The organism is Streptomyces sp. NPDC005017 (assembly GCF_042873115.1).
Classification (GTDB): domain Bacteria; phylum Actinomycetota; class Actinomycetes; order Streptomycetales; family Streptomycetaceae; genus Streptomyces.
This window is the reverse complement of the sequence record NZ_JBIALD010000007.1, coordinates 112,778-226,750: the sequence shown is the minus strand read 5'-3', so window position 1 is coordinate 226,750 and position 113,973 is coordinate 112,778. Positions and strand designations below refer to the sequence as shown.

General features: G+C 72.0%; 100 protein-coding genes, 1 tRNA gene and 1 pseudogene (2 of these 102 only partly in view). 70 read left to right on the top strand and 32 right to left on the bottom strand.

Annotated features, from left to right (window positions below):
* Both ACFYR0_RS13475 and ACFYR0_RS13470 read right to left on the bottom strand, forming a co-directional pair.
* Positions 1-502 carry the beginning of a Pls/PosA family non-ribosomal peptide synthetase gene (locus ACFYR0_RS13475; protein WP_389325974.1) on the bottom strand. It extends 3,356 nt beyond the left edge of the window, so the window shows 502 of its 3,858 coding nt (coding positions 1-502); it begins with the start codon at positions 500-502; its stop codon lies off the left edge, out of view.
* Positions 503-771: 269 nt separating this feature from the next.
* Positions 772-856: transfer RNA gene (locus ACFYR0_RS13470), tRNA-Leu, on the bottom strand.
* 253 nt (positions 857-1,109) lie between these two features.
* On the opposite strand from ACFYR0_RS13470, the gene ACFYR0_RS13465 reads away from it, so the two are divergent.
* The 3 genes from ACFYR0_RS13465 to ACFYR0_RS13455 all read left to right on the top strand — a co-directional run bounded on the left by ACFYR0_RS13465 (position 1,110) and on the right by ACFYR0_RS13455 (position 3,714).
* Positions 1,110-2,435, top strand: coding sequence for a M20/M25/M40 family metallo-hydrolase (locus tag ACFYR0_RS13465; protein WP_389325971.1), 1,326 nt, complete (start codon positions 1,110-1,112; stop codon positions 2,433-2,435).
* A 157-nt stretch (positions 2,436-2,592) separates the two neighbouring features.
* Positions 2,593-2,826, top strand: coding sequence for a chaplin ChpH (gene chpH / locus ACFYR0_RS13460; protein WP_386377253.1), 234 nt, complete (start codon positions 2,593-2,595; stop codon positions 2,824-2,826).
* A 111-nt stretch (positions 2,827-2,937) separates the two neighbouring features.
* Entirely contained in the window at positions 2,938-3,714 is a 777-nt protein-coding gene (locus tag ACFYR0_RS13455; protein WP_389325968.1) for a chaplin, read from the top strand.
* Between the two features lie 62 nt (positions 3,715-3,776).
* On the opposite strand, the gene ACFYR0_RS13450 is transcribed toward ACFYR0_RS13455, so the two are convergent.
* Complete coding sequence (locus ACFYR0_RS13450; protein WP_386377056.1) at positions 3,777-3,965, bottom strand: DUF5703 family protein; 189 nt, start codon at positions 3,963-3,965, stop codon at positions 3,777-3,779.
* A 47-nt stretch (positions 3,966-4,012) separates the two neighbouring features.
* Here ACFYR0_RS13450 and ACFYR0_RS13445 point away from each other — a divergent pair, with 47 nt between their 5' ends.
* A complete protein-coding gene (locus tag ACFYR0_RS13445) occupies positions 4,013-4,780 on the top strand; it encodes a hypothetical protein (RefSeq protein ID WP_389325965.1) in 768 nt (255 codons plus the stop codon).
* Positions 4,781-4,941: 161 nt separating this feature from the next.
* Here ACFYR0_RS13445 and ACFYR0_RS13440 read toward each other — a convergent pair whose 3' ends face one another.
* On the bottom strand, positions 4,942-7,272 hold the full coding sequence (locus ACFYR0_RS13440) for a helix-hairpin-helix domain-containing protein (protein ID WP_389325962.1): 2,331 nt from the start codon (positions 7,270-7,272) through the stop codon (positions 4,942-4,944).
* Positions 7,269-8,255: an aldo/keto reductase gene (locus ACFYR0_RS13435; RefSeq protein WP_389325959.1), complete on the bottom strand. Its 987-nt coding sequence runs from the start codon at positions 8,253-8,255 to the stop codon at positions 7,269-7,271. Before ACFYR0_RS13435 ends, ACFYR0_RS13440 begins: the two co-directional genes overlap by 4 nt.
* 185 nt (positions 8,256-8,440) lie before the next feature.
* Between ACFYR0_RS13435 and ACFYR0_RS13430 the strand changes: the two genes are divergently transcribed.
* Together ACFYR0_RS13430 and ACFYR0_RS13425 are read left to right on the top strand one after the other, a co-directional pair.
* On the top strand, positions 8,441-9,496 hold the full coding sequence (locus ACFYR0_RS13430; protein ID WP_389325957.1) for an LLM class F420-dependent oxidoreductase: 1,056 nt from the start codon (positions 8,441-8,443) through the stop codon (positions 9,494-9,496).
* A gap of 215 nt (positions 9,497-9,711) precedes the next feature.
* A complete protein-coding gene (locus ACFYR0_RS13425; protein WP_386377063.1) occupies positions 9,712-10,500 on the top strand; it encodes a ferritin-like domain-containing protein in 789 nt (262 codons plus the stop codon).
* A gap of 7 nt (positions 10,501-10,507) precedes the next feature.
* Here the strand turns inward: ACFYR0_RS13425 and corA are convergent, their stop codons facing one another.
* Positions 10,508-11,503 (bottom strand): magnesium/cobalt transporter CorA, encoded by a 996-nt coding sequence (gene corA, locus ACFYR0_RS13420; protein WP_389325953.1) that lies wholly within the window; start codon positions 11,501-11,503, stop codon positions 10,508-10,510.
* A 62-nt stretch (positions 11,504-11,565) separates the two neighbouring features.
* Here corA and ACFYR0_RS13415 point away from each other — a divergent pair, with 62 nt between their 5' ends.
* From ACFYR0_RS13415 to ACFYR0_RS13395, 5 genes are all read left to right on the top strand, one after another.
* Positions 11,566-12,252, top strand: coding sequence for a histidine phosphatase family protein (locus tag ACFYR0_RS13415; protein ID WP_389325950.1), 687 nt, complete (start codon positions 11,566-11,568; stop codon positions 12,250-12,252).
* Between the two features lie 71 nt (positions 12,253-12,323).
* Positions 12,324-12,914 (top strand): DUF3090 domain-containing protein, encoded by a 591-nt coding sequence (locus ACFYR0_RS13410; protein ID WP_389325947.1) that lies wholly within the window; start codon positions 12,324-12,326, stop codon positions 12,912-12,914.
* Positions 12,878-13,705 carry an SCO1664 family protein gene (locus ACFYR0_RS13405; protein WP_389325944.1) on the top strand — a complete coding sequence of 276 codons (828 nt, stop codon included), beginning with the start codon at positions 12,878-12,880 and terminating at the stop codon, positions 13,703-13,705. The genes ACFYR0_RS13410 and ACFYR0_RS13405 overlap by 37 nt, the downstream gene beginning before the upstream one ends.
* A gap of 93 nt (positions 13,706-13,798) precedes the next feature.
* Entirely contained in the window at positions 13,799-15,028 is a 1,230-nt protein-coding gene (gene mshC, locus ACFYR0_RS13400; protein ID WP_389325941.1) for a cysteine--1-D-myo-inosityl 2-amino-2-deoxy-alpha-D-glucopyranoside ligase, read from the top strand.
* A 189-nt stretch (positions 15,029-15,217) separates the two neighbouring features.
* Positions 15,218-16,177: an SMP-30/gluconolactonase/LRE family protein gene (locus ACFYR0_RS13395; RefSeq protein WP_389325938.1), complete on the top strand. Its 960-nt coding sequence runs from the start codon at positions 15,218-15,220 to the stop codon at positions 16,175-16,177.
* Positions 16,178-16,222: 45 nt separating this feature from the next.
* Here ACFYR0_RS13395 and ACFYR0_RS13390 read toward each other — a convergent pair whose 3' ends face one another.
* The 5 genes from ACFYR0_RS13390 to ACFYR0_RS13370 all read right to left on the bottom strand — a co-directional run bounded on the left by ACFYR0_RS13390 (position 16,223) and on the right by ACFYR0_RS13370 (position 22,914).
* Positions 16,223-17,194 (bottom strand): PAC2 family protein, encoded by a 972-nt coding sequence (locus ACFYR0_RS13390; RefSeq protein ID WP_389325935.1) that lies wholly within the window; start codon positions 17,192-17,194, stop codon positions 16,223-16,225.
* Positions 17,195-17,457: 263 nt separating this feature from the next.
* Positions 17,458-19,074: an FAD-dependent oxidoreductase gene (locus tag ACFYR0_RS13385; protein ID WP_389325932.1), complete on the bottom strand. Its 1,617-nt coding sequence runs from the start codon at positions 19,072-19,074 to the stop codon at positions 17,458-17,460.
* Between the two features lie 8 nt (positions 19,075-19,082).
* Complete coding sequence (glpK, locus tag ACFYR0_RS13380) at positions 19,083-20,618, bottom strand: glycerol kinase GlpK (protein WP_389326278.1); 1,536 nt, start codon at positions 20,616-20,618, stop codon at positions 19,083-19,085.
* 138 nt (positions 20,619-20,756) lie between these two features.
* Positions 20,757-21,551, bottom strand: coding sequence for an MIP/aquaporin family protein (locus tag ACFYR0_RS13375; RefSeq protein WP_389325929.1), 795 nt, complete (start codon positions 21,549-21,551; stop codon positions 20,757-20,759).
* A 598-nt stretch (positions 21,552-22,149) separates the two neighbouring features.
* Positions 22,150-22,914: an IclR family transcriptional regulator gene (locus ACFYR0_RS13370; protein ID WP_389326275.1), complete on the bottom strand. Its 765-nt coding sequence runs from the start codon at positions 22,912-22,914 to the stop codon at positions 22,150-22,152.
* Between the two features lie 460 nt (positions 22,915-23,374).
* Here ACFYR0_RS13370 and metH point away from each other — a divergent pair, with 460 nt between their 5' ends.
* From metH to ACFYR0_RS13350, 4 genes are all read left to right on the top strand, one after another.
* Positions 23,375-26,890, top strand: a complete 3,516-nt coding sequence (gene metH, locus ACFYR0_RS13365) for a methionine synthase (protein ID WP_389325926.1) — start codon at positions 23,375-23,377, stop codon at positions 26,888-26,890.
* 497 nt (positions 26,891-27,387) lie between these two features.
* Positions 27,388-28,089, top strand: a complete 702-nt coding sequence (locus ACFYR0_RS13360) for an HAD family hydrolase (protein WP_389325923.1) — start codon at positions 27,388-27,390, stop codon at positions 28,087-28,089.
* 469 nt (positions 28,090-28,558) lie between these two features.
* On the top strand, positions 28,559-30,163 hold the full coding sequence (locus tag ACFYR0_RS13355) for an ABC transporter substrate-binding protein (RefSeq protein WP_389325921.1): 1,605 nt from the start codon (positions 28,559-28,561) through the stop codon (positions 30,161-30,163).
* 97 nt (positions 30,164-30,260) lie between these two features.
* The gene (locus ACFYR0_RS13350; RefSeq protein ID WP_389325918.1) at positions 30,261-31,847 is read left to right on the top strand and encodes an ABC transporter substrate-binding protein; all 1,587 of its coding nucleotides are present in this window, start codon (positions 30,261-30,263) and stop codon (positions 31,845-31,847) included.
* Positions 31,848-32,114: 267 nt separating this feature from the next.
* Here ACFYR0_RS13350 and ACFYR0_RS13345 read toward each other — a convergent pair whose 3' ends face one another.
* Both ACFYR0_RS13345 and ACFYR0_RS13340 read right to left on the bottom strand, forming a co-directional pair.
* A complete protein-coding gene (locus ACFYR0_RS13345; protein WP_356689794.1) occupies positions 32,115-32,789 on the bottom strand; it encodes a response regulator transcription factor in 675 nt (224 codons plus the stop codon).
* A gap of 14 nt (positions 32,790-32,803) precedes the next feature.
* On the bottom strand, positions 32,804-33,772 hold the full coding sequence (locus ACFYR0_RS13340) for a RecB family exonuclease (protein WP_389325915.1): 969 nt from the start codon (positions 33,770-33,772) through the stop codon (positions 32,804-32,806).
* A 207-nt stretch (positions 33,773-33,979) separates the two neighbouring features.
* Between ACFYR0_RS13340 and ACFYR0_RS13335 the strand changes: the two genes are divergently transcribed.
* From ACFYR0_RS13335 to ACFYR0_RS13325, 3 genes are all read left to right on the top strand, one after another.
* Positions 33,980-35,692, top strand: a complete 1,713-nt coding sequence (locus tag ACFYR0_RS13335; protein ID WP_389325912.1) for a site-2 protease family protein — start codon at positions 33,980-33,982, stop codon at positions 35,690-35,692.
* Positions 35,693-35,753: 61 nt separating this feature from the next.
* On the top strand, positions 35,754-36,659 hold the full coding sequence (locus ACFYR0_RS13330; RefSeq protein WP_389325910.1) for a tRNA (adenine-N1)-methyltransferase: 906 nt from the start codon (positions 35,754-35,756) through the stop codon (positions 36,657-36,659).
* Positions 36,660-36,870: 211 nt separating this feature from the next.
* Entirely contained in the window at positions 36,871-37,449 is a 579-nt protein-coding gene (locus ACFYR0_RS13325; protein WP_389325907.1) for a hypothetical protein, read from the top strand.
* Between the two features lie 58 nt (positions 37,450-37,507).
* Here ACFYR0_RS13325 and ACFYR0_RS13320 read toward each other — a convergent pair whose 3' ends face one another.
* Positions 37,508-37,813, bottom strand: a complete 306-nt coding sequence (locus ACFYR0_RS13320) for a ferredoxin (protein WP_389325904.1) — start codon at positions 37,811-37,813, stop codon at positions 37,508-37,510.
* A gap of 246 nt (positions 37,814-38,059) precedes the next feature.
* Between ACFYR0_RS13320 and arc the strand changes: the two genes are divergently transcribed.
* The 6 genes from arc (at position 38,060) to prcA (ending at position 44,240) form a co-directional block, all read left to right on the top strand.
* Entirely contained in the window at positions 38,060-39,826 is a 1,767-nt protein-coding gene (gene arc / locus ACFYR0_RS13315; protein ID WP_389325901.1) for a proteasome ATPase, read from the top strand.
* A gap of 232 nt (positions 39,827-40,058) precedes the next feature.
* A complete protein-coding gene (gene dop, locus ACFYR0_RS13310; RefSeq protein ID WP_389325898.1) occupies positions 40,059-41,570 on the top strand; it encodes a depupylase/deamidase Dop in 1,512 nt (503 codons plus the stop codon).
* Between the two features lie 197 nt (positions 41,571-41,767).
* Positions 41,768-41,986 (top strand): ubiquitin-like protein Pup, encoded by a 219-nt coding sequence (locus ACFYR0_RS13305; protein ID WP_285511523.1) that lies wholly within the window; start codon positions 41,768-41,770, stop codon positions 41,984-41,986.
* Positions 41,987-42,029: 43 nt separating this feature from the next.
* On the top strand, positions 42,030-42,635 hold the full coding sequence (locus ACFYR0_RS13300; protein ID WP_389325895.1) for an endonuclease VII domain-containing protein: 606 nt from the start codon (positions 42,030-42,032) through the stop codon (positions 42,633-42,635).
* Positions 42,587-43,432: a proteasome subunit beta gene (gene prcB / locus ACFYR0_RS13295; protein WP_389325892.1), complete on the top strand. Its 846-nt coding sequence runs from the start codon at positions 42,587-42,589 to the stop codon at positions 43,430-43,432. The genes ACFYR0_RS13300 and prcB overlap by 49 nt, the downstream gene beginning before the upstream one ends.
* Before the next feature lie 58 nt (positions 43,433-43,490).
* Positions 43,491-44,240: a proteasome subunit alpha gene (gene prcA, locus ACFYR0_RS13290; protein WP_389325889.1), complete on the top strand. Its 750-nt coding sequence runs from the start codon at positions 43,491-43,493 to the stop codon at positions 44,238-44,240.
* A gap of 114 nt (positions 44,241-44,354) precedes the next feature.
* Here the strand turns inward: prcA and ACFYR0_RS13285 are convergent, their stop codons facing one another.
* Positions 44,355-45,371 (bottom strand): LacI family DNA-binding transcriptional regulator, encoded by a 1,017-nt coding sequence (locus ACFYR0_RS13285; protein ID WP_389325886.1) that lies wholly within the window; start codon positions 45,369-45,371, stop codon positions 44,355-44,357.
* Between the two features lie 140 nt (positions 45,372-45,511).
* Here ACFYR0_RS13285 and ACFYR0_RS13280 point away from each other — a divergent pair, with 140 nt between their 5' ends.
* The 11 genes from ACFYR0_RS13280 (at position 45,512) to ACFYR0_RS13230 (ending at position 57,364) form a co-directional block, all read left to right on the top strand.
* Positions 45,512-46,771, top strand: a complete 1,260-nt coding sequence (locus ACFYR0_RS13280; RefSeq protein ID WP_386377092.1) for an MFS transporter — start codon at positions 45,512-45,514, stop codon at positions 46,769-46,771.
* A gap of 9 nt (positions 46,772-46,780) precedes the next feature.
* On the top strand, positions 46,781-48,142 hold the full coding sequence (gene pafA / locus ACFYR0_RS13275) for a Pup--protein ligase (RefSeq protein ID WP_386377093.1): 1,362 nt from the start codon (positions 46,781-46,783) through the stop codon (positions 48,140-48,142).
* 128 nt (positions 48,143-48,270) lie between these two features.
* Entirely contained in the window at positions 48,271-49,275 is a 1,005-nt protein-coding gene (locus ACFYR0_RS13270) for an FKBP-type peptidyl-prolyl cis-trans isomerase (protein WP_389325882.1), read from the top strand.
* Positions 49,276-49,363: 88 nt separating this feature from the next.
* The gene (locus ACFYR0_RS13265) at positions 49,364-49,735 is read left to right on the top strand and encodes an FKBP-type peptidyl-prolyl cis-trans isomerase (protein ID WP_386377095.1); all 372 of its coding nucleotides are present in this window, start codon (positions 49,364-49,366) and stop codon (positions 49,733-49,735) included.
* A gap of 188 nt (positions 49,736-49,923) precedes the next feature.
* Positions 49,924-50,901, top strand: a complete 978-nt coding sequence (locus tag ACFYR0_RS13260; RefSeq protein WP_389325879.1) for a helix-turn-helix transcriptional regulator — start codon at positions 49,924-49,926, stop codon at positions 50,899-50,901.
* Between the two features lie 18 nt (positions 50,902-50,919).
* Entirely contained in the window at positions 50,920-52,017 is a 1,098-nt protein-coding gene (locus ACFYR0_RS13255) for a helix-turn-helix transcriptional regulator (RefSeq protein WP_389325876.1), read from the top strand.
* Positions 52,014-52,304: a hypothetical protein gene (locus ACFYR0_RS13250; RefSeq protein ID WP_386377098.1), complete on the top strand. Its 291-nt coding sequence runs from the start codon at positions 52,014-52,016 to the stop codon at positions 52,302-52,304. Before ACFYR0_RS13255 ends, ACFYR0_RS13250 begins: the two co-directional genes overlap by 4 nt.
* A 185-nt stretch (positions 52,305-52,489) precedes the next feature.
* Positions 52,490-52,684, top strand: a complete 195-nt coding sequence (locus ACFYR0_RS13245) for a hypothetical protein (protein ID WP_386377099.1) — start codon at positions 52,490-52,492, stop codon at positions 52,682-52,684.
* Positions 52,685-52,942: 258 nt separating this feature from the next.
* Positions 52,943-53,230, top strand: coding sequence for a Sec-independent protein translocase subunit TatA (tatA, locus tag ACFYR0_RS13240; protein WP_389325872.1), 288 nt, complete (start codon positions 52,943-52,945; stop codon positions 53,228-53,230).
* A gap of 47 nt (positions 53,231-53,277) precedes the next feature.
* Positions 53,278-54,225 carry a twin-arginine translocase subunit TatC gene (tatC, locus tag ACFYR0_RS13235; protein WP_389325869.1) on the top strand — a complete coding sequence of 316 codons (948 nt, stop codon included), beginning with the start codon at positions 53,278-53,280 and terminating at the stop codon, positions 54,223-54,225.
* 289 nt (positions 54,226-54,514) lie between these two features.
* Positions 54,515-57,364, top strand: coding sequence for a DEAD/DEAH box helicase (locus tag ACFYR0_RS13230; protein WP_389325866.1), 2,850 nt, complete (start codon positions 54,515-54,517; stop codon positions 57,362-57,364).
* Positions 57,365-57,422: 58 nt separating this feature from the next.
* Here ACFYR0_RS13230 and atzF read toward each other — a convergent pair.
* From atzF to ACFYR0_RS13210, 4 genes and pseudogenes are all read right to left on the bottom strand, one after another.
* Positions 57,423-58,676, bottom strand: a pseudogene (atzF, locus tag ACFYR0_RS13225) (allophanate hydrolase); the annotation flags it as partial.
* 13 nt (positions 58,677-58,689) lie between these two features.
* Positions 58,690-62,205 carry a 5-oxoprolinase/urea amidolyase family protein gene (locus ACFYR0_RS13220; protein WP_389325863.1) on the bottom strand — a complete coding sequence of 1,172 codons (3,516 nt, stop codon included), beginning with the start codon at positions 62,203-62,205 and terminating at the stop codon, positions 58,690-58,692.
* Complete coding sequence (locus ACFYR0_RS13215; protein ID WP_389325860.1) at positions 62,202-62,864, bottom strand: urea amidolyase associated protein UAAP2; 663 nt, start codon at positions 62,862-62,864, stop codon at positions 62,202-62,204. Before ACFYR0_RS13215 ends, ACFYR0_RS13220 begins: the two co-directional genes overlap by 4 nt.
* Positions 62,861-63,685: an urea amidolyase associated protein UAAP1 gene (locus ACFYR0_RS13210; RefSeq protein WP_389325857.1), complete on the bottom strand. Its 825-nt coding sequence runs from the start codon at positions 63,683-63,685 to the stop codon at positions 62,861-62,863. Before ACFYR0_RS13210 ends, ACFYR0_RS13215 begins: the two co-directional genes overlap by 4 nt.
* 273 nt (positions 63,686-63,958) lie before the next feature.
* Here ACFYR0_RS13210 and ACFYR0_RS13205 point away from each other — a divergent pair, with 273 nt between their 5' ends.
* The 6 genes from ACFYR0_RS13205 (at position 63,959) to ACFYR0_RS13180 (ending at position 69,874) form a co-directional block, all read left to right on the top strand.
* Positions 63,959-64,585 (top strand): TetR/AcrR family transcriptional regulator, encoded by a 627-nt coding sequence (locus ACFYR0_RS13205; protein ID WP_389325854.1) that lies wholly within the window; start codon positions 63,959-63,961, stop codon positions 64,583-64,585.
* A gap of 537 nt (positions 64,586-65,122) precedes the next feature.
* Positions 65,123-66,751: an ATP-binding protein gene (locus tag ACFYR0_RS13200; protein ID WP_389325852.1), complete on the top strand. Its 1,629-nt coding sequence runs from the start codon at positions 65,123-65,125 to the stop codon at positions 66,749-66,751.
* Positions 66,748-67,155, top strand: coding sequence for a roadblock/LC7 domain-containing protein (locus tag ACFYR0_RS13195; RefSeq protein WP_356689766.1), 408 nt, complete (start codon positions 66,748-66,750; stop codon positions 67,153-67,155). The genes ACFYR0_RS13200 and ACFYR0_RS13195 overlap by 4 nt, the downstream gene beginning before the upstream one ends.
* Complete coding sequence (locus ACFYR0_RS13190; protein ID WP_389325849.1) at positions 67,152-67,559, top strand: DUF742 domain-containing protein; 408 nt, start codon at positions 67,152-67,154, stop codon at positions 67,557-67,559. The genes ACFYR0_RS13195 and ACFYR0_RS13190 overlap by 4 nt, the downstream gene beginning before the upstream one ends.
* Positions 67,540-68,160 carry an ATP/GTP-binding protein gene (locus ACFYR0_RS13185; protein ID WP_389325846.1) on the top strand — a complete coding sequence of 207 codons (621 nt, stop codon included), beginning with the start codon at positions 67,540-67,542 and terminating at the stop codon, positions 68,158-68,160. The genes ACFYR0_RS13190 and ACFYR0_RS13185 overlap by 20 nt, the downstream gene beginning before the upstream one ends.
* Before the next feature lie 187 nt (positions 68,161-68,347).
* Positions 68,348-69,874: a cytochrome P450 gene (locus tag ACFYR0_RS13180; RefSeq protein ID WP_389325843.1), complete on the top strand. Its 1,527-nt coding sequence runs from the start codon at positions 68,348-68,350 to the stop codon at positions 69,872-69,874.
* 67 nt (positions 69,875-69,941) lie between these two features.
* On the opposite strand, the gene ACFYR0_RS13175 is transcribed toward ACFYR0_RS13180, so the two are convergent.
* Positions 69,942-70,892, bottom strand: coding sequence for a pseudouridine synthase (locus tag ACFYR0_RS13175; protein ID WP_389325840.1), 951 nt, complete (start codon positions 70,890-70,892; stop codon positions 69,942-69,944).
* A gap of 139 nt (positions 70,893-71,031) precedes the next feature.
* Here ACFYR0_RS13175 and ACFYR0_RS13170 point away from each other — a divergent pair, with 139 nt between their 5' ends.
* Positions 71,032-71,613 carry a GNAT family N-acetyltransferase gene (locus ACFYR0_RS13170; RefSeq protein WP_389325837.1) on the top strand — a complete coding sequence of 194 codons (582 nt, stop codon included), beginning with the start codon at positions 71,032-71,034 and terminating at the stop codon, positions 71,611-71,613.
* 175 nt (positions 71,614-71,788) lie between these two features.
* Here the strand turns inward: ACFYR0_RS13170 and ACFYR0_RS13165 are convergent, their stop codons facing one another.
* The 3 genes from ACFYR0_RS13165 to ACFYR0_RS13155 form a co-directional block, all read right to left on the bottom strand.
* Positions 71,789-73,375: an amino acid permease gene (locus tag ACFYR0_RS13165; protein WP_389325834.1), complete on the bottom strand. Its 1,587-nt coding sequence runs from the start codon at positions 73,373-73,375 to the stop codon at positions 71,789-71,791.
* A 624-nt stretch (positions 73,376-73,999) separates the two neighbouring features.
* Positions 74,000-74,845 carry a siderophore-interacting protein gene (locus ACFYR0_RS13160; RefSeq protein ID WP_389325831.1) on the bottom strand — a complete coding sequence of 282 codons (846 nt, stop codon included), beginning with the start codon at positions 74,843-74,845 and terminating at the stop codon, positions 74,000-74,002.
* A 98-nt stretch (positions 74,846-74,943) separates the two neighbouring features.
* The gene (locus ACFYR0_RS13155) at positions 74,944-75,873 is read right to left on the bottom strand and encodes a 5'-3' exonuclease H3TH domain-containing protein (RefSeq protein WP_389326272.1); all 930 of its coding nucleotides are present in this window, start codon (positions 75,871-75,873) and stop codon (positions 74,944-74,946) included.
* Between the two features lie 436 nt (positions 75,874-76,309).
* Between ACFYR0_RS13155 and ACFYR0_RS13150 the strand changes: the two genes are divergently transcribed.
* Together ACFYR0_RS13150 and ACFYR0_RS13145 are read left to right on the top strand one after the other, a co-directional pair.
* Positions 76,310-76,876: a helix-turn-helix domain-containing protein gene (locus ACFYR0_RS13150; RefSeq protein ID WP_389325828.1), complete on the top strand. Its 567-nt coding sequence runs from the start codon at positions 76,310-76,312 to the stop codon at positions 76,874-76,876.
* Entirely contained in the window at positions 76,876-77,595 is a 720-nt protein-coding gene (locus ACFYR0_RS13145; RefSeq protein ID WP_389325825.1) for a helical backbone metal receptor, read from the top strand. Before ACFYR0_RS13150 ends, ACFYR0_RS13145 begins: the two co-directional genes overlap by 1 nt.
* Here ACFYR0_RS13145 and ACFYR0_RS13140 read toward each other — a convergent pair.
* Entirely contained in the window at positions 77,522-78,697 is a 1,176-nt protein-coding gene (locus ACFYR0_RS13140) for a TDT family transporter (RefSeq protein WP_389325822.1), read from the bottom strand. The genes ACFYR0_RS13145 and ACFYR0_RS13140 overlap by 74 nt on opposite strands.
* Before the next feature lie 71 nt (positions 78,698-78,768).
* Between ACFYR0_RS13140 and ACFYR0_RS13135 the strand changes: the two genes are divergently transcribed.
* Positions 78,769-79,704, top strand: coding sequence for a LysR family transcriptional regulator (locus ACFYR0_RS13135; protein ID WP_386377120.1), 936 nt, complete (start codon positions 78,769-78,771; stop codon positions 79,702-79,704).
* 486 nt (positions 79,705-80,190) lie between these two features.
* Here ACFYR0_RS13135 and ACFYR0_RS13130 read toward each other — a convergent pair whose 3' ends face one another.
* On the bottom strand, positions 80,191-80,874 hold the full coding sequence (locus ACFYR0_RS13130; RefSeq protein ID WP_389325819.1) for a gamma-glutamyl-gamma-aminobutyrate hydrolase family protein: 684 nt from the start codon (positions 80,872-80,874) through the stop codon (positions 80,191-80,193).
* Positions 80,875-80,928: 54 nt separating this feature from the next.
* Positions 80,929-81,660 carry a FadR/GntR family transcriptional regulator gene (locus ACFYR0_RS13125; RefSeq protein ID WP_389325816.1) on the bottom strand — a complete coding sequence of 244 codons (732 nt, stop codon included), beginning with the start codon at positions 81,658-81,660 and terminating at the stop codon, positions 80,929-80,931.
* An 84-nt stretch (positions 81,661-81,744) separates the two neighbouring features.
* On the opposite strand from ACFYR0_RS13125, the gene ACFYR0_RS13120 reads away from it, so the two are divergent.
* The 4 genes from ACFYR0_RS13120 to ACFYR0_RS13105 are packed head-to-tail and all read left to right on the top strand — an operon-like array spanning position 81,745 to position 86,200.
* A complete protein-coding gene (locus ACFYR0_RS13120) occupies positions 81,745-83,103 on the top strand; it encodes a glutamine synthetase family protein (RefSeq protein ID WP_389325813.1) in 1,359 nt (452 codons plus the stop codon).
* Between the two features lie 17 nt (positions 83,104-83,120).
* On the top strand, positions 83,121-84,488 hold the full coding sequence (locus ACFYR0_RS13115; protein ID WP_389325810.1) for an aldehyde dehydrogenase family protein: 1,368 nt from the start codon (positions 83,121-83,123) through the stop codon (positions 84,486-84,488).
* The gene (locus tag ACFYR0_RS13110) at positions 84,485-85,276 is read left to right on the top strand and encodes a 3-oxoacyl-ACP reductase (protein ID WP_389325807.1); all 792 of its coding nucleotides are present in this window, start codon (positions 84,485-84,487) and stop codon (positions 85,274-85,276) included. Before ACFYR0_RS13115 ends, ACFYR0_RS13110 begins: the two co-directional genes overlap by 4 nt.
* Before the next feature lie 27 nt (positions 85,277-85,303).
* The gene (locus ACFYR0_RS13105) at positions 85,304-86,200 is read left to right on the top strand and encodes a DUF2510 domain-containing protein (RefSeq protein ID WP_389326269.1); all 897 of its coding nucleotides are present in this window, start codon (positions 85,304-85,306) and stop codon (positions 86,198-86,200) included.
* Positions 86,201-86,415: 215 nt separating this feature from the next.
* Here the strand turns inward: ACFYR0_RS13105 and ACFYR0_RS13100 are convergent, their stop codons facing one another.
* Entirely contained in the window at positions 86,416-87,618 is a 1,203-nt protein-coding gene (locus tag ACFYR0_RS13100; RefSeq protein WP_389325804.1) for an amino acid deaminase/aldolase, read from the bottom strand.
* Between the two features lie 269 nt (positions 87,619-87,887).
* Between ACFYR0_RS13100 and ACFYR0_RS13095 the strand changes: the two genes are divergently transcribed.
* The 3 genes from ACFYR0_RS13095 (at position 87,888) to ACFYR0_RS13085 (ending at position 91,468) form a co-directional block, all read left to right on the top strand.
* Entirely contained in the window at positions 87,888-89,147 is a 1,260-nt protein-coding gene (locus ACFYR0_RS13095) for a hypothetical protein (RefSeq protein WP_389325801.1), read from the top strand.
* Complete coding sequence (gene mycP / locus ACFYR0_RS13090; protein WP_389325798.1) at positions 89,144-90,313, top strand: type VII secretion-associated serine protease mycosin; 1,170 nt, start codon at positions 89,144-89,146, stop codon at positions 90,311-90,313. Before ACFYR0_RS13095 ends, mycP begins: the two co-directional genes overlap by 4 nt.
* A gap of 423 nt (positions 90,314-90,736) precedes the next feature.
* On the top strand, positions 90,737-91,468 hold the full coding sequence (locus ACFYR0_RS13085) for an SseB family protein (RefSeq protein ID WP_389325796.1): 732 nt from the start codon (positions 90,737-90,739) through the stop codon (positions 91,466-91,468).
* Between the two features lie 61 nt (positions 91,469-91,529).
* On the opposite strand, the gene ACFYR0_RS13080 is transcribed toward ACFYR0_RS13085, so the two are convergent.
* Positions 91,530-91,886 (bottom strand): DUF1844 domain-containing protein, encoded by a 357-nt coding sequence (locus ACFYR0_RS13080; protein ID WP_389325793.1) that lies wholly within the window; start codon positions 91,884-91,886, stop codon positions 91,530-91,532.
* A gap of 364 nt (positions 91,887-92,250) precedes the next feature.
* On the opposite strand from ACFYR0_RS13080, the gene infC reads away from it, so the two are divergent.
* From infC to ACFYR0_RS13035, 9 genes are all read left to right on the top strand, one after another.
* On the top strand, positions 92,251-92,916 hold the full coding sequence (gene infC / locus ACFYR0_RS13075; RefSeq protein WP_389326266.1) for a translation initiation factor IF-3: 666 nt from the start codon (positions 92,251-92,253) through the stop codon (positions 92,914-92,916).
* A 111-nt stretch (positions 92,917-93,027) separates the two neighbouring features.
* Entirely contained in the window at positions 93,028-93,222 is a 195-nt protein-coding gene (gene rpmI / locus ACFYR0_RS13070) for a 50S ribosomal protein L35 (protein WP_004933563.1), read from the top strand.
* 101 nt (positions 93,223-93,323) lie between these two features.
* On the top strand, positions 93,324-93,707 hold the full coding sequence (gene rplT / locus ACFYR0_RS13065) for a 50S ribosomal protein L20 (protein WP_389325790.1): 384 nt from the start codon (positions 93,324-93,326) through the stop codon (positions 93,705-93,707).
* 175 nt (positions 93,708-93,882) lie between these two features.
* Positions 93,883-94,731, top strand: a complete 849-nt coding sequence (locus ACFYR0_RS13060; protein WP_389325787.1) for a TrmH family RNA methyltransferase — start codon at positions 93,883-93,885, stop codon at positions 94,729-94,731.
* Positions 94,732-94,825: 94 nt separating this feature from the next.
* Positions 94,826-95,977 carry an ATP-binding protein gene (locus ACFYR0_RS13055; RefSeq protein ID WP_389325784.1) on the top strand — a complete coding sequence of 384 codons (1,152 nt, stop codon included), beginning with the start codon at positions 94,826-94,828 and terminating at the stop codon, positions 95,975-95,977.
* 137 nt (positions 95,978-96,114) lie between these two features.
* Positions 96,115-97,236 carry a phenylalanine--tRNA ligase subunit alpha gene (gene pheS / locus ACFYR0_RS13050; protein WP_389325781.1) on the top strand — a complete coding sequence of 374 codons (1,122 nt, stop codon included), beginning with the start codon at positions 96,115-96,117 and terminating at the stop codon, positions 97,234-97,236.
* Positions 97,236-99,749: a phenylalanine--tRNA ligase subunit beta gene (gene pheT / locus ACFYR0_RS13045; protein WP_389325778.1), complete on the top strand. Its 2,514-nt coding sequence runs from the start codon at positions 97,236-97,238 to the stop codon at positions 99,747-99,749. The genes pheS and pheT overlap by 1 nt, the downstream gene beginning before the upstream one ends.
* A 593-nt stretch (positions 99,750-100,342) precedes the next feature.
* Positions 100,343-101,683, top strand: coding sequence for a transcriptional regulator (locus tag ACFYR0_RS13040; RefSeq protein ID WP_389325775.1), 1,341 nt, complete (start codon positions 100,343-100,345; stop codon positions 101,681-101,683).
* 129 nt (positions 101,684-101,812) lie between these two features.
* Positions 101,813-102,358, top strand: a complete 546-nt coding sequence (locus ACFYR0_RS13035; protein WP_389325772.1) for an NUDIX hydrolase — start codon at positions 101,813-101,815, stop codon at positions 102,356-102,358.
* A gap of 79 nt (positions 102,359-102,437) precedes the next feature.
* On the opposite strand, the gene ACFYR0_RS13030 is transcribed toward ACFYR0_RS13035, so the two are convergent.
* Positions 102,438-103,298 carry a 3-hydroxybutyryl-CoA dehydrogenase gene (locus tag ACFYR0_RS13030; protein WP_389325769.1) on the bottom strand — a complete coding sequence of 287 codons (861 nt, stop codon included), beginning with the start codon at positions 103,296-103,298 and terminating at the stop codon, positions 102,438-102,440.
* Between the two features lie 168 nt (positions 103,299-103,466).
* On the opposite strand from ACFYR0_RS13030, the gene ACFYR0_RS13025 reads away from it, so the two are divergent.
* Positions 103,467-104,705 carry a glycoside hydrolase family 10 protein gene (locus ACFYR0_RS13025; RefSeq protein WP_389325766.1) on the top strand — a complete coding sequence of 413 codons (1,239 nt, stop codon included), beginning with the start codon at positions 103,467-103,469 and terminating at the stop codon, positions 104,703-104,705.
* A gap of 10 nt (positions 104,706-104,715) precedes the next feature.
* Here ACFYR0_RS13025 and ACFYR0_RS13020 read toward each other — a convergent pair whose 3' ends face one another.
* Complete coding sequence (locus ACFYR0_RS13020) at positions 104,716-104,916, bottom strand: DUF1918 domain-containing protein (protein ID WP_389325763.1); 201 nt, start codon at positions 104,914-104,916, stop codon at positions 104,716-104,718.
* A gap of 87 nt (positions 104,917-105,003) precedes the next feature.
* Complete coding sequence (locus ACFYR0_RS13015) at positions 105,004-105,918, bottom strand: DMT family transporter (protein WP_389325760.1); 915 nt, start codon at positions 105,916-105,918, stop codon at positions 105,004-105,006.
* Between ACFYR0_RS13015 and ACFYR0_RS13010 the strand changes: the two genes are divergently transcribed.
* The 3 genes from ACFYR0_RS13010 to ACFYR0_RS13000 all read left to right on the top strand — a co-directional run bounded on the left by ACFYR0_RS13010 (position 105,917) and on the right by ACFYR0_RS13000 (position 108,545).
* Positions 105,917-107,377: a PLP-dependent aminotransferase family protein gene (locus tag ACFYR0_RS13010; protein WP_389325758.1), complete on the top strand. Its 1,461-nt coding sequence runs from the start codon at positions 105,917-105,919 to the stop codon at positions 107,375-107,377. The genes ACFYR0_RS13015 and ACFYR0_RS13010 overlap by 2 nt on opposite strands.
* A gap of 66 nt (positions 107,378-107,443) precedes the next feature.
* Entirely contained in the window at positions 107,444-107,884 is a 441-nt protein-coding gene (locus tag ACFYR0_RS13005; protein ID WP_389325755.1) for a GNAT family N-acetyltransferase, read from the top strand.
* Positions 107,885-107,957: 73 nt separating this feature from the next.
* Entirely contained in the window at positions 107,958-108,545 is a 588-nt protein-coding gene (locus tag ACFYR0_RS13000; protein ID WP_386377146.1) for a histidine phosphatase family protein, read from the top strand.
* On the opposite strand, the gene ACFYR0_RS12995 is transcribed toward ACFYR0_RS13000, so the two are convergent.
* Complete coding sequence (locus ACFYR0_RS12995) at positions 108,527-108,970, bottom strand: DUF6314 family protein (RefSeq protein ID WP_389325751.1); 444 nt, start codon at positions 108,968-108,970, stop codon at positions 108,527-108,529. The two genes, ACFYR0_RS13000 and ACFYR0_RS12995, sit on opposite strands and share 19 nt — an antisense overlap.
* Positions 108,971-109,248: 278 nt before the next feature.
* On the opposite strand from ACFYR0_RS12995, the gene argC reads away from it, so the two are divergent.
* The 5 genes from argC to ACFYR0_RS12970 all read left to right on the top strand — a co-directional run.
* Positions 109,249-110,277 (top strand): N-acetyl-gamma-glutamyl-phosphate reductase, encoded by a 1,029-nt coding sequence (argC, locus tag ACFYR0_RS12990; protein ID WP_389325748.1) that lies wholly within the window; start codon positions 109,249-109,251, stop codon positions 110,275-110,277.
* Between the two features lie 88 nt (positions 110,278-110,365).
* Entirely contained in the window at positions 110,366-111,517 is a 1,152-nt protein-coding gene (gene argJ / locus ACFYR0_RS12985; protein WP_389325745.1) for a bifunctional glutamate N-acetyltransferase/amino-acid acetyltransferase ArgJ, read from the top strand.
* Positions 111,514-112,419: an acetylglutamate kinase gene (gene argB / locus ACFYR0_RS12980; protein WP_386377150.1), complete on the top strand. Its 906-nt coding sequence runs from the start codon at positions 111,514-111,516 to the stop codon at positions 112,417-112,419. Before argJ ends, argB begins: the two co-directional genes overlap by 4 nt.
* Positions 112,416-113,609, top strand: a complete 1,194-nt coding sequence (locus ACFYR0_RS12975; protein WP_389325742.1) for an acetylornithine transaminase — start codon at positions 112,416-112,418, stop codon at positions 113,607-113,609. Before argB ends, ACFYR0_RS12975 begins: the two co-directional genes overlap by 4 nt.
* A 7-nt stretch (positions 113,610-113,616) precedes the next feature.
* Positions 113,617-113,973: the 5' portion of an arginine repressor gene (locus ACFYR0_RS12970; RefSeq protein ID WP_389325739.1), read on the top strand. 183 nt of this gene lie beyond the right edge of the window; the window shows 357 of its 540 coding nt (coding positions 1-357); the start codon lies at positions 113,617-113,619; the stop codon falls past the right edge of the window.

Sequence of the window (113,973 nt, the reverse complement as noted above, 5' to 3'; positions counted from 1 at the left end):
AGATGATCCACGCGTCGTGCGCGACGGTGGGCCGCGCGGCGGGCACCCCGGAGCGGCCGTGCACGGTCAGCTCGTGCCCGGCCCCGATCACGGCCCGGACCTCCGCCTCCCCGAACACCAGCTCGGCCCGCTCGTCAGGGTCCTCGGCGTCCACCGGGACATAGGCGGCACCCGCGGCCAGCACGGCCAGGATCGCCACGTACAGATCGTTCGTCCCGGACGGCACCCGCACGCCCACCCGGTCGCCGAGACCGACACCCGCCGCGCCGAGGGAACGCCGCAGCCGCTCGACCTCCGCGGCCAGCGCCCGGTACGTCAGCCGTGTCCGGCCGTCGTCCAGCGCGAGCTCGTCCGGAAAGGAGCGCACGGAGGCGTCGAGGATGTCGACGAGGGTGCGGGGAGAGGCCGCCGGGCCTCCGGAGAAGCGTGCCTTGTCACCGAAGCGTTCGCGGATCTCTACGTCGAGCAGATCGAGAGCGCTGCTCTCGTGAGTGGCTGCCATCGGTCCTCGCGTCTCGTTCCCGGAAGCCTCCGGGGCGCTGGCGGGCCCGCAGGTCTGCCTGGGGTTGTCCGGCTCCAGCAACGTAACAAGCCGGAAATTTTAGTACGAAGCTAAGTTGAACGAGGGGTGAAGACCACCGGGCGGGACCGTCCGGGCGACGAGGGCGTGCGGTTGTCAGGGCCCTGACCTGCTGGCCCGTCACGCAACGAGAGATGCCCCACACAACGCGTGAGGGCCGTGACCAAAGGTCACGGCCCTCATCGCCGAAGTGTCCGAGGGGGGACTTGAACCCCCACGCCCGATAAAGGGCACTAGCACCTCAAGCTAGCGCGTCTGCCATTCCGCCACCCGGACAAGGTGTGTGCCGTGCGGGGTTTCCCCCGCGGCGACGTCGTAAACATTACCAGGCTTTCCGGGGTGGCCGATCACAGGTGCGGGAGCGCGCACCCACGGCCCGTCCGCCGCCCTCCCGCCCGCCGGACGCCGTCTCCCACGACGGCCCCCACGGCGTGAACGGAGCGTGTCGGGCCGGCACCGGTCTTGGGGCACGGGCGGCGGAGAGAGAGGATGAGGGGGACCACCAGCAGCGACAGCGAGAGGATCCAGCGTGAGCCAGACGGGCAAGGCCGGCGGCGTCACAGGCGAGGACGAGGTCGTCGACCTCTGCCGCGAGCTGATCCGGATCGACACCAGCAACTACGGCGACCACTCCGGCCCCGGCGAGCGCAAGGCGGCCGAGTACGTCGCGGAGAAACTCGCGGAGGTGGGCCTCGAACCGCGCATCGTCGAGTCGCACCCGGGCCGCGCCTCCACGGTCGCCCGCATCGAGGGCGAGGACCCCTCCCGGCCGGCCCTGCTCATCCACGGCCACACCGACGTCGTCCCCGCCAACGCCGCCGACTGGACCCACCACCCCTTCTCCGGCGAGATCGCCGAAGGCTGCGTCTGGGGCCGCGGCGCCGTCGACATGAAGGACATGGACGCGATGACCCTCGCGGTCGTCCGCGACCGGCTGCGCAGCGGCCGCAAGCCCCCGCGCGACATCGTCCTCGCCTTCCTCGCCGACGAGGAGGCCGGCGGCACCTACGGCGCCCGCCACCTCGTCGACAAGCACCCCGACCTGTTCGAGGGCGTCACCGAGGCGATCGGAGAGGTCGGCGGCTTCTCCTTCACCGTCAACGAGAAGCTGCGCCTCTACCTCGTCGAGACCGCCCAGAAGGGCATGCACTGGATGCGGCTCACCGTGGACGGCACCGCCGGACACGGCTCGATGACCAACGACGACAACGCCATCACCGAACTCTGCGAGGCCGTCGGCCGGCTCGGCCGGCACAAGTGGCCCGTCCGCGTCACCAAGACCGTGCGGTCCTTCCTCGACGAGCTCTCCGACGCCCTCGGCACCGAACTCGACCCCGAGAACATGGACGAGACCCTCGCCAAGCTCGGCGGGATCGCCAAGATGGTCGGCGCCACCCTGCGCAACTCGGCCGCCCCCACCATGCTCGGCGCCGGCTACAAGGTCAACGTCATCCCCGGCCAGGCCACCGCCCATGTCGACGGCCGCTTCCTGCCCGGCTACGAGGAGGAGTTCCTCGCCGACCTCGACCGCATCCTCGGCCCGCGTGTCAGGCGCGAGGACGTGCACGGCGACAAGGCCCTGGAGACCGACTTCGACGGCCGGCTCGTCGACGCCATGCAGACCGCCCTCAGCGCCGAGGACCCCATCGCCCGCGCCGTGCCCTACATGCTGTCCGGCGGCACCGACGCCAAGTCCTTCGACGACCTCGGCATCCGCTGCTTCGGCTTCGCGCCGCTCCAGCTGCCGCCGGAGCTGGACTTCGCCGGAATGTTCCACGGAGTGGACGAGCGGGTGCCCGTGGAGGGCCTGAAGTTCGGCGTACGCGTGCTCGACCGGTTCCTCGACGCGTCCTGATCAACCGCCCGGGAAACGGCACTCGGGTATTCGGCCGCATGTGCAGAGATGACCGGGAAGGGTGAATGCGCTCATAGGGTCGTAGCCCTAATCACGCCCCCTCGTTACTGGTGATGCGATCCGCGGCTTGGGATCGCTTTGCCAACAAGGAGGAATGATGATCAAGAAGGTCGTCGCTGCTGCGGCTGCCACTGGTGGGCTGGTTCTCGCGGGTGCGGGCCTCGCCGTCGCCGACTCGGGTGCCCAGGGTGCCGCCGCGCACTCCCCGGGTGTCGCGTCCGGCAACGTCGTTCAGGTCCCGGTCCACATCCCCGTGAACGTCTGCGGCAACACGATCTCGGTGATCGGGCTGCTGAACCCCGCCTTCGGCAACACCTGCGTCAACCAGTGACGTCCACCCGCTGAGGGGCGTCCACCCCGTCGGCCCCGGAGCGCCCTTCCCGCGCTCCGGGGCCGTCCGGTCTTTTCCGCGGCTTTTGCATGAAAGGCAGGGAATCAGTACATGCGACAGGTCACCCGCAAGGGCCTCATGACCATGGCGGCGGCGACCGGTGTGATCGCCGCCGCCGGCGCATCCGCCGCGCACGCCGGCTCCGGCGCGAGCGGCACCGCGTCCAACTCGCCGGGCGTGCTGTCCGGCAACTCCGTCCAGGCGCCGGTGCACGCCCCGGTGAACGTCTGCGGCAACACCGTCGACGTCGTCGGAGCGCTCAACCCGGCGATGGGCAACTCGTGCGCGAACCACAGCGGTTCGCAGGGCGGCCAGGGCGGCGGCAGCCACGCGGACGGCGGTCACCAGGGCGGCCACGGCCACTCCGGCGGCTCCGGCGCGCACGGCGGCACCAGCCACTCGCCCGGCGTCGGCTCCGGCAACAACGTCCAGGCACCCGTCGACGCCCCCGTGAACCTCTGCGGCAACAGCGTCGACATCATCGGCATCGCCAACCCCGCCATGGGCAACGAGTGCTCCTCCGACGACGGCTACGGCACGCCCCCCGACGACGGCTACGGCACGCCGCCCTCCCCGCCCGAGGACCGCAACATCCCGCCGTCCCCGCCGACCGGCCACCCTCCGACGACCCCGGGTGAGCACCCGCCCACCCCCGGTCACCGCACCCCCGAGGCCGCACCGCCCCCGGGCCACTCGGTACCGCAGCCGCACGGCGGTCAGCTCGCCGCCACCGGCGCCGAGCTGCCCATGGGCGCCGCCGCGGCCATCGGGTTCTCGGCCGTGCTCGGCGGCGCCGTCCTCTACCGCAGGAAGCGCGTAGCGGCGTAACACACCTCACAGACGGATCGGGCCCCGCAGCTGCGGGGCCCGATCCGTTTCCGCCGATTTTCTCACCAGGTGGCGCGCACCTGGCGGATGATCCGCCGCCGCAACCGCACCCTGCGGCTGCCGTCACGCATCAGGCTCAGGCGGTCCAACTCCCAGTGTCCGTACTCCGCATGGTCGGTCAGCAGACGTGCCGCGTCCTTGCGGGAGACCCCGCGCGGCACGTACACGTCGACGAATTCGTATTCCGGCATCGCATCTATTGTGCGGGCTGGGGTCCGGTACGGATAGCGTCTGCACTATGTCTGATGCTGCGCAGCCCACCGCTGCCGAGGTACGCGCCGCCGCCGAGGCGGTCAAGACCGCGCTCGACCGCCACCTGGCCGCGGTCGAACGCCGGTCGGGGGACGAGGACCCGGCCGTCTACGAGGCGTTCAACCAGCTGGCCGCGGCCGCCGAGGTCTACGACGAGCTGCTCTACGACCGCTACGACGAGGTCACGCCCTTCGAGATCCCCGGTGCCGACTCCGCGCAGTCCTACACGGGGCCCGAGGAGCCGAACGCGATCAGCGTGCTGATCCGCCGCGACTACGCGGTGGTGGAGCCGCAGCGGCTGCTGGCCCAGGCCGAGCGGGTCGAGGCCGCGGACTACGACGACGGCGCGGACGCCGCCGCCACCGTCCCCGGCGCGCTCACCGTCCTCTTCGGCGAGTACGAGCCGGACGAGATCGCCAGCCGCCACAAGGAGTTCGGCCTGGAGGAGGGCGACTCCACGCTGTGGCTGATCGCCTCCGACGAGCCGGCCGAGCCGGGCGAGTGGCTGGAGGCACCGTTCGACCACGTCGACCCCGAGCAGGTGATCTGCCGCTTCGACGTCAGCGCGGTCTTCGACGAGGAGGACGAGGAAGGCGGCGAGGACGGCGAGCTCGACGACGAGGAGGACATCACGGACGGTGAGGACGCCGAGGACGTCGATGACCCGGAGGAGGACGAGATCGACGAGGCCGGGGACTACGAGTTCGAGGCCCGCGGCGCGGACGAGCTGGAGCGGCTGGAAGCGGACCGCTGAGGCGGGGCCGGGGTGACGGTGACGTCTGACGGCGTGGTGATGTGACGGCGGCGGCCGCGGGGCGTGGACCCCCCGCGGCCGCCGCCGTCGTCGTCCTCAAGAGGCCGGGTGAATCTCCGGAGCCCCGTTGACGGCCCTCCCGGACGCCTCTCCCGGACGCCTCAGCCCTGGTCCGCCGCCCGGGGCGTGAGCAGAGCCGCCAGACGGGTCGTGCGGGGCTTCGCGGGGAGCTCCGCGACCGCGCGCGGCAGGGCCTGCTCCACGCCCTGGACCACGGACAGATGGCGGTCGGCCCGGCCGAACGCCGTGTACACCCAGGGCCGGCTGAGCGCCTGGACCGCGTCGCCCGGCAGCACCACGACGGCCGCGGGCCAGCGGCCGCCGACGGCCTGGTGCGCGGTGAGCGCCCACCCGTGCCGCACGGCCCCCTCGACCCGGTCCCTGGGGACGACGACCGCCTCGCCCGCGCAGGACAGGTGCAGCCCGTCCGCGTCGGCGTTCACCACATGCCCGGGCAGGGTGCGGCCGGGGGCGGGGGAGTAGGCGATCCGGTCGCCGGGGTCGAAGCCGCCGAACCGGCCGGGGCCGGGGTTGAGCCGCTCCTTGAGGGCCGCGTTGAGCGCACGGGTGCCCGCCGCGCCGCCGTGACCCGGGGTGATCACGACCGTCTGCTCGGCGGACACGCCGAATGCCCGGGGCACGGAGTCGGCGACCAGCTGCACGGTGCGGTGCACGGCCTCGCCCGCGTCCCGCACGGGCACGATGACGATCTCCTTGCCGGGAGCCTCGACCTGGTTCAGCTCGCCGATGCCGATGCCGGACACCAGCTCGCCGAGCGGCCCCGGGTCGGGCCGGCGTGAGGCGACCTGGGGGCGGACGCGCGCGCCGAGCAGATCGGCGAAGACCCGCCCCGGGCCCGCGGACCACAGCACACCGGGGTCACCGCTCAGCACCAGCCGCGCCCCGTCCGGCAGCGACTCGGCGATCAGGGCCGCGGTCTCGACGTCCAGCTGAGGCGCGTCGAGCACGACGAGGAGGTCGAGGTCCAGCGCCCCGTCGGTGTCGCGGCCCGGGCCCTCGGCGCCGGACAGCAGCCCGGCCAGGGTGGCGACACCGGCTCCGGCCGCGTCGAGGGCGCCCGGCAGCTCGCCGAAACGACCGCGCCCGAGCGGGCTGTGGGCCGCGGCCCAGGCGCGCAGGCCGAGGCCCCGGGCCGCGCCGAGCAGAGCCGCCGGTTCGGCGAGGGAGGCGTCGCCGCCGGTGTGCAGGACCAGTCCGTGGCCGGCGACCGCGCGGATCAGCTCGGCGACGGAACCCTGGACGGAGGCCGCGGCCCGCTCCCAGTCCTCGGCCGAACCGTCCTGCTGGGGCGCGGAGTTGATCAGCCGGGACAGTCCGTCGGCGAGGCTCTCCTCCGCGAGCGCGTACCGCTCGAGGCCGACCAGCACCCGGACCGGGCGGCTGTCCTCGCCGTCCTGGTCGCCGTCCTCGCGGCGGTCCTCGTCGGCGGCCTCTGCCCGGCGGCCGGCGGCCGGGGCGGCCCCGGGTTCGTCGAGGGCGTCCTGGAAGGCCAGGGCGTCGCCCTCCGCGAGGGCGTTCTGCACGGCCGTGTCCGGGTCGGGGACACCCCGCTGGGCCAGGGCCGCGGTGAGCGCGGGCAGCTCCAGGGCGGTGTGCCCGGCCAGGGCGGCCTGTTCGAGCAGCCAGCCGGTGACGGCCCGGCCGCGCCGCTCGTCGTCCGGCCCGCACTCCGCGCCGAGCAGGGCGCGCGCGAACCCGTCGGCCTGCTCGGGACGCACCCCGGCCACCCGCAGCAACTGCCAGGGGTCCTCGCCCAGCTCCTTCGCGGCGGCCTCCCCGAGCGCGGCCGCGACCTGGGCGGCGAGGGCCTCGGGTGCCCCGCCCCGGCTCAGCACGGCCCGTACGGCCTCGACCGTCTCCGGCGCCGGGGCGCCCGACGCGGGGCCGGGGGAGACCGGGAGCGGCTGCGGTCGTCGTACCGGCCCGGGTGTCGCCGGACGGCGGGGCGGTTCGGGTGCGGCGAACACGGTGGCCGTCGGCGTGGCCCCGCCCTCGACCGCACGCACGGCGGCGAGCAGATCGGCCGCCTTGCCGCTCAGCTTGGCCCCACTGTCGATGGGACCCCGCCGCTCGGCCCTGCGCCGCTCGATCCGCTCCCGCTCCACCCGCTGCGCGGCGAGCTCGGCCTGCGCCTCGGACACATCGGAGGCCGCGCCTTCGCCGGACGCGCCGTCACCGCCCTCGGCGACCGCACCGCCCTCATCCGCCCCGGCCCCCTCGCCGACGCCCTCCGAGTGCCCAGGGTCCTCCGTGCCCTCGGCATCCTGCGTACCCCCGGCGCCCACCGAATCCTCCGTGCCCTCCGCCGGCACTCCGGAGCCCTCCGCCGCCCCGTCCGTCTCCGCCGCCGCGGCGGACGGTGTGTCCGGCGCGGTGGTGTCCCCGGTGGTGGTCTCCGGCTCCGTGCTCACAGCGTGCTCCAGTCGTGATCGGGATAGCGGTGCACGGGCGCCGACACGTCGTCGAGCGCCCGGCAGATCTCGTCAGGAAGACTAAGGGCCTCCACTGACAATGCCGCCGTGAGCTGCTGCGCGTTGCGCGCGCCGACGATCGGGGCCGCCACCCCGGGCCGGTCGCGCACCCAGGCGAGGGCCACCTGCAGAGGCGTCACGGCGAGCCCGTCCGCGGCGGTCGTCACGGCGTCCACGATCCGGCTCGCGGTGTCGTCGAGGTACGGCTCGACGAACGGGGCCAGATGCTCCGAGGCGCCCCGCGAGTCCGGCGGCAGCGCGTCTCCCCGGTACTTCCCGGTCAGCACCCCGCGCCCGAGCGGCGAGGAGGGCAGCAGCCCGATGCCCAGGTCCAGCGCGGCCGGCAGCACCTCGCGCTCGATGCCGCGCTGGAGGAGGGAGTACTCCATCTGCGTACTGGCGAGCCGGGTCCGGGTGCCGGACGCGGCCAGCTGCCAGGTCGCGGCCTTGGCGAGCTGCCACCCGCAGAAGTTGGACACCCCGGCGTACCGCGCGCGGCCGCTGCTGACCGCGAGGTCGAGCGCCTGGAGGGTCTCCTCCAGGGGGGTGGAGGCGTCGAAGGCGTGGACGTGCCAGACGTCGACGAAGTCGGTGCCCAGCCGGATCAGGGAGGCGTCGAGCGCGGCGAGCAGATGACCGCGCGAGCCGTCGAACCGGCGGTACGGGTCCGGCACGCTGCCGGCCTTGGTGGAGATCACCAGGTCCCGGCGCGGCACCAGCCCTTCCATCAGGCGCCCGAGCAGGTATTCGGCCTCGCCGTCGCCGTAGACGTCCGCCGTGTCGACCAGGGTCCCGCCGGCCTCCCAGAAGGTCTTCAAGAGGTCAGCCGCGTCGTGCTCGTCGGTGTCCCTGCCCCAGGTCAGGGTGCCGAGACCGATACGGGACACACGCAGGCCGGTGCGGCCGAGATGCCTCTGCTCCATGGACGCCGAGAGTACTGGCCAGAGCCTTCCACGTGGGGGCCTGTGGACAACGGGTTTCGATGATCGTCCCGGCACCCGCCCGCGGGGCCCCGGCATGCCGCCGCGCGTGCCCCTGCCCCCGCCCGCGCGGGTGGGCTACTGTCTCCGGAACAGGGACGTTACTGATCAGTAAAAGGGGATCTGGCATGCAGCTCGGGATCAACCTCGGCTACTGGGGTGCCGGAATGGACTCCGACAATCTCGCCGTCGCCAAGGAGGCCGACAAGCTCGGCTACGCCGTCTGCTGGGCCGCCGAGGCCTACGGCTCCGACGCCGCCACCGTGCTCACCTGGGTCGCCGCCCACACCGAGCGGATCGACGTCGGCTCGGCCATCTTCCAGATCCCCGCCCGGCAGCCCGCGATGACCGCGATGACCGCCGCCACCCTCGACTCCCTCTCCGGCGGCCGCTTCCGCCTCGGCCTCGGCGTCTCCGGCCCCCAGGTCTCCGAGGGCTGGTACGGCGTCAAGTTCGACAAGCCGCTCTCCCGCACCCGCGAGTACGTCGAGATCGTCCGCAAGGCCATGACCCGCGAGCGCCTGACCTTCGAGGGCGAGCACTGGACGCTGCCGCTGCCCGGCGGCCCCGGCAAGCCGATCAAGCTGACCGTGCACCCGGAGCGCGAGCACATCCCGCTGTACATCGCCGCGATCGGCCCGAAGAACCTGGAGCAGACCGGCGAGATCGCCGACGGCGCCCTGCTGATCTTCCCCTCCGCCGACCACATCGAGGACACCGCGATCCGCCACCTGCGCGCCGGACGCGAGAAGGCCGGCAAGACCCTCGAAGGCTTCGACGTCTGCCCCACCCTGCCCCTCGCCGTCGGCGAGGACAAGGACGTCCCGCTGCTCGCCGACTTCTTCCGCCCCTACACCGCCCTGTACGTCGGCGGCATGGGCAGCCGCAAGCAGAACTTCTACAACCACCTCGCCCAGCGCATGGGCTACGAGCAGGCGGCCGCCGAGATCCAGGACAAGTACCTGTCCGGCGACAAGCAGGGCGCCGCGGCCGCCGTACCGCACGACCTGATCGACCGCACCACGCTGCTCGGCTCCGTCGACCGCATCGCCGACCGCATGAAGGCCTACGCCGCCGCCGGGGTCACCACCCTCACCGTCACACCCGCCGGCTTCACCCTCGACGACCGGCTCACCGCCCTGCGGGCCGGCGTCGAGGCCATGGAGCGCGCGGGACTCGCGTAGGGAGAGATTTCAGCGGCCGTGGTGGGGGCTCGGGGGTCTTCCCCGCCACGGCCGTCACGCAGCACAACGCGCCGGACCACGCCCGGGTTACGCCCTCGGCGGGTCCTCCTTTTGGCGGAGTTGTCCTACACACCTGTTGCGACCACCCTGACCGCGCATTTGACTCGTTCTCCGCGGGCTTCGCGGAACCCGCGGAGAGCAGAGAGGTGCCTCAGATGCTTTCGGCCAAGAGTCTTTTCCAGGAGATCCTCGACAACGACGAATCGTTCCGGCTGTTCTGCTCCATCGCCGCCAGCGGCGAGTCGCAGGGCGGCTGGGAGAACGCCCGCATCGCCGCCCTCGTCCCGGCGAGCGAACGCGGCCTAGCCCCCAAGATCACCCGGCACGGCGCCGACGAGGACAAGCACGGCCGGATCTTCAACGCCCTGCTGAAGAAGCGCGGCCTCCAGCCCGTCGCCGTACCCCCCGAGACCGACTACACGATGCTGCTGGAACGCAACGGCATCGGTCTCGCCCACGACAAGCTCAAGCGCGACGAACCGCTCACCGTCCAGGACATCGTCACCTACCTCTCGCACAGCCGCGTCACCGAACAGCGCGCCGCCGAGCAGATGGACCTGCTGCGCAAGCACTTCGCCGACCACCCCGACATCGGCCGCGCCGTCAAGATGATCTCCGGCGACGAGGACAACCACCTCGCCTACTGCCACGAGGAACTCCTGCGCTACGCCCACGCAGGCCACGGCCGCGCCATCCAGCGCACCCTGCGCGAGTGCGCCCTCGCCGAGATCCGCGTCTACCGCGACGTCAGCCTCGCCGTCATGGACCACATGGGCCGCATCCTCGGCTGGCCGAGGGCCAAGTCGGCCGTCCTCGCCGCCGGCATCCACGCCGTCTACGCCTGGGAACGGTTCGCCGGCTGGCGCCGCATGGTCTCCCTGACGATGCCCGAACGCCGCGACGCCCTCGGCGGGCCCGCCACCACCGCCCCCGAGTTCGCCTGACCGGCCCCTACAGCCAGCCCCGCCGCTTGAACAGCCCGTACAGACCCACCTCCAGGGCGGCCATGAGCGCGATCAGCGCCGGATACGACCACACCCAGTGCAGCTCCGGCATGTGGTCGAAGTTCATGCCGTAGATCCCCGCGATCATCGTCGGGACCGCGGCCATGGCCGCCCACGCGGAGATCTTCCGCATGTCGTCGTTCTGCCGCACGCTCGTCTGCGCCAGATGCGCCGACAGGATGTCCGACACCAGCCGGTCCAGGCTCTCCACCGACTCGTTCACCCGCGTCAGATGGTCCCCCACGTCCCGGAAGTACGGCTGCGCCTTCTGATTGACGAACGGCACCGCCAGCCCGAACGGACCCGTCCCCGCCAGCTTGACCAGCGGCAGCGCCAGCGGACCCGTCGCCCGGCGGAACTCCAGCACCTGCCGCTTGAAGGTGTAGATCCGCGACGCCGTGTGCCGCGTCCCGCCCCGCTCCGGCGAGAACACCTCCGCCTCCAGCCCGCCCAGATCCGTCTGCAACTCGTCCGCGACCTCCAGATAGTGGTCGACGGTCGCGTCGGTGATCGCGTACAGCACCGCCGTAGGCCCCTTCGCCAGCATCTCCGGCTCCTCCTCCAGCCGGTGCCGGACCGCCGCCAGCGGAGAACCCTCGCCGTGCCGCACGGTGACCACGAAGCAGTCGCCGAGGAAGACCATGACCTCGCCGGAAGTGACCGTGTCGCTGTCCGGCTCGTACACGACCGGCTTCAGCACCAGGAACAGCGAGTCGTCGTACACCTCCAGCTTCGGCCGCTGATGCGCCGACAGGGCGTCCTCGACCGCCAGCGGATGCAGTGCGAACTCCTCCGTGACCAGGTCGAACTCCCGCTCCGTCGGCTCGTGCAGCCCGATCCAGATGAACCCGCCCGCCGCCCGCGCCTCGGCCAGCGCGTCGGACAGGTCCTCGGGGGCCTTCGTCCGCCTCCCGTGCCGGTAAATCGCGCAGTCCACGATCACGGAGCGAATTCTCCTCCCCGGCGCCCGCCGCCGCACCCCCCGCTACGCCTACGCTGGGCCGCATGCCCACGCTGCTCCTGGTCCGGCACGGACGCTCCACCGCCAACACCGCGGGACTCCTCGCCGGCTGGACGCCCGGCGTCGCCCTCGACGAACGCGGACTCGCCCAGGCCGCCGCCCTGCCGGCCCGCCTCGCCGAACTCCCCCTCCACGAGATCGTCACCAGCCCCCTGCAACGCTGCCAGGAGACGATCCAGCCCCTCCTCACCGCACGCGGCGGCCGCACCGCCCACACCGACGACCGCATCGGCGAATGCCACTACGGCGACTGGTCCGGCCGCAAGCTCGCCGAACTCAAGGACGAACCCCTCATGGACGTCGTCCAGTCCCACCCCACCGCCGCCGCCTTCCCCGGCGGGGAGTCGATGCGCGCCATGCAGCACCGCGCCGCCGAAGCCGTACGCGAGTGGAACGCGCGCGTGGAGCGCGACCACGGCCCCGACGCCGTCTACCTCATGTGCTCGCACGGCGACATCATCAAGTCGCTCGTCGCCGACGCACTCGGACTTCATCTCGACCTCTTCCAACGGATCTCTGTCGAACCGTGTTCCATCACCGCGATCCGTTACACCCGGCTCAGGCCGTTTCTCGTGCGCCTCGGGGACACCGGCGACCTCGCCTCCCTCGCGCCGCGCGAGGAACCCCCGAGCGACCAGGCCACCGTCGGGGGCGGCGCGGGCGCACCGTGATCGTCGGCCGCAGTAGGGTGAAGCGGTCGCAGTAGCACCCCGCCCGCCCACCACGATCCTTGGAGCTGGACGTGTCCCGTCAGGTGTTCCTCTACGACCCCCCGGACCGCTTCGTGGCCGGCACGGTCGGACTGCCAGGGCGCCGTACGTTCTTCCTCCAGGCCACCGCCGGCTCCCGGGTGACCAGCGTGGCCCTGGAGAAGACCCAGGTCGCCGCGCTCGCCGAACGCATGGACGAACTGCTCGACGAGGTCGTACGCCGCAGCGGGGGCAGCGCCTCCGTCCCCGCCATGGCCCCCACCGAGATCTCCGACACCGACCCGCTGGACACCCCCATCGAGGAGGAGTTCCGCGTCGGCACCATGGCCCTCGCCTGGGACGGCGAGGAACAGCGCATGATCGTCGAGGCGCAGGCCCTGGTCGAGCTCGAGGCCGACACCGACGAGGACCTCGCCGAGGCCGAGGAGAGACTCCTCCAGGACGAGGAGAACGGCCCCCCGATGCTCCGGGTACGCCTCACCGGAACACAGGCCCGCGCCTTCGCCAAGCGCGCCCTCGACGTAGTCAACGCCGGCCGGCCGCCCTGCCCGTTGTGCAGCCTGCCGCTCGACCCGGAAGGACACGTATGTCCGCGCCAGAACGGATACCGCCGCGGAGCATGACACCGGCGGACCTGCTCGCCGAGGGCGAGCTGACCGTGCGCGGACGCCTGCGCGAGGCCTCCAACGCGGCCCTGTACTGCACGCTCACCCACGACGGCGGGGAAGCCGCCTGCGTCTACAAACCCGTCGCCGGGGAACGCCCCCTGTGGGATTTCCCCGACGGCACCCTCGCCCAGCGCGAGCTCGCCGCCTACGAGGTCTCCGAGGCCACCGGCTGGCACCTGGTCCCGCCCACCGTCCTGCGCGACGGCCCCTACGGCCGGGGCATGGTCCAGCTCTGGATCGAGGCACCCGAAGGCGCCACCGCCCCCGAACTGCTCGCCCTGGTCGACGGCGAGGAACCGGGACCCGGCTGGAAGGCCATCGGCCTCGCCGACGTCGGCGAGGACCGCACCGCCCTGCTCGTGCACGCCGACGACGAACGGCTGCGCCGCCTCGCCGTCCTCGACGCCGTGATCAACAACGCTGACCGCAAGGGCGGCCACCTCCTCCCCACCGGCGACGGCCACCTCTACGGCATCGACCACGGCGTCTCCTTCCACGCCGAGAACAAGCTGCGCACCCTGCTGTGGGGCTGGGCCGGCGAGCCCCTCACCGAGGAGGCCGTCACCGTCCTGAAAGGGCTCGAGAAGGCCCTCACGCCCGACGGACCCCTCACCCTGCGCCTCACCCCCCTGATCACCCCCGCCGAGATCGACGCCACCCGCGCGCGGGTCGACGCCCTCCTGGCCTCCGGAAAGCACCCCGAGCCCACGGGGGAGTGGCCGGCCATACCGTGGCCGCCGGTGTGAGCACACGGCGCGGCCCGGGACAAGACCGCCTTCCCGGCCAACCTGGCGTCATCCGGTTCGTATCCGGAACTCCAGTCCGGTTAGGCTCAGGACATGCATGCCTGGCCCGCTTCCGAGGTCCCCGCCCTGCCTGGTCAGGGCCGCGACCTGAGGATCCACGACACCGCGACCGGTGAGCTCGTCACCCTGGAGCCCGGTCCCGTCGCCCGCATCTACGTCTGCGGCATCACGCCGTACGACGCCACCCACATGGGGCACGCGGCGACCTACAACGCGTTCGACCTCGTCCAGCGGGTCTGGCTGGACACCAAGCGGCAGGTCCACTACGTCCAGAACGTCACCGACGTCGACGACCCGCTCCTCGAGCGGGCCCTGCGCGACGACGTCGACTGGGTCGCCCTCGCCGAGAAGGAGACGGCCCTCTTCCGCGAGGACATGACCGCCCTGCGGATGCTGCCGCCGCGGCACTACATAGGCGCGGTGGAGGCCATACCCGGCATCGTCCCCCTGGTCGAACGCCTGCGTGACATGGGCGCCGCCTACGAGCTCGACGGCGACATCTACTTCTCCGTCGAGGCCGACCCCCACTTCGGGCAGGTCTCCCACCTCGACGCCGCCGCCATGCGGCTGCTGTCCGCCGAGCGCGGCGGCGACCCCGACCGCCCCGGCAAGAAGAACCCGCTCGACCCGATGCTGTGGATGACCGCCCGCGAGGGCGAGCCCAGCTGGGACGGCGCCTCCCTCGGCCGCGGCCGCCCCGGCTGGCACATCGAGTGCGTCGCCATCGCCCTCGACCACCTCGGCATGGGCTTCGACGTCCAGGGCGGCGGCTCCGACCTCGCCTTCCCGCACCACGAGATGGGCGCCTCCCACGCCCAGGTGCTCACCGGCGAGTTCCCCATGGCCAAGGCCTACGTCCACGCCGGCATGGTCGCCCTGCACGGCGAGAAGATGTCCAAGTCCAAGGGCAACCTCGTCTTCGTCTCGGCCCTGCGCCGCGAGGGCGTCGACCCGGCCGCCATCCGGCTCAGCCTCCTCGCCCACCACTACCGCGCCGACTGGGAGTGGACCGACCAGGTCCTCCAGGACGCCGTCGACCGCCTCGGCCGCTGGCGCGCCGCCGTCTCCCGGCCCGACGGCCCCGCCGCCGACGCCCTCGTCGAGAAGATCCGCGACGCCCTCGCGAACGACCTCGACGCCCCGGCCGCGCTCGCCGCCGTCGACCGCTGGGTCGCCCTCCAGGAAGAGCGCGGCGGCACCGACATCGGCGCGCCCGGCGTCGTCTCCCGCGCGGTGGACGCCCTGCTGGGCGTGGCCCTGTAGGCACCCCGGTACCGAGAACGAGAACAGGGGCGCTTCCTCCCGTCCGGGGGAAGCGCCCCTCTTCCTTTCCCCTGTCCCTTCCCCCGAACGCTGTCGGGGGCGGCGGCCCGGCGGCCGCTGTGATGGAGTGGGCGGGTAGTCGACCGTCAGACCGGACAACTGCCGGTCCCTCTCGCGGAAGGACGACCCGTGGCCGTCACACACGGTTCCTTCGCACAACGTCACCTCAGCCGCCGCGGACTCCTCACCGCGGGCGCCGCCGCGGCGGGAGCCGTCGTCGTCGGCACCCCCGCCCAGGCCGCCCCCTGGCCGACCGTCGTCCCCCTGCCCGACGGCTTCCGCCCCGAGGGCATCACCATCGCCGGCCGCCACGCCTACCTCGGCTCCCTCGGCGACGGCTCCATCTACCGCGCCGACCTGCGCACCGGCCGGGGCGGGATCATCGCGCCAGGCCCAGGCACGTCGGCGGTCGGCCTGAAGATCGACGGCAGGGGCCGGCTCTTCGTCTGCGGCCGCGGCCAGGGCGCACGGGTCGTCGACACGCGCACCGGCGAGACCGTCGCCGCCTACGCACTGGCCGACCGGACACCGACCTTCGTCAACGACGTGTACCTCACCCGGCGCGCCGCCTGGTTCAGCGACTCCTACCAGCCCACCCTGTACGTCCTGCCGCTCGGCCCGGCGGGCGCGCTGCCGGACGCGGACGACGTCGTCCGGCTCCCCTTGAGCGGCGACTGGCGGCAGACACCCGGCGAGGTCGTCAACGCCAACGGCGTCACCAGCACCCCGGACGGTTCCGCGCTGCTGGTCGTCCAGGCCGGGGTGGGCGTCCTGCACCGCGTCGACCCGCGCACCGGCGTCACCCGGCTGGTGGACCTCGGGAACGCGGCCCCCCTCACCAACGGCGACGGTCTGCTGCGCATCGGCCGCACCCTCTACGTCGTGCAGAACCGGCAGAACGCGATCGACGTGTTCACCCTCGCCCCCGACGGCGGCAGCGGCGTCTTCCGGCGCCGTATCACCGACCCCCGCTTCGACGTGCCGTCCACCGTGGCCGCCCACGGGGGCCGCCTCTATCTGCCCAACGCCCGCTTCACCACCCCGCCGACGCCCGGGACGACGTACGACGTGATCGCCGTGCCCGACTGACACGCACGAGGGGGCGGTGCGCAGTGCACCGCCCCCTCCTGGACGTCACTCCTCCGCCGTGTCCCCGTCGTCCGTACCGGGCTTCGGCGGCTTCGGCGGCCGGGTCCGCTCACCGGAGCTGTCCCGGCGGTAGGGCGAGCCCTCACCGTCCGTGGCGTGACCGCCCGGCGAGCCGCCGCCGTCCCGGCGCCGCAGATACCGCTCGAACTCCCGGGCGATCGCCTCGCCCGACGCCTCCGGCAGATCCGCGGTGTCCCGCGCCTCCTCCAGCGTCTGCACGTACTCGGCGACCTCGCTGTCCTCGGCGGCCAGCTGGTCCACCCCCGTCTGCCAGGCGCGCGCGTCCTCGGGCAGCTCGCCCAGCGGGATACGCACGTCGATCAGGTCCTCCAGACGGTTCAGCAGCGCCAGCGTCGCCTTCGGGTTCGGCGGCTGCGACACGTAGTGCGGCACCGCCGCCCACAGCGACACCGCGGGCACCCCCGCGTGCGTGCACGCCTCCTGGAGCACACCCACGATGCCCGTCGGGCCCTCGTACTTGGTCTCCTCCAGATCCATCCGGCGGGCCAGGTCCGGGTCGGACGTGGTGCCGCTGATCGGGACGGGACGGGTGTGCGGGGTGTCGCCGAGCAGGGCGCCCAGGATCACCACCAGCTCCACGCCGAGTTCGTGCGCGAAGCCGAGCAGTTCGTTGCAGAACGAGCGCCACCGCATGGACGGTTCGATGCCGCGCACCAGCACCAGGTCACGCGGTTTGTCACCGCCGACCCGCACGACCGACAACCTTGTCGTCGGCCAAGTGATCTTGCGCACACCGGCGTCCATGAACACCGTGGGGCGGTTCACCTGGAAGTCGTAGTAGTCCTCGGCGTCCAGCGCCGCGAACACCTCGCCCTTCCACTCCCGTTCCAGATGCGCGACCGCGGCGGAGGCCGCGTCGCCGGCGTCGTTCCAGCCCTCGAACGCGGCCACCATGACTGGGTCGATCAGCTCGGGAACTCCCTCCAGCTCGATCACCCAGCGCCTCCTTCCGACGTGCCCTCGCTTGACGTCCCAACCTTACGGCGTTCGGCGGGGGCGCCCGCAGCCCCCTTGCACGGGGGAGTGAACGGATCACTGCCCCGTTCACCACCCCCGGACACCCCGGAACGATCACAGGATCCCCCTCGCGCCCCACCCCGCGCACACCGCCGCACAACGGCGAGGAGGCGGCTCCGTGCGGGGAGCCGCCTCCTTCCTTGCGTAGGACCGTCCAGCCGTCGGACCCTCTTCGTCCGGCCCTACTTCTTGTCGAGCAGGTCCTGGACCCCGCCACGCACCTCGTCCGTGGCAAGGCCCCGGATGGTCAGCGTGGTGCGGCGACGCAGCACGTCGTCCGCGGTCTCTGCCCACTCGTGGTCACGGGCCCAGACGACCTGCGCCCAGATCTCCGGCGCGTCCGGGTGGACACGCGCGGCCAGCTCGGGATTCTCGTTCGCGATACGGGCGATGTCGAAGGCCAGCGAACCGTAGTGCGTGGCCAGATGACGGGCGGTGTCCGCCCCCATCCGCGGGCCCGGCGCCGGACGGTCCGTCAGCAGCCGGTGGGCCACCGCCCGCGGGTTGGCGACACCCGGCAGCGGCAGCTTCTTCGGCAGCGAGGAGATCGGCTCGAAGTCCTCGCCCAGCGGACGGCCCGGCAGAGTCTCCAGCTTCTGCATGACCGTACGGCCGATGTGACGGAACGTCGTCCACTTGCCGCCCGCGATGGACAGCATCCCGCCCCGGCCCTCGGTCACCACCGTCTCGCGCTTGGCCTTCGCGGTGTCACCGGGCCCGCCAGGAAGCACCCGGAGACCCGCGAAGGAGTAGGTGATCAGATCACGGTCGAGCTGCTGGTCGCGGATGGAGAACGCGGCCTCGTCCAGGATCTGGGCTATGTCCTTGTCGTTGACCGCGACCTCGCCCGGGTCGCCCTCGTACTCCTCGTCGGTCGTGCCGAGCAGCAGCATGTCCTCCCAGGGGAGGGCGAAGGTGATGCGGTACTTGTCGATCGGCGTGGCCAGCGCGGCCTTCCACGGCGCGGTGCGCTTCAGGACCAGATGCGCGCCCTTCGACAGACGGATCGACGGCGCGGCATTCGGGTCCTCCATGCGACGCAGGTGGTCGACCCACGGGCCGGTCGCGTTCAGCACCAGCCGCGCGCCGACGCCGAACTCGTCGCCGGACAGCCGGTCCCTGAGCTCCGCGCCGGTCACCCGGCCCTTGGTGAAGCGCAGGCCGGTGACCTCGGCGTGGTTGAGCACGACCGCGCCCGCGTCAACGGCCGCGCGGACCGTCATCAGCGCCATGCGCGAGTCGTTCATCTGGTCGTCGCCGTACACCGCGACGGCCTTGAGGTTCTCGGTACGCAGCTCCGGCACGTCCTGCGCCGCCTTCGCGGGGGACAGGAGGTGACCGACGCCGTCACCGAACGCGGAGAGCGCGGAGTAGGCGAAGACGCCCGCCCCGAGCTTCGCGGCGCCGTGCGGCCCGCCCTTGTACACGGGGAGGTAGAACGTGAGCGGGTTCGCCAGGTGAGGTGCCACCTGACGGGAGACCGCACGGCGCTCGAAGTGGTTCTCCGCCACCAGCTTCACCGCGCCGGTCTGCAGGTAGCGCAGACCGCCGTGGAGAAGCTTGGAGGAGGCGGAGGAGGTGGCGCCGGCGAAGTCGCCGGCGTCGACCAGAGCCACCCTGAGGCCGGACTGCGCGGCGTGCCAGGCGGTGGAGATGCCCAGGATGCCGCCGCCGATGACGAGAAGGTCGTACGACGCCTTGGAGAGTTGCTCCCGGGTCTCGGCGCGGCTCGGGCGGGAGCCGGAGGCCGGGCGCGTTCCCAGGGCAGGCACGGACTGCAGGGTGGACTGCGTGGTCATGGGGTTTCTTACTCCTCGTCCTCGATCCAGCCCATGGTCCGCTCGACGGCCTTGAGCCAGGTCTTGTACTCACGGTCGCGGGAATCCGCGTCCATGCGGGGGGTCCACTCGGCGGCCCGGCGCCAGTTGGCGCGCAGGTCGTCGGTGCTGGTCCAGAAGCCGACGGCGAGACCGGCGGCGTAGGCGGCGCCGAGGCAGGTGGTCTCGGCGACCATGGGGCGCACCACGGGGGCGTCCAGGAAGTCCGAGAGCGTCTGCATCAGCAGGTTGTTGGAGGTCATGCCGCCGTCGACCTTGAGGGCCGCGAGCTCGACGCCCGAGTCCTTGGTCATGGCGTCGGTGATCTCACGGGTCTGCCAGGCGGTGGCCTCCAGGACGGCACGCGCCAGGTGCGCCTTGGTGACGTACCGGGTCAGACCGGCGATGACACCGCGGGCGTCGGAGCGCCAGTGCGGGGCGAACAGGCCGGAGAAGGCCGGCACGAAGTACGCGCCGCCGTTGTCCTCCACCGAGAGCGCGAGCGTCTCGATCTCGGCGGCCGTGGAGATCAGGCCCATCTGGTCGCGCATCCACTGCACCAGCGAGCCGGTGACGGCGATCGAGCCCTCCAGGGCGTAGACCGGGGCCTCGTCGCCGATCCGGTAGCCGACGGTGGTCAGCAGGCCGGAGTAGGAGTTGATGATCTTCTCGCCGGTGTTCATCAGCATGAACGTGCCGGTGCCGTAGGTGGACTTGGCCTCGCCCTCGGCGAAACAGGTCTGGCCGAACAGGGCCGCCTGCTGGTCGCCCAGCGCGGAGGCGACCGGGATGCCGCCGAGCAGGTCGCCCAGCTTGCCGCCGGTGATCTCGCCGTAGACCTCGGCGGAGGAGCGGATCTCCGGCAGCATCGCCAGCGGCACGCCGATCGACTCGGCGATCTTCTCGTCCCATGCCAGCGTGTGCAGGTTCATCAGCATGGTGCGGGAGGCGTTGGTGACGTCGGTGTAGTGCTTGCCGCCGTCGACACCGCCGGTCAGGTTCCAGATGACCCAGGTGTCCATGGTGCCGAAGAGGATGTCCCCGGCCTCGGCGCGCTCGCGCAGGCCCTCGACGTTGTCCAGCAGCCAGCGGGCCTTCGGACCGGCGAAGTAGGAGGCCAGCGGCAGACCGGTCTCGCGGCGGAAGCGGTCCTGGCCGACGTTGCGGCCCAGATCCTTGCAGAGGGCGTCGGTGCGGGTGTCCTGCCAGACGATGGCGTTGTGGACGGGCTCACCGGTGTTCTTGTCCCACAGCACGGTGGTCTCGCGCTGGTTGGTGATACCGATGGCCTTGATGTCGTCGCGGGTGATGCCAGCCTTCTCGATGGCTCCGGCGACGACCTCCTGGACGTTGGTCCAGATCTCGGTGGCGTCGTGCTCGACCCAGCCCGGCTTCGGGAAGATCTGCTCGTGCTCCTTCTGGTCGACGGAGACGATACGGCCGTCCCGGTCGAAGACGATGCAGCGGCTGGAGGTCGTGCCCTGGTCGATGGCGGCGATGAACGGGCCTTGCCCGTGGGAAGCGATGCCGGCGTGTGCGTCGGTCACTGTGTACTCCTGGGAGTCCTTGGATACGGGGCTGTACGTACGGCGCGTGCTGTCGAGCTCGAGGTGCTTGTTCTCGAATGTGCTTGTCGAAGAAGCCTGGCTCTCGCAGCGGCCCTCTTAGGCGAAGGCGACGTTGTAGATGCCTGCGGCGATCGCAGCGCCGATCAGCGGACCGACGACGGGGATCCAGGCGTAGCCCCAGTCCGAGCCGCCCTTGTTGGGCAGGGGAAGCAGGGCGTGCACGATGCGCGGACCGAGGTCACGGGCCGGGTTGATCGCGTAGCCGGTCGGGCCGCCCAGCGACAGACCGATACCGACGACCACCAGGGCGACGATCAGAGCGCCGAGGACGCCGAGGCCGTTGCCGTTGTCGTTCAGGCCCTGCGTGAGGATGGCGAGCACCAGCACGATCGTGCCGATGATCTCGGTGGCGAGGTTCTGCACCACGTTCCGGATCTCGGGACCGGTGGAGAACACGCCCAGGACCGGGCCCGCGCCCTTCTCCTGGGCCTCGACGGCCTTGGTGGCCGTGGCCTGAGCCCCGGGACCGCCGACGATCTCCTTGTCGGTCAGGTGCGCCTGGAACTGGCCGTAGTAGGCGACCCAGACCAGGGTGGCACCGATCATGGCGCCGAGGAGCTGGCCGCCGAAGTAGGTGGCGACGTTGTCCCAGACGTTGTCCTTGATCGCGAGTGCGAGCGTGACCGCCGGGTTGAGGTGCGCTCCGGAGAGCGGCGCCGAGGTGTAGACCGCCGTCAGGACGGCGAAGCCCCACCCGAAGGTGATGGCGAGCCAGCCGGCGTTACGGGCCTTGGAGGCCTTCAGCGTCACGGCGGCGCACACGCCACCGCCGAGCAGGATGAGTATGGCGGTACCGATGGTCTCGCCGATGAAGATGTCGGAGCTGGACACCCGCGACTCCTTTGTCCTTCGTCCAGGGAAGCAGCACCCCGAGTCCCTTCGGGAGTTGCTGCGCCCTCGGGGGTGAGAGCTGTGCAGTGCCGGTCCCTTGGCGTTGTCACACCTTAGCGCGTATTGCCGGTAGGTGTTCGACAATGCCGACCGATGGACGGGAGTCTTGTCCGGCGCCACACCTGCGTCAAGGGTTCCGTTATCGAAAACTCGATCGTTATTGATCGACTGGACTTATCGATCTTGTGTTGGTGTCTGGGTGGGTTCGGGCTCTATGCCCGATCTGAGCCGGATTTCAGGGTAGGCCGAAGGCCGGTGTCCCGTATCGGAGCACCGGTGGCAGGGGTTGTCGCAAAGGGCGTTCCGGAGGGGGCCGCAGGGGCCGTGACCGGCCTCGGGTGCGGACCGGGTGGCCCGGGGCGGGGGTCATGTGTCCGCGCGCCGCTCAAGGGCCGCCGGTGCCGTTCGGCACCCCGCTCAAGGTGAGGTCACGCCGTTCGGCACCCAGCGCTGCTCGGAAGCGGCCCACGTCGGCCGGCGCACCGGCAGGGCGGGGCGGCCCGCGCCGCCCCGCCCGGACGCACCGGGCGCGCGCGGCTCAGAAGCGGCCCGCGCCCAGGTCCCGCGACACCGCGCGGGCACAGTCCCGTACCGCCGCGATCAGCTCGGGGCGCAGCTCACCGTCGCGCGCCAGGCGCTCCACCGCGCCCGTGACGCCCACCGCGCCCACCGGCATCCGCCGCCGGTCGTGGATGGGCGCGGCCACGGATGCCACGCCCTCCCAGGTCTCCTCCACGTCCGCCGCGTAGCCACGCGCGCGTGAGATGTCGAGGATCTGCTCGAAGGCGTCCAGCTCGCACACCGTGCGGTCCGTGAAGGCCTTGCGGTCCGCCTCGATCGCCTCGCTGTGGGCCACCGGGTCGTACGCCGAGAGCACCTTGCCCAAGGCCGTGGAGTGCAGCGGCTGCATGGCCCCGATCTCCAGCACTTGACGGCTGTCGTCCGGGCGGAAGACGTGGTGCACGATCAGCACGCCCTGCTGGTGCAGGACCCCCAGATAGACGCTCTCGCCGCTGGAGCGGGCCAGGTCGTCCGTCCACACCAGCGCCCGCGCCCGCAGTTCGTGCACATCCAGATAGGTCGTGCCCAGGCGCAGCAGCTCCGCGCCCAGCTGGTAGCGGCCCGACGCCTCGTCCTGCTCCACGAAGCCCTCCAGCTGGAGGGTGCGCAGGATGCCGTGCGCGGTCCCCTTGGCGAGGCCCAGCGAGGAGGCGATGTCCGACAGGCCCAGCCGTCGCTCGCCGCCCGCGAGCAGACGCAGCATCGCCGCAGCCCGCTCGAGCGACTGGATGTTCCGTGCCATCGCCGTCCTGCCTCCGTCCCCTTCGACCGCCGAGCTGTCACGCTCCCGGTCGTTCACCGGTGCCACCGTCGTGGTGCGGCGTCCTCGCCGCTCGACACTGTCCATCGTTCGGCAATGTCGAACACTACCGGTCGATGCCAACCCACCGCTAATGTTCGGCGGCAACTCGCTCGCCGCTCGGCTGCCACTCGCTCGCCACTCGGATGCCACACGGCGCGCCGGTCGGGCTCCGCTCGGTCGCCACATGGTGAGCCACACCCATGCCGCCCGTCACCTGCGGGGTCCGCACCAACCGGAGCGACCCCCGCCGCGCGCCCGCTCGTCCGGGTGGTGGACGCCCCTGACCACGCCCGTACGGTCCCGGCTACCCTGGCGGCGTGCGCCTTCCTCGGGAAGCTCCCCATGGGCTTCACCACAAGGGGCGCAAAGCCGACAGCCGTCGCACCCGAGGGAGCCCTTCATGGCCTCTGTGCCGCCGACCCCTTCCGCCGACAGCCGGACCCGCGCGTCCGCGCTCCGCCAGGCACTCGCCACCCGTGTGGTGGTCGCCGACGGGGCCATGGGCACGATGCTCCAGGCCCAGGACCCGACCCTGGAGGACTTCCAGAACCTCGAGGGCTGCAACGAGGTCCTCAACGTCACCCGCCCCGACATCGTGCGCTCCGTCCACGAGGCGTACTTCGGGGCCGGCGTCGACTGCGTCGAGACCAACACCTTCGGCGCCAACCTCAGCGCGCTGGGCGAGTACGACATCGCCGACCGCATCGAGGAACTGTCCGAGGCCGGCGCGCGCATCGCCCGCGAGACCGCCGACGACTTCACCGCGCGCACCGGACAGCAGCGCTGGGTCCTCGGCTCCATCGGCCCCGGCACCAAGCTGCCCACACTCGGCCACACCACCTTCACCGCGATCCGCGACGCCTACCAGAAGAACGCCGAGGGACTCCTCGCCGGCGGCGCGGACGCCCTGCTCGTCGAGACCACGCAGGACCTCCTGCAGACCAAGGCCTCCGTCGTCGCCGCCCGCCGTGCCATGGCCACCGCCGGCTACGACGTGCCGCTGATCGTCTCCGTCACCGTCGAGACCACCGGCACCATGCTGCTCGGCTCCGAGATCGGCGCCGCCCTGACGGCCCTGGAGCCGCTCGGCATCGACATGATCGGCCTCAACTGCGCCACCGGCCCCGCCGAGATGAGCGAGCACCTGCGCTACCTCGCCCGCAACGCCCGCATCCCGCTGTCCTGCATGCCCAACGCCGGCCTGCCCGTGCTCACCTCCGACGGCGCCCACTACCCGCTCACCGCGCCCGAACTCGCCGACGCGCAGGAGAACTTCGTCCGCGACTACGGCCTCTCCCTGATCGGCGGCTGCTGCGGCACCACCCCCGAGCACCTGCGCCAGGTCGTCGAACGCGTCCGCGACCTCACCCCCGCCGAGCGCAGCCCCCGCCCCGAGGCCGGCGCCGCCTCCCTCTACCAGACCGTGCCCTTCCGCCAGGACACCTCCTACCTGGCCATCGGCGAGCGCACCAACGCCAACGGCTCCAAGAAGTTCCGCGAGGCCATGCTTCAGGCCCGCTGGGACGACTGTGTCGAGATGGCCCGCGAACAGATCCGCGAAGGCGCGCACATGCTCGACCTGTGCGTCGACTACGTGGGCCGCGACGGCGTCGCCGACATGGAGGAACTCGCCGGCCGCTTCGCCACCGCCTCCACCCTGCCCATCGTGCTCGACTCCACCGAGGTCGACGTCATCGAGGCCGGCCTGCAGAAGCTCGGCGGCCGCGCCGTGATCAACTCGGTGAACTACGAGGACGGCGACGGCCCCGAGTCCCGCTTCGCCAAGGTCACCGCGCTGGCGCGGGAGCACGGCGCCGCGCTGATCGCCCTCACCATCGACGAGGAGGGCCAGGCCCGCACCCCCGAGAAGAAGGTCGAGATCGCCGAACGGCTCATCGACGACCTCACCGGGAACTGGGGCATCCGCGAGGAGGACATCCTCATCGACACCCTGACCTTCACGATCTGCACCGGTCAGGAGGAGTCCCGCCGCGACGGCATCGCCACCATCGACGCCATCCGCGAGCTCAAGCGCCGCCACCCCGACGTGCAGACCACCCTCGGCCTGTCCAACATCTCCTTCGGCCTCAACCCGGCCGCCCGCATCCTGCTGAACTCCGTCTTCCTCGACGAGTGCGTCAAGGCGGGTCTGGACTCCGCGATCGTCCACGCCTCCAAGATCCTGCCGATCGCCCGCTTCAGCGAGGAGGAGGTCCGCACCGCCCTCGACCTGATCCACGACCGCCGCAGCGAGGGCTACGACCCGCTCCAGAAGCTGATGGCCCTCTTCGAGGGCGCCACCGCCAAGTCCCTCAAGGCCGGCAAGGCCGAGGAACTCGCCGCGCTCCCGCTCGAGGAGCGCCTCAAGCGGCGCATCATCGACGGCGAGAAGAACGGCCTGGAAGCCGACCTCGACACGGCCCTGCAGACCCGCCCGGCGCTCGACATCGTCAACGAGACCCTCCTGGACGGCATGAAGGTCGTCGGCGAACTCTTCGGCTCCGGCCAGATGCAGCTGCCCTTCGTCCTGCAGTCCGCCGAGGTCATGAAGACCGCCGTCGCCCACCTCGAACCGCACATGGAGAAGACCGACGAGGCCGGCAAGGGCACCATCGTCCTCGCCACCGTCCGCGGCGACGTCCACGACATCGGCAAGAACCTCGTCGACATCATCCTGTCCAACAACGGCTACAACGTCGTCAACCTGGGCATCAAGCAGCCGGTCTCCGCGATCCTGGACGCCGCCGAGGAACACCGCGCCGACGTCATCGGCATGAGCGGCCTCCTGGTCAAGTCCACCGTGATCATGAAGGAGAACCTGGAGGAGCTCAACGCCCGCGGCCTCGCCGCCGACTACCCCGTCATCCTCGGCGGCGCCGCCCTCACCCGCGCCTACGTCGAACAGGACCTGCACGAGATCTACGAGGGCGAGGTCCGCTACGCCCGCGACGCCTTCGAGGGCCTGCGCCTGATGGACGCCCTCATCGGCGTCAAGCGCGGCCTGCCGGGCGCCAAGCTGCCCGAGCTCAAGCAGCGCCGGGTCCGCGCCACCGCCGCCGCGGCCGTCGAGGAGCGCCCCGAGGAGGGCCACGTCCGCTCCGACGTCGCCGTCGACAACCCCGTCCCCACCCCGCCCTTCTGGGGCACCCGCGTCGTCAAGGGCATCCAGCTCAAGGAGTACGCCTCCTGGCTCGACGAGGGCGCCCTGTTCAAGGGCCAGTGGGGCCTGAAGCAGGCCCGCACCGGCGAGGGACCCACCTACGAGGAGCTCGTCGAGACCGAGGGCCGCCCGCGACTGCGCGGCCTCCTGGACCGGCTCCAGACCGAGAACCTGCTGGAGGCGGCCGTCGTCCACGGCTACTTCCCGTGCGTCTCCAAGGACGACGACCTGATCATCCTGGACGAGCAGGGCAACGAGCGCACCCGCTTCACCTTCCCCCGCCAGCGCCGCGGCCGCCGGCTGTGCCTGGCCGACTTCTTCCGCCCGGAGGAGTCCGGCGAGACGGACGTCGTAGGCCTCCAGGTGGTCACCGTCGGCTCCCGCATCGGCGAGGAGACCGCCAGGCTCTTCGAGTCCAACTCCTACCGCGACTACCTCGAGCTGCACGGCCTGTCCGTCCAGCTCGCCGAGGCGCTCGCCGAGTACTGGCACGCCCGCGTGCGCTCGGAGCTCGGCTTCGCGGGGGAGGACCCCACCGAGATCGAAGGCATGTTCGAGCTGAAGTACCGGGGCGCCCGCTTCTCCCTCGGCTACGGCGCCTGCCCCGACCTGGAGGACCGCGCCAAGATCGCCGACCTGCTCCAGCCCGAGCGCATCGGCGTCCAGCTGTCGGAGGAGTTCCAGCTGCACCCCGAGCAGTCCACCGACGCGATCGTCATCCACCACCCGGAGGCGAAGTACTTCAACGCCCGCTGAGGCCGTCCGGGGCCCACCTCCGGCTGCCGAGGCCGTTCCGGGGCCGCCTCCGGCCGTCCGGGGCGGTCCCGGCCGTCCGGGGCGGTCCCGGCCTGCCGAGGGCGTCCCGGCCTGCCGAGGGCGTCCCGGCCTGCCCGCCCTTCGGCCGCTGAGACTGTCCGGCTCCCACCTCCGGCTGCGGATGGCATCCCGGCTGCCCGCCCTCGGCCCGCTGAGGCCGTCCGGCGCCCGCCTTCCGCCGTCCGGGGTCTCCCGCACCCGCCTTCCGCGGTCCGGCGCCGCCTCCGGCTGCCGAGGGCGGTCCGGACACCTGCCTCCCGCCGTCCCACAGGGCCGCTGGAGGCGCGCCACAGCGCCCCCGGCGTAACGGCGGAGTGCCCTTCACGCACGCCGATCAAACGAGGCACTCGCCGCATACGAGACGTACACTTGTCGGTCCGAGCAGGCCGGTTCCCGCAGGGGAGCCGGCCTGCTGCTCCCTCAAGGAGGTACGCCGGATGACCACCACGGTCCCCGCACTCGGCACCCGCACGGCGGAAGGTTCTGCCCTTCAGGCCGTGCTCCTCGACATGGACGGCACCCTGGTGGACACCGAGGGGTTCTGGTGGGACGTCGAGGTCGAGGTGTTCGCCGGCCTCGGTCACACCCTCGACGAATCCTGGCGCCATGTCGTGGTCGGTGGGCCGATGACCCGCAGCGCCGGGTTCCTCATCGAGGCGACCGGCGCGGACATCACCCTCGCCGAGCTGAGCGTCCGGCTCAACGAGGGCTTCGAGGACCGCATCTCCCGCGCCCTGCCGCTGATGCCCGGCGCCGCCCGGCTGCTCGCCGAGCTCGCCGAGCACGAGATCCCCACCGCCCTGGTGTCCGCCTCCCACCGGCGCATCATCGACCGGGTGCTGGCCTCGCTCGGCCCCCAGCACTTCCACCTCAGCATCGCCGGGGACGAGGTCCCGCGGACCAAGCCGCACCCCGAGCCGTATCTGTTCGCCGCCGCCGGCCTCGGTGCGGACCCGGCCAGATGCGCCGTCGTCGAGGACACCGCGACCGGCGTCGCCGCCGCCGAGGCGGCCGGCTGCCACGTCGTGGCCGTACCCTCCGTGGCCCCCATCGCCCCGGCCGCCCGCCGCACGGTCGTCGGCTCGCTCGAAGAGGTCGACCTGGCCTTCCTGCGCGGGCTGCTCACCCCGGCGGCCTGACCGCCGGGCAGGGCCCCGCGACCCGCCGCGCACGCCCGGTCGCACCCCGTCGCGAACGGTCGCAAAGGCGAATCCGCCGGGCCCCGCAAACCCGCTCCCACCTGGGCGTCGACTCCGGCCGGATGGCCGAAATCCAGCTGATGTGAACGCCGTTGTCGATGTGAGGTTCGCCACCCCGGAGCCCCTCGACAGCGTGTTTGCCGTGTGCCGTCCGCCCCGATTTCCGCCCCGGTAACCGGCCCTTGTGTCCGGATTGGGGGGCCTTGTGTGAAACCTTCCACTGTCGGGTTTTCGGTGTGTCCACGCCCGGTATCGCAGCGTGATGGACAGCCCTCTCCGGCGACCGCGAACCCCCGCGCGAGCGCGCATTAATCTCGTCGCGAGAACATCACCCCCCTTCCCGTGATCCCCGCGACACCACCCCTTGCTCGCGCGCAGCACGGAACGACAGCAGTGGAGTACCACCAGCATGAACCGCAAGACTTTGGTGCTGCCGGCCGTCATCGGCCTGCTCGCGCCGGTCCTCGCCGCCTGCGGCGGGACCGACGGTGCGGGTGACGGCGGCGGCTCGATCGCCGTCGGCACCACCGACCGGTTCATCGCGACCGATGACGCCCCCGCCCCCCTGGACCCCGCCTACGCCTACGACGTCGGCAGCTGGAACATCCTGCGCCAGACCGTCCAGACCCTGATGATCCAGCCCCGCGGCGAGGGCGAGCCCGTCCCCGAGGCCGCCGAGAGCTGCTCCTTCACCGACACCGGCAACGAGCGCTACGTCTGCACGCTCCGCGAGGACCTCAGTTTCGCCGACGGCAGCCCCGTCACCGCCAAGGACGTCAAGTACTCCATCGACCGGGCCCGGTCCATCAAGGCCGACTCCGGTGTCTTCGCCCTCCTCTCCGCGATCGACACCGTCGAGACCCGGGGCGACCGCGAGGTGATCTTCCACCTCAACAGCGCCGACGCCACCTTCCCGTACAAGCTGTCCACCCCCGTCGCCGGCATCGTCAACCCCGCCGACTACGACAGGGGCAAGCTCCGCGACGGCTTCGACGTGAACGGCTCCGGCCCCTACACGCTCAAGGCCGAAGTCGAGAACGGCGAGATGGTCAAGGCCGTGTTCACCAAGAACGCCCACTACAAGGGCGCTCTCACCCTGAACAACGACAAGATCGAGATGAACTCCTTCAAGGACGCCTCCGCCATGGACGGCGCACTGAAGGGCGGTGACATCGACGTCATGACCCGCAGCATGACCCCCGAGCAGATCCAGCAGCTCAGCGTCGACCCGGGCGAGAACACCGAGCTGTTCGACATGCCCGGCCTGGAGATCCGCTACCTCGCCTTCAACACCGACGCCCCCAGCGTCCGCGACAAGGCCGTCCGCCAGGCCATGGCCCAGATCATCAACCGCAGCGAACTGGTCTCCAAGGTCTACGGCGTCCAGGCCGAGCCCCTCTACTCGCTCGTCCCGGCCACCATCACCGGCCACTCCAACTCGTTCTTCAACAAGTACGGAGACCCCAGCGTCAGCAAGGCCGAGAAACTCCTCGCCGACGCCGACGTCAGCACCCCGGTGAAGCTGACCATGCACTACACCACCGACCACTACGGCGCCGCCACCAAGCGGGAGTTCGAAGTCCTGAGCAAGCAGCTGAACGACAGCGGCCTGTTCGACGTCTCCATCAAGGGGACCCCCTGGGACAGCTTCGTCCCCGCCCAGCGCAAGGGCTCCTACGACGTCTACGGCATGGGCTGGTTCCCCGACTTCCCCGACGCCGACAACTACATCGCGCCGTTCCTCGACGCCGACAACTTCCTCAAGTCCCCCTACACCAACAGCATCATCCGCAAGACCCTCATCCCGGAGAGCCGCCGCGAGGCCGACCGGGGCTCCGCCGCGACGAGCCTGACCGAGATCCAGGACATCGTCGCCGAGGACGTCCCCGTGCTGCCGCTGTGGCAGGGCAAGCAGTACCTCGCCACCAGCGACGACATCTCCGGCACCGCGTACGTACTCAACTCCTCCTCGACCCTTCAGCTGTGGGAGCTCAGCCGTGGTATGAGCGGCTGACGCACTCGCGAACCCCGGGGCCGGGACGGCGGCCCCGGGGATCCGGACCGGGACGCCGGTCCGGAACAATCCGCGAACGACGACAAGGCACAAGCACGTGAACATGCGCAACCACTGGCCGGTCCTGCCCATCGTGGCGGGTCTGGCCTCCGGCCTGCTGACCGGCTGCGGCTCGGACTCCGGTGACGCCGGTGACTCCGGCTCCACCGTGGTCATGGGGATGTCCGACGACGTCGTCGCCACCGACCCGGCATCCGGCTACGACCCCGGCTCGTGGCTGCTGTTCAACAACGTCTTCCAGTCCCTGCTCAGCTTCCCCAACGGCGGCACCACACCCGAGCCGGAACTCGCGGACACCTGCGACTTCTCCGACAACCAGGCCACCGTCTACAAGTGCACCCTCAAGGACGGCCTGAAGTTCAGCAACGGCGACAGCCTCACCTCCGAGGACGTCAAGTTCTCCTTCGACCGCATGCTGAAGATCAACGACGACGCCGGCCCCGCGGTCATGTTCCCCGGCCTCGACACCATCGAGACCCCGGACGACAAGACCGTCGTCTTCCACCTCAAGAGCCCCGACGCCACCTTCCCCAGCAAGATCGCCTCCGGCGCCGGCTCCATCGTCAACCACCGCGAGTACGACGACGGCAAGCTCCGCGAGGACGGCAAGGCCAGCGGCTCCGGCCCCTACAAGCTCGAGTCCTACGGCGACGACGAAGCCGTCTTCACCGTCAACGAGAACTACAAGGGCACCGCCGACGTCCAGAACTCCGGCATCACCCTCAAGTTCTTCCACAGCGACCAGAAGGCCCTCAAGGCCGCCCTCAAGAAGGGCGAGATCGACATCGCCTACCGAGGCCTCAGCGCCGGCGACATCGCCGACATCGAAGCCTCCTCCGACGGCACCGGCATCGAGGTCGTCGAGGGCAGCAGCGCCGAGGTCCAGCACCTGGTCTTCAACATGGACGACCCGGTCGCCGGACAGCTCCCCGTCCGCAAGGCCATCGCCCTCCTCGTCGACCGCGACGCCCTCATCAGCGACGTCTACGAGGGCACCGCCACCCCGCTCTACTCGATCATCCCCGCGGGCATCGACGGCCACAACACCGCCTTCTTCGACACCTACGGCGCCCGCCCCTCCCGCGACCGCGCCGAGGCGGTACTGCGCGAGGGCGGCATCACCGACAAGGTCAAGCTGACCCTGTGGTCCACCCCGTCGCGCTACGGCCCCGCCACGGACCAGGAGTTCAAGGCGATCGCCGAACAGCTCAACAGCAGCGGCCTGTTCGACGCCGAGGTCAAGTCCGTCGACTTCGAGCAGTACGAGAAGGACATAGCCGCGGGCAAGTACGGCGTCTACGTCAAGGGCTGGGTGCCCGACTACCCCGACGCCGACAACTTCACCTCGCTGTTCTTCGGTGAGGGCAACGTCCTCGACAACAACTACACCAACAAGACCATCACCGGCACGCTCATCCCGCGCACCTCCGGCGAGAGCAACCGCGCCGCCACCGAGAACGACTTCGACGAGCTCCAGCGGATCGTCGCCGACGAGATCCCCCTGCTGCCCGTCTGGCAGGCCAAGCAGTACGCCGTCGTCGCCGACGGCGTCTACGGCCTCGAGTACTGCCTCGACGCCTCCACGGTCTTCCGCTTCTGGGAACTCAACAAGTCCAAGTCCTGAAAACCCCGAAGGGCGCCCCTCTCACAGCAAGAGGGGCGCCCTTCGCACTTCCAGAACAACGGACCTGCACCGCCCGAGCGCCGCCGAACTACAACGCCCCGGGGGCGCGGGACCACAACTCCTCAGCGCCGCCGGACTGCAACGCCCCAGGGGCGCGGGAACTGCGCGACAAGCCGAACACAGCCCGCACCGGCCTCCTCACGGAACGCCCCTCAAACCCCCAAGAACGCCCCTCACAGAACCCCCGCCAAACCGCCGGAGGCACCGTCACTGCTGGGCACCAGGCCGCACCAGCCCGCTCTCGTACGCGTACACCGCCGCCTGCACCCGGTCACGCAGCCCCAGCTTGGTCAGCACATGCCCGACATGCGTCTTCACCGTCGTCTCGCTGACGAACAGATCCGCCGCGATCTCCGCGTTCGACAGCCCTCGCGCCACCAGCTTCAGCACCTCCACCTCACGCTCGGTCAGCGTGTGCAGCGTGTCCGGCACCGGCTCGTCACCGGACGGCAGATGCGTGGCGTACTTGTCCAGCAGCCGCCGGGTGATGCTCGGCGCCAGCATCGCCTCGCCCGCGGCCACCACCCGGATCGCCTGCACCAGCTCATTGGCCGGGGCGTCCTTCAGCAGGAACCCACTGGCCCCCGCCCGCAGCGCCTCCACCACGTACTCGTCGAGATCGAAGGTCGTCAGCACCAGCACCTTCGCCGGGCCGTCCCGCCCCGGCCCGGTGATCTGCCGGGTCGCCTCCACACCGTCCATCCGCGGCATGCGGATGTCCATCAGAACCACATCGGGCTGAAGGGCCCGCACCTGATCGAGGGCCTGGAGCCCGTCTCCGGCCTCGCCGACGACCGCGATGTCCTGCTCCGCCTCCAGGATCATCCGGAAGCCCGTACGCAGCAGAGGCTGGTCGTCGACCAGTAGGACGCGGATGGCCACGTAAGTCTCCTTCGCTAGTCCGGCCCCATTCTGCCCTGCTCCACCACGGCCGACCCGGCCGCCCTCACCGGCAGCGGATACGGCGGGGGAGTACCCCCGAACTCCGGACAACGCGCCTGGTGATCGCACCAGCCGCACAGCTTCGTCGGCCGCGGCCGCCAGTCCCCCGACTCCGTCGCCAGCCGGATCGCCTCCCACAGCGCCAGCAGCTTGCGCTCCACCCGCTCCAGATCCGCGAGCACCGGGTCGTACGTCAGCACGTCACCGCTGCCGAGATACACCAGCTGCAGCCGCCGCGGCACCACGTTCTTCAGCCGCCACACCACCAGCGCGTAGAACTTCATCTGGAACAGCGCGCCCTCCGCGTACTCCGGCCGCGGCGCCTTGCCCGTCTTGTAGTCGACGATCCGGACGTCACCCGTCGGCGCCACGTCGACCCGGTCGATGATCCCGCGCAGCCTGAGCCCCGACTCCAGCTCCGCCTCGACGAACAGCTCCCGCTCCGCCGGCTCCAGCCGCGTCGGATCCTCCAGCGTGAACCACCGCTCCACCAGCTGCTCGGCCTCGCCCAGCCACCGCGCGAGCCGCTCGCCCTCCGGATCGTCGGAGAACAGCTCCGCCACTTCCGGCCGCGACTCCCGCAGCCGGTCCCACTGCCCCGGGATCAACGACTTGGCGCGCGGCGCCGTCCGCTCCGCCGCCGGCGCGTCGAACAGCCGCTCCAGCACGGCATGCACCAGCGTCCCCCTGGTCGCCGCCTCGCTCGGCTTCTCCGGCAGCCGGTCGATCACCCGGAACCGGTACAGCAGCGGACACTGCATGAAATCGCTCGCCCGCGAAGGAGACAGGGAAGCGGGCGCCGACCCCGAGGCGACCGAAACCCCGGCAAGCGGAACCGCGACAACCGGCACGGGGCCGGCCACCGGCTCCCCGCCGCCCACCGCCGACCCGGCCTGTTCCGCACTCTCGCTGCTGCTCTCCATGCCATAGAACTCTACGGCCCGCCACTGACAGTCACCCAGTCCCGGGAGCCGGCGGCCGAGTGCGCCGCTTGTGAAGGCCACGCGGGTCGGCTGTGACGGGGGGCGACCGGGGGTGCCGGGGCGGAACGTCCCGGGCGAGCCGCATACCATCGACCCCAGACCCTTCCGCCCGGCAGGCGCGGAAGACGCTTCGAACGAGGGGACAGCGTGGACGAGAGCGGCGGGAGCGGCCGGCCGCGGCCGGACGACACCGAGACGGCCGAGCACCAGCCGAACCACACGACCCCGCCTTCCACCCTCACGGACCCCGTCGACCCCCAGCCGACGGAGCCCGCGCCCCCGCCTGCCACGAACGCCTCCGACGGCGAGCCGACGGAGCCGGCGTCACAGCCCCGCCAGGAACCGGACGGCCAGGAACCCGCCCCACGTACCGAGGCTCCCGAACCGACCACCGAGCCCGAGCCGGAGCCGACGACCCAGCCCAGGCCGGAGACCCCCGAAGCAGCGAGCGCGACGCCCGAACCCCGGCCCACGCAACCCTCGGCCCCCGAACCCCGGCCCACGCAGCCCTCCGCCGAGCCCCCGGCGACCCGGCACGACCCCCGGCCCGACCTCGAGAAGCCGGCCCCCCGCCCCGACCCGGCACCCGAGCCCGCCGCCCACCCCCACCGCACCCTCGCCCACACCGAACCCGGCGCCCCCGCACACCCGCACGGCACCGAACCCCCGGCCGGCCTCGGCAAGGCCCAGCCACCGAAGCGGCAGCGCGAACCCGGAGGCGGCATCCTCATGGGCCGCCCCTTCGGCGTCCCCGTCTACGTCGCCCCCAGCTGGTTCCTCGTCGCCGCACTGATCACCTGGGTCTTCGGCGGACAGCTCGACCGCGTCCTGCCCGAACTCGGCGGCGCCCGCTACCTCGTCTCCCTCTTCTTCGCCGTCGTCTTCTACGCCTCCGTCCTCATCCACGAACTCGCCCACACCGTGGCCGCCCTCCGCTTCAAACTCCCCGTCCGCCGCATCCAGCTCCAGTTCTTCGGCGGCGTCTCCGAGATCGAGAAGGAAGCCGAGACCCCCGGCCGCGAGTTCTGGCTCGCCTTCGTCGGCCCCCTCCTCTCCCTCGCCCTCGCCGGCGTCTTCTACGCCGCCATGCAGACCGTCGAACCCGGCACCGTCCCCGGTGTCCTCCTGGCCGGCCTGATGATCTCCAACCTCATCGTCGCCGCCTTCAACCTCCTGCCCGGCCTCCCCCTCGACGGCGGCCGCATGCTCCGCGCCGTCGTCTGGAAGATCACCGGCAAACCCATGAGCGGCACCGTCGCCGCCGCCTGGGTCGGCCGCGCCCTCGCCGTCGCCGTCCTCATCGGCCTCCCCCTGCTCACCCAGTCCGGCCTCCTCGGCAGCGACGCCGTCGACAACGTCGGCATGGACACCGTCATGGACGCCCTGCTCGCCGCCATCCTCGCCGCGATCATCTGGACCGGCGCCGGCAACAGCCTGCGCGTCGCCCGCCTGCGCGAACACCTCCCCGAACTGCGCGCCCGCACCCTCACCAGACGAGCCGTCCCCGTCCAGTCCGACACCCCCCTCTCCGAAGCCCTCCGCCGCGCCAACGCCGCCGGAGCCCGCGCCCTCGTCGTCGTCGACCCCGAGGGCCACCCCGTCTCCCTCGTCCGCGAAGCCGCCATCGTCGGAGTCCCCGAACACCGCCGCCCCTGGGTCGCCGTCAGCGGCCTCGCCCAGGACCTCACCGACGGCATGCGCGTCTCCGCCGAACTCGCCGGCGAAGACCTCCTCGACACCCTGCGCGCCACCCCCGCCACCGAATACCTCGTCGTCGAGGACACCGGCGAGATCTACGGCGTCCTGTCCGCCGCCGACGTCGAGCGCGCCTTCGTCAAAGCCATGGCCCGCCCCTCCTGACCGCCCCCACCACCCCGACCACGTGGTCAGCCACCCCCACAAACCCCGGTAGGCTGGTCACATGTCCGAACCGACCGGTGCCGCCCGCAGGCGCGGGCCCTTCAAGGTCGGGGACCAGGTACAGCTGACCGACCCCAAGGGCCGCCACTACACGTTCACGCTCGAAGCCGGGAAGAACTTCCACACGCACAAAGGAAGCTTCCCGCACGACGAACTGATCGGCGCACCCGAGGGCAGCGTTGTCCGCACCACCGGAAACGTCGCCTACCTCGCGCTGCGCCCCCTGCTCCCCGACTACGTCCTGTCCATGCCCCGAGGGGCAGCCGTCGTCTACCCGAAGGACGCGGGGCAGATCCTCGCCTTCGCCGACATCTTCACCGGCGCCCGAGTCGTCGAGGCCGGCGTCGGCTCCGGCTCGCTCAGCAGCTTCCTGCTGCGCGCCATCGGCGACCAGGGCATGCTGCACTCCTACGAGCGCCGCCAGGACTTCGCCGACATCGCCCGGCAGAACGTGGAACGCTACTTCGGCGGCCCCCACCCCGCCTGGCAGCTCACCGTCGGCGACCTCCAGGACAACCTGACCGACACCGACGTCGACCGCGTCATCCTCGACATGCTCGCCCCCTGGGAATGCCTGGAAGCCGTCTCCAAGGCCCTCGTCCCCGGCGGCATCGTCTGCTGCTACGTCGCCACCACCACCCAGCTCGCCCGGACCGTCGAGTCCATCCGCGAGATCGGCTGCTTCAACGAGCCGACCGCCTGGGAGACGATGATCCGCAACTGGCACATCGAGGGCCTCGCCGTCCGCCCGGACCACCGCATGATCGGCCACACCGGCTTCCTCCTCACCGCCCGCCGCCTCGCCGACGGCGTCGAGCCGCCCATGCGCCGCCGCCGCCCCGCCAAGGGCGCCTACGGCGAGGACTACTCCGGCCCCAACGCCGACGGAGGCATCGGCGGCCGCTGACCCGGCCCACCACCCCTCCAACGCCGCAGCGCCGTGACGGAGTTCCCGCGACCCAGCCGGAACTCCGCCACGGCGCTTCCCCGTTGACCCCGGCCCCAGCACCCCACAGGCCCGCCGGCACAACTCCCACCCCCGCCGTTCCCCCAAGCTGTGACGTGTGGCACCATGCAGGCCACCCCCACCGGCACAGCCCTCACGGGAGACACTCCTAGTGCAGCACTCCGCCGTCCCGGAACTGGCACACACGCACACCCGACCCATCCACTGGCTCGCCACCGCGACCGCACTCGCCGGAGTCGTCGCACTCTCCTCGGTCGTCCAGCCCGACTCGGCGACCGCCGCACAGACCCCCGGCAGCGACCCCCGCACCGCCCGGGCCGCCGCCGCGCCCCCGGCCACCACCGGAGTCGACTTCCCCCTGGACTGCGGTCCCGTGAAACTCGTGATCGCCAGGAAAGCCGCCGGAGACCTGGACGGCGACGGCCGGCCCGAGACCGTCGCCGTCGCGCACTGCGACGCTGGCATGAGCACCCCGCCCGACGCCCTCTACGTCCTCACCCAGGGCGCCGACGACACACACGCGCGCGTGGTCGCCACCCTCGTCGACCCCAAGGACCGCCAGAAGGTCACCAGACTCGCCGTCCACCAGGGCGCCGTACACGCCGACCTGCTCGGCTACTCCTCACCCAAGGTGCCCACCTGCTGCCCCGACGTCACCGACACCGTGAAATGGCAGTGGAAGAACGGCGCGTTCGAGCGCTCGACACCCGCCCAAGCACGCAGCGTGTGACACCGGTTACCGGACGGTGTGAGAAATCAGACACCCGCCACAGAACGCGCAGGAACCCTCACTGCGCGTCCGGCCCGTACACCTCGACCCCGTCCGCGACCCGGCGGACATGGATGCACTCACCCGGACACTCCCGCGCCGAGTCCACCACGTCCGTCAGCAACGGCAACGGCACCGGAGTCGTCGCACCCTGCTCCTGCAACAGCTCGTCCCCAGGACTCTTCACATACGCCAGACCGTCGATGTCCAGCTCGAACACCTCAGGCGCGTACTGCACACAGATCCCGTCGCCCGTGCACAGATCCTGATCGATCCAGACCTCCAGCGCCTCACCGGCGCCGACGACGTCCTGCTGCACGGTCATCTCTCCTGCCACCTTCCTTCGCCGGACCTTTCGGGAACCTTCCAGGCCCTGACGGGTGTTGAACACCTTGACCCTACCTCCGCCCGCTTCCCCACCGTGTTCGGTGGGTATTCCCCTGGCGTGAGGGAGAGCGCAAGGGTGAAGATCGGACACACCCCTACAGTCTTTGTGATCTAGGGGTTTCAATCGACACCCACCCAGGTAGGGTCTGGAAGCGTCCAGCTCCCCTTGGAGGAGGTGAGGACCGTGGCAGCCCACGACGACGACATGAACCGCGGCATCCGCCCGGGACGAGGGTCCGACGACCCCGCCGGGCAGATTGCCTACCTTGAGCAGGAGATCGCCGTCCTGCGACGTAAGCTCGCCGACTCTCCGCGACACACGAGGATTCTCGAAGAGCGGATCGTCGAGCTGCAGACCAACCTGGCCGGCGTGTCCGCCCAGAACGAGCGACTCGCCAACACCCTCCGTGAGGCCCGCGACCAGATCGTGGCCCTCAAGGAAGAAGTCGACCGGCTCGCACAGCCACCGGCCGGCTTCGGAGTGTTCCTGGAAGCCAACGAGGACGGCACCGCCGACATCTTCACCGGCGGCCGCAAACTCCGGGTCAACGTCAGCCCGAGCGTCGAACTCGACGACCTCAGGCGCGGCCAGGAAGTCATGCTCAACGAAGCGCTCAACGTGGTCGAAGCCATGGAGTACGAGCGAGTCGGAGACATCGTCACCCTCAAGGAGATCCTCGAGGACGGCGAACGAGCCCTCGTGCTCGGGCACACCGACGAGGAACGGGTGGTACGGCTCGCCGAGCCGCTGCTGGACGTCACCATCCGCCCCGGCGACGCCCTCCTGCTCGAACCCCGCTCCGGCTACGTCTACGAGATCGTCCCCAAGAGCGAGGTCGAAGAACTCGTCCTCGAAGAAGTCCCCGACATCGGCTACGAGCAGATCGGCGGCCTCGGCGGCCAGATCGAAGCCATCCGCGACGCGGTCGAGCTGCCGTACCTCTACCCGGACCTCTTCAAGGAGCACGAACTGCGCCCGCCCAAGGGCGTCCTGCTCTACGGACCCCCCGGATGCGGGAAGACACTCATCGCCAAGGCCGTCGCCAACTCACTGGCCAAAAAGGTCGCCGAGGTCACCGGCCAGGCCGCCGGCAAGAGCTTCTTCCTCAACATCAAGGGCCCCGAGCTCCTCAACAAGTACGTCGGCGAGACCGAGCGCCAGATCCGGCTCGTCTTCCAGCGAGCCCGCGAGAAGGCCAGCGAGGGCACCCCCGTCATCGTCTTCTTCGACGAGATGGAATCCCTCTTCCGCACCCGCGGCTCCGGAGTCAGCTCGGACGTGGAGAACACCATCGTCCCCCAGCTGCTCGCCGAGATCGACGGTGTCGAAGGCCTGCAGAACGTGGTCGTGATCGGCGCCTCCAACCGCGAGGACATGATCGACCCCGCCATCCTGCGCCCCGGCCGGCTCGACGTGAAGATCAAGATCGAGCGCCCCGACGCCGAAGCCGCCAAGGACATCTTCGGCAAGTACCTCACCGAACGCCTCCCGCTGCACGCCGACGACCTCGGCGAGCACGGCGGCAGCAAGACGACCACCGTCGAAAGCATGATCCAGACGGCCGTCGAGCACATGTACGCGGAATCCGAGGAGAACCGCTTCCTGGAGGTCACCTACGCCAACGGCGACAAGGAAGTCCTCTACTTCAAGGACTTCAACTCCGGCGCCATGATCGAGAACATCGTGGGCCGCGCCAAGAAGATGGCGATCAAGGACTTCCTCGACCACAACGCAAAGGGCCTCCGCGTCTCCCACCTCCTCCAGGCATGCGTGGACGAGTTCAAGGAGAACGAGGACCTGCCCAACACCACCAACCCCGACGACTGGGCCAGGATCTCCGGAAAGAAGGGCGAGCGGATCGTCTACATCCGTACCCTCATCACCGGAAAGCAGGGCGCGGACACCGGACGCTCCATCGACACGGTGGCCAACACCGGGCAGTACCTGTAAGAACAGGGCGGCTGCGGGTGCCCACCACCGGGTACCCGCAGCCGACTGCTTTCCGGGCACAGCCGGACAGGCCAAAGACGCAAATGATCTCCACACCAGCGCAGAGCCGTTCTAGGCTCTTCGGTACCGCCGAGTCGCGCAGTGCGGGGACGGGCACCGCACACGCAACCCAGCGCCAGCGGTACGTGAGCGGCGCCCACGACCGAGGACGCCGCCGGGCAAGGAGGGCCGCATGACCGTACGGCGAGTAATGGGCATCGAGACGGAGTACGGCATCTCCGTCCCCGGCCACCCCAACGCCAATGCCATGCTCACCTCGTCCCAGATCGTCAACGCCTACGCCGCGGCGATGCACCGGGCCCGCCGGGCCCGCTGGGATTTCGAGGAGGAGAACCCGCTCCGTGACGCGCGAGGCTTCGACCTCGCCCGCGAAGCCGCCGACTCCAGCCAGCTCACCGACGAGGACATCGGCCTGGCCAACGTCATCCTCACCAACGGCGCCCGGCTCTACGTCGACCACGCCCACCCCGAATACAGCGCCCCCGAGGTCACCAACCCCCGCGACGCCGTCCTCTGGGACAAGGCCGGCGAACGCATCATGGCCGAGGCCGCCGAACGCGCCGCCGCACTCCCCGGCGCCCAGCCCATCCACCTCTACAAGAACAACACCGACAACAAGGGCGCCTCCTACGGCACGCACGAGAACTACCTGATGAAGCGGGAAACCGCCTTCTCCGACATCGTGCGCCACCTCACGCCCTTCTTCGTCAGCCGCCAGGTCTTCGCCGGAGCCGGCCGCGTCGGCATCGGCCAGGACGGCCACGAACACGGCTTCCAGCTCAGCCAGCGCGCCGACTACTTCGAGGTCGAGGTCGGACTGGAGACCACCCTCAAACGCCCCATCATCAACACCCGCGACGAACCCCACGCCGACGCCGAGAAGTACCGCCGCCTGCACGTGATCATCGGCGACGCCAACCTCTCCGAGATCTCGACCTACCTCAAGCTGGGCACCACCGCCCTCGTCCTGTCGATGATCGAGGACGGCTTCATCGCCGTCGACCTCGCCGTGGACCAGCCCGTCCGCACCCTCCACCAGGTCAGCCACGACCCCTCGCTCAAGCGACTCGTCACCCTCCGCAGCGGCCGGACCCTCACCGCCGTACAACTCCAGATGGAGTACTTCGAACTCTCCCGCAAGTACGTCGAGGAACGCTTCGGCGCCGACGCCGACGACCAGACCAAGGACGTCCTCGCCCGCTGGGAGGACACCCTCACCCGCCTCGAGAACGACCCCATGAGCCTCGCCGGCGAACTCGACTGGGTCGCCAAACGCGAACTCATGGAGGGCTACCGCCGCCGCGACGGCCTCGACTGGGACGCCGCCCGCCTCCACCTCGTCGACCTCCAGTACGCCGACGTACGCGCCGAGAAGGGCCTCTACAACCGCCTCGCCGCCCGCGGCCGCATGAAACGCCTCCTGGACGAGACGGAGGTCGAGCGGGCCAGGACCTCGCCGCCCGAGGACACCCGCGCCTACTTCCGGGGCCGCTGCCTCGACCAGTACGCCGACGACGTGGCCGCGGCCTCCTGGGACTCGGTAATCTTCGACCTCCCCGGCCGCGACTCCCTCCAGCGCGTCCCAACCCTGGAACCGCTACGCGGAACGCGAAATCACGTCAAGGAGCTCCTGGACCGCTGCCGCACCGCGGAAGAGCTGGTCAGGGTGCTCTCGGGCAACTGAAACACCGGTCGAGCACCACTGGACCGGACCCCGCGACCGGGGTGGAAATCCCGGCGCGAGGGAATCATCGAGATGGCCCCGGAACGTTGGACAAACGCGGGGCCGATGTCGGACCCGGCTTGTAGGGTCTGATCATCACCGATCGGCAGCAAAGCCGAACTGCCGACCATGTCGGGCAACAGAGCGGGGTGAGGGTTATGGCGACCAAGGACACCGGCGGCGGCCAGCAGAAGGCCACGCGCTCTACTGAAGAGGTCGAGGAGCAGGCGACGGAGGCACAGGCCTCCGAGGACCTCAAGGAGCGCCACGAGAAGCTGAGCGACGACGTGGACTCCGTTCTCGACGAAATCGATGACGTACTCGAGGAAAATGCCGAGGATTTCGTTCGAAGCTTCGTGCAAAAAGGTGGCGAGTAAAGGCTATCGGGTCACTTTGCCTTCGAAGTGAAGGTGGCGGGGGATGGCTGACGAAACGCCCGACAAGCCGTGCGGTGGCTGCGGGCGGAGCCTGCCGCTCAGTGCGTTCGCGCGCGACAGGAATCGACGGGATGGCCTTCAGACGCGGTGCCGGGAGTGCGTGGCGGAGTACAGCGCCCGGCACTACCGGCGCCGCCGGGAGGCCATCGGCAAGCCCGTGCGGGAAAGGGTCGACGTCCCGCCCGGGCACAAGCTCTGCCGGACGTGCGGCGAGGTGAAGCCGCACAGTGAGTGGCATCGCAATGCGAGTGCGTCCGACGGTCTGTCCACGCGCTGCAAGGCGTGCCGCGCCGTCCAGGGGCGGCAAGGTCATCTGAAGCGTCAGTACGGCATGACGGAAGCCGAGCGGGAGGAGCTGCTCGCCTCCCAAGGGGGCGTCTGCTGTATCTGTCTGGCGGCTCTCCCGGAACATGTGGATCACTGCCACAAGACGGGTAGGGTCCGAGGCGTACTGTGCTTCAGCTGTAATGCCGCGCTGGGGCAGTTCAAGGATCGGCCCGACGTCATGAGGCGGGCTGCAGCATATGTGGAAGGAATCGCGTGGAAGCCAACACTCGTAGCACCGGGCGTCTACCAGCTGCCTTCCTGACGCCTGGGTCCTCCTCGTTCATGGACTTCCTCTCCGAGCACCAGCCGGAGCTGCTGCCGGGGAAGAGGCAACTGCCGCCCGTGAAGGGCGTGGTCGAGGCGCCGCACGGGACCACGATCGTCGGGGTCACGTTCCCCGGCGGGGTGGTGCTCGCCGGCGACCGGCGGGCGACCATGGGGAACATGATCGCTCAGCGGGACATCGAGAAGGTGTTCCCGGCGGACGAGTACTCGGCGGTGGGCATCGCCGGCACGGCCGGTCTGGCCGTGGAGATGGTGAAGCTGTTCCAGCTGGAGCTGGAGCACTTCGAGAAGGTCGAGGGCGCGCAGCTGTCGCTGGAGGGCAAGGCGAACCGGCTGTCGACGATGATCCGGTCGAATCTGGGCATGGCGATGCAGGGTCTGGCCGTGGTGCCGCTGTTCGCCGGGTTCGACGTGGACCGGGGCAAGGGGCGGATCTTCTCGTACGACGTGACGGGTGGGCGTTCCGAGGAGCAGGGCTACGCGGCCACGGGTTCGGGTTCGATCTTCGCTCGTGGGGCGATGAAGAAGCTGTTCCGGGACGACCTGAGCGAGGAGCAGGCGACGACGCTGGTCGTGCAGGCGCTGTACGACGCGGCCGACGACGACTCGGCGACGGGTGGCCCCGATGTCGCTCGCCGGATCTATCCGATCATCACAGTGATCACGGAGGACGGTTTCCGCCGGCTGACGGAGGACGAGGCCTCGCAGATCGCGCGTTCGGTGCTGGAGCGTCGGCTTCAGGAGCCGGACGGTCCGCGGGCCGCGCTGCTGTAGCGGGCTGTCGGTTGTGCAAGGTGATCGAGTGATTTCGACAGAAAGGGACGGATAACCGGTGTCGACGCCGTTCTATGTCTCACCTCAGCAGGCGATGGCGGACCGGGCGGAGTATGCCCGTAAGGGCATCGCCCGGGGCCGCAGCCTGGTCGTGCTGCAGTTCGCCGACGGCATCGTGTTCGTCGGTGAGAACCCGTCCCGTGCGCTGCACAAGTTCAGCGAGATCTATGATCGGATCGGTTTCGCGGCCGCCGGTAAGTACAACGAGTACGAGAATCTGCGGATCGGTGGTGTGCGGTACGCCGATCTGCGGGGTTACACCTATGACCGTGACGACGTGACGGCGCGTGGTCTGGCGAATGTGTACGCGCAGACGCTGGGCACGATCTTCTCGAGTGTGGGGGAGAAGCCGTACGAGGTGGAACTGGTGGTGGCCGAGGTCGGCGAGACGCCGGAGTCGGACCAGATCTACCGGTTGCCGCATGACGGGTCGATCGTGGATGAGCACGGTTCGGTGGCGGTCGGTGGCAATGCGGAGCTGATCAGCAACTATCTGGATCAGCGGCATGAGGACGGGATGAGTCTGGCGTCGGCGTTGAAGCTGGCGGTGCAGGCGTTGTCGCGGGAGTCGAACGGTACGCAGCGGGAGATTCCGGCGGAGCGGCTGGAGGTGGCGGTTCTGGACCGTACGCGGCCGCAGAAGCGGAAGTTCCGGCGGATCCAGGGTGGTCGGCTGGAGCGGTTGCTGGAGCAGGAGGGTGCGGCGGTGGAGGAGTCCGAGGAGGAGGGTTCCTCGGAGGAGAGCTGACCGCCTGCCGTACAGACTGTCGTCGGCCGCACTGACCGTCGGCCGTCCTGATGTCGGCCTCGGATGTGTTTCGGGATGCCCCGCGCCTTTGTCAGGCGTGGGGCATCCGGCGTCTCAGGGGCGCGGTGGGGGCGCTGTGGAGGCGCGGACGACGAGTTGGACGGGGATGTCGCCGCGGTCGGCCTGGCGGCCTTCGAGGACGGCGAGGAGGGCGCGCATGCCGTGTTCGCCGAAGAGTTCGGCGTCGAGGCGGACGGTGGTGAGCTCGGGGTCGATGGCGGTGGCGAGGCCGAGGTCGTCGATGCCGGTGACGGAGAGGTCGTCGGGGATGCGCAGGCCGAGGCGGCGGGCGGCTTTGTAGGTGCCGGCGGCGAGGAGGTCGTCGTCGCAGACGACGGCGGTGGGGCGGGGGCCGGGGGCGGCGAGGGCGGTCTCGGCGGCGGTGCGGGCGGCGTCGATGGTGAGGGGGGTGCGGGTGGTGCGCAGGGTGGTGCCGGGGTGGCGGGTGAGGAGGTCGGCGAGTTCTCGGGCGCGGATCTCGAAGGTCCAGGAGGGGATGTCGGCGGCGAGGTGGAGGACGTGGCGGTGGCCGAGGCCGGCGAGGTGGTCGGTGATCTGGCGGATGCCGTCGGTGATGTCGAGGTTGACGGTGGTGGCGCCGTGGCTGCCCTGGGGGTCGCTGTCGAGCATGACGAGGGGGAGCTGGTCGCCGCGCAGGGCGGTGAGGGCGTCGGCGGCCATGGAGGAGGCGATGATGCCGTCGAGGGCGGCCTGGGCGGAGGCGAAGGGGTCGCGGGCGGGGCCGATGCCTTCGGGGGAGGGGTAGAGGACGAGGCCGAAGCCGTGGGCGGCGGCGACGCGGGCGGCGCCGGTGTAGACGCCGGCGAAGAACTCGGTGGTGAGGGCGGGGACGACGAGGAGGACGGTGCGGGTGCGGCCGAGGCGGAGGTTGCGGGCGGCGAGGTTGGGGCGGTAGCCGAGGTCCCGGGCGGCCTGGCGGACGCGGGCGGCGGTGGCTTCGGAGACGCGGCCGCGCCATTTGTCGCCGAGGACGAGGGAGACGGCGGCCTGGGAGACGCCGGCGGCCTGGGCGACGTCGCGGCTGGTGGGGCGTGGGGTGCCGGTTGCCACCGTCCGGGTGCTCCGTTTCTGGGGGTCGTGTGCCGTGTGGCGGGTGGGTGGGGACCTTCGTCGTATGGACGGGTGAACAGCGCACATGGTACGTATGACGGAGGACGTTATACGTAAAACTTCAGCCGGAGAGGCGGATCATGGCCGCGGGGTACCTGGAGATCCTCAGGGCGCGACACGCCGCCCGGCTGCTGGTGGGGACGCTGGTGGGGCGGCTGCCGAACGCCACGGCGGCGATCGCGATCGTGCTGTTCGTGCGGGCCGAGGGCGGCTCGTACAGCCTGGCGGGCGGCCTCGCGGCGGCGTACGGGGTGGCGAACGCGGTGGGCCAGCCGGTGCTGGGGCGGCTGGTGGATCTGCACGGGCAGCCGCGGGTGCAGCTGCCCTCGGCGGTGCTGTCGGCGCTGGCGATGGCGGCCTTCGTGCTGACGGGGCTGGATCCGCTGGCGCTCGCCTACGCGGCGGTGGCGCTGTCGGGTCTGTTCACGCCGCCGCTGGAGGGCGGTCTGCGGGCGCTGTGGCCTTCCGTGCTGCGCCGTGAGGACCAGGTGCACACGGCGTACGCGATGGACGCGGTGGCGCAGGAGGTGATGTTCACGGTCGGCCCGCTGCTGCTGACGCTGGGTGTGTCGGTGTGGTCGGCGCAGGCGGCGGTGCTGGTGCTGAACCTCGTCGGGGTGCTGGGGGCGCTGTCGGTGGTGCTGTCGGGGCCTTCGCGGGCGTGGCGTTCGGCGCCGCGGGAGGCGCACTGGCTGGGCGCGCTGCGTTCGCCGGGGCTGCTGGCGCTGCTGGGGGCGTTCCTGTTCGTGGGGGTGGCGCTGGGGTCCATCACGGTGGCGGCGATGTCGTACGCGGACGGGCACGGTGGTGACGCGGTGTACGGCTGGCTGATGGCGGCGCTCGGGCTGGGTGCGCTGCTGGGTGGCGCGGTGTACGGGGCGCGGCGGTGGGCGGGTGCGCCGGAGCGGCGACTGCGGGTGCTGGTGGGGCTGCTGGCGGTGTGTTATCTGCCGTTGATGCTGATGCCGGGTGCGGTGGCGATGACGGGGCTGGCGGCGGTGTCGGGTGTGTTTCTGGCGCCGGCGATCGCGTGTGCGTTCGTGATCGTGGACCGGCATGCGCCGAGGGGGACGGTGACGGAGGCGTTCTCGTGGCTGGTGACGACGTTCACGGTGGGTGCGTCGGTGGGTACGGGGCTCGCGGGGCCGGTCGTGGAGTGGGGCGGGACGGTGTGGGGGTTCGCGGTTCCGGGGGTCGCGGGGGCGGTGTCGTTGCTGGTCCTGGTGGCGACGGGGCGGGTCCTCGCAGCTCCGGCGCGGGGTGGGGTCGTTGCGGCTTCATCGGAAAATGATCCAGATCGTGCTGCCGAACCCCGTTTCAGTTCAGGGGATCGGGCGTAATGTTCAGTCATGGACCGCCGCATTTTCGGGCTGGAGAACGAGTACGGCGTCACGTGCACGTTCAGGGGACAGCGCCGTCTGTCGCCTGACGAGGTGGCTCGGTACCTCTTCCGCCGTGTCGTGTCATGGGGCCGCAGTAGCAATGTGTTTCTGCGGAACGGCGCTCGTCTCTATCTGGACGTGGGGTCACACCCGGAATACGCGACACCCGAGTGTGACAATGTGACCGAACTGGTCACTCACGACAAGGCCGGGGAGCGCATTCTCGAAGGACTTCTGGTGGACGCGGAACGACGCCTGCACGAGGAAGGAATCGCGGGCGACGTCTACCTGTTCAAGAACAACACCGACTCGGCGGGTAACTCCTACGGGTGCCACGAGAACTATCTGGTGGCCCGGCACGGGGAGTTCTCCCGGCTGGCGGACATTCTCATTCCGTTCCTGGTGACGCGCCAGTTGTTGTGCGGCGCGGGCAAGGTGCTGCAGACGCCGCGTGGTGCGGTGTACTGCGTGAGCCAGCGGGCGGAGCACATCTGGGAGGGCGTGTCGTCGGCGACGACGCGTTCCCGGCCGATCATCAACACCCGTGACGAGCCGCACGCGGACGCGGAGCGGTACCGCCGGCTGCATGTCATCGTGGGCGACTCGAACATGTCCGAGACGACGATGCTGCTGAAGGTCGGTGCGACCGATCTGGTGCTGCGCATGATCGAGGCGGGCACGGTGATGCGGGATCTGACGCTGGAGAACCCGATCCGGGCGATCCGTGAGGTCAGTCATGACATCACGGGCCGGCGCAAGGTGCGTCTGGCGAGCGGCCGGGAGGCGTCGGCGCTGGAGGTGCAGCGCGAGTACTTCGAGAAGGCCGTGGACTTCTGCGAGCGGCGTGGCATCCGTACCGGCACGGTGGAGCAGGTGCTGGAGCTGTGGGGCCGCACGCTGGACTCGATCGAGAGTGAGGATCTGGACCGGATCGGCACCGAGATCGACTGGGTGATGAAGTACAAGCTCATCGAGCGGTACCGGGCGAAGAACAACATGACGATGTCGCATCCGAGGGTGGCGCAGATAGACCTCGCGTACCACGACATCCACCGTCGTCGCGGGCTGTACTACCTGCTGGAGCGCAAGGGCCAAGCGGCGCGGATCTGCAACGACTTGAAGATCTTCGAGGGCAAGTCGGTTCCGCCGCAGACGACTCGGGCGCGGCTGCGGGGCGACTTCATCCGCCGGGCTCAGGAGCAGCGCCGTGACTTCACGGTGGACTGGGTGCACCTGAAGCTGAACGACCAGGCGCAGCGCACGGTGTTGTGCAAGGACCCGTTCCGTTCGGTGGACGACCGGGTGGAGAAGCTGATCGCCGGGATGTGAGTGAGGGGTTCCGGTTGGTGCCGGAACGCCACACGGGCGCCGTACGTTCCTCGTACGGCGCCCTTCTCACGCCGTAGAGTTGCGCGCACGCCCATCCGGAAGATCGATTCGATTACGAGGCCCCCACCGTGCGCCGACGCTCTCTCATCCTTGCCGCTGTTCCCGCGGGACTGGTCACACTCGCCGGTTGTGGTGACGGCAAGTCCGATTCGGGCAAGGAGAGCGCCAGCCCGTCGCCGTCCGATCCGGGGGCGCCGAAGACCTCGGCGCCGAAGATCGTGGACGGTCCGCTGCCGGCGATCACGGCGGGTGTGAAGTTCGACGAGAAGCCCACGGTGGCGAAGGGGCCGGGTGAGCCGTCGGACCAGCTGGCGGTGAAGACGGTGATCGCGGGCGGTGGCCAGACGGTCGCGGAGAACGACTACATCCAGGCGAACTACCTGGGTCAGATCTGGTCCACGGCGAAGGTCTTCGACAACTCCTACGACCGTGGGACACCGCTGGTGATCCAGCTGGCGCAGGGCAGCATCATCGACGGCTGGCGGTACGCCCTGCCGGGCAGGAAGGCGGGCAGCCGGGTGCTGATGGCGGTGCCGCCGACCTGGGGTTACGGCAAGCAGGGCAATGCGCAGGCGGGCATCAAGGGCACGGACACGCTGGTGTTCGTGGTGGACATCCAGGCGACGTTCAACGCGAAGAGCTCCGCCAAGGGCGAGGACGTGGCGCAGGACGACGCGGCGCTGCCGAAGGTGGGGACGAACACGGACGGCAAGGCGCCGTCGATCGAGGTGCCCGAGTCGGACGCGCCGAAGAAGCTCGTGGCGAACTACGTCATCGAGGGTGACGGCGCGGAGGTCGGTGCCGAGGACGCGGTGCTGGTGCAGTACAAGGGTGTGCAGTGGTCGAACGGCAAGGAGTTCGACTCCACGTACAGCCGTCAGGCTCTGACGTCGTTCTCGCTGCAGCAGGTGGTGAAGGGCTGGTCGCAGGGGCTGACGGGCAAGAAGGTGGGCAGCCGGGTGCTGATCGTGATCCCGCCGGAGCTGGGGTACGGCGACAACCCGCCGCAGGGCAGTGGGATCGAGAAGGGTGCGACGCTGGTGTTCTCGGTCGACATCCTCGCCAAGATGTGATGTCGCGGCCCCCGTCGCGGGCGTCCTGCCTCGCGGGATGAAAGACTGGGCGGGTTGCTGTGTTCGTAGACAAGCAGGAGCTTTTGACGTGAGCATCGACAAGCCCGAGGTCGACTTCCCGGGCGGCGAGCCCCCGAAGGACCTTGAGATCAAGGACCTGTGGGAGGGCGACGGCCCGGAGGCGAAGGCGGGCGACAGTGTCGCCGTGCACTACGTGGGCGTCGCCTTCTCCACGGGTGAGGAGTTCGACGCGTCCTGGAACCGTGGCACTCCGCTGCGTTTCCAGCTCGGTGTCGGCCAGGTCATCCCCGGCTGGGACAAGGGTGTGCAGGGCATGAAGGTCGGCGGCCGCCGTCAGCTGATCATCCCGCCGCACCTGGCGTACGGCGACCGTGGTGCCGGTGGCAAGATCGGGCCCGGCGAGACGCTGATCTTCGTCTGCGACCTGGTCTCGGTCTGATCGTCGTACCGGAGTTCTGATGAGTCCGGTCGTGGTGCGGTCGTCGTACGACGAGTGCGCCTGACCCGACCGGAGTCGATCACCTGGGGTCCATGCCTGTCCGGGCATGGGCCCTCGGCTTTTGCCGGGGGACCGCGGGGCGGTACGGTCATCGGTCGGAAGCACCAAAAAGAAGGCGAAGGGCGTCGATGGCCATTGCCAAGGCCGAGCGGCTGATGAACCTGGCGCTGTGTCTGCTCGGGACGCGGCGGCCGCTCAGCAAGCGTGAGCTGCGGGACTCCATCGAGGCCTATGTCGAGGCCTTCCGGCCGGAGACGGGCGCGGCGGGCAGCGAGGACTCCTTCAACCGCATGTTCGAGCGGGACAAGGACGACCTGCGCGAGCTGGGCCTGGTCATCGAGACGGTGGAGAACCTCGACGGTGAGGTCGGCTATCTCGCCCGCCGCGACTCCAACCGGCTGCCGCCCATCACCCTGGACGCCGAGGAGGCCGCGGCCCTCGGGCTCGCGGCCAAGGTGTGGCAGCAGGCACGCCTCGCCGGCGCGGCCAGCGGCGCACTGCAGAAGCTGCGCGCGGCGGGCCTGCCCGAGGACGTCGACCCCTATGAGGCGCACGGCGCGCTGGAACCGCGCATCCCCGTGCACGAGGCGGCCTTCGAGCCGCTGATGCTGGCCTGCCGCGACCGCCGCCCGGTCGTCTTCGAGTACCGCAAGGCCAACGCCGCCCAGCCCGAGACCCGTCAGGTGGAGCCGTGGGCGCTGGAGTGCTGGCGCGGCCACTGGTATCTGGCCGGCTTCGACCGGGACCGCGGCGCCGAGCGGGTATTCAGGCTGTCGCGGATCACCGGCCGGGTCCGCAGCCGTGCCGCCCGCTTCACCGCGCCCGTGCCGGACGTGGTCACCGTCCGGGAGACCGTCGCGAGCTGGGCGGGGGAGACCGCCGACCGCAGCGCGCTGATCCGGCTGCGTCAGGGGGCCGGGTACCCCCTTCGGGCGAAGGCCACGGCCGTGCGGGAACTCGGGGACGGCTGGGACGAGTTGGAGATTCCGTACGGGCACGGGCTCGATGCCTGGCTGGTGGAGTTCGGTCCGGACGTGGTGGTGCTGGAGCCCGCCGAGCTGCGGGCCGATGTCGTGGACCGGCTGCGTGCCGTGGCCAAGGGCTGAGGGGGAGCGGGCAAGAACGTGGCAGGCAAACCGGTCAGGCCCACGAACGCCATCGACCAGACACGGCGGATGCTGTCGCTGGTGACGTATCTGCGGGAACGTCCCGGCGCACGCGTGGAGGACGTCGCGCGCGCCTTCGGCATCACCGAGGACGAACTGGTCTCCGACCTCGACGTGCTGCCGATGTGCGGCACCAGTTTCCGCGGCGGCGACCTGCTCGACATCGACACCGACGGCGAGCGGATCTGGTGGCACAACCCTGCCGCGCTCGGCGCGGACGCCGCCGAGCCGCTGCGGCTGGCCGCCGACGAGGCGACCGCGCTGCTGGTGGCCGCGCGCGCGGTGGCCACGCTGCCGGGGCTGCGCGAGAGCGACCGGCAGGCGCTGTTGCGGGCCACCGCCAAGGTGGAGGCCGCGGCCGGCGAGGTGGCGGGCGCGAGTTCCCGGCTGTCGGTGACCTTCGAGTCCGAGGGCGGTGTCTTCGCCGACGTCGACCGGGCCATCTCCGAGCGGCGTCGGCTGTGGATCCGCTACTACTCCCCGGCGCGCGACGAGGTCACCGAGCGCGAGATCGACCCGATCCGTCTGGTCAGCGTCGGTCACACCTATGTGGAGGCGTGGTGCCGCCGCTCGGAGGCGCGCCGCACCTTCCGCCTGGACCGGGTCGCGGAGATCCGCATCCTCGACGAGCCGTCGGCGCCGCCGGAGATCGAGCTGCGCGACCTGTCCGAGGCGCTGGTGCAGCCCGCCGCCGAGGACCCGGAGGTAGTGGTCGAGGTCGGTCCGGGCGGGCGCTGGGTCGCCGAGTACTACCCGCACGACAGCGCCGAGGAACTACCCGACGGCGGTCTGCGCATCACCCTGCGCACCCCCGACCCGGCCTCCCTCAAGAGGCTGGCCCTGCGCCTGGGCGCCGACGGCCGCATCCTCGCGCCGGCCGACCTCGCCGACAGCGCCCGCCGCGCGGCCGCCGAGGCCCTCGCGGCCTACGAGGGGCTGGAGGCGCGGGACGGTCTCGGCGCGGCCGACGTACCGCGCCCGGCCGCCGGGCGCGGTGCAGGCGAAGGTGAGCGTTTCTCCGGCGAGTCCTTCGACAGGCAGGAGCAGCAGCTTTGAGCGAGTCGATGTCCTCCGGAGTCATGGGCATGTCGGTGGCGGCCGCGTTCGCCGGGATGAGGAACGTGGCGCCGGTGATGTTCCGGGCCGGCTGCCCCGACTGCCGGGGCCTCTTCGAGCTCGGAGCCGGTGCCCTGCGCCTGGCCATCGGCGCCTCCAGCCGCACCACCTTCTACTCCTTCACCTGCCCGGACTGCGGGGCGGCGGTGCGCAAGCCCGCGGGCGAGCGGATCGTGGAGCTGCTGACCGGCGGCGGCGTGCGGACGCTGCGGCTGCACACGCCCTAGGGGCCTGTCCGGGGCGGACGACTCCGTCGAAGCGCGGCCGGGGACCACGGTTACGGGCGGCCCTGGCCGACGGGGAGACCCCCGGCCTCCCGGCCTCCCGGCCTCCCGGGCCCCGGTCTCGACGTCCGGTCGGCGGGAAGGCCCTGGCTCACGGGGAAGCCCCGGGACCCTCTAATCTCGACGTCATGTTCTGGCCGATGTTCGCGGTTGTGGTGGGTTTCCTCGGTGTCGTCGTCCTCGGGGTGCTCGCGGTGCGGGTGTTCCTGGAGGCGCAGCGACTGGGCAGACAGGTCACCGAGTCCGCGCGGCGTATCGGACAGGCCGCCGAGGACCTGGAGCAGGTGGCGGTGCGCACGGCGCGCGCTGTCGACTCGCTGTGAGGGACGCCGAGCGCGGCTGTGAGTCGCGGCGCTGTACGCGTTTTGGGCGGTATCGCCCTGTCGAGGCTCGAGGCGCGGACGGTACGCTGCTGGTCGCGGCCCGACGAACGAGGCCCGGACCGCGAACCGGGAGTACGCACGGGGATTGCCTGAGGTTCACCCCCGAGCGTTACGATCGCTGACAAGGCGATCGTTCGGACATTTGTCCGATCGGTCGGGCAAGCGCCTACCCATACGCCTCGGTGAGAAGGTAAAGATATGTTCGGCGGCAAGATCGGCCCCCTTGAGATCACCCTGATCCTCGTCATCATCCTGCTGCTGTTCGGCGCCAAGAAGCTTCCGGACATGGCCCGCTCCCTCGGCAAGTCCGCCCGCATCCTCAAGAGCGAGGCGAAGGCGATGAAGGAGGACGGCAAGGCCAGCGCGCCGGCCGACCCGCCGCACCCCGACGAGCAGGCCCCCGCGCAGCGTGTCATCCAGGCCTCTCCCGGCGACGTGAGCAGCTCCCGCCCGGTCAACGAGCCGACGGACTCCACCAAGCGCTGACGCGGGGCCGGTGACCTCCGGCCCGCCGTACGAGATGGGAACGTGGGTTGCTGAAGCCTGCCTTCAAAACGGAGAAGGACCCCGAGGGGCGGATGCCCCTCGCGGAGCACTTGCGTGAGCTTCGCAACCGGCTCGCCAAGGCAGTGCTGGCCATCGTCGTCGTCACCGTCGTGGCCGCCTTCTTCTACAACGAGATCATCGACTTCTTCACCAAGCCGGTCCTGGACTCGGTCGGGTGTCCCGACTCGTTCAGCGAGCTCGCGAAGGAGAAGGGGGACAGCCCCTGCGCGCAGATCACGATCAACGGTCTGCTGGCGCCCTTCACCCTGGCCCTGAAGGTGTCCCTGATGGCCGGCGTCGTGCTCGCCTCGCCGGTGTGGCTGTACCAGCTGTGGGCCTTCGTCGCCCCGGGACTGCACCGCCACGAGAAGAAGTACGCGTACGCGTTCGTCTGCACCGGTGTGCCGCTGTTCTTCGCGGGCGCCTACTTCGCCTACTCGGTGCTGCCCACGACCGCGAACGTGCTGATCGAGTTCACGCCCTTCGGCGTCGACAACCTGCTGCCGCTGGACGACCTGCTGGACCTCGTCACCCGCATGGTCATCGTCTTCGGACTCTCCTTCGAGCTGCCGCTGCTGCTGGTGATGCTGAACCTCACCGGAGCGATCACCGGCAAGCGCATGCTCGGCTGGTGGCGCGGCATGATCCTCGGCATCACGGTCTTCGCCGCCATCGCGACGCCGAGCACCGACCCGCTGTCGATGCTGGCGCTGGCCGGACCGATCTGGGTGCTCTACTTTGCCGCCACGGGCATCTCGCTCCTCAACGACCGGCGCAAGCGTGTGCGCGAGGCCATGGGCCCCGGCGACGACGAGGCCTCCGACCTCGACCTCACCCCCGAGGACATCGGCCGGGTGGAGTCGGTCAACGCCAGCCGTACGCTGCCCGAGCAGACCACCACGGAACGCGCCAACGGCTACGACGACGTCACCTGATCCCGTGCGGGCCGCGACCGCGGCCCCCGGATCGGCCCACCGCGGCACGCGGCCGGGGCGCCCGCGCGGCGCCACCGGCCGCGTTCGCGTTTCCGGCCCTCCTCACCTCCGCGCCCGAGCCCGGGGCCGAGCCCCTGCCCGCGCCGCTCTCCGCTGCCGCGGCGCGCGTTTCCGGCCGGTGAACATATCGGGCCGTCGGTCCGCAGCCGATGCGCGCCTCGGGTCGGCGCGCCGGTCGTACGGCCCTGAGCTGCGAAGATCGCCGGGGGCCGGTCATCGGATCCGGTTAATGATCGTCCTGTTGTCAGTGCGGACCGGTACGCTCGAAAGCACGATGACAGAGGACCTCTCACCGGCCCAGCGGTACGCGGAAGCCCGCAAGCGTGCTGCCGAGCAGGCCACCGCGCTCGCCTCGTTCCGCGAGATGTACGACTTCGGCCTCGACCCCTTCCAGATAGAGGCCTGCCAGGCGCTCGAAGCGGGCAAGGGCGTCCTGGTGGCCGCTCCCACCGGCTCCGGCAAGACGATCGTGGGCGAGTTCGCCGTCCACCTCGCCCTCCAGCAGGGCAAGAAGTGCTTCTACACGACACCCATCAAGGCGCTGTCGAACCAGAAGTACTCCGATCTGTGCCGCCGCTACGGCGCGGACCGGGTCGGCCTGCTCACCGGCGACAACAGCGTCAACTCCGAGGCCCCGGTGGTCGTCATGACCACCGAGGTCCTGCGGAACATGCTGTACGCCGGATCGCAGACCCTGCTCGGCCTCGGCCATGTGGTCATGGACGAGGTGCACTACCTCTCCGACCGCTTCCGCGGTGCCGTGTGGGAAGAGGTGATCATCCACCTGCCCGAGTCGGTGACGCTGGTGTCCCTGTCGGCGACCGTGTCCAACGCCGAGGAGTTCGGCGACTGGCTGGACACCGTCCGCGGCGACACCGAGGTCATCGTCTCCGAGCACCGGCCCGTCCCGCTGTTCCAGCATGTCCTCGCCGGACGCCGGATGTACGACCTGTTCGAGGAGGGCGAGGGCCACCGCAAGGCCGTCAACCCCGACCTGACCCGCATGGCCCGCATGGAGGCCAGCCGGCCCTCCTACCAGGACCGCAGACGGGGCCGGGCCATGCGCGAGGCCGATCGCGAGCGCGAGCGCCGTCAGCGTTCCCGCGTGTGGACGCCGGGCCGGCCGGAGGTCATCGAGCGCCTCGACGCCGAAGGCCTGCTGCCCGCCATCACCTTCATCTTCAGCCGCGCCGCCTGCGAGGCCGCCGTGCAGCAGTGCCTGTACGCGGGTCTGCGGCTCAACGACGACGAGGCCCGGGAGAAGGTGCGCGCGCTGGTGGAGGAGCGCACCGCCTCCATCCCCACCGAGGACCTGCACGTCCTCGGCTACTACGAGTGGCTGGAGGGCCTGGAGCGCGGGATCGCCGCCCACCACGCGGGCATGCTGCCGACCTTCAAGGAGGTCGTGGAGGAGCTGTTCGTGCGCGGTCTGGTCAAGGCCGTCTTCGCCACCGAGACGCTCGCGCTGGGCATCAACATGCCCGCCCGGTCCGTGGTGCTGGAGAAGCTCGTCAAGTGGAACGGCGAGCAGCACGCCGACATCACCCCCGGCGAGTACACCCAGCTCACCGGGCGTGCCGGGCGGCGCGGCATCGACGTCGAGGGCCACGCGGTCGTGCTCTGGCAGCGCGGCATGAACCCCGACCATCTGGCGGGCCTCGCGGGCACCCGTACGTATCCGCTGCGCTCCAGCTTCAAGCCGTCGTACAACATGGCGGTCAACCTGGTCGAGCAGTTCGGACGGCACCGTTCGCGCGAGCTGCTGGAGACGTCGTTCGCGCAGTTCCAGGCCGACAAGTCGGTCGTCGGGATCTCCCGGCAGGTGCAGCGCAACGAGGAGGGGCTGGTCGGCTACAAGGAGTCGATGACCTGTCACCTCGGCGACTTCGACGCCTATATGGGGCTGCGCCGCGAGCTGAAGGACCGCGAGACGGAACTGGCCCGGCAGGGCGCGGCCGAGCGGCGCGCGGAGGCCGCCGTAGCCCTGGAGCGGCTCAAGCCCGGTGACGTCATCCACGTCCCGACCGGCAAGTACGCCGGGCTGGCCCTGGTGCTGGACCCCGGGCTGCCCGCGGGGCGGTCCAACGGCCATCGCGGCTTCGACCACCACGACGGCCCGCGCCCCCTGGTGCTGACCGCCGAGCGGCAGGTCAAGCGGCTGGCCTCCATCGACTTCCCGGTCCCCGTGGAGGCGCTGGAGCGGATGCGCATCCCCAAGTCGTTCAACCCGCGCTCCCCGCAGTCCCGTCGTGACCTCGCCACCGCGCTGCGCACCAAGGCCGGGCACATCGTCCCCGACCGGCACCGCAAGCGGCGCTCCCAGGCCGCCGACGACCGTGAGATCGCCCGGCTGCGGACCGCGCTGCGGGCGCACCCCTGCCACGGGTGCAACGACCGTGAGGACCACGCCCGCTGGGCCGAGCGCTACCATCGGCTCCAGCGCGACACCTCGCAGCTGGAGCGGCGCATCGAGGGCCGTACCAACACCATCGCCCGTACCTTCGACCGGATCGTCGCGCTGCTGACCGAGCTGGACTATCTGCGGGAGGACGAGGTCACCGAGCACGGCCGGCGGCTGGCCCGGCTGTACGGCGAGCTGGATCTGCTCGCCAGCGAGTGTCTGCGCGCCGGGGTCTGGGAGGGCCTGGACCCGGCGGAGCTCGCCGCCTGTGTGTCCGCGCTGGTGTACGAGGCGCGGGTCGGGGACGACGCGCTCGCCCCGAAGCTGCCCTCCGGCAAGGCCAAGGCGGCGCTCGGCGAGATGGTGCGGATCTGGGGCCGCCTCGACGCGATGGAGGAGGAGTTCCGGATCACCCAGACCGAGGGTGTCGGGCAGCGTGAGCCGGATCTCGGGTTCGCCTGGGCGGCGTACATGTGGGCCTCCGGCAGCGGGCTCGACGAGGTGCTGCGGGAGGCGGAGATGCCCGCGGGTGACTTCGTGCGCTGGTGCAAGCAGGTGATCGACGTGCTGGGGCAGATCCAGGCGGCCGCGCCGCAGGGTTCGAGCGTGGTGAAGGCCTCCCGCAAGGCCGTGGAGGGGCTGCTGCGGGGTGTCGTCGCCTACTCGTCCGTGGGCTGACGTCCGACGACGGCGGGGGCGGGGGCGCCGGTGGTTCCCCGCGCCCCCGGCCGTCTCACAGCAGTGCGGCGATCTCCAGCAGCCTTCGGTCGGTGCCCGCCGGGCCCACCAGCATCACCCCGAAGGGCAGGCCTCCCACCGTGCCCGCCGGGGCGGCCACCGCCGCCATGCCGAACAGGTTGGTGGAGTTGGTGTAGCGGCCCAGGCGGGCGTTGGCGCCCAGGGGGTCCGCCGCCACCTCGGCGAGGGTCGGATGGCCCGGCGTGGTCGGCAGCAGCAGCGCGTCCGCGTCCGCCAGCGCGGTCCGGGCGCGTGTGTGCAGGACGGCCAGTTGGGCCTGGTCGGCGAAGAGACGGTGGGCCGGGACGTCCCGGGCACGGGAGATGATCCCGGCGACCGTGGGGTCGAGCCCCTCACCTCCCGCGGCGGTCACCTTGTCGACAAACGCACCGACCGCGGTGTACCGCTCGGCGACGAACGCGCCCTCGTAGAGCATCGCGGCCGCCTCGGTGAAGGGGGCGAGGTCGATCGTGCGCAGCCGGGCGCCCGCGTCCTCCAGTCGCCGTACGGCAGCCTCGTAGGCCTCGGCCCAGCCCTCGTCGAGTTCGCCGAGCTGTGCGCGGCCGGGGACGGCGATTCGCCACGGTCCCGGGGCGCCCGAAGGCGGCGGGGGCGGGGCGGCCAGCAGGGTGAGCGCCTCGTCCGCCTCCCGCAGGGTGCGGGTGAAGACGGAGACGCAGTCCAGCGAGGCGCAGGCCGGGACCACACCGGTGGTGGGGACCAGCCCACGGGTCGGCTTCAGGCCGACGACACCGTTGAAGGCGGCCGGCACCCGGCCGGAGCCCGCGGTGTCCGTGCCGAGCGCGAGATCGACCAGGCCCAGGGCCACCGCCACGGCCGAGCCGGAGCTGGAGCCGCCGCTGATCCGCTCCGGGTCGTGGGCGCTGCGGACCGCGCCGTACGGGGAGCGGGTGCCGACCAGGCCCGTCGCGAACTGGTCCAGGTTGGTGGTGCCCAGCACCAGCGCGCCGGCCGCCCGCAGCCGGGCCACCGCGGGGGCGTCCGCCGCGGGCTCGTAGGCGTAGGCCGGGCAGCCCGCGGTCGTGGGCAGGCCCGCCACGTCGATGTTGCCCTTCACCGCCAGCAGGCGTCCGGCCAGGGGAAGGTGTTCGCCCGCGGCCGTGCGGGCGTCCAGGGCGCGTGCCTCGGCCTCGACCTCCGTACGGTCGCGCAGGCCGATCCAGATCTCCGGGCGGTCGACGGCCTCGATGCGCGCGTAGGCGGCGTGGACGCGGGAGAGGGTGGTGGACATCGGCTGTTCCTCCTCAGTCTGCCGCGGGCGCGAGCACCAGCAGGGCGGTGCCCGCCTCCACCTGGTCGCCGGGGCGCGCCAGGATCTCGGTCACCACGCCGGCCACGGGGGCGTGCACCCTCGACTCCATCTTCATCGCCTCCAGCGCGATCAGGGGCTGTCCCGCGGTCACCGTGTCGCCCGGGGCCACGTTCAGCTGCCAGACGGAGGCGGCGAACTCGGCCTCCAGGAGCCGTCCGCCCTCGGGTACGTCGATGTCGCGGGGCGGGGCCGGGGGCGCCGAGGCGGCTTCGGCGCGGGCGAACTCGCCCGCCAGCTCCCAGGCGTCGCGCTCGGCGGTGAAGGCGGTCTGCTGGCGGGCCCTGAACTCGGCGATGGACTCGGCGTGTTCGGCCAGGAACGCCTGGTGGCCGGCGAGGGAGAAGGTGCCCTCCTCGATGCGGGGCACGAACCGGCCGGAGACGATGTCGGCGCGCAGTTCCAGCAGTTCGTCGGCGCTCACCGGGTACCAGCGGATGCGGTCGAAGAAGCGCAGCAGCCAGGGCGAGCCCGGCTCGAACGCGCCGCGCTGCTGCCAGGCGGACCACACCTGGGTGGTGCGGCCGACGAACTGGTAGCCGCCGGGGCCCTCCATCCCGTAGACGCACAGGTAGGCGCCGCCGATGCCGACGGAGTTCTCGGCGGTCCAGGTGCGGGCCGGGTTGTACTTGGTGGTGACCAGGCGGTGGCGTGGGTCCAGCGGGGTGGCGACGGGGGCGCCGAGGTAGACGTCGCCGAGGCCGAGGACGAGGTACTCGGCATCGAAGACCGTGCGGTGCACGTCCGCGACGGAGTCCAGGCCGTTGACCCGGCGGATGAACTCGATGTTCCACGGGCACCAGGGGGCGTCGTCGCGTACACCCGCCATGTAGCGGGCGATGGCCTCGCGGGTGGCCGGGTCGTCCCAGGAGAGGGGGAGGTGGACCGTGCGGGAGGGCACGGTGAGCGCGTCGGTGGGCGGCAGCTCCGCCGCGATCTCCCGTACGGCCGCCAGGAGCCGGTCCTGGTCGAGGCGGCGGGGGTCGGCCTGGATCTGGAGGGAGCGGATGCCCGGGGTGAGGTCGGTGACGCCGTCGATCTCCGCCGCGCCGACCGCCTCCATCAGGGCGTGCACGCGCATCCGCAGGGCCAGGTCCAGCTGCATCGGGCCGAACTCGACGAGGAGGTTGTCGTCGCCGCTGCGGCGGTAGGTGATGTCCCCGTCGCGGGCCAGTACGCCGCCGTCGACGATGGCGGGCCGGGGCGTTCCGTCGGCCCGGACGGGCGTGAACCGCACGGTGTCGCCGGGCCGCAGCTGGCCCAGCTTCCAGCGCTCGCCGCTGAGGACCGTCGCCGGGCACACGAAGCCGCCCAGCGAGGGGCCGTCGGGGCCGAGCAGCACCGGCATGTCGCCGGTGTAGTCGACGGCGCCGACACAGTACGGGGTGTCGTGGATGTTGGACGGGTGCAGGCCCGCCTCGCCGCCGTCGGGGCGGGCCCAGCGCGGCTTCGGGCCGACCAGGCGCACACCGGTGCGGGCCGAGTTGAAGTGGACCTTCCAGTCGGCGGCGTAGAACTCGCGGATGTCGTCCTCGGTGAAGAACTCCGGTGCTGCGTGAGGGCCTTCGACCGCGCCGATCCGCCAGCTGCCGGTGAGGGAGGGCCGTTCGGCCTCGGGTACCGGCGTGCCCCGCCCGGCCGTGCCGCCGTGCAGGACGTCGCCGGTGCGCAGGGCGCGTCCGCCGTGTCCGCCGAACCGGCCGAGGGTGAAGGTGGACGCGCTGCCCAGGAACGGGGGCGCGTCGAGGCCGCCGCCGGCGAGCAGGACGTAGGTGCGCAGACCCGGACCGTCGGGGGTGCCGATCTCCAGCAGGGCTCCCGCCGGGACGGTCACCGGTTCCCACTGGGGGACGGGCGTGCCGTCGACCGCGACCGGTGCCGGGGCGCCCGTCACACAGACCGTCGTGGCGTGACTGAACCTCAGCGCGGGCCCCTGGAGGGTGCATTCGAGGCCCGGCGCGCCCTCGGGGTTGCCCAGCGCGCGGTTGCCCAGGCGGAAGGACCGGTCGTCCATCGGGCCGGACGGGGGCACGCCGACCTGCCAGTGGCCGGTACGGCCGGGCCAGTCCTGGACGGTGGTGAGGGTGCCGGCGGAGACGACCTCGATACGGGGTGTGGGGTCGGTGACCGAGGCGAGGGTGGCCGTGGTGTGCTCGGCCCGCAGGAAGGCGTCGTGGGCGAGCGCGGCGCGCACCAGGCCGAGGTTCGTCTCGATGCCGTCGACCCGGGTGCGGGCGAGGGCGGCGTCGAGGCGGGCCAGCGCCGCGGTGCGGTCGGGGCCGTGGGCGATCACCTTGGCGAGCATCGGGTCGTACGAGGTGGTCACCTCGGTGCCGGTCTCCGCCCAGGCGTCGACGCGCACGCCCGCCGGGAACTCGACGCGGGTGAGCAGTCCGGCGCCGGGCCGGTGGCCGCGGGAGGGGTCCTCGGCGTACAGCCGGGCCTCGACGGCGTGGCCGCGGGGCGGGCCCGGGTCGCGGACGACGTCCTGCTCGCCGCGGGCGAGGCGGAGCATCCAGGCGACCAGGTCGACACCGTAGATCTCCTCGGTGACGGGGTGTTCCACCTGGAGCCGGGTGTTGACCTCCAGGAACCAGGCCTCCTCGCGGGCGGCGTCGTACACGAACTCGACGGTTCCGGCGGAGCGGTAGCCGACCGAGGCGCACAGGTCGCGCGCGTACCCGGCGATCCGGTCGCGGACGTGGCCGGGCAGGCCCGGGGCGGGGGCCTCCTCCAGCACCTTCTGGTTGCGGCGCTGGAGGGTGCAGTCGCGGTCGCCGAGGGTGACGACCCGGCCGTCGCCGTCCCCGAAGACCTGCACCTCCACATGGCGGGCGTGTTCCACGAGGCGTTCCAGGAAGACGCCCGCGGAGGAGAAGGAGGCGGCGGCCACGCGCTGCACCCGCTCCCAGGCTCCGACGAGTTCGCCCGCGGAACGACATGCCGACATACCGATACCGCCGCCCCCGCCGGTCGCCTTCAGCATCACCGGGTAGCCGATGCGGGCCGCCTCGGTCAGTGCCTCGTCGAGGGATGCCAGCAGCCCGGTGCCGGGGGCCAGCGGCACGCCCGCGGCCGTCGCCGCGGCGCGCGCGGTGTGCTTGGCGCCGAACAGTTCCAGCTGCTCGGGCGTCGGGCCCGCGAACACGATCCCGGCGTCCTCGCAACGCCGCGCGAACGAGGCGTCCTCGGACAGGAAGCCGTAGCCGGGGTGGATCGCGCCCGCCCCGGTGTCCTTGGCGGCGCGCAGCACGAGATCGGGGTCGAGGTACGACTCCTTGGCCGGGGCCGGTCCCAGGCGTACGGCGGTGTCGGCGAGGCGGACGTGTGGTGCGCCGCGGTCGGCGTCGGAGTACACGGCGACCGTGCGCAGGCCGAGTTCGCGTGCGCTGCGCAGGACGCGGACGGCGATCTCGCCGCGGTTGGCGATCAGCAGGGTGTCGAAGGTCATGCGGCGCCGCCCTCGGTCGTCGTGGGGGCGGCGGTCGTCGCTCCGGGGGTGCCGGGGGCCGTGGGTTCCGGGTCCTCGATCGTCATCTGTACGGCCGTCGGCTCGAAGCCGTTGCAGGGGTTGTTGATCTGCGGACAGTTGGAGACCAGGACCAGGACGTCGCGCTCGGCGCGCAGGGTGAGGGACAGGCCGGGTGCGGAGAGGCCGTCGACGATGCCGAGGGTGCCGTCGGGCTCGACGGGCACGTTCATGTACCAGTTGATGTTGGAGACGAGGTCGCGCTTGCCGAGGCCGTACCGGGCGCCCTCGGCGAGGAAGTTGTCCACGCACGCGTGCTGGGCCCAGGTGTGGTGGCCGTAGCGCAGGGTGTTGGACTCCTTGGAGCAGGCGCCGCCGACCGTGTCGTGGCGGCCCACGTCGTCGGAGACGACCGTCATCAGCGGGGTGTGCTCGTTGGAGAGCAGCACGCTGCCGGTGGTGAGGAAGATGTTGCCCTGCGCGTGGACGGTGTCGGGCGCGCTGTAGCGGACCGAGGTGTCGTGGGCGTCGTAGAGGAGGAAGTCGACGGCCTGGTTGCCGTGCAGGTCGGTGACGGTGAGGGTCTGGCCGGTGCGCACGACGGCGGACCAGGCGGCGCGGGCCGGGACGACGGTCTTCATGCGAGCCCCCTCGCGGCGAGGAATCCGGTGGTGTCGAGGAAGGCGCGGTGGCCCTCCGGGGTGGCGTCCCACAGGGGGTCGCCGGGGGCGGTGGGTGCCGCGCGCCAGGCCAGGACCTCCAGCGGTGTGCTGCGGTAGTCGGGGCGCGGGTCGGCCGGGTGCGGCACGTTGGCGATCAGGACCGTGACGTCCTGTTCGGCGCGCAGGGTGACGCTGGTGCCTGGGCCGGCGGAGCCGGTGAAGTCCAGGGAGCCGTCGTCGGTGACGCGTACGCCCTGGAAGAAGGAGAGCGAGGGCGGCAGGTCGCGTGGCTCCAGGCCGTTCTTGGCGGCGGCCAGTTTCAGCAGTTCGCGTCCGGCGGGGGAGGCGGACTGCGGGGTGCCGTCGCCGTAGCGGGCGGTGTTGCGGGCGAGCGTGGAGGTGCCGCACAGGGCGTCGTGCCGGCCGGAGGTGTCGGCGACGACCGAGGCCAGCACACGGCCCTGGTCGGACAGCAGCAGCACTCCCTCGCCCAGGTAGGCGTTCCACTGCACCTTGACCGTGTCGGCGACGTTGAGCCGCTCGAAGGGACGGTCGGCGGCGTACAGCAGGAGATGCGCGCAGGCGTCTCCGCGCAGGTCGGTCAGCCGCAGCTCGGTGCCGCGGGCGAGGACGCGGTGCGTGTAGTTGCCGCCGGCCACGGTCTCGGCCCAGACCAGGTGGCCCGCCGCGCAGGGCGGGGCCGGCCAGTCGCGGGCCGGGACGACGGGCATGGCCTCGGCGCGTGTGCCGTCCTGGGCGCGGGCGTGGGCGCGGGCTCCGTGCGGGGTGGCTGTCGCCATGGATGGACCTCCGGCTCCGGTGCGGTTTCTGTCGCGCGACAGAAATTAGGAGGGGGGTGGGTCGGGGGCGTTGCCCTGTGGTTGCCGCGCCGTTACCGGGCGCTCACGGCGGGGGCCGGGGAGAGGGTGCGGTGAGAGGGCGTGGGTGTTGGGTGGGGCCGCGGTGAGTGGCTGTTGGCCCCGGGGAGGGGGCGCGGTGGCGTCCGCGGGCGGCGGGCTCTCGCTCCGGCGGCCCGGGGAGTGCGGGCGGGGCCGTGTGCGAGGATCGAACTCATGGGGACGACAGGTGGCCGGCGCGTCGGCCGGCCGCGCGCCGCGCGGCGGCCGGAGAGCGGACTGCCACCGCGGGAGGAACTGCTCGCGGCCGCGGCGGAGTTGTTCACGGTGAACGGCTACGCGGCCACCACCACCCGGGCCGTGGCGGAGCGCGCCGGAATGCGGCAGGCGTCCATGTACCACTACGTCTCCGGCAAGGAGGAACTCCTCGCCGCGCTGCTGGAGTCGACGGTCACGCCGTCCCTGGCGTACGCGCGTGAGCTGCTGGCCGACGACGGCAGCCCGGCGGCGCGACGGCTGTGGGAACTGTGCCGGGCCGACGTGCAGCTGCTGTGCGACGGGCCGCACAACCTCGGCGTGCTGTACCTGCTGCCCGAGGTGCGCAGCGAGCGGTTCGCCGGGTTCCATGCCGTGCGCGCCGAACTGAAGGACGCCTACCGGCAGTTGCTGGCCGGGACCGAGGCGGGCGGGGCGCTCGCCAAGAGCGAGCTGGAGCTGCGCACGGATCTGGTCTTCGGGCTGATCGAGGGCGTCATCCTGGTGCACCGCTCCGACCCGGAGCGGCCGGTGTCGGCCTTCGCGGCGGCGACGGCGGACGCGGCGCTGCGGGTCGCGGGGGTCTGAGGACGGCGTCGGCGCGGTGTGCCGCTGCGGAGCACCGGGGGGCGGCGGAAGTGTGCCGTCGAGGAGCGCCGGGGGGGCGAAGGTATGCCGCTGAGCGACGCGGGGCAGTGTTCCTGCGGGTCGTGGGGGAGTGGCCCGGGGATGTGGTGGAGTGGCCCGGCGGGTCGTGGGGAGTGACTCGGGGGCGTGGGGAGTGGCCCGGCGGGCTTCGCCGGGCGGGCTCCCGGTGGGCCCCAGGGGCCCGTTCACTCGTTACGGTGAGTCATCTTCGCATGTCTGTACCCCGCTACGGAGCGTGTGCGACCGTAGTCTCAGCGTGCAAATGGGGCCGAGCGTACTCCTGTCCCAGGCGTCATTTCAGGCGCTTGCGGAATATGACACGGCGATGATCCGGTCGGACTAAGCTCGCCCGCAGCGCGCCGAGTTGAGGTGAATTCGTGCGCTTGTTCCCAAAACTCCCTCAGATCCCGACAGTTCCCTGACGTACCCCGCTGCCAGCACCCCCGCGTACCAGCCGATTCGTTTCAGAGGGCCCACATGGTGAGTGTCCAGACCCCACCCGTACGCCGCGAACTCCCCTTCGCTCGCGTGCTGTTGCTCCCCGCGATAGTGATGGCGGTGGCAACCGGCGCCGCCGTCGCACTCGTCGCGCGGCCGGCGCAGGACGCGGTCGCCGTGTGCGGTGGCATCGCGACCCTGCTGGTGATCCTGACCGGGGCCGAGGCGGTGCGCCGCGGCCGTACGCTGCGCGAGCAGCGCGCCGAGCACGCCCGTCACACCGCGTATCTGGAACAGCGCCTCGCCGCCCACGACGACCGGATGATCCGGCTCGGCCGGGAGATCGTGCCCGCCGCCATCCAGCGGCTGCGCGTCGGCAACTCCCCCGGAGAGGTGATGCGCGACCTCGCCGACATCGACCCCTCCTACCTGGACCTGAGTGAGGCCGAGCGCCACCTCGTCCTGCACATGGTGCGGATCGTGGACCACGAGGAAGCCCTGCGCGACTCCGCCCAGCGCTCCTTCGTCAACGTCGCCCGGCGCGTGCAGGCGATCATCCACCAGCAGGCCGCGGAACTGCGGGAGATGGAGGAGGACCACGGCCGCAACCCCGAGGTCTTCGACGACCTGCTGCGCATCGACCACGGCAACGCGCTGATCGGCCGCCTCGCCGACTCCGTCGGTGTCCTCGGCGGCGGCCGCCCCAGCCGCCAGTGGCCCCTGCCGGTCGCCCTCTACAGCGTGCTGCGCGGCGCCATGTCCCGGATCCTGGAGTTCCGCCGCATCTCGCTCGACAACATCGCCAAGGTCAACATCAAGGGCACCGCCGTCGAGCCCGTCATCCACGCCTGCGCCGAGCTGCTCGACAACGCCACCCGCTACTCCCCGCCGCAGACCAAGGTCCATGTCACCGCGTTCGAGGTGCAGACCGGCGTCGCCATCGAGATCGAGGACGGCGGTGTCAGCCTCAGCGAGGAGGCCCGCGCACGGGCCGAGGGCATGCTGGAGCGCGCCAAGGCCGGTGTCGACCTCCAGGAGCTCGGCGACAGCCCGCGCCTCGGCCTCGCCGTCGTCGGCCGGCTCTGCTCGACGTACAACATGCAGGTGTCGCTGCGCAGTTCCGCCTACGGCGGGGTCCGCGCGGTGCTCATCGTGCCCAGCGACATGATGACCACCGAACCCGGCGTCGGTCTCGCCCACGGCATCGGGGCCACCGCCCTGCCCCAGGCGCTCGACGCGCTCGAGGGGCCCAAGCGGCCGCCCAAGAAGCGCCGCCCCACCAGCCCCCGTGTCCCCGCGACGGTCTCCATGGAGGACGAGGTCCCCGAGGTCACGGAGTGGACCGCGGGCGGCCTGCCGCAGCGCCGCAGCCGGGTCAGAACCCCGCTCAGCCAGCGCCTGGCCGAACAGGCCGCCGCCGAGCGCGCCCTGAGCGAGGGGCGCGACCCCGGACCCCAGTGGGCGGAGCTCAAGGCCGCCGAACCGGCCCGCGAGAAGGACGGCCAGCCCGCACCCGGCATGGCCTTCGAGGCCTTCTGGGAGGGGCTGAAGAAGGTCGCCGCGCCCGGCGAACACCCCACCGCGTTCACCCGCAACCCCACCGCATACACCCATCTGATCGATGACTCGGTCCGCAGCGAGGCCGACGACGAGGGGGACCTCAAGTGATCCAGCAGCGAGCGAACTTCGACTGGATGCTCAAGGAGCTCGCCGACGGCGTACCGGGCGTCGCCATGATCGTGGTGCTCTCCGCCGACGGACTGCGCATCGCCCGGCACGGCGGTGACCCCGACACCGCGGACCGGGTCGCCGCGGCCTGCGCGGGACTCCAGAGCCTGGCGAACGCGGTCGCCCAGGAGATCCCCACCAGCGAGGGGGAGATGAACATGGTGCTCATCGAGGTCGACCGCGGCTACTTCTACATGATGGCGGCCGGCGCCAACGCCTACCTCGCCGTCCTCGCCGACATGATCTGCGACCCCAGCATGATGAGCGCCCGGATGCGTGACCTCGTCGTCCGGATCGGCGCCCATCTGACAAGTCCGCCCCGACGCAACGGGCAAACCGTATGACTCCTCCGCAACGCCGACGACGAGACCCCGATTCCGAGCCCACGTCCGTCCCGTCCCCGCCCGCCGGCAAGGAGGGCGAACGGCCCAACCCCGAAAGGCTGTTCGTCATCGGCGGCGCGGACAGCGGACGGGCGGAGCTCGACCTGGTCACGTTAATCGTGGCGCACGCCGAGCCGTCTCCCTCGACCACTCCGGAACAGGCGGCGGTGCTCCGGCTGTGCGCCGCCCCCCTGTCCGTGGCCGAGCTGTCGGCCTATCTCAGCCTGCCGTTCAGTGTGGTGACCGTGCTGCTCACCGAGATGCTGGCGGCCGAACTGGTCCAGGCGCGCGTCCCCGTCGTCCGCAAGTCGCTCGCCGACCGTTCCCTCCTCGAAGCGGTGATGCATGGACTTCAAAAGCTCTGACACCATCCCCGGCCCACGCACCGAGGACCATCTGCCGCACACGGCCCAGGCCGCGGTGAAGATCGTGATCGTGGGCGGCTTCGGAGTCGGCAAGACCACCATGGTCGGCTCGGTCAGCGAGATCAGACCGCTGACCACCGAGGAGACCATGACGCAGGCGGGCGTCGGCGTCGACGACAACTACGGCTCGGAGAGCAAGACCGCCACCACCGTGGCCATGGACTTCGGCCGCATCAGCATCAGCGACCAACTGGTCCTCTACCTCTTCGGCACCCCCGGCCAGGAACGCTTCTGGTTCCTGTGGAACGGCCTCTTCGAAGGGGCGCTCGGCGCGGTCGTCCTGGTCGACACCCGGCGTCTTCAGGTCAGCTTCGACGTCATCGGGCGGCTGGAGGAGCGCGGCGTGCCGTTCGTGGTCGCCGTCAACTCCTTCCCGGACGCGCCCCGTTACCCCATCGACGAGCTGCGCACCGCCCTGGACCTGCCGGACGAGATCCCGATCATGGAGATCGACGCGCGCCGCCGAGCCTCCAGCCGGGACGCCCTGATGACGCTGATGCGCTTCCTGCACGCCCTCGCCCTGACCGGCGCGCCCGTCTGACCCGTGGGCCGCCCCGCCCGCATCTCGTCTCCCCGCACCCGCTCCACACCCCGCCCCTCGCACCCGCCCCCAGGTGCACCCGGACCCACCGCCGCACCGCGCCGGGTCCGCCCGCCTCCCCCGCACCCGTACGGCCCCCACCCTCGAATCCCCCGACACCTGATCCACCAGCTTCGGAGCCTCCACAGTGACGCCTGAACCCCAAGCACCGACCGGAACGGACGACCCCACCGCCACCGCCCCGCCCCCCGGCTGCCCCGCCCACGGCACGGGCCCCGGCGGCCTGCAACGGCTCTACGGCCCCGGCGCGGCGGACCTCGGCGAGCTGTACGAGAAGCTGCGGGAGGAACACGGGCCCGTCGCCCCCGCGCTGCTCCACGAGGACGTGCCGATCTGGGTGGTGCTCGGCCACGCCGAGAACCTGCACATGGTGCGCACGCCCTCGCAGTACACCCGCGACAGCCGCGTCTGGACCCCGCTGCTGGAGGGCATGGTCAAGCCCGACCACCCCCTCATGCCGCACATCGCCTGGCAGCCCATCTGTTCGCACGCCGAGGGCGACGAGCATCTGCGGCTGCGCGGCGCGGTCACCGGCGCCATGTCCACCATCGACCACCGCGGCCTGCGCCGGCACATCAACCGCCACACCCAGCGGCTGGTCAACCGGTTCTGCGAGGAGGGCAGCGCCGACCTCGTCAGCCAGTTCGCCGAGCATCTGCCGATGGCCGTCATGTGCGAGGTCCTCGGCATGCCCGAGGAGTTCAACGACAGGCTCGTGCACTCGGCCCGCGACGCGCTCAAGGGCACCGAGACCGCCATCGCCAGCAACGCCTACGTCATGGACGCCCTCGGCCGGCTCACCACCCGCCGCCGCGCCCAGCCCCAGGACGACTTCACCAGTTTCCTCGTCATGCACCCGGCCCGGCTGACCGACGACGAGGTCCGCCAACACCTCCGGGTCGTCCTCTACGCCGCCTACGAGGCCACCGTCAACCTGCTGTCCAACGCGATCCGCATGGTGCTGACCGACCCGCGCTTCCGCGCGCAGCTCAACGGCGGGCAGATGACCGTGCCCGAGGCGGTCGAGCAGTCCCTGTGGGACGAACCGCCGTTCAGCACCGTCTTCGCCTACTTCGCCAAGGCGGACACCGAGCTCGGCGGCCAGCGCATCCGGCGCGGCGACGGCCTGCTGTTCGCGCCCGCCCCGGGCAATGTCGACCCGCGGGTGCGGCCCGACCTGGCGGTCAACATGCAGGGCAACCGCTCGCACCTGTCCTTCGGCGGCGGTCCGCACGAATGCCCCGGCCAGGACATCGGCCGTGCCATCGCCGACGTGGGCGTGGACGCGCTGCTGATGCGGCTGCCGGACGTCGAACTCGACATCCCCGAGGAGGAGTTGCGCTGGACCGAGTCCATCGCCTCCCGGCATCTCGTGTCGCTGCCGACGCAGTTCGCGCCGAAGGCGCAGCAGGACATCATGGAGAAGCCGTCGATCCGGCCGCTGCCGCCGCAGCGGCCCGCCTGGCAGGTCGGCACCCCAGGGCAGCCGCAGCAGGCCGCGGTTCCCCAGCAGGCCTCCGCGGCCCAGTCCCCGTCCCAGTCCCTGCCGCAGGCCCAGCCCGCGACGCCCACGCCCGTCCAGGAGCCGGCGTCCGCCCCGGCCGGCCGGCCCGGGGTGTGGCAGCGGGTCCTGCGGTGGTGGAGAGGCGACTGACCCCGGACTCCCGGAGACCGGCCGGCGCCTGAGGGCCCGGGTGTGTCGAGGGCCGCCGCCCCGGCCGCTACCGGCCGGCCCAGTCGGCGTACGAGGTCCACGCGGCGAGCTGCCGGCCGCTGACGAAGCGATGGGGCACGCCCGTGACCGGGTCGGTGAACTCCAGGACGCGCGCGAGCAGTTGCAGTGGGCGCCGGAAGTCACCCTCCGGCACGGGCGGGCCGGGCTCGGGATACAGCGGGTCACCGAGGATCGGCAGACCGAGCGCGCTCATGTGCACCCGCAGCTGATGGGTCTGTCCGGTGGCGGGGAGCAGCCGGTAGCGGGCCGGACCCTCGCCGCGCCACTCGGCTGGCTCGATCCGGCTGACCGCGTTCGGTTCGCCCGCCACCTCGCGGGCGGTGAGCACCCCGCGCTCCTTCACGATGCGGCTGCGCAGCGTGCGCGGGAGGTCGAGACCGGGGTCGTAGGGCGCGACCGCCTCGTACTCCTTGTGCACCAGACGGTCGCGGAACAGCGTCTGGTACGCGCCGCGCTCCTCGGGCCGTACGGTGAACAGCACCAGGCCGGCCGTGAGCCGGTCGAGGCGGTGCGCGGCGCTCAGCGCGGGGATGCCCAGGTCGTGCCGGAGCCGGGCCAGCACGGTCTGGGTGACGTGGGAGCCGCGCGGAGTGGTGGCCAGGAAGTGCGGCTTGTCGGCGACGACGATGTGCTCGTCGCGGTACACGACCTCCACCGGGAACGGCACCGGGACCTCGGGCGCGAGCTCGCGGTGGAACCACACGTACATGCCGGGCACATAGGCCGCGTCCGCCGTCACCGGGCGCCCGTCCGCGCCCACGATCAGCCCGTCGTCCAGCATCCCGCGCACCACCCCGGCGCCCGCGCCGGACAGCCGGTCCACCAGGTGTTCGCCGACCGTGGCCCACTCGCCCTCGCCGGGCAGGCGCACCCGCACCGGGTCCACGCCGTCGCGCTGCGGCAGCGGGGAGGGCGGGGGAGTGCGACGACGGCTCATGGTCGGGCAAGCCTACGTCGCCCCGGTCCTGCCCCGAGGCGCCGGAACCCGGCGGAGCTCCGCCGGGCGGGGTGGGGCCCGTGGGCGGGGGCCGTAAAACCCGTTGGGCCGGCCGCGGCCCCTTGGCAGGATGGCGATCATGCCCTTTCTCACCGCCCCGGTCGTGCCCGCCGGCACCCTCGCCGGCATGCCGCAGCCCACGCTCGACCCCGGCGACGGCCTGTTGCTGCGCCCCTGGCTGGACTCGGACGCGCCCGCGGTGCACGAGGCCTTCCAGGATCCGCTGATCCACCGCTGGCATCTGCGGGCCGCCGAGTCGGTGGCGGAGGTGCGGGAGTGGATCGGGGAGTGGATCAGCGACTGGGTGGAGGAGGACTCCGCGCAGTGGGCCGTCGTCGCGGCGGACGGCGGCCGGCTGCTCGGCCGGGTCGCGCTGCGGGAGCTGCGCCTCGACGAAGGGGTCGCCGAGGTCGCGTACTGGACGACGGCGGCGGCCCGCGGACAGGGCGTCGCCGCACGGGCCGCCACCGCCCTGTCCCGCTGGGCGCTGGACGACATCGGCCTCCAGCGCCTGGAACTGCTGCACTCCGTGGCGAACGAGGGCTCCTGCCGCGTCGCCGCCAGGTCGGGCTTCCGTCTCGAAGGCACCAAACGCCGCTCGGGCCTGCACACCGACGGCTGGCACGACATGCACCTGCACGCCCGCGTGCGCGGCGACTGACCGAAGGACGAGCACAAGGACATCGGCTCGGCGGTTGCACGCCCGCGTGCGCGGCGACTGACCAGGAGCCGAAGCCGAGTCCGGGTCCGGGGCCGTCGCCGGGCGACCGCCCAGGAGTGTCCGGGTGGTCAGGGACCCGGCCGGGCACCCGCATCCCGTCGCCCGGACACGGGCCCTACACCGCCACCTCGTCGTCGAGGCTCCGGTCCTGGAACGGCACCGCGTCCGCGAGCGGCGCGGACGTCGCCTTCCGCCCGCGGTACGCGCGGAAGACCGCGCCCACGGCGACGGTGCCGCCCAGGAACAGCAGGGTGAACCACTGGAAGTACCAGTGCCCGCCCGCAGGGTCGTACACCTCGGCGCGGGGCCAGGCCAGGTTGACCGTCATGAACAGGCCGTAGAGCACGGCGAGGGCGGTGACCGGGACGCCCCAGCGTCCGAGGGAGAACAGCGGGGCGCCGCGTTCGTCCGTGCCGCCCGAGGGGAGGCGGCCGCGCAGCCGGGTCAGCAGCAGCGGGCCGGTGACCATCGCGTAGGCCAGGTACAGCAGGGCGATGCAGGTGGTGCCGATGGCCAGGAACGCCTCGGGGGAGGCGAAGTTGAGCAGGAGCAGCGACGCGGCGAGCACACCGACGACCGTCGCGGGGGCAACGGGCATGCCGGTGCGCGGGTTGACCTGGGCCAGGCGGCCGGCGAAGGGCAGCTGTCCGTCGCGGGCCATGGAGAACAGCATGCGGGAGGCCGAGGTCTGGATCGCCAGGGTGGCCACCGCGATGGCGATCACCACGTCGGCCAGCAGCAGCCTGCCCACGCCGTCGCCCAGGCTGCTGGTGAGGACGTAGGACAGCCCGTCCACGGCCAGACGGCCGTCGGTGAGACTGGGCGCGGCCAGCAGTCCGCCCAGCACGATCAGCCCGCCCAGCAGGCCCGCCGCGCCGAGGGCGGTGAGGATCGTGCGGGGCGCGGTGCGCCGGGGGTCGCGGGTCTCCTCGCTCATCTCGCCCGCGCTGTCGAACCCGATGAGCACGTAAGCCGCCGTGAACGAGCCCACCAGCAGCGCCCCCGTCAGGTCGCCGCCGCCGGTGTGGAAGGTGATGCCGGGGTCGCGCTCGGAGTGGGTGAGCAGCAGCACGACGATGAGGACGGCCCCGATGATCTCGGCCGTGACGCCGACGCGGTTGACCATGGACAGCACGCGGTTGTCGAGGACGTTGACCAGGGTGGTCAGGGCCAGCAGGACGACACCGAGGACGGCCGCGTTCGCCGCGCCGTCGGGGGAGGTGGGTGCCGGGTCGTCGCCGATCAGCTGGAAGCCGGACCACAGGGCGGGCAGCACCATCTGGAGCGCGAGGGCGGCCGCCGCGACCACCACGATCTGGCCGATCACCATGATCCAGCCGGCGAACCAGCCGAAGGCGGCGTTCGACAGCCGCGTCGACCACTGGTAGATCGCGCCCGAGATCGGGTAGCGCGCGGCCAGTTCCGCGAAGCAGGCCGCCACCAGCAACTGCCCGGCGAGCACGGCAGGCCAGGCCCAGAAGAAGACCGGGCCGCCGAAGGCGAACCCGAACGCGAAGAACTGGAAGACGGTCGTCAGGACCGAGATGAAGGAGAACCCGGCCGCGAAGGAGGCGTACCGGCCGAGGCTGCGGTGCAGCTCCTGGCGGTAGCCGAACTCGGCGAGGGAGCGGTCGGCACCTGGGTGGCCGGAGCCGGGCTCCGGTGGGTCGGGGCGCAGGTCGGATGGGGCGGTGGTGGTCACGGCGGCACCTGCCTTCGGCGGGAGGGGGAGGGCGTCGTACGGGGACGAGGTGCGGGGCGAACCCATTTCCTGTCGGGCGACAGAAATTAGGGAGGCCCTGTTTCACCCGCATGACGCGTCCGTGTCACCCGAGCGCCCAAGTCCTCACCGCGCCGAGGGGGTTGTCCCGCCGGGGGCTGCGCGAACTGACGGACGTCTCCCGGGTGACCGCGCACGCCTCTGGGCGTGGCCGCGGACACCTCTGGGCGCCAGTGCCCTCGGCCTCGTCCAACGCCCTTGCTCCGAACGCTCCTTCACGGCCCCGCCCGGCTCCGGAATCGCCGATGCGGCCCCGCCCCGGTGCACCGCAGTGGCGGTACTCCGCCCCGCATCGCCGAACGGCCCCACCTCGCCCCGCATCGCCGAACCGGCCCCACCTCGCCCCGCATCGCCGAACCGGCCCACCTCGCCCCGAGAACGCCGAAGCGGCGGCACCCTCCCCCGGAAACGCCGAAGCGGCGCCACCCTCTCCGAGAGCGCCGAAGCGGCGCCACCCTCCCCGGAAACGCCGAAGCGGCGCCACCCTCCCCGGGTGCCGCCGCTTCCCTTCACGAACACGCGGCTGGTGCCGCCGCGTCCCCGCGTTCACGCCGCCGGTGCGGCGCCCTCCTGCTCCAGTTCGATCCGCGCGTTCCAGTCCCGCTTGGACGCCTGCCAGCCGTCCTCGTCGTGGCCGAGGCGCCAGTAGCCGGAGATGGACAGGTCCTCGCGGGGGACGCCCCGCTCGACCCGCAGCAGGTGCCGCAGCTGCTTCACCCAGCTCGCCTCGCCGTGCACGAAGGCGTGCACCCGGCCCTCGGGCCAGTCCAGCGTGTGCACCGCCTCCACCAGAGCCTCGCCGATGCGCCGGCCGCCGCGGTGCAGCCATACGACCTCCGCGGCGGTGTCGATCTTCAGTTCCTCCCCGGGTCCGGCGATCTCCACGAAGGCGCGCACCTCGGCGTCGTCGGGGAGGGCCTCCAGGGCGGCCGCGATGGCGGGCAGGGCGCTCTCGTCGCCGACGAGCAGATGCCAGTCGGCGGTCGGGTCCGGGGCGTAGGCGCCGCCGGGGCCGAGGAAGCGCACGGTCGCACCGGGCCGCACGCGGATCGCCCAGGGGCCGGCCAGGCCCTCGTCGCCGTGGACCACGAAGTCCAGGGTCAGCTCGAGCGCCTCGGGGTCCCAGGCCCGCACGGTGTACGTCCGGGTCACCGGCCACTGCTCGCGCGGGAACTCCTCGCGGATGCGCTGGAGGTCGTACGGCTCGGGATAGGTCACGCCCTCGGCCGGGAACAGCAGTTTCACGTAGTGGTCGGTGTGGGTGCCCACCGAGAACTCGGCGAGGCCGTCGCCGCCGAGCACCACGCGTTGCAGGTGCGGGGTCAGCCGCTCGGTGCGGACGACCTGCGCGGAGTGGGGCTTCCGTGCCCCGCGGGCCGGACGTAGTGCCATGGCGGCCTCCCTGCGTTCCCTTGCTTAGGTATACCTAAGTTAGCACTACACCCCCTGACATGTGTCCGACCGGTGGCCCACATGAGCGTCGGCGGGTCTCAGGCGCCCAGGGTGAGCAGCAGCCGGTGCAGAGAGTTCCCGAGGCCCCAGCGAGTACCCAGTTCCGCGACCGCCACCGGGTCGCGCGGGGTGCGTGGCAGGGTGGGGTCGACGTCCGGCAGGGGCACGTCGCCCGCGACCCGCACCACCTTCGGGGCGACCGCGAGATAGGGCCGTGCCTCGGTGAGCCGCTTGCGCTGCGTCGGCGTCAGCCTCGCCTCTGGGTCGTCCACCGCGGCCATGATCCCGGCCAGGTCGCCGAACTCCGCGAGCAGCTTCGCGGCCGTCTTCTCCCCGATGCCGGGCACGCCGGGCAGCCCGTCGCTGGGGTCGCCGCGCAGCAGGGCCAGGTCGGCGTAGCCGGGGCCGTCGACGCCGTACTTCTCGCGCAGCCACGCCTCGTCGGTGAGCTGGAGCGTGCCGACGCCCTTGAGCGGATACAGCACCCGCACCCCACGCGTGTCGTCGACCAGCTGGTACAGGTCGCGGTCGCCGGTGACGATGTCGACCGGGCCCTTCGCCCGCGCGGTGAACGTGCCGATGACGTCGTCGGCCTCGTAGCGCGCGACGCCCACGCGGGCGATGCCGATCGCGTCCAGGACCTCCTCGATCACCGGCACCTGCGGGGAGAGGGTGTCCGGCACCTCCTCCTCGTCCGGCCCCGCCTCGCGCTCCTCGGCGACCCGGTGCGCCTTGTACGAGGGGATCAGCTCGACCCGCCACTGCGGCCGCCAGTCGGCGTCCATACAGGCCACCAGCTGGTCCGGGCGGTGGTCCTTCACCAGGCGGTCGATGAACTCCAGCAGCCCGCGCACGGCGTTCACCGGAGTGCCGTCCGGGGCCTTCACGGATTCCGGTACGCCGAAGTAGGCGCGAAAATAGAGGGAGGCGGTGTCGAGGAGCATCAGTCGTCCGGTCACGTCTCGCATCATGCCGTAAGGCACCGACAACGGCCCTTCGGCGCAGCGGCCGTGTGCCGCCCCGGGAATGCCGGGCTTTCCCGTCGCCGGACACCATACGGATTTGAACAACCACGCAGAGCCACGCATGGGCCTGTGAACCGGCCGGACGGGCCCCCGAGTTGGGGTCCCGGTCGCCCGAAGGGCCCGGAACACGCACGGAACGGCGTCACGCGGATGCGGAGCGCGGCTGTCCGCTGGCGCGAACTGAGGGGTCGTACCTCGGACAACGCGTCGGCGATGTGACGCCCGCATGAAACGGTTTGCCGAACATGCGTAGGGTGCAGAGAAGTCATCAGGAGAATCCACCGGGGGCTCCGCGGGAGAATCCACCGGGAGCGGCGCCGCGGTGACCGGCCGGTGACCGGCCGGTGAGCGAGGACGGGCGGAGGAGGGAGCCGGAGCGATGGGCGACCACAAAGAACAGCACCTGCGCGTGGGTGCGGCCGTGCGACGACGTCGCCGGGCGCTGGAGCTCACCCTCGCCGTCGTGTCCGAACGCAGCGGCCTGTCGGTGCCCTTCCTGAGCCAGATCGAGAACGACCGGGCCCGGCCGAGCACCGCCTCCCTGGAGAAGCTCGCCGACGCCCTGCGCACCACGGCCGTCGAACTCCTCGCGGCGGCCGACCCGGCGTGCAGCGTCGACGTCGTGCGCGCCGAGGACGTCGAGCGGCTCCTCGCGCCGCAGGCGCGTTCCCTGGTGCGCGGACATCACCAGATGCACGCCTCGGAGTTCACCGGCGACCATGACGCCGGCCGTGAATTCCAGTACCGCAACGACCGGTTGATGTACGTCGCCGACGGCGGGGTGGAGATCGAGGCGGAGGGCCGCGCCTACCGGCTGGGCCGAGGCGACACCCTCTATCTCACCGGCGGGGTGCGGCATCGCTGGCGGGCCACGGGGCCGGAGACCCGGGTGCTCGTGGTCGCCGTCGCCGAGCACATCGAGGCCGTCGAGGACCGGCCCCGCTGATGCGTGTCGTCTCCCTCGTACCGTCCCTGACCGAGGCCGTGGCCGTGTCCCTGCCCGGCACGCTGGTCGGCGCCACCGACTGGTGCGGTCGTCCGGCGGACCTGGACGTCACCCGGATCGGCGGCACCAAGAACCCCGCGCTGGAGCGGATCGTCGGCCTGCGCCCCGACCTCGTCCTCGCCAACGAGGAGGAGAACCGCGCGCCCGACCTGGCCGCCCTGCGCGCCGCGGGCGTCGAGGTGCTGCTCACCGAGGTGCGTGACGTGCCGCAGGCCTTCGTCGAACTGGAGCGGGTGCTGCGCGCCTGCGGGGCGGCCGGCCGGCCGCGCTGGCTGGACGAGGCCAGGGCCGCCTGGGCCGCGCCGCCCGCCCTGCCCGCGGGGACCAGTGCCGTGGTGCCGATCTGGCGGCGGCCCTGGATGGTGCTGGGCCGGGACACCTTCGCGGGCGACGTGCTCGCCCGCCTCGGCGTCGGCCATCTCTACGCGGGGCACGCCGAGCGGTATCCGCGCGTCCCCCTGGAGGAGCTGCGGGCCGCGGCCCCGGACGTGGTGGTCCTGCCGGACGAGCCCTACCGCTTCACCGCCGAGGACGGCCCCGAGGCGTTCCCCGGACTGCCCTGCGCGCTCGTCGACGGCCGGCACCTCACCTGGTACGGGCCGTCGCTGGCGACGGCGCCCCGGGTGCTGGGCGAGGCCCTGCGAGCAGCTCTCCGCTGAGCAGTCCCCGTACCGTCCCGGCCACAGCGGCCGCCCAGGCCGCGAGCAGGACGGCGTAGAGGGCCAGGGCGAGGGCGTCGTAGGCGACGAGTCCGGTGTGCCGGGCCAGGGACGCGGCGCCCGTGACACAGGTGCCCACCGGGAAGGTGAACGCCCACCAGGTCATCGCGAAGCCCATCCCGTGCCGCCCGGCCCGCACCACGAGCACGCCGGCCAGGCCCAGCCACAGCAGCGCGAAGCCCATGACGGGCACGCCGTACAGGACCGCGAGCAACGCGAAGCCGTCGGCGTACGGGGCGGGCACCACGCCCGGCGCCACGTCGGCGAAGTGGCCCGCGGCGGTGGTCGACTGGCCCAGCGGGCCCAGCACCAGGAACAGCGTCGGGGTCAGCGCGAGCGGCAGCGGGCCGCCCGTGACCAGACGGGCGAACACCAGCGGCAGCATCAGCAGCGTGGCCAGCAGGCTCAGCCCGAACAGCGCGAAGCAGCCCAGCAGCAGCGTCTCGCGGGCCTGCCCCGGCGGCAGATACGGCACCAGCAGCGGGCCCAGCGCCGCCGACACCATGGGCGCCACCAGCGGCAGCAGCCACACCGGCGTGACCTGCTCCACGCCCACCCGGTGGCGTACGGCCATCAGGTACGGGACGGCGACGGCCGCGGCCAGCCCCACGGCGGTACCGGCGGTGAACAGCACCACGTCCAGCGCCAGGGCCGCCCCGGGGCCTGTCCAGTACCGCCCCGCCGTCATGGCACCGCCGCCGACGGCCAGCAGGGCCATCGAGAGGCAGCCGTAGAACGGCACGACGGCCGGGTCGAGGAGGTGGGCGCGGGCCTGGTCACGGTGGTGGCGCCAGTGCAGGGCGCGGGCGGCCAGCAGCACGACGAGCAGCAGGAGGGCGAGCGCCCAGACGGCGGCGCGCAGCGGGCGCAGGGAGGGGAGGTCCCCCGGCAGCGCGGTCGCGACGACGGCCGTGCCCATGACGGTGGCGTACCAGTTCGGGCCGAGGTGGCGCAGGGCGGTGGCCGTCGCCGTACGAGGGGCGGCGGGCTTCCCGGTGCGCGAGGTGGGCGCGGGGGAGAGGGGCTGGGCGGCGGTGACCATGGCATCCAGCCTCCGGCCCCCGTGCCGCCTCGACCAGGGGCTATGCCTCTATCACGACATAAGGTGGGGTTATGAGCAGCAGCAAGGGGCGGGACGCGGACGTACGGCCGGGCGGGGGTTCGCTGGCGCACCGGGTGCCCGACCTGGGCGCGCTGGAGCTGCTCCTTGCCGTCGCCCGGCTGGGCAGTCTCGGCGCGGCGGCGCGCGAGGTCGGCATCACCCAGCCCGCCGCGAGCAGCCGTATCCGTTCCATGGAACGCCAGCTCGGGGTGGCCCTGGTGGACCGTTCGCCGCGCGGTTCCCGGCTCACGGACGCGGGGGCGCTGGTGACCGACTGGGCGCGGCGGGTGGTGGAGGCGGCCGAGGCCTTCGACGTGGGCGCGCAGGCGTTGCGGGACCGGCGCGACTCCCGGCTCCGGGTCGCCGCGAGCATGACGATCGCGGAGTATCTGCTGCCGGGGTGGCTGCTGGCGCTGCGCGCGCAGCGGCCGGACACCGCGGTGTCGCTGCACGCCGGGAACTCGACGGCCGTGGCGGAGCTCCTGCTGTCCGACGAGGCGGACCTGGGCTTCGTGGAGGGGCTCACGGTGCCGTCGGGACTGGACTCCGTGGTCATCGCGCACGACCAGCTGATCGTGGTGACGTCCCCGAGCCACCCCTGGGCCCGTCGCAGGCGCCCGCTGGAGGCCTCCGAGCTGGCGGCGACGCCGTTGATCCTGCGGGAGAAGGGCTCCGGCACGCGGCAGGTGCTGGACACCGCGCTGGGCGGCCTGGCCCGGCCGCTCATCGAGCTGTCGTCCACCACGGCGGTGAAGGCGTCGGCGGTCAGCGGTGCGGGGCCCGCGGTGCTCAGCGAACTGGCCGTGCGCGAGGAGCTGGCCATGCGGCGGCTGGTGAGCGTGCCGGTCGACGGCGTCGCCCTGGCCCGCGACCTCCGAGCGGTATGGCCGACAGGCCACCGCCCGGTGGGCCCGGCGAGGGAACTGCTGTCCCTGACCCGGGGGTAGGCGGCGTGGCGGCCGACTGTCGTGTGTCCGTACGTAGTGGCCGTTCGCGCCGTTCCCCGCGCCCCCAAGAGCGGGCGTCGGCCCACTGCCCCCGTAGGGGCGCGGAACCACGTGCGGCAGGGCCTCAGTGGCCTGCGGCCACCCCGCGTGGCGGCCGACTGTCGTGTGTCCGTACGTAGTGGCCGTTCGCGCAGTTCCCCGCGCCCCCAAGAAGGGCGTGGACCGTCCGCCGCTCTGAAGGGGCGCGGGGAACGGCGCGGGCAACCACGTACGACGGCACCCCGACGACAGGCGTCAGCCCCCTGCCCCCCGGCCACCGGCCGTGGCGTCCCTGAAGGGGGCGTTGGCCCACCGCCCCGGTAGGGGCGCGGGGAACTGCGCGAGCAACCACGCACGGCCGCAGCCCGACGACAGACCCAGGCACCCCGCCGAACCGCCGGTCAGGCACCCGTCGAACCGCCGGTCAGGCGCCCGCCCAACCGCCGGTCAGGCACCCGCCGTGACCAGCGCCCGCATCACCCGAAGGTCCTCGCCCATCTCCGGGTGCCACTGGACGCCGAGGGCCCAGTGGGGGGCGGGCAGCTCGACGGCCTCCACCGTGCCGTCGGGGGCGTGGGCGGAGGGGATCAGGCCGTTGCCCAGACGGTCGACGGCCTGGTGGTGGTGGGTCGGGACGTCGGTCTCCTCCGGGACGGTCGCCGCGTACAGGGTGTCCGGGACCGGCTTCACCCGGTGGGTGCCGAAGACGCCCGGCGCCTCGGCATGGCCGTCGATGTGCTGGGTCAGCGTGCCCCCGAGGGCGACATTGAGCAGCTGCATGCCCCGGCAGACGCCGAGCAGGGGCAGGCGGGCGTTCAGCGCGGCGTCGATCAGGGCCAGTTCCCAGGCGTCGCGGGCGTGCGCGGGCGGGCCGGTGCGGGGGTCGCGGGCGGCGCCGTAGCGGGCCGGGTCGACGTCGGGGCCGCCCGCGACGACCAGTCCGTCGAGACGGGCGACGGTGGCGGCGGCCAGGTCCGGCTCGTCCGGCGGCAGCATCGCCGCGAGGCCGCCCGCGCGCTGGACGAGACCGGCGTAGCCGGCCGGCAGCAGGGCCGCCGGCAGCTCCCAGACACCCCAGCGCACGCCAGGCTCCAGATAGGTACTGATCCCGATCAGCGGTCTGTCCGCCATACGCCCTCCCAGGCCGTCAATGGACCGTCCGTGTACCTTTCCCGCGCGGCGGGGTCAGGTGAGGAATCCCCGCAGCAGTGCCGCCGTCCCCGCGCAGTGCTCGCGCATGATCTCCCGAGCCGCGTCCGCGTCCCCGTCGAGCACCGCCTCGACCAGCGCGGTGTGCTGGCGCTGGGAGTGCTCCAGGTTGCGCACCAGCAGCGGGATGCAGTCGAGGAGGTCGTTCACCGAGGCCCGCACGGCCGCGTACTGGGCCGCGAGCGAGGGGGAGCCGGACAGCTCGGCGAGCGTGAGGTGGAGCAGGGTGTCCAGCCGCCGGTAGTCGCCGAGGGGCGCGTCACGGGTGCGGGCCAGGGCCTCGCGCAGCCGGGCGGCCCGCTCCTCGGTCAGGCCGTGCGCCGCGCACAGTTCGACCGCGCCCGTCTCCAGCACCTCGCGGAAGCGCAGCACGTCCTCGACGTCCACCCCGGCGACCCGGCGCCGCAGCTCGTCCTCGCCGCCGCCGTCGGCGCGGGCCAGCACGAACGTTCCGCCGTAACGCCCGCGCCGGGACTCCACCAGGCCCTGGTCCTGGAGCACCTTGAGCACCTCGCGCAGGGTCACCCGGCTGATGCCGAGCCGCTCGGCCAGCTCCCGCTCGGCGGGCAGCCGTCCCCCGGCCGGCACCAGGCCCAGCCGCACGACCTGGAGGATCTGCTCCAGGGCCTCCTCGAAGCCGTTGCCCGCGCGCACGGGCCGCAGCACCGGGGTCAGCCCGTCCGCCCCGTCGGCCGTCCCTCCCGGCATCGCCGCGCCCCCTTCCCAAGCAATGGTTCTCCGCAATACCTTATGGCTTCCGGCTGACCCAAGGAGCCTTAAGGAGGCTTTCCCGTGGCAGACCGCACACCGCCGCTCGGCGTCGAGGAACTGCACGCCCTCGTCGCCGCCGGTGAGATCGACACCGTCGTCCTGGCCTTCCCGGACATGCAGGGGCGGCTCCAGGGCAAGCGGTTCGCCGCGAGATTCTTCCTCGACGAGGTGCTCGCGCACGGCACCGAGGGCTGCAACTACCTCCTCGCCGTCGACGCCGACATGAACACCGTCGACGGCTACGCCATGTCCTCCTGGGACCGCGGCTACGGCGACTTCGCCATGCACCCCGACCTCGCCACCCTGCGCCGCGTGCCGTGGAACCCCGGCACCGCCCTGCTCGTCGCCGACCTAGCCTGGGAGGACGGCAGCCCCGTCGCCGCCGCGCCCCGGCAGATCCTGCGCCGCCAGCTCGACCGCCTCGCCGAGCGCGGCCTCACCGCCCAGGCGGGCACCGAGCTGGAGTTCATCGTCTTCAAGGACACCTACGAGCGGGCCTGGGACGCGAACTACCGCGGGCTGACCCCCGCCAACCAGTACAACATCGACTACTCCATCCTCGGCACCGGCCGCATCGAGCCCCTGCTGCGCCGCCTGCGCAACGACATGGCGGGCGCCGGGCTCACCGTCGAGTCCGCCAAGGGCGAGTGCAACCCCGGCCAGCACGAGATCGCCTTCCGCTACGACGAGGCCCTCGTCACCTGCGACCAGCACGCGGTCTACAAGACCGGCGCCAAGGAGATCGCCGCGCAGGAGGGCGTGTCGATCACCTTCATGGCCAAGTACAACGAGCGCGAGGGCAACTCCTGCCACATCCACCTGTCGCTGACGGACGCGGACGGCGACAACGTCTTCGCCTCTCCAGCCGGCATGTCCGAGGTGATGCGCCACTTCCTCGCCGGACAGCTCGCCGCGCTGCGCGACTTCTCCCTGCTGTACGCACCGAACATCAACTCCTACAAGCGGTTCCAGCCCGGCTCCTTCGCGCCGACCGCCGTCGCCTGGGGCCACGACAACCGCACCTGCGCCCTGCGCGTCGTCGGCCACGGCCGCTCGCTGCGCTTCGAGAACCGCCTCCCCGGCGGCGACGTCAACCCGCACCTCGCGGTCGCGGGCATGGTGGCGGCGGGCCTGTACGGCATCGAGCACAAGCTCCAGCTGCCCGACCCCTGCCCCGGCAACGCCTACACCGCCGACTACGAGCACGTCCCCACGACCCTGCGCGAGGCAGCCGAGCTCTGGGAGAACAGCCCCCTGGCCAAGGCCGCGTTCGGCGACGAGGTCGTCGCGCACTACCGCAACATGGCGCGCGTCGAGGTGGAGGCCTTCGACGCCGCGGTCACCGACTGGGAGCTGAGGCGCTCCTTCGAACGCATGTGAGGCCCTTCTTGTCAGACTTGTCCGCTCAGCTTCAGGTGCTCAACCCCGCCACCGAGGACGTCGTCGCCACCGTCGGCGCCACGAGCCCCGCCGAGGTGGACGCCGCCGTCACCCGGGCCGCCGCCGCCCAGGTGAGGTGGGCCGCCCTCGCCCCCGCCGACCGCGCCCGGCTGCTGCGCCGCTTCGCCGTCGTCGTCGACGAACACCGCGAGGAACTCGCCCGGCTGGAGGTCCGCGAGGCCGGGCACACCATCGGCAACGCCCGCTGGGAGGCGGGCAACGTCCGTGACCTGCTGGACTACGCGGCCGGGGGAGTGGAGCGGCTGACCGGCCGGCAGATCCCGGTGGCCGGGGGCCTGGACGTCACCTTCCTCGAACCCCTCGGCGTGGTGGGCGTCATCGCCCCCTGGAACTTCCCCCTGCCCATCGCCGCCTGGGGCACCGCCCCCGCCCTCGCCGCCGGCAACGCGGTCCTGCTCAAGCCCGCCGAGACGACCCCGCTCACCGCCCTGCGCCTCGCCGAACTGGCCCTCGCGGCCGGACTCCCCGAAGGCCTCTTCCAGGTGCTGCCCGGCCACGGCCCGGTCACCGGGAACGCCCTCGTCGAGCACCCCGGCGTCGCGAAGATCGTCTTCACCGGATCGACCGCCGTGGGACAGCGGGTGCTGGCGAAGGGCTCCGCCCTGCTCAAGCGCGTCACCCTCGAACTCGGCGGCAAGAGCCCCAACATCGTCTTCGCCGACGCGGACCTCGAGGCCGCCGTCGACCCGTTGTCCTTCGTCGACAACTCCGGCCAGGACTGCTGCGCCCGCACCCGCATCCTCGTCCAGGAACCCGTCTACGACGAGGTCCGCGCCCTGCTCGCCGACGCCCTCGCCGCCGTGGTCGTCGGGGACCCGGCCGACGAGAAGACCCAGATGGGCCCGCTGATCTCACGCCGCCAGCTGGAGCGCGTCCGCTCCTACGTCCCCGACGACGCCCCCGCCCTGCGCGGCGGCGCGCCCGACGGGCCCGGATTCTGGTTCCCGCCGACCGTGCTCACCGGCGAGCGGCCCGACTCCGCCGCGGTCCGCGAGGAGATCTTCGGACCCGTAGCCGTCCTGCTGCCGTTCACCGACGAGGAGGACGCGATCCGCCTCGCCAACGACACCTCCTACGGACTGTCGGGCTCGCTGTGGACCAGAGACCTCGGCCGCGCCCTGCGCGTCGCGCGCGCCGTCCGCGCGGGCAACCTGTCCGTCAACTCCCACTCCAGCGTCCGCTACTCGACCCCGTTCGGCGGGTTCAAGCAGTCCGGCATCGGACGCGAACTGGGCCCGGACGCCCTGACCGCCTTCACCGAGACCAAGAACGTCTTCATCAGCACGGAGGGCCCCGCACAGTGACCGAAGACACCCAGGACGCCGTCTGCCGCCGCCTCCTCGGCCGCACCGCCGTCGTCACCGGAGCCGGCAGCGGCATCGGCCTCGCCACCGCCCGCCGCCTCGCCTCCGAGGGCGCCCACGTCGTCTGCGCGGACGTCGACGAACCCCGCGGCAGGGCGGCCGCCGAGGAGACCGGCGGGCTGTTCGTCAAGGTCGACGTCACCGACCCCGAGCAGGTCGAGGCGCTGTTCAGAACGGCGTACGACACCTACGGCAGCGTCGACATCGCCTTCAACAACGCCGGAATCTCCCCGCCCGACGACGACTCCATCCTGGAGACCGGCCTGGAGGCATGGAAGCGCGTCCAGGAGGTCAACCTCACCTCCGTCTACCTGTGCTGCAAGGCCGCCCTGCCCTATATGCGCCGCCAGGGCAAGGGCTCCATCATCAACACCGCGTCCTTCGTCGCCAGGATGGGCGCCGCCACCTCCCAGATCTCCTACACCGCCTCCAAGGGCGGCGTCCTCGCCATGTCCCGCGAACTGGGCGTGCAGTTCGCCCGCGAGGGCATCCGGGTCAACGCCCTGTGCCCGGGACCGGTCAACACCCCGCTGCTCCAGGAACTGTTCGCCAAGGACCCCGAGCGGGCCGCGCGCCGCCTGGTGCACATCCCGCTCGGACGCTTCGCCGAGGCCGAGGAGATCGCCGCCGCGGTCGCCTTCCTCGCCAGCGACGACTCCTCCTTCGTCAACGCCACCGACTTCCTGGTAGACGGCGGGATCTCGGGGGCGTATGTCACACCGCTGTAGGCCACGTCCTACAGTGCCGGGGTGAGCATGTCACCTCCGCCCGGCTGGTACCCCGACCCGCACGCCCCCCACCTGGAGCGATGGTGGGACGGGGCCGCCTGGACCGAACACCGGCGCGGCCCCGAGGCCTCGGCACCGCCGCTGCCCGTCGCCCCGCCCGGCGCTCCGGGGCGGGCCAGGGCCGTCGCGCTGACGGTGGCGGGCGCGGTCCTGGTCGCCGCGATCACCACCGGCGCGATACTCCTCCGCGGCGACGACGAGCCCGACACCCCGGCCGACCCGGCGCCCACCACGTACTTCACGGCCGCGCCGACGACGAGCGCGCCGCCGTCCCCCACCGCCGAGGACTCCACCGACCCGTCCGTCGTCGTCGACCAGCTGAGCGGCATCACCTTCCCGCTGCCGGAGGGCTGGGTGCGGCCCGAGCACCTCACCGACAACACCGTCGTGATGACCACCGACGGCATCTACGACTGCCCCGGCGACTACGGCCTGTGCCGCCGCGGACTGGTCAGCTCCCGCACGGTCGCCTCCGACGGCGAGACCCCCGAGGAACTGGCCCTCGCCGACATCGCGGAGGCCGCCGACACCGCCTACGACCGCAACACGATCGGCCAGCGGCCCTTCGGCGGCGTGGAGTCCCACCGGCAGGTCGCCGCAGGCCCGGTCGCCGTGGCCGGACGGGCCGGGTACTTCGTGCGCTGGCGCGTGACGACCGCGAAGGGACCCGGCGGATACGTGCAGTCGCTGGCCTTCCCCGCCGGTGTCGGCGTGGAGTCACCGGTCGTCGTCCGCTTCGTCTTCGACGCCGGCGACGAGGGCCCGCCGCTCACCGACATGGACCTGATCACCGACGGCATCCGCCCGGTCGGCGACGCGGACACCGGCGGCGGAGTGGGCTCCGGAGTGGGCCCGAGCGACTGACCGACCAGGGCCCTTCTGATGGATCTCCGCGGCTGGATCTCCGCGGCGTCGCGACGCCCGGCGCGCACTCCCCCAGCGCCTCAGGGGTGTGGGAGATGCCCCCAGCCGTGCGGTACGGAGGGTCAGGCGGCTCCGCCACACGACCCTCCGCGCCGCACACCGATCGCACGCGCCGAACGCCGCTCCTACTCCCACGGAGATCCACCGGAAGGGCCCTACAGGAACGTACGGCCCTCGCCCCGGTACGTCGGCACGGTCGCCGTCACCCGGTCGCCCTCCACCAGGTGCAGCGTCTCGAACCGCTCGCACAGCTCACCGGCCTTCGCGTGCCGGAACCACACCTTGTCGCCGATCAGCAGATCGTCCGCCGGGGCCCCGAGCAGCGGGGTCTGCACCTCGCCCGCACCCTCCTGCGGGTCGTAGCGCAGCCCCTCGGGCAGATACGGCACCGGCGACCGGTCCGGGCCCGCCGCGCCCGAGGCCGGATACCCGCCCCCGAGGACGGTCACGATCCCCACGCCCGGCCTGCGGACGACCGGCTGGGCGAACAGCGCGGCCGGACGCCCGCTGAACGACGTGTAGTTGTCGAACAGCCGCGGCACGTACAGCCCCGACCCCGCCGCGATCTCGGTGACCGCGTCCTCGGCGGCCGTGTGCTGCACACTGCCCGTGCCACCGCCGTTGACGAACTCCAGCTCCGGCGCGACCTCACGCACCGCGCGCACGGCCGCGGCCCTGCGCTCGGCCAGCTCACGGCGGGCCGCGGCCTGCATCAGCCGGATCGCCCGCGACCGCAGCGGCCGCCCGGCCACCGCGTCCCCGACGCCCGCGACATGACCCTCGTACGCCATGACCCCGACGAGCCGGAAACCCGGACGCCGGGTCACCGACCGTGCCAGTTCGGCGAGTTGGGCGGGGGAGTGGCACGGGGAGCGCAGCGCGCCGACCCGCACCCGGCCGCCAAGCAGCTTCAGGGACGTGTCCAACTCGAGGCAGACCCGCACCACTTCACGTCCGCCCGCCCGCGCGGCCTCGATCAGGTCGAGCTGCGCCGGATCGTCCACCGTCACCGTCACCGCGGCGGCCAGCTTCGGATCGGCCGCCAGCTCCGCGAAACCGGCACGGTCGGCCGACGGATAGGCCAGCAGCACGTCCTCGAAACCGGAACGGGCCAGCCACAGGGACTCGGCGAGGGTGTACGACATGATCCCCGCGAAGCCGTCCCGGGCCAGGACCCGTTCCAGCAGGGCCCGGCAGCGGACGGACTTGCTCGCGACCCTGACCGGTTTCCCGCCCGCCCGGCGGACCAGATCGTCCGCGTTGGCGTCGAAGGCCTCCAGATCCACGATCGCGACGGGGGCGTCGAGGTGGGCGGTGGCCCGGTCGTAACGGGCCCGGTCAGCGGCACGCGCAGTCATGAGCGCAGCCTGCCAGACAGGATTACCGCGGGGTAGGGGGACGATCCGGGCAGATGTCTCCGGCTGGTGGGACCGGTTCCCCCAAGGCCCCGGTCAACCCGTAGAGTGACGCGCACGCACGCAGCGACGACACCGTCCGGACCGCCCGCGAGGGACCGCCCGCAGGGGCCGGCACGGCACGACGAAACGGGGGGTGCATGAGCACGGAAGCGCGACGCGCCCCCGTCCCCCCACGCCCCGCCACCCCGCCGATGCCGACCTCACCCCCGATGCCCACGGACCCCCCACCGAGCCCCGCCGCGCAGCCCGACCGCCCCCCCGCCGTGCCCGCCGCCGACCCGTCGGCCCCCGGCGCCCGCGGCGGTGCCGCTCCGGCGCCGCGTCCGTCCGCCGGGCCCCGCGACCAGGGCGGTGACGGCTCCGGCGCCGTTCGGCCGCGTTTCCCGAGCCTGCACTCCCGGCCCCGCCCGGACGCCGCCGTGACCTCCCGGCCCGGCCCGCCGCCGCCCGTCGCCTCCGCCCGCTTCCCGGACATCCCGCCGCGGCCAGGCGGCACACCGGGCGAGACGCGCGAGGAGGCCACCACCCGGCTGCGCCCCCTCCCGGCCCAGCCCCCCACACCCCAGGTCCCCGCCCCGCCGCGGCCCTGGAGCGCCCCCTCCCCGGCCCCCGACCCGGCACCCACGCCGCCGTCCCCCGCCTGGGCCGCCCCCGCCCCACGGCCCGTGGTCACCTTCGGCCTGCCCGAGATGGTCGACGACCGCCCGCGCGCCCCCCGGGGCCCGGCGCGCACCGTCGCCGCGGCCGCCTGTGTAGTCCTCGGACTCGGCCTCGTCGGCGGTGCCGTGGCCGGCAGCTGGCTGGTCGGCGGCTCCGCCGAGGAGCGCGAGCGCAGCACCTTCACGGCCGCGGGCGACCTCTGGCACAGCGTGCCCGTCGACCGCCTCTTCCCGGCCACCGTCCAGGGCACCGGCGCCGGCCCCGGCGGGGCCGACCGCACCTGGATCCGGATCGCCGTCGCCCCCGACTCCGGCTGCGCCGAGGCCTTCGACCCGCTGCTGCGCAAGGCCCTCGCGCCCGTGGGCTGCGAACGGCTGCTGCGCGCCACCTACACCGACGCCACACAGAGCCATGTCACCACCGTCGGCCTGCTGTTCACCGACGCCGACGCGAGCTCCATGCGCTCCCTGGACCGCCGCTTCGACACCGAGGACCTGGACGAGCGCACCGATCTGATGCCCCGCCCCTACGCCGCCGAGGGCACGGTCGCCGCGCGCTTCGGCGTCCACCAGCGTGCCTCCTGGACCGTCTCGGTGCTCACCGACGCCCCGGTCGTCGTGTACGCCGTCTCCGGCTGGGCCGACGCCCGTACGGTCGACGAGCCCGAGCCGGCCGGCGACGCCATCCGCGCCGGCGCGGCCGAGGCCCCCGCCCAGGCCGGACTCGGCCACGAGGCGCAGGGCCTGGCCGACCGCATCGAGCGCGGCCTGCGCAAGGACGTCGCCCGCGCCACGGAGCAGCCGTCATGACCGCGCGTGGGACCGTCAGGGCCGCGCTGCTCGGCGGCCTCCTCGCCGCCTCCCTCGCGCTGGTGCCCCCCACGGCCGCGCACGCGGACGTCATACGTGCCTCGCAGTGGGCCCTCGAGGCCATGCACACCGAGGAGGCCTGGCGGACCACCAAGGGCGAGGGCATCACCGTCGCCGTCCTGGACACGGGCGTGGACTCCAGCCACCCCGACCTCGTCGGCAGTGTGCTGCCCACCAAGGACATGGTCGGCTTCGGCGCGGGCAAGGGCGACCGTGCCTGGGCCCGGCACGGCACGGCCATGGCCGGCATCATCGCGGGCCACGGACACGGCCCCGACGGCGGTGACGGCGTCCTGGGCATCGCCCCCGGCGCCAAGGTCCTGCCGGTGCGCGTGATCCTCGAGGACGGCGACCCCTCCCGCGGCAAGGCCCGCAAGACCCGCGGCAACGCCCTCGCCGACGGCATCCGCTGGGCCGCCGACCACGGCGCCGACGTCATCAACCTCTCCCTCGGCGACGACTCCAGGTCCGCCCACCCCGAACCCGCCGAGGACGAGGCCGTCCAGTACGCCCTGAGGAAGGGCTCCGTCGTGGTCGCCTCCGCGGGCAACGGCGGCGAGAAGGGCGACCACATCTCCTACCCGGCCGCCTACCCGGGCGTCATCGCCGCGACCGCCGTCGACAAGTTCGGCACCCGCGCCTCCTTCTCCACCCGCCGCTGGTACGCCACCGTCAGCGCCCCCGGGGTCGACGTGATCATCGCCGACCCCGACCGCAAGTACTACGAGGGCTGGGGCACCAGCGCCGCGGCCGCCTTCGTCTCCGGCGCGGCCGCCCTGGTCAAGTCCGCCCACCCCGGTCTGACCCCGGCGCAGATCAAGAAGCTCCTCCAGGACACCGCCCGCAACGCCCCGGAGGGCGGCCGCGACGACTCCCGCGGCTTCGGCTTCGTCGACCCGGCCGCGGCCATCGAACAGGCGGCCCGCCTGAAGCCGGAAGGCCTCGGCTCGGCGGCCTACGGCAAGAAGTACTTCGGCGACGGTCCCGACACCCCCGGCCCCACCACCTCCACCGCCACCTGGGCAGCCCCCCTCGCAGCCACCACGGGCGCCCTCCTCCTCACCACAGCAGTACTCCTCTGGCGAACCCGCAGAAGAACCCCCTAGAAAAAGGACCGCAGAGAACAACGCCCCAGCTTCAAGGGCCGCGGGGACCTAGGCACTTTTTCAGGGCCGCGGGGAACTGCGCAGTCTTGAGGGGCGCGGGGAACTGCGCGAACAACAGGGCAACGGTCCGGCTTCAAGGGGCGCGGGGCACTGCGCGAACAGCGGCGCAACGAACTGCACATCCCGGCGCCCGCAGACGGGCCACCCCGACGGCCGCACCGGCGATCACCACGGCACAGGTCAGGGCCGACCACAGGAACCACAGGAACCACAGGAGGGGACGGCGACCGGGACGCGCTGCGGACGACGGCATGCCCGAGATCGTGGGGGCCGTGTATGCGCGGGCCGTCAGACGGACGTGACATCCGCGTACGGGAACCCTGAGAAGCGGATGAGTCCCCGGCCCCCGATAGGGTCGGACCCGTGGTGAACAAGAACATCCCCGACCCCGGCTTCGGCGACGACGACGGCTCCGCCGACCCCCGGCTGGCCGCCGCCCTCGCCGCCTGGGCCGAGGACCGTACCGCCGTAGGACCCGTGCTGGAGGCGCTCAACGGCACCCGGCTCCTCGTCCCCGTCGTCGCCGTGCTCGGCGAGGTCGAGGAGGACGAGAACGGGCTGCGCCGGGAGAAGACCAGCGACATGGCCGTGCCGACCCTGAAGGCGGGGAACCGCACCGCGCTGCCCGCCTTCACCTCGACCGAGTCGCTGGCGCGCTGGGACCCCGAGGCCCGCCCCGTGGCCGTGCCCCTGCACCAGGCGCTCCAGGCGGCCGCGCACGAGAAGGCCGACACGGTGGTGCTGGACATGTCGGGTCCGGTGGCGTTCGAGCTGACCGGTCCCGTGCTGCTGGCGCTCGCGGAGGGCCGTACGAGCACGGACCCGCTGGCCGACCCGGCCGTCGTGGCGGCGGTGCGGGCCGCGGTGGAGGCCGAACCCGCGGTGCGCGGCGCCCACCTCGGCCCGGGACAGGCGGACGGCACGCTCGCGCTGGTCCTGGACCCCGCCACGCCCCCGGCCGAGGCCGTCCGCGCGGTCGCCCGGCGGCTCGCCGCCGACGAGACACTGAGGGCCCGCCTGGTGCGCGGTCTCGACCTGGCAGTACTGCCGGCCGGGACGACGCCTCCGGGCGAGCCCCTGTTCGTACGCGACTGAGGCCGGGGCCTCGTGGACGTACGCGGGCAGGTCGACGGCCTCACCCGCGTACCGGCCCGGTCTAGCCGTAGACCGGGCCCGTGTACTTCTCGCCCGGGCCCTGGCCCGGCTCGTCCGGGACGACGGAGGCCTCGCGGAAGGCGAGCTGGAGGGACTTCAGACCGTCGCGCAGCGGGGCGGCGTGGAAGGAGCTGATCTCGGTCGTGCTCGCGTCCAGCAGACCGGCGAGGGCGGTGACCAGCTTGCGGGCCTCGTCCAGGTCCTTGTACTTGTCGCCCTCCTCGGTGAGGCCGAGCTTCACGGCGGCGGCGCTCATCAGGTTGACGGCGACGGTCACGATCACCTCGACCGCCGGCACCTCGGCGATGTCGCGGGCCATATCGTCGAAGGGGCGCGGTTCTGGGGAGGTCTCACTCATGCCCCACACGATAGGCCCCGGTGCACGCCGGTTAGCACCACCCCCGGGATGCTGCTAGCCTTGTGTGACGACCGGTTGGACGCTCGCGTGTCCGGCCCACAAGTGGAGGCTCCGATCTCCCACCCGACCGCCCTCCGGGACGGCGGGTCACCCCGGTCAGGCGGCCACCATCGTTCCGTACGGACGATGGAGTCGCCCGAAAGTGCGCCCCGCGATCTCGCGGTGGTGCTCCGGTAGTGTTTTCGGAGCCCCGCCTGTGATCGTCCGGGGCATTTTTTGTGCTTCGGCGCGGTTAGGTCTAACGCAAACACACACATCGCGGCGCTCAAGCCAGACCGTCGCGTGGTGCTACCGAGGAGGATCCATCAGCGCCGAGCCCCGCATCAACGACCGGATTCGCGTTCCCGAGGTGCGACTTGTCGGTCCCAGTGGCGAGCAGGTGGGCATCGTCCCGCTGGCCAAGGCACTGGAGCTTGCGCAGGAGTACGACCTGGACCTGGTCGAGGTCGCGGCGAACGCCCGTCCGCCCGTGTGCAAGCTCATGGACTACGGGAAGTTCAAGTACGAGTCGGCCATGAAGGCCCGTGAGGCGCGCAAGAACCAGGCGCACACGGTCATCAAGGAGATGAAGCTCCGGCCGAAGATCGACCCGCACGACTATGACACCAAGAAGGGTCACGTCGTCCGGTTCCTCAAGCAGGGCGACAAGGTCAAGATCACGATCATGTTCCGTGGTCGCGAGCAGTCCCGGCCCGAGCTGGGCTACCGACTGCTGCAGCGTCTCGCGGAGGACGTCCAGGACCTCGGTTTCGTCGAGTCGAACCCGAAGCAGGACGGCCGGAACATGATCATGGTTCTCGGTCCGCACAAGAAGAAGACCGAGGCGATGGCCGAGGCCCGTCAGGCGCAGGAAGCCCGCAAGGCGGACGCGAAGGCCAACCCCGGCCGCTCGCAGAACGCCGCGGACATCGACACCGCCGCGGAGCCCGAGGCCGCCGAGGCCCCTGCCGAGGCTTCCGCCGAGGCGTGATCCCCAGGGACGCGAGTCCCCGAGGACGTAACCGATACAAGAGCGACGCTCCACCGTGCCCGGTTTCACGACCGGGCACAGGAGCGCCACCGACGAGGAGATAACGGCGCTATGCCGAAGAACAAGTCGCACAGCGGTGCCAGCAAGCGCTTCAAGGTCACCGGCTCCGGCAAGGTGCTCCGTGAGCGCGCCGGCAAGCGCCACCTGCTCGAGCACAAGTCGTCCCGCGTGACGCGTCGCCTCACCGGCAACGCCGAGATGGCCCCGGGCGACGCCGCGAAGATCAAGAAGCTTCTCGGCAAGTGACGTGAGCGGTGCCCCCACCGGGCGCCGTACGTCAGGACCGGGACCCCATCGATTTCGGGCCGTGTGAGGACACCCACGGCCCCGCTACAAGGAGTTAACAAGTGGCACGCGTCAAGCGGGCAGTCAACGCCCACAAGAAGCGCCGGGCGATCCTCGAGGCGGCCTCCGGCTACCGCGGTCAGCGTTCGCGCCTGTACCGCAAGGCCAAGGAGCAGGTCACCCACTCGCTGGTCTACAACTACAACGACCGCAAGAAGCGCAAGGGCGACTTCCGTCAGCTGTGGATCCAGCGCATCAACGCCGCTGCCCGCGCCAACGGCATGACCTACAACCGCTTCATCCAGGGTCTGAAGGCCGCCAACGTCGAGGTCGACCGCAAGATCCTCGCGGAGCTGGCCGTCAACGACGCCGGCGCGTTCGCCGCGCTGGTCGAGGTGGCCCAGAAGGCGCTGCCGAGCGACATCAACGCGCCGAAGGCCGCGTGACGCTGCGCTGGGCTTGAGCCGAAGTGCTCGTGCGGACCCGTGGGTTGTTGCCCGCGGGTCCGTTTCGTTGAGTGGTGCAAGTGAGTGTTGAGCGGTGCAGGTGAGTTCGGCACCGCCGGAATCCGCCGACGTGGCTGATCGCCGTCGCGGCGGAAACGAGTTAGGTGATCTGTATATGCCTCCCGTGCCCCCAGAACTGATCTCTCCCCGCTCCCCCCGTGTGTCCGCCGCGCGGCGGCTCGCCAAGCGGAACTTCCGGGGCAAGGAGCGGCTGTTCCTCGCGGAGGGGCCGCAGGCCGTGCGGGAGGCGGCGGCGCACGGGGACAACCTCGTGGAGCTGTTCGCCACCCTGGAGGCCGCCGAGCGGTACGCCGACATCGTGGGGGAGGCGCGGGACGCCGGAGCCCGGGTGCACCTCGCCTCCGAGCAGGTCATCGAGGACATCTCCACGACCGTGACGCCGCAGGGGCTGGTCGGGGTGTGCCGGTTCCTGGACACGCCGTTCGAGGAGATCCTGCGGGCACGGCCCAGGCTGGTCGCCGTACTGGCGCATGTGCGCGACCCCGGCAACGCCGGCACCGTGCTGCGCTGCGCCGACGCCGCCGGCGCCGAGGCGGTCGTCCTCACCGACGCCTCCGTCGACCTGTACAACCCCAAGGCCGTACGGGCCTCCGTGGGCTCCCTGTTCCACCTGCCCGTCGCCGTCGGCGTCCCGGTGGAGCGGGCCGTGGCCGGGCTCCAGGAGGCCGGTGTGCGGATCCTGGCCGCCGACGGGGCGGGGGACCGGGACCTCGACGAGGAGCTGGACAAGGGGACCATGGGCGGACCCACCGCCTGGGTGTTCGGCAACGAGGCCTGGGGTCTGCCGGAGGAGACCCGCGCCCTCGCGGACGCCGTCGTGCGGGTGCCCATCCACGGCCGGGCCGAGAGCCTGAACCTCGCGACCGCGGCGGCCGTATGCCTGTACGCCTCGGCCCGTGCACAGCGCGCCGCCGGAGGCTGCCGCTCTGTGACCGAGAGCTAGTAGGGTGACCTGCCCGGGGGCCCCTCCCCCAAGCTCTCGGCTGCGCTGAGCGGGGAGGCACCTCCATGCCGTCTGAGAGGTGGGGTACGGGGATATGACCGTGGGCACGGGCAGCGCACCGGGGGCGAACGAGTCAGGCCGCCCGCCCGAGCCACGCTCCGAAGCTCCCGGGCGTCACGATCCCCGCGACCTCGGCCTCCACCCCGACGACCTGCCCGACGGGCTCGTCGTCGCGGCCGGGGACGGGCGGGTGATCTGCTTCAACGCCGCCGCCGAGCGCATCACGGCGGTCGCCGCGGCCGACGCGCTCGGGCAGCCCCTGGACAAGGCGCTGCCGCTGGAGGACCTGGAGGGCCGCCGGTGGTGGCAGCTCACCGACCCCTACGGCGGGCTCGCGATCCGGACCGGACAGCCGGAGCGCAACCTGCTGCTGCCGGGCGGCCGCGAGGTGCTCGTCACCGCCCGCTACGTGCGTACCGGACCCACCGGGCCCGTCCACCGGGTCGTCGTCTGTCTGCGGGACACCGAGGCCCGCCGCCGCACCGAGCGCAGCCACGCCGAACTGATCGCCACGGTCGCGCACGAACTGCGCTCGCCGCTCACCTCGGTCAAGGGCTTCACCGCGACCCTGCTCGCCAAGTGGGAACGGTTCACCGACGACCAGAAACGGCTGATGCTCGAGACCGTCGACGCCGACGCCGACCGCGTCACCCGGCTGATCGCCGAACTCCTCGACATCTCCCGGATCGACTCCGGACGCCTGGAGGTGCGCCGGCAGCCCGTCGACATCGGCGCCGCCGTCGGCCGCCACATCCAGGCGTACGTCGCCGCCGGACAGCCCGCCGACCGGTTCCTGCTCCGGCTCGAGCAGCCGCTGCCCGACCTGTGGGCCGACCCCGACAAGATCGACCAGGTGCTCGGCAACCTGCTCGAAAATGCCGTGCGGCACGGCGAGGGAACTGTCACGATCGAGGTCAGGCCCGCCCCGTCCCCCCGCGAGGGAGAGGACACCGGCACGTCGGTCACCGTGAGCGACGAGGGCACCGGCATCCCGGAGGAGTCCATGAACCGCGTCTTCACTCGCTTCTGGCGGGGCAGCAAGCGCGGCGGCACCGGGCTCGGGCTCTACATCGTCAAGGGCATCGTCGAGGCCCACGGCGGCACCATCACCGTCGGCCGCGCCCCCGTCGGCGGCGCAGAGTTCCGATTTACCCTGCCCGTGGCGGCCCCGGCGTATCTCGCCTAGTGGCCCACGGGCGCATCCGTACACCCTCACCCCGTTAGACTCGGCCTTTGGCACCTTTGTGTCCTGCACACGGCCCTGCCGAGCTCACCGGCCGGTCACGGGGACCATCCGCCAGCCAATCGGAAGCACGGGAAGAGATGTCGGCACCGAATAAGTCGTACGACCCTGTCGAGGTCGAGGCGTTGAAACCGGAAGAGATCGAGCGCATGCGGGACGAGGCGCTCGCCGCCTTCGCCGCAGCGGGCTCCCTCGACGCGCTCCAGGAGGCGAAGACCGCACACGCCGGCGGCACCTCCCCGCTGTCCCTCGCCAACCGCGAGATCGGCGCCCTGCCCCCGCACGCCAAGGCCGCCGCCGGAAAGCTGGTCGGCCAGGCCCGCGGCGCGGTGAACAAGGCGCTCGCGGCCCGCCAGACGGAGCTGGAGGCCGAGCGTGACGCGCGCGTACTGGTCGAGGAGGACGTGGACGTCACGCTGCCCCACGACCGCGTACCGGCCGGCGCCCGGCACCCGCTGACCACCCTGTCGGAGCGCATCGAGGACGTCTTCGTGGCCATGGGCTACGAGGTCGCCGAGGGCCCGCAGGTCGAGGCCGAGTGGTTCAACTTCGACGCGCTCAACATCGGCCCGGACCACCCGGCCCGCGGCGAGGCCGACACCTTCTTCGTCGAGGGCCCCGACGGCGGCTCCGAGTCCGGTGTCGTACTGCGCACCCACACCTCCCCGGTGCAGATCCGCTCGCTGCTCGACCGCGAGCTGCCGGTCTACGTCATCTGCCCCGGCCGTGTGTACCGCACCGACGAACTGGACGCGACCCACACCCCGGTCTTCCACCAGGTCGAACTGCTCGCCGTGGACGAGGGCCTGACCATGGCCGACCTCAAGGGCACCCTGGACCACATGGTCCAGGCCCTGTTCGGCGAGGGCATGAAGACCCGGCTGCGCCCGAACTTCTTCCCCTTCACCGAGCCGTCCGCCGAGATGGACATGGTGTGCTACGTCTGCCGCGGCGAGTCCGTCGGCAACCCCGACCGGCCCTGCCGCACCTGCTCCAGCGAGGGCTGGATCGAACTCGGCGGCTGCGGCATGGTCAACCCGAAGGTGCTGGCCGCCTGCGGAGTCGACCCGGAGAAGTACAGCGGCTTCGCCTTCGGGTTCGGCATCGAGCGGATGCTGATGTTCCGCCACAACGTCGATGACATGCGAGACATGGTCGAGGGTGACGTCCGGTTCACCCGGCCCTTCGGGATGGAGATCTGATGCGGATCCCGCTTTCTTGGCTGCGGGAGTACGTCGACCTGCCGGCGAGCGAGACCGGCCGTGACGTCCAGGCCAAGCTCATTTCGGCCGGTCTGGAGGTCGAGACGGTCGAACAGCTCGGCCACGACCTCAAGGGCCCCCTCGCCGTCGGCCAGGTGCTGACCATCGAGGAGCTGACGGAGTTCAAGAAGCCCATCCGCTTCTGCACCGTCGACGTCGGCCAGGCCAACGGCACGGGCGAGCCCCAGGAGATCGTCTGCGGCGCCCGCAACTTCCAGGTCGGCGACAAGGTCGTCGTGGCGCTCCCCGGCGCCGTGCTGCCCGGCGACTTCCAGATCGCCGAGCGCAAGACGTACGGCCGGATGTCCCGCGGCATGATCTGCTCCAGCGACGAGCTCAGCATGGGCGACGACGGCACCAAGGGCATCATCGTCCTGCCGCCGGAGACCGAGGTCGGCCGCGACGCGGTCGAACTGCTGGAACTGGTCGACGAGGTCCTGGACATCGCCGTCACCGCCAACCGCGGCGACTGCCTGTCCATCCGCGGCGTCGCCCGCGAGGCCGCCATCTCCTACGGTCTGCCGCTGCGCGACCCGGCCCTGCTCGACGTGCCCGCGCCCAACGCCTACGGCTACCCCGTCCAGGTCTCCGACCCGGCCGGCTGCGACCGCTTCACCGCGCGGACCGTCTCCGGCCTGGCCCCCGAGGCGCGCTCCCCGATCTGGCTCCAGCGCCGGCTCCAGAAGGTCGGCATGCGCCCGATCTCCCTCGCCGTCGACGTCACCAACTACGTGATGATGGAGCTCGGCCAGCCGCTGCACGCCTACGACCGCACGCTGGTCCAGGGCGCCATCGGCGTGCGCCGCGCGGGGGAGGGCGAGAAGCTCAAGACCCTCGACGGCGTCGAGCGCAGGCTGCACGCCGAGGACCTGGTCATCGTCGACGAGCGCGGCCCCATCGGCCTCGCCGGTGTCATGGGCGGCGCCGACACCGAGATCGCCGACCACGACGATCTGGCAAACGCCACGGGTGACGTCGTGATCGAGGCCGCGCACTTCGACGCCGTCTCCATCGCCCGTACGGCCCGGCGGCACAAGCTGTCCTCCGAGGCCTCGCGCCGCTTCGAGCGGGGCGTGGACCCGGCCGCGGCCGCGGCCGCCGCCCAGCGGACCGTGGACCTGCTGGTCCTCCTCGCCGGCGGCACCGCCGACGCGGGTGTCACCGAGGTCGTCGCGCCCTCCGCGCCGCACAGCATCACCGTGCCGGCCGACCACCCCGACAAGGTCGCGGGCGTCACCTACGGCCGCGAGACCGTGGTGCGCCGCCTCCAGGAGATCGGCTGCGACGTCTACGGCCAGGACGAGCTGGTCGTCACCGTCCCGTCGTGGCGCCCCGACCTCATGGAGGCCAACGACCTCGCGGAGGAGGTCATCCGCCTGGAGGGCTACGAGAACCTGCCCTCCACGCTGCCCAAGCCGCCGTCCGGCCGCGGCCTGACCCACCGTCAGCGGCTGCACCGCCGCGTCGGCCGGGCCCTGGCCGGCGCCGGCTACGTCGAGGCGCCCAACTACCCCTTCATCGGCGAGCAGGTCTTCGACCAGATGGCGCTGGAGGCCGACGACCCGGCCCGCCGCGTCGTGAAGCTGGTCAACCCGCTCAACGACGAGGAACCCGCGCTCCGTACGTCGCTGCTGCCGGGTCTGCTCGGCGCGCTGCGCCGCAACGACGGCCGCGGTTCGCACGACCTCGCCCTGTTCGAGACGGGGCTGGTCTTCCGGCCGCGCGAGCAGCGGCGTGCCGCCACGCATCTGTCCGTCGACCGGCGCCCCACCGACCAGGAGATCGCCGAGCTCGACGCCGCGCTGCCCGAGCAGCCGCGCCATGTCGCCGCTGTGCTCGCGGGCGCCCGTGAGCAGGCCGGCTGGTGGGGCAAGGGCCGTCCGGCCGACTGGGCCGACGCGATCGAGGCCGGCCGTCTGGTGGCGCGCGAGGCCGGGGCCGAACTGGTCGTCCGCAAGGGCGCCTACGGGCCGTGGCATCCGGGCCGCTGCGCCGAGTTCGTCGTCGTCGCCGACGGCGCGGAGACGGTCGTCGGGTACGCCGGTGAGCTGCACCCGCGGGTCGTGAAGGCCTTCGGTCTGCCCGACCGTGCCTGCGCGATGGAGCTGGACCTGGACGCGCTGGAGCGGGTCTCGGACGGTGTTCCCCAGGCGCCGGGCATCTCCGCGTTCCCCGTGGCCACGCAGGACGTCGCGCTCGTCGTGGACAAGCCGGTGCCGGCCGCGGAGGTCGAGGCGGCGCTGCGCGACGGGGCCGGTGAACTGCTGGAGGCCATCCGGCTGTTCGACGTGTACGAGAACGAGGAGCAGCTCGGTGAGGGGCGCAAGTCCCTCGCGTACGCGCTGCGGTTCCGTGCCGTCGACCGCACGCTGACCGTGGACGAGGCGTCTGCCGCGCGCGACGCCGCGGTGGCCCTCGCCGGTGAGCGGACCGGGGCGGTTCTTCGCGGATGAGTTCCCGGGGGATCGTGGTCACGTCACCCGTGTGAGTGGCAGAACCAGGTGAAGTGGTTCTGCTGAGCCATGACCCCGACGGAATCGGACCGGCCTTTCGGGGCCGGTCCGATTCCGTGTCGTCAGGGCCTGGACGGGGGGCCGACGGACATCGGGTGCTGCGCCGTATGGACCGGGTGCGGGCCTGCCACCTGCGGGGACGGGTCCAGGGGACGCTCTGCTGATACTCCGGAACGATCGGAGGGCGGCCAGGTGCGGGTCATCGGCGGTGAGGGAAACCGCGCGGGAGGCGATCACCCACCCGCAGCCGACGGACCACCTGCAGCCCGGCGGCCGTTCGCACGGGCCGGCGTCGCCGTCCGCCCCGCCACGGAGTGTCGGGCAGGCAACGGGGCGGACGGCGCGAAAGCGGGCCACCGTACTTTACGAGGGGGAGCCGGCGGCCCGGCCGGCCTCTTGCGAGGCAACCCAGTCAACCGGCCGGAAACTCTCCGCGACAGCGCGCACACGGTACGGATGCACGTACTCCGTTCACACCCCGTGTGAAGTCCGACCCACTACGCTGTCCGGCACCGAGCCTCCGGGGGGCACCCATGCAGCCCAACACACTGCTCGACGCGATCCTGGACGAGGCCGGGGTCTCGCACGCAGGGCTGGCCGCGCACGTCAACCAGGCCGGAAGGGCGCGTGGTCTGACGCTGCGTTACGAACACACGGCCGTGGCCCGGTGGCTGAAGGGCCAGCGCCCGCGCGGCCAGGTCCCCGATCTGATCTGCGAGGTGCTCGCGGCCCGGCTGCACCGCCCGGTCACCCTCGACGACATCGGCCTGGGCGTACCCGGCGAGCCGACCGTCGCCCACTCCGGCTCGCTGTCCGGGTTCGTCGAGCGGGCCACGGCCCTGTGGCGCTCCGACGAGCAGCAGCGCCCGCACATCCTGGGCGCGCCCGCGGTCACGGGCACCCCCGCGGTGATGCCGGTGTGGGAGTGGGAGAACCCGCCCGAGGACGTGGACGTCTCGCGCGGCGGCCGACACCGGGTCACCCCGGCCGACCTGGACATGCTGCGGGCGGCGCGTACGCACTACGAGCAGCTGTACCGCAAGGCGGGCGGCATCGCGACGCGCAGCCGGATAGTGGGCTTCCTCAACGCCGAGGCCGCCCCGCTGCTGCGCGGCAGCTACACCGATGCCACGGGCCGTCAACTGCACCGGGCGACGGGCGGGTTGGTGGCCATCGCCGGGATCTGTGCCTATGACTCCGACGCGCACGGGCTCGCCCAGCGCTACTTCCACCAGGCGCTGCGGCTGGCGAAGGCCAGCGGTGACCGGGGGCTCGGCGCGTATGTGATCGCGCTGCTGGTCAACCAGTCGCTGTACATGCGCGAGCACCGCCAGGCGGTCGCCTTCGCGGAGGCGGCGCTGCGGGCGGCCGGCAGGCACATCACGCCCGCACTCGCCTCCGATCTGTACGCGATGCAGGCGAAGGCGTACGCGCACCTGGGCGACGGCACGAGCGCGCTGTCCTGCATCCGGCGGGCCGAGACCGCCGCCGAACGCATCCGGCGGGGGCACGAACCCGATGAGACCGGCTATGTCCAGCCGGGCCTGGTCAACGTCCAGGTGGCGGAGGCGCTGCTCAGCCTCGGGGAACTGCGGGCCGCGGCCGAGCACGCGGCGGCCGCGGTGGACACCCCGGCCCACGACCGCGGGCGGGTGCACCGGCTGGCCATGCTCACCACGATCGAGCTGCGTCAGGGGAATGCCGACAAAGCGGTGGTGACCGCCGTGGAGATGGCCGAGCAGGCCCGGGGAATGGAGTCGCAGCGCCTGCGGGACAGACTCCGGGCGGTGCGCGAGCATCTGGTGAGCAGCGGCTGCGCGGGTACGGCCGGGGCGGCGGAACTCATCGACGGGGCCCTGCGCGTACCGCTGTGACGGACCGAGGGCTCCGGCTCCTGTGTGACCCCTGTGCGCCCAGCGCGCTGCGATGGCTCGTCCCTGCGCCTGCTGCCGGACCGCTCCTGCTGCGATATTGCCACTTACTCGACGGAAGGTGGCAGAACCGTGCAGTGGACGAAACAGAACGAACAAACTGTGTACTCGAACCGCTGGTTCAGCGTCAATCTGGCGGATGTCGAGCTGCCCGACGGCAGGCATCTCGACCACTTCCTGATCCGGCTGCGGCCCGTCGCCGTGGCCACGGTGGTGAACGAGGCCAACGAGGTCCTGCTTCTGTGGCGCCACCGTTTCATCACCGACAGCTGGGGCTGGGAACTCGCGGCGGGCGTCGTCGAGGAGGGCGAGGACATAGCCCGCGCGGCGGCCAGGGAGATGGAGGAGGAGACCGGCTGGCGGCCGGGACCCCTGCGCCACCTGATGAGCGTGGAGCCGTGCAACGGGCTCACCGACGCCCGGCACCACATCTACTGGTCCGACGAGGGCGACTACGTGGGGCACCCCGTGGACGACTTCGAGTCCGACCGCCGGGAGTGGATTCCGCTCAAGCTCGTTCCCGACATGGTCGCCCGCGGCGAGGTCCCGGCCGCCAACATGGCGGCCGCACTGCTGTTACTGCACCATCTCAGGCTCGGCCACGACGTCCCGACCTAGAGGCCGCCGTCATGGTGTGCGAACGCCGCGGGCCCGGCGCTCCGAGAAGTGCCGGGCCCGCGACGACGACCGTGCGTGATCAGCCGTAGGTGTAGAAGCCCGAACCGGACTTGCGGCCCAGCCGGCCCGCGTCCACCATGCGCTGGAGCAGCGGGGGAGCGGCGTACAGCGGTTCCTTGTACTCCGCGTACATCGAGTCGGCGATCGAGACGATGGTGTCCAGACCGATCAGGTCGGAGAGCTTCAGCGGGCCCATCGGGTGGGCGCAGCCGTACTCCATGCCGTTGTCGATGTCCTCGCGGCTGGCGATGCCGGACTCGAACATCCGGATCGCCGAGAGCAGGTACGGCACCAGCAGCGCGTTGACCACGAAGCCCGAGCGGTCCTGGGCGCGGATCGCGTGCTTGCCGAGCAGCTTCTCCGCGAAGCCCTGGGCGCGGCTGATCGTGCCCTCGGAGGTGGTCAGCGCCGGGATCAGCTCGACGAGCTTCTGCACGGGGGCCGGGTTGAAGAAGTGGATGCCGATCACATGGTCGGGGCGGGAGGTCGCCACGGCCAGCTTCACCAGGGGGATGGAGGAGGTGTTGGAGGCCAGGATCGCGTCCGGGCGGGTCATGACCTGGTCCAGGACCTGGAAGATCTCGGTCTTGACCTGCTCGTTCTCCACGACCGCCTCGATCACCAGATCGCGGTCGGCGAACTCGCCGAGGTCGGTGGTGAAGCTCAGGCGCGCCAGCGTGGCGTCCCGCTCCTCCTCCGAGAGCTTGCCTCGCTCGGCGGCCTTGGCCAGGGAGTTGAACAGCCGGGTGCGGCCGATCTCCAGGGCCTCGCCGGTGGTTTCGGCGACCTTGACGTCCAGTCCGGCGCGGGCGCACACCTCGGCGATGCCCGCGCCCATCTGACCGCAGCCCACCACTCCGATGCGCTCGATGTCTGTCACATCGTCCCTTTCGCTGCTTGTGTACGGCTGTGGCAGTCGGCGGTGTTCCGCCGTGCTCCGTTCGTGCACGTTACCCCCAGGAATCGATGATCGATCGCCGGGGTCGGGGGATGCTGGGCGCGTGATCGAACCGTGGTGGAGCCGATACGGAAAGTCAGAGGTGCCCGCATGGGACGGATGTCACGGCGAGCGTTCGCGGTGGCGGCACTGTCCAGCCTGGTCACGGCGGGTGAGGCCGGGGCGAGGGACGGCGGCGCGGACCCGGGCGGGCGCCCGCGCGCGCTGATGGAGATGCGGGGGATGTGGCTCGCGACGGTCGCCAACCGTGACTGGCCCTCGCGCCCCGGGCTGTCCGCCGCCGTGCAGCGCGCCGAGCTGATCACCCACCTCGACCGGGCCGTCGCGTGCGGTCTGAACACGGTGATCTTCCAGGTGCGGGCCACCGCCGACGCGCTGTGGCCCTCGCCGTACGAGCCGTGGGCGCAGAGTCTGACCGGCGTGCAGGGCCGCGACCCCGGCTGGGACCCGCTGGGCACCGCCGTGACCGAGGCGCACGCGCGCGGACTGCAGCTGCACGCCTGGTTCAACCCGCTGCGGATCGCGCTGCACGCCGACCCGGGGAGGCTGGTGGCCGGCCATCCGGCCCGCCGCCGGCCGGACTGGGTGGTGGCCCACGGCGGCCGGCTCTACTACGACCCGGGCCTGCCCGAGGTCCGTGCCTTCGTACAGGACGCGATGCTGGACGCCGTCCGCCGGTACCCGGTCGACGCCGTGCACTTCGACGACTACTTCTACCCCTATCCCGTCCCCGGCCAGACCTTCGACGACGCCCGCGCCTACGACCTGCACGGCGGCGCGTTCACCAGCCGCGCCGCCTGGCGGCGGGACAACATCGACCGGCTCGTGCGCGACACCGCGGCCGGGATCGCGAAGGCGCGGCCCGGCACCCGCTTCGGCATCAGCCCGTTCGGCGTGTGGCGCAACAAGGACAGCGACTCGCGCGGTTCGGACACCCGGGCCCTCCAGGCGTACGACGACCTGTACGCCGACACCCGCAAGTGGGTGCGCGAGAACTGGATCGACTACGTCTGCCCGCAGCTCTACTGGCACATCGGTCACACCGCCGCCGACTACGCCGAGCTGGTCCCCTGGTGGGCCCGGGTCGCCAAGGGCACCGGCACCCAGCTGTACATCGGCGAGGCCCTGTACAGGGCGGGCGACCCGGCGCAGCCGACGGCCTGGCAGCAGCCGGCGGAACTCTCCCGGCACCTCACGCTGGCCCGGAGCCACGCCGAGGTGCGCGGGCACGTCTTCTTCGCGGCGACGGACGTGGCCGTCGACCGCGTCGGGGCGATGGAGCGGGTGATCGCCGACCATTACAGCGGGCCGGCGGTGCCCCCGAGCTGACCGTGCCGGTTCACGTTCCGGACATCGGCCTCATGTGCCGGATCTCGGTGTCCGGTCCGGGCGAGCAGATGCCCTCGTGCCCGTCCTCGAAGCGGACGCGGTACGGGGGATTGCCCTGCTGGCCCATCACTTCGACGATCTCGCCGACCTTGTCGTGTTGGCCGACCACCCGGCCGTGCTGGACAAGCTGGTCGCCCACGGTTGCACGCATCTGGGCCTCCTCACGGGTGCGGAGCAGCGGTCCGTGGCCTTGAGTCTACGGCGGGAGGGGTGCGGGAGAGCGGTCCGCGCGGTCCCCTCAGCCGCGGGCCCGCTGCGTGACGGCGATGCACACCAGCACCGCCGCGGCCGTCAGCGGGGCGGCCACTGTCAGGTGCTCGCCCAGCAGCAGCACCGACCACACCAGTGTGAGCAGCGGCTGGGCCAACTGCAACTGGCTGGCCTTCGGGATGCCGATGGCGGCCATGCCCCGGTACCAGACCACGAGCCCCAGGAACTGCGAGCCCGCCGCGACCCACAGCAGACCCGCCACGCTGTGCGCGGTGAGCTCGGCGGGCTCGTGGGACAGCGCCACCGCCGAGGCCGCCACGGCGAGCGGCAGGCAGAGCACCAGGGCCCAGCCGATGACCTGCCAGCCGGGCATCACCCGGGCCAGCCGGCCGCCCTCGGTGTAGCCTGCCGCGCACACCAGCAGCGCCCCGAACAGATACAGGTCGGCGCCGCCGAGGGCGCCCCCGCTCTGCTGCACGGTGAACGCGGCGACCGCGGCGGCCCCGGCCAGCGCCGCCAGCCAGAAGGTCCGCGAGGGGCGGGTGCCCGTCCGCAGCGCGGAGAACAGGGCGGTCGTCAGCGGCAGCAGCCCGACCACCACGGCGGCGTGCGCGGTGGTGGAGGTCTGCAGTGCGAGCGTGGTGAGCAGCGGGAAGCCGACGACGACTCCGGCGGCCACGACCGCGAGCCCCGGCCAGTGCGCCCGCGCGGGCAGCGGTATCCGCAGCGCCAGCAGACAGCCGCCCGCGATCAGCGCGGCGAGGACGGCGCGCACCGCCACCAGCGACCAGGGGCCGAACCCCTCGAGGCCCCAGGCGGTCGCGGGAAAGGTGAGCGAGAAGGCGGTGACGCCGAGGGCGGCCTGGAGGACACCGAAGGCGGGCTGCTGCGGGGCGTCCACCGCTATCCTGCTCGGGGCGATAGCGCTACTCTGTGCTCTCATGCAAGAGCGTAGCAGTGTCGGTGAACTGGCCAACAGCCTGCGCGGTGAGCTCAACCGCTACTCTCCGGGTGAGAAGCTGCCGTCGAGCCGTGCCCTCGTCGAGCGGTTCCGGGTCAGCCCGGTGACCGTGTCGCGGGCCCTGGCGCAGCTCGCCGCCGAGGGGCTTGTGGTGACCCGGCCCGGAGCCGGTGCCTTCCGGGCGCGGCCCCGTGAGACGCCCGCGGCGGCCGGGGACACCTCCTGGCAGGAGGTCGCCCTCAGCGCCGACGGCGCCGCCGACGTCGTACCGCGCACCGTGGACGCCTCCGGGGTGACGGTGTCGCTCGCGGCCCCGCCGCCCGGGGTGACCGAGTTCAACGGCGGCTATCTGCACCCCTCCCTCCAGCCGGAGAAGGCGATGGCCGCGGCCCTGTCCCGGGCCGGACGCCGGCCCGGCGCGTGGGGGCGGCCCCCGCTGGACGGGCTGCCCGAACTGCGCGAGTGGTTCGCGCGCGGCATCGGGGACACCGTCGGCGCCGCCGAGGTGCTGATCGCGGCCGGCGGACAGTCCGCGCTCACCACCGCCCTCCGCGCCCTGGCCCCGCCCGGCGCCCCCGTCCTCGTCGAGTCGCCCACCTACCCGGGCATGCTGGCCATCGCCCGCGCGGCGGGACTGCGCCCGGTGCCGGTGCCGATGGACGCCGACGGCGTACGCCCCGAGCTGCTGGCCGACGCGTTCAGGGCGACCGGGGCCCGGGTGTTCGTCTGCCAGCCGCTGTTCCAGAACCCCACCGGCGCGGTGCTCGCCCCCGAGCGGCGGGGCGAGGTGCTGCGCATCGCGCGCGAGGCCGGGGCGTTCGTCGTCGAGGACGACTTCGTGCGGCGCCTCGCGCACGAGGACGCGGGCGAACTGCCGCGGCCGCTGGCCGCCAACGACCCCGACGGCGTGGTCGTGCACGTCGGCTCGCTCACCAAGGCGACCTCGCCGAGCTTCCGGGTGAGCGCGCTGGCCGCCCGAGGGCCGGTACTGGAACGGCTGCGCGCCATCCAGGTCGTCGACACCTTCTTCGTGCCCCGGCCCCTTCAGGAGGCGGCCCTGGAACTGGTCGGCTCCCCGGCCTGGCCCCGCCATCTGCGCTCCCTCGGCGCACAGTTGCGCGCCCGGCGCGACGCCATGGTCTCGGCGCTGCGGCTGACCCTGCCCGAGCTCGACCTGCCGCACGTGCCCTGCGGCGGCTACCAGCTCTGGGCACGGCTGCCCGAGGGCATCGAGGAGTCCGCCCTCCCGGCCGCCGGTGCGCGCGCGGGCGTCGCCCTCACCCCCGGCCGGCCGTACTTCTGCGCCGAACCGCCCGCGGGGCATCTGCGCCTGAGCTTCGCCGCGGTCGCCGGCACCGGCGAGATCACCGAGGGCGTACGCCGACTGCGGGCGGCCTGCGACGAGGTGCTCCGGGCGAAGGCGCCGGGCCCCGGCCGGTGACGGCCGCGCGGCGCACCGGGCGAAAACCCCTGGCCCCGGCCGGCGAAGGCCTGTAAGCCTCCCGCCATGACAGACACCTTCGCGCTGCCCGACGGCTACGAGATCTCCACCGACCCCGGGCGCATCGACGCGGCACGCGTGCACCACTGGCTGTCCACCGACGCGTACTGGGCGCTCGGCCGGCCGCGAGAGAAGCAGGACCGGGCCATCGCCGCCTCGCTCAACCTCGGGGTCTACGACAGCGCCTCGGGCGAGCAGGTGGCGTACGCGCGGGTGGTGACCGACGGGGCCACCTTCGCCTGGCTGTGCGACGTGTACGTGGACCCCTCGGCGCGCGGCAAGGGCATCGGCACCGCCCTGGCGGCGGCGGTACGCGGCGAACTGCGCCCCCTCGGGCTGCGGCGCGTCCTGCTGGCCACCCACGACGCGCACGACGTGTACGCCAGGGCGGGTTTCGCGCCGCTGGAGCGGCCCGACCGGTTCATGGCGCACGTTTTCGGCCAGTGAATCCGGGGCCACTCTGGGTGACCCAGAGGTAACAGCTCTTGACCTGCCCGGTTTCTCGGCTCACCATCCCCGCATGGCACTTCGGGTCACTTTCGTCGCGGCCGCGCGCAGCTCCCCGCTGCTCGCGGAGCGCTTCCAGGACGAACGGCCGCTGGACCAGGCGGGCTGGGACGAGATCCAGCACGAGGCCTTCGGGCTGTACCCGCTGGCGCACGCCGATCTGCGCTACTGCTCGCCCACCGCGCGCTGCCGCGCGACCGGCGACGCCCTGGGCTACGCGCCGCTCGTGCAGCTCGCCCTGCGCGACTGCGACATGGGCCGCTGGCGCGGGCTCACCCTCGGCGAGGCGATGGCGCGCGAGCCCGGCGCGGTCGACGCCTGGCTCGCCGACCCGCGCTCGATGCCGCACGGCGGCGAGTCGCTGATCGGGTTCATCTCCCGGGTCGGCGGCTGGCTGGACACCCGGCCGCCCGAGGACGGCTGCCGGATCGTCGCCGTCGCCGAGCCCTCCGTCATCCGGGCCGCGCTGGTCTACGCCCTGAAGGCGCCGCCCGCGACCTACTGGAACCTCGATGTGCGGCCGCTGTCCATCACCACCCTGGCGGGCCACCACGGCCGCTGGAACCTGCGCTTCGACGGGTCCTACGCCCGCGCCTCGTAGTCGGTCGTCAGCAGCAGGTCCTTGGCCGGGCCGCCGACCCGCCACACCGTGCGCCAGCGGTCCGGGCCGGCGACCGTGAACTCGCCGCGGTAGAGGTCGGCCGCGCACGGGTGGCCGACGGTGTGCCGCCCCGTGGTCAGGTCGAGGTCGTGGAACGCCCGTCCGTCGGCGAACCGCACGTCCGCCGTCCCCGGCCGCGGCCCCGGCAGGAACCGCAGGGTGCGCACGGCGGGCCGCGCCGTGCCGCGCCAGGTGAAGGTGCCCGACTCGTGGTGCAGCAGACCCCCGCCGTCCAGGGGCGTGAACGCGGTGGTCCCGGTGAACGTGCCCTCGGTGCCGTCCGTGAGATCCCGGACCGCCCGTGCCACCCGCCAGCTCCCCGCCAGGTAGGCGAACACATCCGGCACCGGCCAGAACTCGCCCATCGTCCTTCGCTCTCCGTCCCGTACGCCGTCAGGCAGTCCTCCGCCCCCCGTCCTGCCGTTCGCGTCACCGGGGCTCCGCCCAGGGGTGCGTGGCAACTTCCCGCCGGACTCTGTCACCTTCCCGCGTATCCGACGGCCCCGACCGGGAAGTCTGGCCAGCGGGCAGCCGCTCCTGGGCGGCGGCCCCCAGGGTTGGGCAGCACCGGACCGGCCCCCGGTCCGTGATTGCATAAACGTGCAACGATACGTATAGTCATGCCATCCAGGAGGAGGGTTCCATGACGGTGCGAGCGGCAGTGGCCGGAGCGAGCGGGTACGCGGGCGGGGAGGTGCTGCGCCTGCTCCTGGGGCACCCCGAGGTCGAGATCGGTGCCCTGACCGCCAACTCCAACGCCGGACAGCGGCTCGGGGCGCTCCAGCCCCACCTGCCGCCCCTGGCCGGCCGGGTGCTCCAGCAGACCACCCCCGAGGTGCTCGCCGGGCACGACGTCGTGTTCCTCGCCCTGCCGCACGGCCAGTCCGCCGCTGTCGCCGAACAGCTCGGACCGGACGTCCTGGTCGTCGACATGGGCGCCGACTTCCGGCTGAAGGACGCCGCCGACTGGGAGAGCTTCTACGGCTCCCCGCACGCCGGCACCTGGCCCTACGGCCTTCCCGAACTTCCGGGTGCCCGCGCCGCGCTGGAGGGGTCCAAGCGCATCGCGGTACCCGGTTGCTACCCCACCGCGGTCTCCCTCGCCCTGTTCCCGGCGTACGCCGCCGGACTCGTCGAGCACGAGGCCGTGATCGTCGCCGCCTCCGGCACCTCCGGCGCCGGCAAGGCCCCCAAGCCGCATCTGCTGGGCAGCGAGGTCATGGGCTCCATGACCCCGTACGGCGTCGGCGGCGGCCACCGGCACACCCCCGAGATGATCCAGAACCTCAGCGGGGTCGCCGGGGACAGGGTGAGCGTCTCCTTCACCCCGACCCTCGCCCCGATGCCCCGCGGCATCCTCGCCACGTGCAGCGCGAAGGCCCGGGACGCGGTCACCGCGGAAGCCGTCCGCACCGCCTACGAGAAGGCCTTCGCGGACGAGCCCTTCGTCCACCTCCTTCCCGAGGGGCAGTGGCCCGCCACCGCCTCCGTGTACGGCTCCAACGCCGTGCAGGTGCAGGTGGCGTACGACGAGGCGGCCGGCCGCGTCATCGCGGTCAGCGCCATCGACAACCTGACCAAGGGCACTGCGGGCGGTGCCGTCCAGAGCATGAACATCGCCCTCGGTCTCGACCAGACCACCGGGCTTTCCACGATCGGAGTCGCACCGTGAGCGACGTGCGTGCAGCCGCCGGTCCGCAGACAACGACGAAAGCCGCACCGCTGCGCCGCACGGGCGGAGAAGCGAACGAGGAGACCCAGTGAGTGTCACCGCCGCCAAGGGCTTCACGGCCTCCGGCATCGCCGCAGGCATCAAGCAGAACGGCAACCCGGACCTGGCCCTCGTGGTCAACACCGGTCCGCGCCGCGCCGCCGCGGGCGTCTTCACCTCCAACCGCGTCAAGGCCGCGCCCGTCCTGTGGTCGCAGCAGGTCCTCAACTCCGGTGAGCTCGCCGCCGTCGTCCTCAACTCCGGCGGGGCCAACGCCTGCACCGGCCCCAAGGGCTTCCAGGACACCCACGCCACCGCCGAGAAGGTGGCCGACGTCCTCGGCGTCGGCGCCGGCGAGGTCGCCGTCTGCTCGACCGGCCTGATCGGTGTGCTGCTCCCGATGGACAGGCTGCTGCCCGGCGTCGAGACCGCCGCCGCCCAGCTCTCGGAACACGGCGGCGAGAAGGCCGCCATCGCCATCAAGACCACCGACACCGTCCACAAGACGTCCGTCGTCACCAAGGACGGCTGGACCGTGGGCGGCATGGCCAAGGGAGCGGGCATGCTCGCCCCCGGCCTCGCCACCATGCTGGTCGTCGTCACCACCGACGCCGACGTCGACAGCGCCGTCCTGGACCGGACCCTGCGCGGCGCCACCAAGGTCACCTTCGACCGCGTCGACTCCGACGGCTGCATGTCCACCAACGACACCGTGCTGCTGCTCGCCTCCGGCGCCGCCGGCGTCACCCCGGCCGAGGACGAGTTCGCCGCGGCCGTCCGCCAGGTCTGCGACGACCTGGGCCAGCAGCTGATCCGGGACGCCGAGGGCGCCAGCAAGGACATCAGGGTCGAGGTGATCAACGCCGCGACCGAGGACGACGCCGTGGAGGTGGGCCGCTCCATCGCCCGCAACAACCTCCTCAAGTGCGCCATCCACGGCGAGGACCCCAACTGGGGCCGGGTGCTCTCCGCGATCGGCACCACGGGGGCCGCCTTCGAACCGGACCGGCTGGGCGTCGCCATCAACGGCGTCTGGGTCTGCAAGAACGGCGGCGTCGGCGAGGACCGCGAGAAGGTCGACATGCGCTACCGCGAGGTGCACATCGTCGCCGACCTCGCCGCGGGCTCCGAGACCGCCACGATCTGGACCAACGACCTGACCGCCGAGTACGTCCACGAGAACAGCGCCTACTCGTCATGAGCACCCGTAAGCACACCGCGCTGCCGAAGGCGCAGATCCTCATCGAGGCGCTGCCCTGGCTGACCCGTCACCACGGCCGGACCGTCGTCATCAAGTTCGGCGGCAACGCCATGGTGAACGAGGAACTGAAGGCCGCCTTCGCCCAGGACGTCGTCTTCCTGCGGCACGCCGGCCTGAGGCCCGTCGTGGTGCACGGCGGCGGCCCCCAGATCAGCGCCGCCCTCGACCGGCACGGCATCGTCAGCGAGTTCAAGGCCGGCCTGCGCGTCACCACCGAGGACGCGATGGACGTCGTCCGCATGGTGCTCGCCGGGCAGGTGCAGCGCGAACTCGTCGGCCTGCTCAACCAGCACGGCCCGCTCGCCGTCGGCCTGACCGGCGAGGACGCCCACACCATCACCGCCACCAAGCACCTGCCCCGGATCGACGGCGAGAGCGTCGACATCGGGCGGGTCGGCGAGATCACCGCCATCGACAGCGGCGCGATCGAGGCCCTCCTCGCGGACGGCCGTATCCCGGTCGTGTCCTCCATCGCCCGCAGCCAGGACGACGGACACGTCTACAACGTCAACGCCGACACCGCGGCCGCCGCCCTCGCCGCGGCCCTGGGCGCCGAGACCCTCATGGTCCTCACCGACGTCGAGGGCCTCTACGAGGACTGGCCGAACAGCGACGAGGTGATCAGCCGCCTGACCGCCTCCCAGCTGGAGAAGCTGTTGCCCGACCTGTCCGCCGGCATGGTCCCGAAGATGGAGGGCTGTCTGCACGCCGTGCGCAACGGCGTGCGCACCGCCCGCGTCATCGACGGCCGGGTCCAGCACTCGATCCTGCTGGAGATCTTCACGGACGAAGGCATCGGCACGATGGTCGTGCCCGACGGAGCCGATCAGGGGGAGTCATGAGCAACCAGGAACTGACCGCGCGGTGGCAGGGTGCCCTGATGAACAACTACGGCACCCCGCGCCTGCCCCTCGTGCGCGGTGAGGGCCTGAAGGTCTGGGACGCCGACGGCCGGGAGTACCTCGACTTCGTCGGCGGCATCGCCACCAACGCCCTCGGCCACGCCCACCCGGCCGTCGTCGAGGCCGTCGGCCGCCAGATCGCCTCCCTCGGCCACATCTCCAACTTCTTCATGGCCGAGCCGACCGTCGCCCTCGCCGAGCGGCTCCTGACCCTGTTCGGCCGGGACGGCAAGGTCTTCTTCTGCAACTCCGGCGCCGAGGCCAACGAAGCCGCGTTCAAGATCGGCCGGCTCACCGGGCGCACCCACATGGTCGCCACCCAGGGCGGCTTCCACGGCCGCACCATGGGCGCCCTGGCCCTCACCGGCCAGCCCGCCAAGCAGGACCCCTTCCTGCCGCTGCCCGGCGAGGTCACCCACGTCCCCTACGGCGACGCCCAGGCCCTGGCCGCGGCCGTCACCGAGGACACCGCACTGGTGATCATCGAGCCGGTCCAGGGCGAGAACGGCGTCGTCGTCCCGCCCCCCGGCTACCTCAAGGCCGCCCGCGCCATCACCGCCGCCACCGGTGCGCTGCTCGTCCTGGACGAGGTGCAGACCGGCATCGGCCGCACCGGCCACTGGTTCGAGTACCAGGCCCACGACGGCGTCCTGCCCGACGTGGTCACCCTCGCCAAGCAGCTCGGCGGCGGCCTCCCGCTCGGCGCCACCGTCGCCTTCGGCCGCGCCGCGGAGCTGCTCCGGCCGGGCCACCACGGCACCACCTTCGGCGGCAACCCGGTCGCCTGCGCCGCGGGCCTCGCCGTCCTCGACACCATCGCGAGCGAGGGGCTGCTGGCCGCCGTCAAGCGGCAGAGCGAGACCCTGCGCGCCGGAATCGAGGCCCTCGGCCATCCGCTGGTCTCCCATGTCCGGGGCGCCGGCCTGCTCCTGGGTATCGTGCTCACCGAGCCACTCGCGCCCCAGGCGCAGCAGGCGGCTCAGGACGCCGGTTTCCTGGTGAACGCGCCCGCTCCCGATGTCGTACGGCTCATGCCGCCGCTGACCATCGGCGACGAGGAAGTGGAAGCGCTGCTTCAGGCACTGCCCGGCATTCTTGACACGATCGGGGACGGACGAGCCGGGGAATGAGACGACGATGAGTCACGCGCAGGACCACGAAGCGACCTCCGGGCCGGCCGTGCCGCAGACCCGCACCGCACGCCACCGGCGGATCGTGGACATCCTCAACCGGCAGCCCGTGCGGTCCCAGAGCCAGCTGGCCAAGCTCCTCGCGGACGACGGGCTGACCGTCACGCAGGCCACGCTCTCCCGTGACCTGGACGAACTGAACGCGGTGAAGATCCGCAACACCGACGGCGAGCTGATCTACGCCGTGCCGAGCGAGGGCGGGTTCCGCACCCCGCGGGCCCCGCTGGGGGAGTCGGCCAAGGAGGAGCGGATGCGGCGGCTCTCCCAGGAACTGCTGATCTCCGCGGAGGCGTCCGCGAACCTC

What these genes read in the sequence shown, in the direction of transcription:
- ACFYR0_RS13450 (WP_386377056.1), bottom strand. Translation starts at nt 3,965, where the DNA reads ATGCCGGAATACGAATTCGTCGACGTGTACGTGCCGCGCGGGGTCTCC.
- ACFYR0_RS13040 (WP_389325775.1), top strand. Translation starts at nt 100,343, where the DNA reads ATGCAGCCCAACACACTGCTCGACGCGATCCTGGACGAGGCCGGGGTC.
- ACFYR0_RS13215 (WP_389325860.1), bottom strand. Translation starts at nt 62,864, where the DNA reads ATGAAGACCGTCGTCCCGGCCCGCGCCGCCTGGTCCGCCGTCGTGCGC.
- argB (WP_386377150.1), top strand. Translation starts at nt 111,514, where the DNA reads ATGAGCACCCGTAAGCACACCGCGCTGCCGAAGGCGCAGATCCTCATC.
- ACFYR0_RS13080 (WP_389325793.1), bottom strand. Translation starts at nt 91,886, where the DNA reads ATGAGTGAGACCTCCCCAGAACCGCGCCCCTTCGACGATATGGCCCGC.
- ACFYR0_RS13015 (WP_389325760.1), bottom strand. Translation starts at nt 105,918, where the DNA reads ATGAGAGCACAGAGTAGCGCTATCGCCCCGAGCAGGATAGCGGTGGAC.
- ACFYR0_RS13405 (WP_389325944.1), top strand. Translation starts at nt 12,878, where the DNA reads ATGTCCGCGCCAGAACGGATACCGCCGCGGAGCATGACACCGGCGGAC.
- ACFYR0_RS13155 (WP_389326272.1), bottom strand. Translation starts at nt 75,873, where the DNA reads ATGCGAGACGTGACCGGACGACTGATGCTCCTCGACACCGCCTCCCTC.
- ACFYR0_RS13425 (WP_386377063.1), top strand. Translation starts at nt 9,712, where the DNA reads ATGCTTTCGGCCAAGAGTCTTTTCCAGGAGATCCTCGACAACGACGAA.
- ACFYR0_RS13355 (WP_389325921.1), top strand. Translation starts at nt 28,559, where the DNA reads ATGAACCGCAAGACTTTGGTGCTGCCGGCCGTCATCGGCCTGCTCGCG.
- ACFYR0_RS13330 (WP_389325910.1), top strand. Translation starts at nt 35,754, where the DNA reads ATGTCCGAACCGACCGGTGCCGCCCGCAGGCGCGGGCCCTTCAAGGTC.
- ACFYR0_RS13435 (WP_389325959.1), bottom strand. Translation starts at nt 8,255, where the DNA reads ATGGAGCAGAGGCATCTCGGCCGCACCGGCCTGCGTGTGTCCCGTATC.
- ACFYR0_RS13125 (WP_389325816.1), bottom strand. Translation starts at nt 81,660, where the DNA reads ATGCCGGGAGGGACGGCCGACGGGGCGGACGGGCTGACCCCGGTGCTG.
- ACFYR0_RS13145 (WP_389325825.1), top strand. Translation starts at nt 76,876, where the DNA reads ATGCGTGTCGTCTCCCTCGTACCGTCCCTGACCGAGGCCGTGGCCGTG.
- ACFYR0_RS13010 (WP_389325758.1), top strand. Translation starts at nt 105,917, where the DNA reads ATGCAAGAGCGTAGCAGTGTCGGTGAACTGGCCAACAGCCTGCGCGGT.
- ACFYR0_RS13300 (WP_389325895.1), top strand. Translation starts at nt 42,030, where the DNA reads ATGGCTGACGAAACGCCCGACAAGCCGTGCGGTGGCTGCGGGCGGAGC.
- chpH (WP_386377253.1), top strand. Translation starts at nt 2,593, where the DNA reads ATGATCAAGAAGGTCGTCGCTGCTGCGGCTGCCACTGGTGGGCTGGTT.
- ACFYR0_RS13220 (WP_389325863.1), bottom strand. Translation starts at nt 62,205, where the DNA reads ATGACCTTCGACACCCTGCTGATCGCCAACCGCGGCGAGATCGCCGTC.
- ACFYR0_RS13170 (WP_389325837.1), top strand. Translation starts at nt 71,032, where the DNA reads ATGCCCTTTCTCACCGCCCCGGTCGTGCCCGCCGGCACCCTCGCCGGC.
- ACFYR0_RS13260 (WP_389325879.1), top strand. Translation starts at nt 49,924, where the DNA reads ATGGCCATTGCCAAGGCCGAGCGGCTGATGAACCTGGCGCTGTGTCTG.
- pheS (WP_389325781.1), top strand. Translation starts at nt 96,115, where the DNA reads ATGTCGGCACCGAATAAGTCGTACGACCCTGTCGAGGTCGAGGCGTTG.
- tatA (WP_389325872.1), top strand. Translation starts at nt 52,943, where the DNA reads ATGTTCGGCGGCAAGATCGGCCCCCTTGAGATCACCCTGATCCTCGTC.
- ACFYR0_RS13205 (WP_389325854.1), top strand. Translation starts at nt 63,959, where the DNA reads ATGGGGACGACAGGTGGCCGGCGCGTCGGCCGGCCGCGCGCCGCGCGG.
- ACFYR0_RS12995 (WP_389325751.1), bottom strand. Translation starts at nt 108,970, where the DNA reads ATGGGCGAGTTCTGGCCGGTGCCGGATGTGTTCGCCTACCTGGCGGGG.
- ACFYR0_RS13160 (WP_389325831.1), bottom strand. Translation starts at nt 74,845, where the DNA reads ATGGCACTACGTCCGGCCCGCGGGGCACGGAAGCCCCACTCCGCGCAG.
- ACFYR0_RS13340 (WP_389325915.1), bottom strand. Translation starts at nt 33,772, where the DNA reads ATGGAGAGCAGCAGCGAGAGTGCGGAACAGGCCGGGTCGGCGGTGGGC.
- pafA (WP_386377093.1), top strand. Translation starts at nt 46,781, where the DNA reads ATGGACCGCCGCATTTTCGGGCTGGAGAACGAGTACGGCGTCACGTGC.
- ACFYR0_RS13430 (WP_389325957.1), top strand. Translation starts at nt 8,441, where the DNA reads ATGCAGCTCGGGATCAACCTCGGCTACTGGGGTGCCGGAATGGACTCC.
- ACFYR0_RS13210 (WP_389325857.1), bottom strand. Translation starts at nt 63,685, where the DNA reads ATGGCGACAGCCACCCCGCACGGAGCCCGCGCCCACGCCCGCGCCCAG.
- ACFYR0_RS13060 (WP_389325787.1), top strand. Translation starts at nt 93,883, where the DNA reads ATGCCTCCCGTGCCCCCAGAACTGATCTCTCCCCGCTCCCCCCGTGTG.
- ACFYR0_RS13385 (WP_389325932.1), bottom strand. Translation starts at nt 19,074, where the DNA reads ATGACCACGCAGTCCACCCTGCAGTCCGTGCCTGCCCTGGGAACGCGC.
- ACFYR0_RS13245 (WP_386377099.1), top strand. Translation starts at nt 52,490, where the DNA reads ATGTTCTGGCCGATGTTCGCGGTTGTGGTGGGTTTCCTCGGTGTCGTC.
- ACFYR0_RS12975 (WP_389325742.1), top strand. Translation starts at nt 112,416, where the DNA reads ATGAGCAACCAGGAACTGACCGCGCGGTGGCAGGGTGCCCTGATGAAC.
- ACFYR0_RS13000 (WP_386377146.1), top strand. Translation starts at nt 107,958, where the DNA reads ATGGCACTTCGGGTCACTTTCGTCGCGGCCGCGCGCAGCTCCCCGCTG.
- ACFYR0_RS13135 (WP_386377120.1), top strand. Translation starts at nt 78,769, where the DNA reads ATGAGCAGCAGCAAGGGGCGGGACGCGGACGTACGGCCGGGCGGGGGT.
- ACFYR0_RS13280 (WP_386377092.1), top strand. Translation starts at nt 45,512, where the DNA reads ATGGCCGCGGGGTACCTGGAGATCCTCAGGGCGCGACACGCCGCCCGG.
- ACFYR0_RS13005 (WP_389325755.1), top strand. Translation starts at nt 107,444, where the DNA reads ATGACAGACACCTTCGCGCTGCCCGACGGCTACGAGATCTCCACCGAC.
- ACFYR0_RS13360 (WP_389325923.1), top strand. Translation starts at nt 27,388, where the DNA reads ATGACCACCACGGTCCCCGCACTCGGCACCCGCACGGCGGAAGGTTCT.
- ACFYR0_RS13055 (WP_389325784.1), top strand. Translation starts at nt 94,826, where the DNA reads ATGACCGTGGGCACGGGCAGCGCACCGGGGGCGAACGAGTCAGGCCGC.
- metH (WP_389325926.1), top strand. Translation starts at nt 23,375, where the DNA reads ATGGCCTCTGTGCCGCCGACCCCTTCCGCCGACAGCCGGACCCGCGCG.
- mycP (WP_389325798.1), top strand. Translation starts at nt 89,144, where the DNA reads ATGACCGCGCGTGGGACCGTCAGGGCCGCGCTGCTCGGCGGCCTCCTC.
- ACFYR0_RS13190 (WP_389325849.1), top strand. Translation starts at nt 67,152, where the DNA reads ATGACTCCTCCGCAACGCCGACGACGAGACCCCGATTCCGAGCCCACG.
- pheT (WP_389325778.1), top strand. Translation starts at nt 97,236, where the DNA reads ATGCGGATCCCGCTTTCTTGGCTGCGGGAGTACGTCGACCTGCCGGCG.
- ACFYR0_RS13100 (WP_389325804.1), bottom strand. Translation starts at nt 87,618, where the DNA reads ATGACTGCGCGTGCCGCTGACCGGGCCCGTTACGACCGGGCCACCGCC.
- ACFYR0_RS13130 (WP_389325819.1), bottom strand. Translation starts at nt 80,874, where the DNA reads ATGGCGGACAGACCGCTGATCGGGATCAGTACCTATCTGGAGCCTGGC.
- ACFYR0_RS13415 (WP_389325950.1), top strand. Translation starts at nt 11,566, where the DNA reads ATGCCCACGCTGCTCCTGGTCCGGCACGGACGCTCCACCGCCAACACC.
- ACFYR0_RS13455 (WP_389325968.1), top strand. Translation starts at nt 2,938, where the DNA reads ATGCGACAGGTCACCCGCAAGGGCCTCATGACCATGGCGGCGGCGACC.
- ACFYR0_RS13150 (WP_389325828.1), top strand. Translation starts at nt 76,310, where the DNA reads ATGGGCGACCACAAAGAACAGCACCTGCGCGTGGGTGCGGCCGTGCGA.
- ACFYR0_RS13200 (WP_389325852.1), top strand. Translation starts at nt 65,123, where the DNA reads ATGGTGAGTGTCCAGACCCCACCCGTACGCCGCGAACTCCCCTTCGCT.
- ACFYR0_RS13020 (WP_389325763.1), bottom strand. Translation starts at nt 104,916, where the DNA reads ATGCGTGCAACCGTGGGCGACCAGCTTGTCCAGCACGGCCGGGTGGTC.
- ACFYR0_RS13320 (WP_389325904.1), bottom strand. Translation starts at nt 37,813, where the DNA reads ATGACCGTGCAGCAGGACGTCGTCGGCGCCGGTGAGGCGCTGGAGGTC.
- ACFYR0_RS13370 (WP_389326275.1), bottom strand. Translation starts at nt 22,914, where the DNA reads ATGGCACGGAACATCCAGTCGCTCGAGCGGGCTGCGGCGATGCTGCGT.
- ACFYR0_RS13140 (WP_389325822.1), bottom strand. Translation starts at nt 78,697, where the DNA reads ATGGTCACCGCCGCCCAGCCCCTCTCCCCCGCGCCCACCTCGCGCACC.
- dop (WP_389325898.1), top strand. Translation starts at nt 40,059, where the DNA reads ATGACCGTACGGCGAGTAATGGGCATCGAGACGGAGTACGGCATCTCC.
- ACFYR0_RS13095 (WP_389325801.1), top strand. Translation starts at nt 87,888, where the DNA reads ATGCCCACGGACCCCCCACCGAGCCCCGCCGCGCAGCCCGACCGCCCC.
- ACFYR0_RS13025 (WP_389325766.1), top strand. Translation starts at nt 103,467, where the DNA reads ATGGGACGGATGTCACGGCGAGCGTTCGCGGTGGCGGCACTGTCCAGC.
- ACFYR0_RS13105 (WP_389326269.1), top strand. Translation starts at nt 85,304, where the DNA reads ATGTCACCTCCGCCCGGCTGGTACCCCGACCCGCACGCCCCCCACCTG.
- mshC (WP_389325941.1), top strand. Translation starts at nt 13,799, where the DNA reads ATGCATGCCTGGCCCGCTTCCGAGGTCCCCGCCCTGCCTGGTCAGGGC.
- ACFYR0_RS13185 (WP_389325846.1), top strand. Translation starts at nt 67,540, where the DNA reads ATGGACTTCAAAAGCTCTGACACCATCCCCGGCCCACGCACCGAGGAC.
- ACFYR0_RS13305 (WP_285511523.1), top strand. Translation starts at nt 41,768, where the DNA reads ATGGCGACCAAGGACACCGGCGGCGGCCAGCAGAAGGCCACGCGCTCT.
- rpmI (WP_004933563.1), top strand. Translation starts at nt 93,028, where the DNA reads ATGCCGAAGAACAAGTCGCACAGCGGTGCCAGCAAGCGCTTCAAGGTC.
- argC (WP_389325748.1), top strand. Translation starts at nt 109,249, where the DNA reads ATGACGGTGCGAGCGGCAGTGGCCGGAGCGAGCGGGTACGCGGGCGGG.
- ACFYR0_RS13445 (WP_389325965.1), top strand. Translation starts at nt 4,013, where the DNA reads ATGTCTGATGCTGCGCAGCCCACCGCTGCCGAGGTACGCGCCGCCGCC.
- ACFYR0_RS13175 (WP_389325840.1), bottom strand. Translation starts at nt 70,892, where the DNA reads ATGAGCCGTCGTCGCACTCCCCCGCCCTCCCCGCTGCCGCAGCGCGAC.
- ACFYR0_RS13230 (WP_389325866.1), top strand. Translation starts at nt 54,515, where the DNA reads ATGATCGTCCTGTTGTCAGTGCGGACCGGTACGCTCGAAAGCACGATG.